This window comes from Nocardia sp. CDC519 (assembly GCF_059509835.1).
Window position 1 is genome coordinate 1,391,870 of record NZ_CM183377.1, and the last position, 113,552, is coordinate 1,505,421.

Sequence of the window (113,552 nt, forward strand, 5' to 3'; positions counted from 1 at the left end):
GGCAGGAAATCCTTGATGCCGCCGCGAAGGTGTTTGCCCGCAAGGGGTTCGCGGCCTCGCGCATAGACGATGTCGCGGCCGAGGCGGGGATCGCCAAGGGCACCATCTACCTGTATTTCGACAGCAGGGATGCACTGCTCAGCGGCGTCTTCGGTAGCTACATGGCCGAGACCGAGCAGGTACTGGCCCACCTCGGTGAGGGGCCCGCGCTGCAACGGCTCGCCCGACTCGTGCGTGGCGCGATGGAGATGCTGGACTCCCATCCCGATCACGTGCGGGTTCTGCTGGATGTGTGGGCCGCGAATCCGCCCATCGATCTGGTCGGCGTCTATCGCGACTATCGCGCCGCCATCTCAGGACTGCTGGCCGAGGCCGCCGAGCAGGGGGAACTACGGGAGGGGGTCGGCGCGCGGCACGCGGCGGTCATTGTCGCGGCGATCGAAGGATGTCTGGTGCAGGCCCTGGTCGACCCCGACTTATCGCTACGCGATCTGGTCGACCCGGTGCTCCAGATCTGCGTGGAAGGAATCCGGCGATGAATCTCATCGATCGGCTGATCGCGCCGGGCGCCACCCGGTCGGAGGTCGGTCTCGGCTTCGGTTCCGCGGTCTGCGGGGCGGCAACAGGATTCGCGCTGGCGGCAACGGCCGGGTGGTCCTGGCTCGCGGTCGCGGTGGTCACCGTCATCGCCTTCGACCTGTTCGGTGGCGCGGTGGTGAATGCGCTGACCTCGGCCAAACGCTGGTATCACCGCCCTGGCCGGACGTGGATCCATCACCTGGGCTTCGTCGCAGCGCATCTGCAACCGTTCATCCTGGCGGCGGTGGCACCCGGTTTCGGGTGGGCCGCAGCGGTCGTCATCTACACGGTGGCTATGGCCGGTGCCGTCATCGTGACCGGGACGCCGGAGGCGCTGCGCCGCCCGATCGCCTTCGCGGCCACCGCGTTCGGTGTGGTCGTGGTGACCAGCCTGATCGCCGTCCCGCAGGAACTGCTCTGGTTCGCGCCGGTATTGCTGATCAAGCTGCTGTTGGCGCATCTGCTTCCCCTGGACGCCGGGGGTGCTGACCTGCGCGAACCGTGGAGGAGCGGCGCGGCGGCATGAGGATCGTTATCCTGCGAAAGCAGTGGCAGGCACCGCGTTCTCGATCCACTGTTCGAGCCGGATCGCCCCGCACGCACCGGACGTAAGGAACACCCAGCACATGAGCACCACCACGCACGCATTCACCGACGACGCGCTGGGCGAGATGGACGCGGTGGCATTGGCCGCCGCGATCCGCGACGGGCAGGTGGGGCGGGCCGAAGTGATCGAGGCCGCGATCGAACGAGCGCAGCGAGTGAACCCGCAGCTCAACGCGATTCAGGCCGAATGCTTCGCGCGGGCGCGGGCCGCGCAGCCGGCCTCTGGGGTGTTCTCCGGGGTGCCCGCCTTCGTCAAGGACAACACCGATATCGCCGGGCTGCCCACCTGCCACGGTTCGGCCGCCTTCGATCCGCATCCGGCCGCACGTACCAGCGGGCCGGGCGCGCAGTTCCTGCATCCGGGGTTCGTCGCGCTCGGCAAGTCCACGCTGCCGGAGTTCGGGCTCACGGCGAGCACCGAATACGCCGACCGTCCGCCGACACGCAACCCGTGGAACACCGACTACTCGGCGGGCGCGTCCTCGGGCGGATCCGCGGCGCTGGTCGCGGCCGGTGTGGTGCCGATCGCGCACGCCAATGACGGCGGCGGCTCGACCCGCATCCCGGCCGCCGCCAACGGCCTGGTCGGCTTGAAACCCACCCGCAACCGGCTGCTGGACCAGCCCGGCGCCAGGCAGCTACCGGTGCACCTGGTGGCCGAGGGCGTGCTGACCCGCTCGGTCCGCGATACCGCGCATTATCTGGCGGCCGCCGAACGCTTCCACACCAACACCAAACTTCCACCCATCGGCCTGGTGGAGGGCCCGAGCGAGCGGCGGTTGCGCATCGGCGTGATCCGCCACGACGTGCGCGGTCGGGCCGTGCATGAAGAGACCGGCGCGATCCTCGACTCAGCGGCTGCCGTCTTCGCCGGTCTCGGCCATGAGCTGGTCGAAACCCGGCTCCAGGTCGACGAGCAGTTCATCGAGGATTTCAAGCTGTACTGGGCGGCGGTGGCGGCTTTGCTGTCGACCTCGTTCCGGATCGCGCAGCGCAAACATTTCGATCCGAGTTTGCGCGATCCGTTCACCAAGGGCCTGTCGGCGCTGGCCACGAGCCGGCCGCTGAGCGTCATGCGCGCGGTGCGAAGGCTCCGCACCGCACCCGCGATCTACGACGCCCACTTCACCGACGTCGACGTGCTGCTCACCCCGGTGCTCTCGCATCCGGCGCCGCTGCTCGGCGATCATTCCCCGAACCTGCCGTTCGACGAGCTGTTCGCCAAGCTCGTCGACTACGTCGGGTTCACCCCGCTCAACAATGTCGGCGGCGGGCCCGCGGTATCGCTGCCACACGGGCGCATGTCGGCGAACCTGCCCGGTTCGATCCAGCTGTCGGCCCGGCACGGCGCCGAACGTACGCTGCTCGATCTGGCCTACCAGTTCGAGGCCGCGAGCCCATTCCCGCGGATCACCGATGTGCAGAGCGCCGGCGAAAGGGTCGCCGGCTAGCCGCTCCGGGCGAGTCGGCGCCGACCGAAGCGCACGACAGGACCTCGCGGCATCAGGAGAAGCCGCGGGCCGGGTGTGGTTCTACGCCTCGGCTCGAGGTGGTACCCGGCTCGGTCCCGCGCGGAACCGACGCCTCGTCCTGGCCGAACTACTTCTGCGCCCACACCCCGAGCTCATTCCCGCTCGGATCGGTGAAGTGGAATCGCCGACCGCCCGGGAATTCGTACGGCCCGTTGACGACGGTCCCGCCCGCGGCCTCGACCGCCCGCACCGAGCCGTCCAGATCGTCGGAGTACAGCAGCACCAGCGGCCCGCCGTGACGTACCTGCTCGGCCAGCGCCAGCCCGCCGACCTCGGCGTTTTCCGCTCCGGCCGGGTTTCGGATGCCGGCGTATGCGGGTCCGTAGTCGTTGAACTGCCACCCGAACGCCTCGGTATAGAAGCGTTTGGCCGCGGGCAGATCGGTGACGGCGATTTCGATGTAGTCGATGGCGTGATGACGGTGGCTGCCTGCGTCGGAATCGGACATGGGCCGATGATGCCGCAGGGGTCCGACAACTTCCCGGTGACCGGGCCGCGATGGCCTGCCATTACGCTCGTGCGCGTGCTGCTTTCCGATCGTGACATCCGCGCGGAGATCGCCGGTGGGCGTCTCGGGCTCGAGCCGTTCCAGGAAAACCTGATCCAGCCGTCGAGCATCGACGTGCGCCTGGACGGGATGTTCCGGGTGTTCAACAACACCCGATACACCCATATCGACCCGGCTCAGCGGCAGGACGAGCTGACCAGTCTGGTCGAGCCCGCGCCCGGTGAGCCGTTCGTGCTGCATCCGGGTGAGTTCGTGCTCGGCTCCACGCTGGAGGTGTGCACCCTGCCCGACGATCTGGCGGGCCGCCTGGAGGGTAAGTCGAGTCTGGGCCGGCTCGGCCTGCTCACCCATTCCACCGCGGGGTTCATCGATCCCGGGTTCAGCGGCCACATCACGTTGGAGCTGTCGAATGTGGCGAACCTGCCGATCACGCTGTGGCCGGGCATGAAGATCGGTCAGCTGTGCCTGTTCCGGCTGACCAGCCCCGCCGAGAACCCCTACGGCAGCGCCGCCACCGGCTCCAAATACCAGGGTCAGCGGGGCCCGACGCCGTCGAAGGCGTACCTGAACTTCCCGCTGCCGAGCCTGGACCGGTAGCTCCCGGCGCGAACGGGCCGACGTCGGCACCGGCACCATCTTCCGGTATCGATCAGGACCGGCGCCCGCGCCGATCCTGTCCCCCCGCCCGGCCCGGCGCACAGCTTCCTCGTCTATGCGCCGGGACCGAGCGCGACCGACCGCTCTAGTCGGGCCGATCCGCACCCACCGCAAGCGCGGCTGTGACGATCGTCGACAGCGGCGGCAGTCGTCGGCCTCGCTCCGGAGGCTCGACCCAGTAGCAGCCTTCTCTGGTCCAGCGACCGAGGCCGGTGGGCAGCATGACGGCACTGCCGACAGCGGGTATGCCGATGTCGAGGCGGTTGAGCACCTCCATGAGCTGCGCGCCTGGCCTGCTGTCCGGGGTGGCCAGGAAGCTCCAACGGATCTGCCTGGCCAGCATGGGAACTCGCACGCCCTGCTGTGCCAGTGCCGCACGGACCTTCTCCGCGCGCCAGGTGGGTAGGTGAATCACGCAGGCCCTCGCGGTGATCGGTAGCATCACGAACCCGCCGCGTTCGGTGACCACCAGCCCGAATTCGTGCCGGTAGAAGGCCGCCCAATCGTCGATCGTCCTCAGTTTTTCCACGTTCATCGCGTAGCCCCCTGGCCCGCTGACGCCGGGCCGGTCGGAGTCGGATTCGCCACCGATTCCAGGCTCGCGGTAATGCCCGGCGCGCCACAAGCGCCGACCCGCCGGCGTTCCACTGCCCTTGCGCTGCCAGTTATTCGAGTCGAAAAGGCATGTGGCAGCGCTCACAATTTGCTCGTAACCTGTGGGGGACGTTTCGTTCGAAGGGAAGACAACGTGGTCCGGCAGTGGTCAGGGAAGGAGACCCGGGCGCTGCGCGACGCCATGCGGATGAGTATCCGGGAGTTTGCCGCCCATTTGGGGGTGCACCAGCGCCTGGTATCCAAATGGGAAGCGGGCGGCAGCCGGGTTCATCCGCGCCCGGTGAACCAGGCCGCGCTCGATACCTCCCTGGCCAGGTCCGACGATGTGGTGCGGGCACGGTTCGCGGAGCTGATCAGTCAGCCCGCCACACCGCGATTCGGCGCGCGAGCCGGCGACTCGGCGCACAGCAGTTATTCCAGCGACGCGGAACTCTTGGACCTCATAGACGCCGGCGCGGTGAGAGGCGATGCGTTAGCAGCGATTTCGGAGAGGGATCTGATAATGGCGGCTGCCCACGAGGCCAGTGAACACGCGAGCCGGGCCGAGAGCACCAATATCGGCGCGATGACATTGGAACAGCTCGACGCCGACGTCACCCGAATCGCCAACGACTACGTGCATATTCCGCCGGTCCCGATGGTGGTGGAGATGCTGCGGGTGCGGCGGCGGGTGTATCGCTTGCTGGAGGGGCAGCAGCGTCCCGCCGATACCAGTCATCTGTATCTGCTCGCGGGTAGCTTGTCCGGGTTGCTCGCCAACGCCAGTACCGATCTCGGCCATTACGATGCCGCCGCCGAACAGATCCGCGCCGCCAGGGCCTATGCCGAATTATGTGGGCACAACGGATTACGCGCGTGGACCCGGGGCATGCATGCGCTCATCGAGTACTGGTCGGAGCGTCCACGCCGAGCGGTCGAACTTGCCCAGAGCGGATTGGAATTCGCCGATTCGGCCACCGCGCGGGTGCGATTGAGCAATATCGAGGCCAGGATCTGGTCCAAGATCGGCAGTGCCGCCGATACCGAGCGCTGCCTGCGCGCGGCCACCGACGCCCGCGACGGCTCCGGTTCGGACACCCTGCACGATGGCATCGGCGGCGTCTTCGGTTTCCCGGACGCGAAGGCGCAGTACTACGCGGGCGCCACCTACATCCATCTCGGCATGGCCGAGCCCGCCCTCGCGGCGACCGAGCAGGCGATCGAGCTGTACTCCACCGGCCCGGCATGGCAGCGCTCCTACGGCGCCGAGGCCCTGGCCCGGGTGGATTCGGCGGCCGCGCACCTGATCAACGGCAGCCTCGACGGCGCGAGCGAGGCCCTGCATCCGGTGCTCGGCCTCGCCGAGGACAAACGCATCGCCCAACTGGAGGAACGGCTCACCGGCGTCCGCCGCCGCCTCGCCGCGCCCACCTTCGACGGCGCCACCGAAGCCGCCGCGCTGGACGAGCGCATCGAGGAGTTCTGCGGGAGCACCGCCGCCAACGGGCTCGCGGCAGGGTCGGCGGGCTGAGCTCCGCTATTTCGGTTCGGCGGGAGCCATTCCTGAGCACAACCACCGGCCGTCGACCCGCTCCATCGTCACGGTGAACGACTGGCGCTCGTTCCGTGGCGCCGGTTCGAAGGCTTTCGTCACGGTGTAGTCGGCATGGACGCTCACCTCGGCCCGCTTGCCGTTCCCGGTGAGATAGACGCACTCGTTGGCGGAGCTCGTCGACGACATCTGCATCGTGACCATCAGGTTGCTCAGGTCGGGGAAGGTGTTGTCGAAATCGCTCTTGAACGTTCCGGTCGAGCCGGCGTCGACCGACCGCCTGTACGACTCGAGATCGCGGTAGTCGTAGGTGGTCATGATGGCGGTGAAATCGCACGCCGCCTGCCGGGCCGCCTCGCGGGAATCCTGCGCTGACGGCCGCGCGGTCGTCGTCGGCCGGGCCTGCTCGACCGGGTCCGAGTCGCTGATCGTCACGCCGATCGCGACTCCGACGCCGCCGATCACCAGCGCGGCCACCAGCACGGCGACGCCGATCAACGCGATACGGCGACCGGGCCCACGGCCGGGTGGTGGTCCAGGTGGTAGCGGCGCGCCGAAGGCGGGGTTCGGCATCGGCGCCCCCGGCGGTGGCTGAGCCCCCGGCCCGAACCCACTCTGCCAGCCGTGATCCGGGCCCATCGGCCCACTCTGCCAGCCGCCCCCGCTGTTGCTGCTGTCCAACGCCCGGTCTCCTCCACCCACAGTTACGCCGGTCACCCTACGCGACGGCGAGGCGGGGACCCGGAGCGAGAATTGCCGAGGATGGCACCATGGAGCGGTGAGCACTGGTCATCATCCGCATCGCCCGCCGCGTGTTCTGGAGCAATCCACGAAGCTGCAGGACGTCGTCTACGAGATCCGTGGACCGGTACTCGCGCATGCGGCACGGCTGGAGGCCGAGGGGCATCGCATCCTCAAGCTCAACATCGGCAACCCGGCGCCGTTCGGGTTCGAGGCCCCCGATGTGATCATGCGCGACATCATCGCCGCCCTGCCCTATGCGCAGGGCTACTCCGAATCCAAGGGCATCCTGTCGGCCCGGCGCGCCATCGTCACCCGCTATGAGCTGGTGCCCGGTTTCCCCGAGCTCGACGTGGACAGCGTCTACCTGGGCAATGGTGTGTCCGAGCTGATCACCATCACCATGCAGGCGCTGCTGAACAACGGCGACGAGGTGCTCATCCCCGCCCCGGACTATCCGCTGTGGACCGCGATGACCAGCCTGGCGGGCGGCACGCCGGTGCATTACCTGTGCGACGAGTCCAACGGCTGGCAGCCCGATATCGCCGACATCGAATCGAAGATCACCGACAAGACCAAGGCGCTGCTGGTGATCAACCCGAACAATCCCACCGGCGCGGTGTACTCCACCGAGGTGTTGCAGCAGCTGGTCGACCTGGCACGCAAACATCAGCTGTTGCTGCTCGCCGATGAGATCTACGACAAGATCCTCTACGACGACGCCAAGCACATCTCGCTGGCGACGCTGGCACCGGACCTGCTCTGCCTGACGTTCAACGGCCTGTCCAAGGCCTACCGGGTGGCGGGCTACCGGTCGGGTTGGCTGGCGATCACCGGTCCGAAGGAGCACGCGGCCGGCTTCATCGAGGGCATCGACCTACTGGCCTCGTCCCGGTTGTGCCCGAATGTGCCCGCGCAGCACGCCATCCAGGTGGCGCTCGGCGGCCACCAGAGCATCGAGGATCTGATCCTGCCCGGCGGCAGGCTGCTGGAGCAGCGCGATGTGGCCTGGGAGCGGTTGAACATGATTCCCGGCGTCTCGTGCGTGAAGCCGAAGGGCGCGCTGTACGCGTTCCCGCGGCTGGACCCGAATGTCTACGAGATCCACGACGACGCCAAGCTCATCCTCGACCTGCTGTTGCAGGAGAAGATCCTGATGGTCCAGGGCACCGGGTTCAACTGGCCCAACCACGACCACCTGCGGATCGTCACCTTGCCGTGGGCCCGTGACCTGGCCGTCGCCATCGAACGCTTCGGCAACTTCCTGTCCAGCTACCGCCAGTAGCGCACCGCCGTCAACGGGACCAGCCCCTGCTTCCTGCGGTGAAAACAGACTTCATGTTCGTCTAATCGCGGTTTTTGGAGACTTACTAGCGCAAAACAAGTTGTTTTGTGTACAGTAGGCATCGGCGCTTTCGAGCGCCCGGTCGGGTTGTCTACCCCCCCTGGACAAGCCGACCTTGTGGGTCAGGCTGCCTACCCCCCTGGGCGCCACCCTGCGGCCGGCGGAGACATCCCCCTGCTCTCCGCCGGCTTGCCCGCCTCTCCGCGTTTTTTTGGCCAGACTTAGACGCGGGGTTCTTTGCGTTGGCGGCCGGCGGTATTGCATAAAGGCGAGTTAGCCCGTACCCGGTGAGTTACCCGGATCTTGCGAGATCAGTTGGTGCGGTGGGGAGAAAGACCAGCTGGGCCGATTGGGGTTGGGGCGGTTGGTCGGGTCCGTGCTTGGTGGGTATCTGGATCCTGTGGGGCGGTGAAAGGTCTCTTTGGTGGGGGAATCTGGGCTCGGTGGTTGTCTCGACCGCTTCCGGTGCTCTTGAAAACCACGTCCATTAAGCTCGGCGCGTGAGCGACCACCATCACCATCACGATCACTCCGGGCCGATTGCCATCGGGGCTACCGCTGCGCGGGTCGTTGTCGGGTTACTAGCGGTCATCGGGGTGGTCGTGGTGATCGCCACCATCGCGTTGTGGCCCAGTGAGCAGCAGGTGGATATTCCGCTGCCGATGCAGAACGCCGGGGGCGGGGCGGTGCAGACCGAGGCGGGGACCGTGGTGTTGCAGGACATGGGGGCCTGCGGCAGTCCGTCGCTCGGCAAGGTGTTCGCGGACAAACCGGATCCGCCCGCCACCAACGCCTACACCTGCCAGCGCAGCCTGATCGCCATCGAATCCGGGCCGCACGAGGGCAATCACACGCTGCTCGAGATCGCTCCGGGGCCGGGGCAGCCGGAATTGAAAGCGGGCGACCACATTCGCATCGTCCGGCAGACCGCGCCCGACGGAACCCCGCTCTACTCCTTCGACGACTACGCGCGCGGCCTGCCGCTGACGCTGATCGCCCTGGCCTTCGTGGTGGTGATCATCGTGGTCGCGCGCTGGCGTGGACTGCGCGCACTTCTCGGACTCGGATTCGCCTTCGGCGTGCTGGTGATGTTCATGCTGCCCGCCCTGCTGGACGGCAAGCCGGCCATCCCGGTCGCGCTGGTCGCGGGCTCGCTGATCCTGTACGCGGTGCTCTACCTCGCGCACGGCGTGAACCTGCGGACCAGTTCGGCCCTACTCGGCACACTGACCTCGATGGTGCTCGCGGCGGTGCTGTCCTGGATCGCCATCGGCGTCACCGACCTGACCGGGCTGTCGGAGGAGCAGAACACCAACGTCGCCACCTACCTCGAACACGTCAGCATCACCGGGCTGCTGCTGGCGGGCTTCATCATCGGTTCGCTCGGTGTGCTCAACGACGTCACAATCACCCAGGCCTCGGCCGCCTTCGAACTGGCGGCGCTGGACGAGGGTGCCTCGCGCCGCGAGATCTTCGCCGCCGCCATGCGGGTGGGTCGCGACCACATCGCCAGCACCGTCTACACCCTGGTGCTCGCCTACGCCGGTGGTGCGCTGCCGCTGCTGCTGTTGTTCAGCGTCGCGGGCCGGGAGATCCGTGACGTACTGGTCGGCGACGCCGTGGCCATCGAGATCGCGCGATCGGCCGTCGGCGGTATCGCGCTCGCGCTGTCGGTGCCGCTGACCACCGGTATCGCGGTGCTGCTCGCGCGGCCGTTCGGATCGGGGAAACCCGCACCGAAGGTGACCAACCGCCCGCGCCACGCGAAGGCCTGAGTTCGGTCGCGGTGGTGTTCGCGCGGGCTGTTCGGATCCGGTGTCCGCATCTCGGGTGACCGACCGTCCGCCGCGCGGACCTGCCCGCCCATTGGTCGGCCCATGTGCGGTGCTGCTCACGCCGACCGCGCGGACCGGAACACGGACCGGCAGGTGACCAACCGCTGCGGCACGCGAACGACGAGCCGCTCGGCGTCGGAAGCCGGCTCAGCCCGGCGGCGGCGGAGGGAACAGCGGCGGGATCGTCGGAACGATGATCGGCGGCAGCCCGGGAACCACCACGATGGTGTTGGGGCCGACGGTGGTGGGCGCGGGCTCGTCCGGCCGCTGACGCTGCGGCGGTGGCTCGGCGATGGCTTCCTCGGCCTCGGTGGTGGTGGGCACCGCGGTCTGCGGGAGCGGCGCGCTCGCCTTCGACGGTGTGGTCGGCAGTGGTGAGGTGTTGCCCTCGCTGGTGTGGGAATCGCGTTCCAGCACCTGCGGGCCGTAGCCGAGCCCGAGACCGATGGCGGCCACCACCGCCAGCGCGCTCACCGTCAACGCGGCACCGCTGATCTCGCGGCGCCCGCGCCTGCGTTCGGTGGGCGCCGACAGCCACGACGGGGCCAGCTCGTCGTCGGCGAAGGCCGGGTCCGGGGCAGGGCGCGCAGCCGTCGTCGCGACCGGACGCGGTGCGCGCACGGCTCGGGCCAGCAGTGCGGCGCCGCGGGCAGCGACCGTCTCCGGATCTTCCGGCACCACGACCGGCAGCCCTAGCGAATGCTCCAAAACCCGCGCTACCAGCGGAATCCGGGCGCCACCGCCGACCACCAGCACGCCGTTGACGGGCATACCGGAGCGCATCACCACCTCGCGCGCCATCCGCGCGGACGATTCCACCGCGAGCGTGATCAGCGCTTCGAAATTCTCCTGCGCCAGCAACACCAGGCCCTGCTCGCTGGGCAACGCCACCGCGGTATTGCTCGACAGCTGTTCCTTGGCCTGCCTGCACAACGCGTCCAGCTGCGCCAAACCGGACGGATCGTGCGGGTGCGCGATGCGGCCGGAGGCGATCTGTTGTTCGCGGATCAGTGAGTCGATGTAGTCGCCGCTGATATCGCTGGTGCGTTCGGTGTGCCGGACCTGCCTGGTCTCGACGTCGACGATGCTCACCGACAGCCCCGAGCTCCCGAGGTCGTAGACGACGAGCATGGACGCCCCGCGGATATCGCCGCTGCGCTCGGCGAATTCGACGATCGCGTTGAGTTCGGGAACCAGCTCGTAGTTGGTGACCTGCTGTTTGGCCATGGCCGCGCGGAGCGCCCTGGCCTGCTGGTCGGTGCGGTAGGCGATGGCCGCTGCGGCGATATCGGCGGACGCCTCCAGCGTCACCCCGACGGCCTGGGCGGCGAGTTCGGCCGGGTCCTGCTCGGCTACCGGGACGGTCTGGAGGTCGAAGGACCGCGCGGCCAGATGCTCGTGCTGGTACCCGGCGTGGGGGCGGGCCAGCCGAACGGCGCAGGCCCCCACCGCAACTCCCAGTACCGAACCCATCAGCTGCTCATCTTCCCGCTCCACGACATGTGAGCCCGCATCGTCTGCACGCGGCGGCTCGTCCCCGAACCCTACCGACCGAGATCTGTGGAGTTCGCGGCAGTGCTGGCCGTTTACCTGATGGCCCCCGCCTCGACTGGCAACTCTACGGTGTGCCGAGCCCCGCGTACACCCATCCGGCCTCCCGCCAGGTGGCCGGTAGGAGACAGTTGCGGCCGTCGATGATGGACCGTGCCCGCACCACCGGATCCAGGTCGTGCGGCCGCAGCGCGGTGAATTCGGACCATTCGGTCAGCACAAGCACCACGTCCGCGCGATCGCAGGCCTCGGCCACCGAGGTGGCGTAGTTCAAGGTCGGGAACACCCGGCGCGAATTCTCCAGCGCCTTCGGGTCGTACACGGTGACAACGGCGCCGTGTAGCTGCATCATTCCGGCGACGTTGAGCGCGGGCGAATCGCGCACATCGTCGGATTCGGGTTTGAAGGCCGCGCCGAGCACCGCGACATTCGCACCGAGCAGCGATCCACCGCAGGCCTTGGTTGCCATATCCACCATCTTGGTGCGGCGGCGCATATTGATGTTGTCGACCTCGCGCAGGAAGGTCAGCGCGTGGTCGGCGCCGAGTTCACCGGCGCGCGCCATGAAGGCCCGGATGTCCTTGGGCAGACATCCGCCGCCGAATCCGAGGCCCGCGTTGAGGAAACGACGGCCGATGCGGGCGTCGTAGCCGAGGGCGTCGGCCAGCACGGTGACGTCGGCGCCGGTGGCCTCGCACACCTCCGAGACCGCGTTGATAAACGAGATCTTGGTGGCCAGAAAGGCGTTCGCCGACACCTTCACCAGCTCAGCGGTGGCCAAATCGGTCAGCAGGAACGGGATGTCGGCGGCGATGAGGTCGGCGTAGATCTCGCGCAACAGTTGTTCCACCCATGCCGATTCGGCGCGGTCGCGGTCGACACCGAGCACCAGCCGGTCCGGGCGCAGCGTGTCCTGCACCGCGAAGCCCTCGCGCAGGAACTCCGGATTCCATGCCACTTCGACATCGGTCGAGGTCAAAGCCCTGGCGCGGGCGCCGAGTTCGGCGGCGGTGCCGACCGGGACCGTCGACTTGCCGACGATCACCGACGGTCGCTCGAGCATCGGCGCGAGCGCGTCGATCACCGCGTGCACGTATTTCAGGTCGGCGGCGTATTCGCCCTTCTTCTGTGGCGTGCCGACGCCGAGGAAGTGCACATCGGCATGCGCGGCCGCCTCCTCGTAGGAGGTGGTGAAGCGCAGCCGTCCAGCGTCCAGGTTGCGGCGCAGCACCGCCTCCAGACCCGGCTCGTAGAACGGCACCACACCGTCGGAGAGCTTTGCGACCTTGCCCGGATCGACATCCACCCCGATCACGTCGTGCCCGAGTTCGGCCATACACGCGGCGTGCGTGGCCCCCAGGTACCCGGTTCCGAAGACTGTGCATCGCATGATCGATTGGTAAGCCGCGCCGGTGGCTACTCCGCCACACCGAGGCAAGAGTCCGGGCAACAATAGATGTACAGGGAGTGGAAACTTCCCTGACCTGCGGGTTCGCCCGCCGCGGTGGTCTGGATGCGCGAAGCCGCCTTGCCAGGGCGATATCCCGTCAGTCCGCCAGGGAAGTCGGTGGTTCCGATGCGTGTGCCGTGTGCAGTACGCCGACCAGCTCCGAGGAACCGCTCAGCCTGGTCTCGCCGATCCGGTCCACCGCTATCGCGGGTGTCCACGAATTGAGCACCACCGCGCCGCCGAAGCCGGGCAGGTCGGTCGGGCGGATCGCCTGCGTCCGCTGCGGTATCCCGGCCGCGTGCAGCCGGCGGCGCACGATGCCCATCATGGTGCCGGTGAGCACCGCCGCCTCCGGCCAGACGACCGTTTCCCCATCCCAGAACGCCAGATTCCAGATCGAGGCTTCGGACAAGCGGCCCTGCCGGTCGACGAAGGCGGCGTCGTCGAACCCCGCCGCCCGAGCGCGGCGCAGGTAGTAGGTCTTGGCGCCCTCACCGACATGCTTGATCTCTGGCATGAACCGTTCGTGTTCGTAGATCGCGAGCGAGAGGGGGCCGCGCGGTCCGTTCGCGGGCGCCGCGGTCCGGATGAGCGTGTGCAGCGACGGTTCGGCGGAGGTGCCGGTGAATTCCCCGGTGGAGTCGAACACCGTGAGCACCAGCGACAGATCGGGCGGTGAGCCGGCGACCGCGGTCCGCAGATCGGCGAGGACCCGTTCGGGTGCGAGGTCGGCGCCGAACAGCGTCCGCGAGGCTCCGGCCAATCGGTCCAGGTGCAGGTCCAGCCCGCGCACGGCGCTGTCGCGTATCTGCATCGCGGTGAAATGCGCGAAGCCGGCGAAGGCGTGGGATACCAGTGTGTCCGGATCGGCGGGCTGCCCGTCGATCAATGCCAGTGCGGGAAATGTCCTCATGCGGCGACGGTAAGCCTTGATACCGGTGTCAAGGTCAAGCCCGAACGGGGAGAGCGCGCCCGCCCGCTCGGCGCGGCCATGCATCACCGCTGGTGGACGGCGTGGATAGGATCGGCCGATGCGACGGATCGGCGGGACTGTGCTCGTCGTCTGCGCGGTGCTCGCGATCGTCACGGCGGCACTGTGGCCGGTATATGTGCGGCCACAGACCGAGGGCCCCGCGCCTGCCGACGCGATTCTGATTCTCGGTGGCGCCCACGACGGACGTGAGGAATTGGGGTTGACCCTCGCCCGGGACGGTTATGCGCCGCGGGTGCTGGTATCCAATCCCTACGAACACAGCGCGTTGGTGAACCGGATCTGCCACGGCGGTTACAGCTTCGAGGTGGAATGCTTCGACCCCGACCCGCGCACGACTCGCGGCGAGGGCCGCTACCTGGCGCGCCGTGCGCGCGAGGAGGGCTGGACGCGCGTGATCGTGGTGACGTTCACGCCGCATATCTCCCGCGCGCGCTACATTCTCGGCAAATGCTGGTCCGGGGAACTACTTTTCGTGGATCCGGAGCCGCGGCTTTCGGTGGCGCGCTGGGCTTACGACTATCTCTATCAGTCCGCCGGTTACGTCAAGGCGGCGTTCGAGAACTGCTAGATGCGCAGTCGAACGCCGCGCTGCCCGGCGGCGGATTCCGGGCAGCGCGGGCTCTCACGGTCTGGTCAGACGCGCGTAGCGGTTCAGATGATAGGCGCTGGAACCGAATTCGTTCTCGATCGCGGTGAGCCGCTTGAAATAGTGCCCGATGGCCAGTTCCTCGGTCATGCCCATCGCGCCGTGCAATTGCACCGACTGCTGACCGATGAAACGTGCGGCCCGGGCAATGGTCACCTTCGCCGCCGAAATGGCGCGCGCCCGCTCCGACGGTGAGCCCGACAGCGCGAAGGCAGCCAAATAGGCGGCGGCCGTGGCCTGTTCGAGTTCCATGTACATATCCACCATGCGGTGCTGCAATACCTGGAACTGGCCGATCGGCTGGCCGAACTGCTGCCGCTGTTTGCTGTATTCCACCGTGTCGGCGACGACCTTGCGCATCAGCCCGACCGATTCGGCGGCCACCGCGGCGATCGCTTCCTCCAGGGTCGCCTCGATGATCGCGGTCGCTTCGCCCTCGGCGCCGAGCAAGGCCGTGGCAGGCAGGCGGAAGCCGGTGAAGGTGAGGTCGGCGGCCTGCCGGTCGTCGATCGTGCGATAGCTGTGCACCTCGAGTCCCGTGGACGGTGCCGACGCGTCGAATTCGGTCAGGAACAGCGAAACACCGTCACGATCGCGCCGGTCTCCGCCGGTGCGGGCGCTGACGATCAGATGCGTCGCCAGCGGGGCGCTGGTGACCACGATCTTGGAACCGTCGAGCACCCATTCGTCGCCGTCCCTGCGGGCGGTGAACGAGATATCGTGCGCGGATTCCCCTGCCGACGGCTCGAGCGCCGCGAACGCGGTGCGGGCACTACCGGCGACGATGTCCCGCAGCACCGCGTCGGCCCGTTCACCGCCCGCTCGCGACAGCAATCCGCCACCGACCACGACGGTGTCGACGAACGGCTCGACCACCAGGGCATGCCCCAATTCCTCGGCGATGACCATCAATTCGGTGGGACCGCCGCCCATACCGTCGACCCGCTCGGCCAGGGTGGCGCCGAGAATGCCGAGCTCTTCGGCGAATCCGCGCCAGATCTCGGGCTGCCAGCCGGCCACGGATTTGGCCGCGCTGCGACTTTTCTCCAGCTCGTACCGCGCGGTCAGGAACCCCGCGACGGAATCGCGCAGCAACTGCTGTTCATCGGTGAGTGAGAAGTCCATCAGAGCCCCAATGCTGCCTTGGCGAGAATGTTCCGCTGAATTTCGTTGCTGCCCGCGTAGATCGAACCCGCGCGGTCGTTGAAATAACGCAGCGGCGCGACGGCCTGCCACTGCGGTCCGCTGTGATAACCATCGGCCGGTGGCGTGAATTCGGCAATCGGGCCACCGGGTTTGGTGGCATGCGGCTGGTAGGCCCGTCCGCGCGGTCCGGCTGCCAGCAACGCCAGTTCGGTGAGCTGCTGGCTCAGTTCGGTGGCGAGGATCTTCAGCATAGACGAGGCCGGTCCGGGGTCGCGGCCCTGCGACAGCGCCGAGATCGTCCGGTATTCGAGGATTTCCAGCACATCGGCGCGGATGCGGGCATCGGCCAGTCGCGCGGCGAATCCGGCATCGTCGATCAGTGGTTTCCCGTCCGGACCGGGCTGCTCGGCCGCCGCCTCCGCCAGATCCTTGGCCATGACCTGTAGCGCGGGCGCGGCCGCGCCGCCGCGTTCGTGCACGAGCACGTACTTGGCCACTGACCAGCCCTCATCGACGCGGCCGAGCACATTGCTCTTCGGCACCCGCACATTGTCGAAGAAGACCTGATTCTGCACCTGCTCGCCCGAGGTCATCACCAGTGGCCTGACCTCGATGCCCGGCGAGGTCATATCGATCAGCAGGAAGGTGATGCCCTGCTGCTTCTTGCCGGTGCGCGAGGTGCGGACCAGGCAGAAGATCCAGTTCGCCTCGGTGGCGTGGGTGGTCCAGATCTTGCTGCCGTTGCAGATGAAGTCCTCGCCGTCCTCGACCGCGCTCATGGTCAGCGATGCGAGATCGGATCCGGCCTCGGGTTCGGAGTAGCCCTGGCAGAAGAACACCTCGCCGGTGAGGATGCCGTTGAGGAAGAACTGCTTCTGCTCGGGGGTGCCGAAGGCGATGATGCCCGGCGCCACCATCCGGATGCCCATCGGCGACAGCGGCGGCGCACCGGCCAGTGCCAGTTCCCGGTTGAAGATGTAGTGCTGGGTGAGGGTCCAGTCGCAGCCGCCGTACTCCACCGGCCAGGTGGGCGCGGCCCAGCCGCGCTCGTGCAGAATCTGCTGCCACCGCATGCTGGCCTCATGGTCGGGATAAACGCTCGTTGCCAACCGCCCCGCCGCCCGAAGCTCCGGCGTCAACTTCTCCCGCAGGAACTCCCGCACCTCGTCCCGAAAGGCCGAATCGGCCTCCGACCAGTCGAAATCCATCCATACTCCCGAGGGCTGTGCATAGTCGCCGCAGCGCCCGCGTTCCGGGCACCCATGAGAGAAGTTATCCGCAATTCTCGCATGGAGTCAAACTGAAGGCATATGCCATCAAGTTTTGCTCGGCGCGGCCACCCCAACCGTGGCCTAGATATCAGAAGTAGTTCTGACATACTGAGGGTATGGGTACATCTGCGACATGGTCGGAGTTCCTACGGGACCCGAACCGGGTGATCGAGGCGATGGAGAAGAACGGTGACGTGACACTCGTTCGCCGATCCGCGCCGCCCGTGCGACTCAGCGATGCCGCGGAGTCCGATGCCAACCAGCAGACTCTGAGCGCGCTGACCCAATTGCTGGCGATTGCTCTCGACGATGAGCTGCTCGGCAAGGTGGTCGATCGGCTGACCATCGCATTTCCGTGGATCGAATTGCTGCCCGAAGATCAGCGGCCGGCTTTTGTCGCCGACTTCCTCAACAATGCGCGCGGCGGTCTCGCCGTCGGTCGGCTGGCCCGGCTGACCACTGTCCTCGCCGCGTGGCGCGACACTGCGGAGGCATACGCTGATCCTCGGATTCACGTGGACGGCTCCGATCTTCACTACCTTGATGAGCCTGTGCCGGTGCCGAATCCCGGGGCCGACGAGTGAGCAAGGAGCGGGGCGTCCCGCGACCGCTGAAGCGAGCCGAGTACGAGATCATCTTTATCACCAGTGAGGCGCAAAAAGGCTGGACCGACTGCCTGGCCGCGGCTCGTAATGCCATGGTCGACGCATGGGATGTGCTAACCCGAGAGCCGGAACGAATCTCGGCGAGGTTGTACACGCTCAAAGGCGGATTCCGGTACGGCACACATCAGGGGCGGACCTACGAGCGATACCAATACAAGTTCAGCGACGGCGGCAGGCTCTGGTACTTCGTCGAACACGCGCCGAAGGGCAGCAAGACCGCAGGGCGTGTCCTCTTGGAGCGTTGCATGCCCGGCCATCCGAAGGAGACCGAGTAGGGTCCGGCAATCCCTCTGGCCCTGCGGATTTCGCGGGCCGCTGACATGATTCGACCCGGGCCGCCGTGCGGGACCCGGGTCGAATCATGGTTGTTCGGATGTGGTGGTTCAGCTCTTGCGGCCAGGAGCCTTCGCACCGGACTTGAATCCGAGACCACCCGGCTTGGCGGTGGGCAGCGGGGCATCCGATGCGCCGTTGCCGTTCGCCGGCGTCTCCGCCTCGGTGGATTCCGATGCGGCGGTGGCCGGAGCCGATTCCGCGGCAGCCGATGCGGATTCCGCCGGAGCCGAACCCGATTCGGACGAAGCCGGAGTCTGCTCGGTCGAAGCCGAGTCGGCCGGAGCCGGGCTCGCGGCCGGAGTCTTGGCGCCGGGCGCCTTCGGTCCCGGGCGCTTGAACCCGGACTTCATGGCAAGACCCTTCGCCGCCACGGTCGGCATGGATTCGGCAGGCGCCGAAGCGGATTCGGTCGCGGCCTGCGCCGGAGCCGAGTCAGCCGAGGCCGGGGCCGATTCCGTCGCAGCCTCTTCGGCCGGAGCCGATTCCACCGGAGCGGCCGCGGGAGCCTTGGCGCCGGGCGCCTTCGGTCCGGGGCGTTTGAACCCGGACTTCATGGCGAGACCCTTGGCGGCGACCGTCGGCTTGGTCTCGGTGGGAGCCGATGCCGTCTCGGTGCCCGCCTCCGGTCCCTCGGCAGCCGGAGCCGCGGCTTCGGCCGGAGCCGCGGCCTTCGCACCCGGAGCCTTGGCCGCGCCCTTCATCGCGAGCCCCTTGCCGCCGGGCGCCTTGGCCGCGCCCTTCATGCCCAGACCCTTGACCGGCGGAGCGGCCGGAGTCTCGGCAGCGGCCTCGGCCGGAGCCTCGGCCTTGGCGCCGGGCGCCTTCGCCGCGCCCTTCATGGCCAGGCCCTTGCCGCCGGGTGCCTTCGCGGCGCCCTTCATGCCCAGACCCTTGGCCGGGGCCGGAGCCGCGGCCTCCGTCTCGGCGGCCGGAGCGGCAGCCTTCGCACCGGGTGCCTTGGCCGCGCCCTTCATGCCGAGACCCTTACCGGGAGCCTTGGCCGGGCCCTTCATGGCCAGGCCACCACCGGTCGGAGCGGCCTTCGCCGCAGCCGGAGCGGCCTCGGCGACCGGCTCGGGCTCGGGCTCGGGCTCGGGTTCCGGCTCGGGTTCGGCCTTCGGTTCCTGGATGACGGTCAGGTTCTCGGTCAACTTGGTCGGCTCGACCCGCTCGATCGCGTCCAGCATCAGCTGGGCTACGTCGACGACCTCGACACCTTCACCCTTGCCGTCTTCCTGGCGCGCGGTCACACCGTCGGTGAGCATGACGCGGCAGAACGGGCAACCGGTGGCGATCTTGGCCGGGTTGGTGGTCAGCGCCTCGTCCACGCGGTCGATATTGATGCGCTTGCCGAGCTGCTCTTCCATCCACATGCGGGCACCACCGGCGCCACAGCACATGGACCGTTCGCCGTGGCGCGGCATCTCGACCAGATTCGAGCCCGAGGCCTCCATCAGCTCACGCGGAGCGTTGTAGACCTTGTTGTGCCGGCCCAGGTAGCAGGGGTCGTGGTAGGTGACGTTCTGCGACACCGACGCCACCGGCACCAGCTGCTTCTGCCGCACCAGCCGGTTGAGCAGCTGGGTGTGGTGCACCACCTCGTAGGTACCACCCACCTGCGGGTACTCGTTGTTGAGCGCGTTGAAGCAGTGCGCACAGGTGACGACGATCTTCTTCTTTTTCTGCTCGACACCCTCGAACACCGAGTCCAGCAGTTCGATGTTCTGCTGCGCCAGCTGCTGGAACAGGAACTCGTTACCCGCGCGGCGCGCCGAGTCACCGGTGCAGGTCTCTTCCTGACCCAGCACCATGAACTTCACGCCAGCGGTGGCCAGCAGCTCGGCCACGGCCTTGGTGGTCTTCTTGGCGCGGTCTTCGTAGGCACCGGCGCAACCGACCCAGAACAGGTATTCGTAGCCGTCGAAGCTGTCGGCGTCCTTACCGAAGACCGGGATGTCGAAGTCCAGCTCGTTGATCCAGTTGAGCCGATCCTTGGCGTTCTGGCCCCACGGGTTGCCCTTGTTCTCCAGGTTCTTGAACAGACCCGCGAGCTCGGACGGGAACTCCGACTCGATCAGCACCTGGTAGCGGCGCATATCGATGATGTGGTCGACGTGCTCGATATCGACCGGGCACTGCTCGACGCACGCACCACAGGTGGTGCAGGACCACAGCACCTCGGGATCGATGATGCCGCTGACGTCCTCGCCGCCGACCAGCGGACGCTCGGCCTCCGCGCGCGCGGCCTCGGAGATCTTGGCCAGCTTGGCCTCGTCCGGCTTGCCCTCGGCGTCGACCAGGCCCACCTCGTCGCCGCCCATGTCCTTGCGGCCACCGGCCAGCAGGTACGGCGCCTTCGCGTAACCGTGGTCGCGCAGCGACATGATCAGCAGCTTCGGCGAGAGCGGCTTACCGGTGTTCCAGGCCGGGCACTGCGACTGGCAGCGACCACATTCGGTGCAGGTGGTGAAGTCCAGCCAGCCCTTCCAGGAGAAGTCCTCGATCCGGCCGGCACCGAGGGTGTCGGTATCGGGGTCGACGTTCTCCATGTCCAGGGCCTTGCCGTTGGACATCATCGGCTTGGCGGTGCCGAGGGCCACGCCGCCGTCGTCTTCACGCTTGAAGTAGATGTTCGGGAACGCCGAGAAGCGGTGCCAGGCAACACCCCACGTGATGTTGCGGCCGACCACGAACAGCCAGACCATGCCGGACATCAGCTTGATGAAAGCGAAGATCGAGATCAGCGTGACGTTGGCGGGGATCACCTTGGCCAGCTGTCCCGTGACCGGGTCGGTCCAGCTGGAATGGCCGTGCAGCGACAGCACGCCCGCCTTGACCAGCACCATGCCGATGCCCTCGCTGAGCACGACCCACTCGACGAAGTAGGCAGGGCCGAACTTCGACCCGCTGAAACGGGAGAGTCGCGCGGGCAGGCGCGGGTGATTGAGCTGGCGGATGACCATCAGCGTCACGATGCCGACCACCGTGCCGACGCCGAGGATCTCATCGCCCAGGTGGAACCACCAGGTTTCCCCGATGAACGGCCAGGACCAGGTGGGCTTGAAGGTCTGCCCGTAGGCCATGAACCAGAACTGCGCACCCGCGAGGAAGCCGATCATGACCAGCCAGTGCGCCCAGCCGACGGTGCGGAATTTGTTCATGCGCGTGTGCGCGATGAACTCCACCAGCATCTGCTTGAAGCGCGGGAAGAACGGCCGCCACCGATCGGGAGCGGACTGACCGATCATGATCGTCCGCACCATTGTTCCGGCGCCGCCAAAGAACGACACCCAACAGAGAAGGCTGAGCGCCGCTCCAAGGGTGCCCAGCGTCACGGTCAGGGCATTCATGTCGCGACCTTTCTTTAGAGGCAACACGAGCTGTCGAGGCTGTGCGCCTCGGGATGGCTCGTATCCTAACTGCCAGTAAGTTACCCGCCGGTAACTTGTGGTGTCCAGCGTAGGATCTGCGATCGGGTGGTGCCCCATCTTCCTGGGGGTTGACCGCGGATTTTGCTGTGATCAAGCTCACACAAGACAGGTCCGCCTTTATGCGACTCGAGCTGTTCAACACCGTAAAGGGCATGCACAACCCCGCATGAGATAAGGACAGGCTTACCCGTTTGCGGTCGTTCCTATACGTAATGAATCTCGCATCTGGACTTTCGTTCGACTAGGCTCACGGCGTTCTGTTCTGTGTGCCTGTGTTCACAATGCTCGGAGGGGATTTCGGAGTTGCCGGCCGAAATGATTGAGCTCGCACGTGGGCGTCATCGGTGCACGGACAACCTGATGATGGATTGGAAACTGAATGAAACTCCGCAAGACCACCGCGATTGCCGCGATGGTGACCGGCGCGATGGCCATGGGGTTCGGCACGGCTCACGCTGAACCGGCGGCCGAGGCGGCGCAGCCCATCAGCTATTCCGTCAAGCTGGTCGACAAGACCGTCGTCACCACCTTGAAGAACGGCACCTTCGAGCTGGCCAAGTCCTCGAAGGACGTCAAGGAAGACGACGTCTACCTGATCAAGGACGACAAGGGCGCGACGGTGGTCTCGCTGCCGATCGCCTTCAACGTCGCCGACGTCGAGGTTCCGGTGAAGCCCGTGGTCAAGGAAGAGGGCAAGGTCCTCGAGCTGACTCCGGACAAGGCCGCTGTTCCTGCCGACAAGCTGGCCGACAAGAAGGTCAATGCGGTGAACCTCGGCCTCAAGCCGGTGGCCTCGCCCATCGAGAACCAGCGCGCTCAGAACGAGTTCGCCAGCCAGTTCGGCATCGCCACCGCGGTGGGCGGCTTTCTCGGCACCGCGATCGGTGTGGTCGCCGGCGGTCTGATCGGCACGGCAGTCGGTCTCGTCGAGTGCCTCACCATCGTCGGCTGCATCGCGGCGATCCCGACTATCGTCGCGTTCGCCGGTATCGGCGGCATCCTCGGGACGATCGCTGTCGGCGGTCCTGCCCTGGCGATCGCCGGTATGGACCTGATCAACACCCTGAACGCGCCTGCCGGCACCACCAAGTGGTCCGACGAGAACATGAAGGGCGGCAAGTAATTGCCTTAGAGGCAGTTCGCGCCGCGAGCGACCGGCCCGTCCCGAAAGGGGCGGGCCGGTTTGCGTTTTCGGCCCTGTCCGGTGGGCCGGCTGTCCCGAAATACGCGCCTTGTGGGGTGCCGCGCTCGATGTGCAACGCCCTCGGGCCGGTCAACGGATGTTCCGGCGCCCACATTGGGGGTCCGCCGCCACTCGGGCCCCGTTGAGCATCCGAAAATCCTGGGGGTAACCCAGGGTTCATCCCTCGTTGGTTCGCGCCCCTGCGGGCCGATCAGGCGGTAATGAGTCATAGGCCGACATGAGCGGCGTCAGTGGGTACGAGCGCGCGGCGCCAACGGGACTGAGTGCCCGTACAACGAAAGAGGCCGGCAGCACGTATGCTGCCGGCCTCTCGACGTCTCTGCCGAGCGTAGAACCTAGTTGGTGCGGATCCGCAGGCCCGGGTTGTCCGAGAGCACCACGCTGACGGGCTGCGCGAACAGCTGCGGGGTGTTGCCGGTGAGGGCGCCGATCAGGTTGGGGATCTCGCAGACCGGGAAGTCGGCCACCGAGGAGGCGCTCGAAATACCGAGGGCCAGACGGCCGGTCACGATCGGGCCGCCGCTGTCGCCGGGCAGGGCGCAGATATTGGCCGAGAAGCTCTGGGTGAGCTGGCGGTCGCCGACCTGCACGGTCTGATCGACGGCGTTGACCACACCGCAGCTGAAGCCGGTACGGGAACCGGACTTGCAGACCGGGGCGCCGACGACGGGCGTCGCGACACCGTCGACCAGGATCGGAGCGGCGCCGGGCACACGAACAGCGTTGTTGGCGAAGCGATCCCGGGCCTGATCGGCGATGCGGACGATGGAGTAGTCCTGGTTGCCGAGCACGGACTTGCTGAAGGTGCCGAGCTTGCCACCGAGCTTGTCGCCGGGCAGCAGCTCGTGCACGGCGGCGGCGTTACCGCCGCCGGCGCTGGCGATGTCGGGGTTGCAGTGGCCCGCGGTGACGTTGACGGTGGCACCGTCCCGGTCGACGCCGTTGAAGCCGAACGAGCAGCGCAGCGAGGTGCGCCCGGCGACCGAGGCGTAGCCGTCGCCACCGGCCAGCGAAGCGCCGGTGACCTCGGCGATCGGATCGGCCGACGGCAGCGCCTCACCGGCGACCGGCGGGGCCATCACGATGACGCGGGCCGGGTCGACGAAGCTCGGCATCGGCAGGCCGGGCTTGTCCACCCGCACCGCGATGCTGTTGTTGACGGTGTCGATGACGACGCCGCGCACCAGCGAGGCCACCGGCTCCGGCTGTTCGTCGAGCCAGCGTTCGAACGCGCTCTTCTCACCACGCAGCGCGGACTGGCTCTTGGCCACGTTGCGCACCTCGAATCCGGCGGATTCGGCGGCCGCGCGAGCCTCGTCGATGCCGGAGCCCGGCGCGAGGGCGACGACGGCCTTGCCCGCGTCGTCGAGCCACGCACCGCCGAACACCTGCGGGAACTGCCGCTGCGCGGTGGCCGCGAACGCGGCGACCTGCTGGGCGAGGTCGGCGCGGCGCAGGTATTCGTCGGCCGAGATCTTCAGATCGCGGGAGACCGCGGTGATGAGCTCGGCGGGCAGCCCGGGTTCGGTGTCGGGCTGGGCTGACGCGACCGCTGCGGTGGGGCCGAACAGCAGGATCGCGGCCGAGGCGGCGATCGCGGCTTTTCGCATCCCAGTCCGTTGCGGAGCTGTCCGGGGCGACCGGAAATGACCTATGCGTGGCAGGAGCATGACCAGACTATATGGGCTCCAGCCTCCGATGCCTACTTGTTCGGCCGACCGGTTTGCTCGAATCCGGACAGATCAGGCGGGGTACGGGGCCGGATACGGCGCCGAGTTGTAGGTCGCCACTGATCTTGTGCCGATGACCTTGTCGGGCGCCACGAAAACCGCCGACCGCCACGAGTACAGAGTCGCCGCGCCCGCGATACCGCACCGTCGGCGCTACCCGAGCCGGCAGCCCGGCGAAAACGCGGACCGGGCCGCCCGCACGCCGACATTCAGCGCTCGGACGGCCCGGGACCGTGTTCGTAAAGCCTTGCGGCTCAGCCCGCGTTCGGGCGGGTGCGCACGGTGATCCCGCTGCCGACCCCACCACCGGCGGAGGCGTTGATGTCGGCCAGGATCGGCCGGATCGGGATGCCGAGGGTCGCGGTGCCGCCGTACTGGGCCAGCGCGATATTGGCTTCGTCGCAGCTGGGCGCCTCGGCGGCGTTGGAGCCGCTGGTGATGCCGAGGGCAAGGGTGCCCGAGACGATCGCGCCGCCGCTGTCGCCGCCGAGGGTGCAGGCGGTGCTGGCGAAGCCGCGCACGGTCTTGGACTCACCGTCGGCGGTGAACAGCTGCGTCTCCACCCGATCGGCCACCACGAAGCCGCAGGTGAAGGTGGACGACTGGCCCGACTTGCAGACCGGGGCGCCGATCACCGGGTCGGCGATGCCGGTGACGGTGAGGGTGGTGCCGTTGGCGCCGCGCACCGACGGCTGGTCCATGCCTGCCCGCACCGCGCGGTCGTTCAGCTTGATGACCGAGTAATCCAGGCCGCTCTGACCACCGAGGTTGGCCCGCACGAAGGTGCCGAGCTCCGGGCTGGCCGGAATGTCACGCACGTTGGGCATGTAGACCCCGGCCTGCTGATCGCCCTTGCCCAGATTCGGATTACAGTGTCCGGCACTGATATTGAGCGCGTTACCAGCGGCGTCGACGCTGTTGAAGCCGAACGAGCAGACATCGACCCCGCGCAGCGCGGTGTCCTTCAGCGAGCCGGGGGCGCTGATGTAGGTGTCGCCGCCCATCGGTCGACGCTCGACCGGGCCGCCACCACCCGGCGAGAGGATGACCTTGACGTTGGCGATCAGCGTCGGCAGGTTCAGCATGTGGCCCACCGGAGTGTTGGCGACGCTGAGCACGAGCTGGCTGTTGAGGAAGTCGATGGCCACCGAGTTGATCGCGCTCGACAGCTCGTTCGGCAGCGTGCCGATCCACTGATTCAGCTGGGTCAGCGAGGTTTCCAGGTTGTCCGCCGAGACCGGGGCCAGGCGGGTCTGGTAGCCGTCGGCCGCCGCGATCTTGGCGGCGTCCGGCGAGGTGACGGCGACGACCGGCTTGCCGTCGGTGCCGATCCAGGCGCCGGCGAACGCGTCCGGGCGTTCGGCGCGGAATTCGCGGGCGTAGCTGCTCAGCTGCTGGGCCCGTGCCGAACGGTCGAGATACTCGGTCGGGGTCATCTTCAGGTCGCGCGAGATGGCCTGGACCAGCTCGGCCGGTAGCTCACCGGGTTTCAGCTGCGGGGCCTCGGCCACGGCGGGGCTGGTGCCGAACATGGGGGCGAGGAGAACGGTCGAGGCGATGGCAGCTTTGACCGCGGCGCGACGCGCCACCGACTTGCGCATGAAGTCCCTTCGTCGGCACAGATGTGCCAGGTAATCCGTGGCCACGGGCAGAATCCGTTGGCGCACAGCCTACGTGGAGCTATGAACCGGTGGTGCGCGGGATACCGCTGTGACCGGTCAGCGGATCACTTTATGCCACACATCACACCCGTCGCCACTTGGTCGGCGATTATCGGCGGGTGCCGGGGATTTCCAGCGCGGGCGGCAGCGGCAGCTGCGGCATCGGCTGGAACGGACGGGTGGTGGTCGTCGTCCGGCTCGGGCTGGTCGACGAACTGCCGGTACTGATGGGCGGCTCCGAGGTGGGCGGGGGCGGCGGTTCGCTCGGCGGCGGCTCGGGCGCGGGCTCCGGTTCGGTCGTCGGCGCCGCCGTCACCGGCGGCTCCTCGGTGACCGGCGGGGCCACGGTGGTCGGTGGCGGTGCGACCGGAAGCGGGCCGGGCGGCGGTACGGGCGGGGTGGGGCTCGCCGTCACCTGTTCGGATTTGGCATCGGGAATCGGCGGAATGGGGGTGCTGTCGTCCTCGCGGAAGAGCACCGCGACGCCGATGCCGCCGAGGATCAGACCCACGAGCGCCGCCACCGCGATCAGCACGGGCGTGCGGCTGTTGGCGGCCGGTTTCTCGGCTGTCGCGGCCGGTTCGGCGGGTGTGGCCTCGGGGGCGACCGCGGCCATCTCGGTCGCCATCTCGGTGGCGGGCGGCTCGGCGATCGGGATCGCGGCCGAATACGCCTGCGCCGTCGGCTCCGGAGCCGGGACCGCGGGAATCACGTCGGTGTCGAGAGTCGAGTTCTCGGCCGTCGCCGGATCCGGCGGGGTGTTGCCCGCGGGCGTGGCCAGCACCGCGGTCAGTGCCGTGGCGGCCGCACCGTAGGCGTACACCCGGGCCGGGGTGTCGGCGCCCGCGTCGGCGGGCAGTTCGCTCGCCGTGGGCAGTTCGGCCTCGCTGACCAGCACCACCGAACGCAGCCCCAGGTAGTCGAGAGCATCGCGCAGGGCGGTGACCTGCTGCTGCGGCCAGTCGCCCGGATGGGTGGCGTAGAACTCCGCGGCGCCGTTCAAATGGTCGGCGGTGAGATTGATCAGGCAGAACAGGGCAGTGGCCACCAGGTCTTCGGCCCGGTAGGCGGGTCCGTCGTCGACCGAGATCCCGGCCGGATCGCCGACGGCTTCGGCGAATCCGGTGATGGTGTGGGTGTGCCCGGCCGGCGCGGTGCCGCCGAGTTCGGCGTCGCCCTCGTCGGACATGTGCAGTACCGGCTCACGGACGATGTACTCCGGCTCGCCGTCGTTGGTCACGATCGCCGCGGTGCACTCCTCGGCGGCGATACGCAGGCCCACCCCAGTGGCCATCCTCATGTCCTCGCTTCGGCGTCCTGCTCGATCCGGATCGTTCCGCGCGACGGCCACACCAATAGCGGACCGTGTCCCATTGCGCTGAGCATCGACAATAACTCTGCTCGGGACCCGGCACCGATCCGGCGCCGTATCCGGGACACATGGTGCTCGACGGTTTTGGCGGAGATGTAGAGCCTCGACCCGATCTCGCGGTAGGTGAGGCCGAGCAGCAGCAGCTCGGCGACCTGCTGCTCGCGGTCGGTCAACGGGGTGGGCGGCGTGGGGTTCGGCTGCGGCGGCGGCTCGGTGGGGACGGTCGTGTGCATGTGGTGGCCGGCCAGCGCCCGGCGATCGACGATCGCGCCGGGATCGGCGCCACTCGCCACGGCCGCCGAGTAGAGGCGCACCGCATCGACGCCGCCGGCGCGATCGGCGGCCGAGACGAGGAAGTCGGCCAATCGCGGATCGCGTACCCCGGAGTCGGCGAACAGCATCGCGGTGTCCGGGCGCAGCAGGCCCGCGTCGAGCCGAGTGATGAGCAGGCGCCGCTGTACCGTCACGAATCGCTGGACGCCGAGCTGGGCGCGCAGCGGATCGACGGCCGCCGCGAGCAGCAGATCGGCGTCGGTCACCAGGGCGGTCGCCCTGGCCCGGTCGACGAGATCCTGGGCGGAGGCGAAATCGATATCGAACACCTCGGCCAGCTCACTCGCATCGAGTCCGGTGCCCGCGCTCGCGACGGCCAGGGTGTCGAGCAGCTCCGGTGCGAGACCCGCGAGCAGGTTCGTGGCCCAGCCGGCGACGGCGAGGTCCACCGCGCCGACCGCGGCCTCGCGGCGGGCCGCGCAGGCAGCGCGCAGGGCGGCGACGATGCCGGCCCGAATCCCGCCGGTACGGGCATGGATGTATTCGGCGAGCGGGCGCGGCACGAGCAGCCCGAGTTCCCGCGCGAACGACATCAGCTCCGGCAGGCCGAGCGTGCGCAGTTCGATCACCCGGCCGGGCCCGGCCAGTGTTTCGGTGAGGGCGCGCAGGTCGGGGTCGTGCGGGCGTGGCTGCGCCGCGACGACGACGGTGTGGCGGCGGGCGCCGATCACCGCGCTCAACATCTGCATGTCATCGGTGGTGAGCAGGTGGATGTCATCGATGAGCACGGCGCGCCGGGCCGCGGCCTCGTGCTCGGTGTCGGCGAGCAGACGTTTCGGCAAGGTCGCCAGATCGTCGAACACCTTGACGTTGTGCGAGGTCAGCAGGTCGCGGGCGGCGCCGAGCAGCGCGGATTTCCCGGTGCCTGCGCGGCCACGGACCAGGTAGACCGGTGGTGGGCCGTCGCGGCGGTTCAGTTCGCGCAACATCGCCTGCGCGAACGGCATGGACTCGAATCGGTGGCCGGGCCCTGGGTCGGCGGCCCCACGGCGCTCGGCCGACCTGAACCCGGCCGGCGGCTGTGTGCGGGTGACGGCGGTGTCATCGATCGCGCCGGACCGCGCGGCGGTAAGGGCGGCTACGTTCGCCGCCGGTGGATCGGTGTCCGGTGGTGAACCGTTGCGTCTCGGTCGATTCGTGTTGTTCGCGATCTCGGCTGTCATCTGAACCCCCGTTCGAGCCTAGGCGTAGTGCGCACGGCGTTCGAGTGTTTGCGTCCTCCCATCGACGATTTCGATCTCGGCATCGCCGCTGTTAACGGCCCGCCGGGCGTCAGACCAGCAGCGATCCGTATCCCATCGCGCGCAGCATGGCCAGCAGCTCCGAGCGCGAACCAGCGCCGAGGCGCCTGCGGATCCTGGCGACGTGATGTTCGACGGTCTTGGCCGAGATGTAGAGCCGGGCGCCGATCTCCCGATAGGTCAGGCCGAGCAGCACCAATTCGGCGACCTCGCTCTCCCGGTCGCTGAGCAGCCCGTCGTCGCCGGTGTCGGCGCTGGTGGCGGCACGTCGTGGCGGGGTGATCGGGGCGAGCGCCGACGGACGGGCATCGGCGCGCACGGTGCGCGCCAACTTGAGCAGCGAGGTGGCGGTGGCCGAATCGGGCGCGGCCAGCGCGGCGTCTCCGGCCAAGCGGGCGGCGTCCCAGCTCAGACCGATCGCACCGAGCGCGGCCACCGCGGCCTCCACCCGGTCGGCGCGCACCTCGCCGCGCAGCACCAGCACCCAGGTGCGGCCTGCGTCGGCGAGGGCGCCCGCGTGCCGGTCGCCCGACTCGGCGGCGGCCTTGAGCGCATGAGCGTGCGGCAGCAGTTCGTCCGGGCGCTCGCGAGCGATGGCGGCCTGCACGCCGTACCAGTGGAACAGGTTGGCCCAGGCCGGCGGATGGCCGAGCCGGTCGAGCAGTGTGTTGGCGCCCTCGACGAGCGCGGTCATCCGGTGTTCGTCGTCGCAGCGGATGCTCGCCAGCCACAGCTCGCCGATCGGGAGCAGCGTGAGCAGATCCGCCTCCACCTCGTCCAGCAGCGGTTGGGCCGCCTGCCAGGCCTGAGTCAGCGCGGCCTGATCACCGCTGCGCCGGGCCAGACCGACCGTTGCGGCGTGGCCGAGCAGCGCGTCGCGGACGTCGAGGCGATCCCAGTCGACGGCGGCGAGGGCGGTGGTGGCGCCGGTTTCGTCACCGCAGGCCAGGGCCGTCCAGGCCGAGAGCACCGGCAACTGGGCGCCGCTCGCGTTCGCCCGGCGCAGCGTCTGGGCGGCGCGGGCCGGATCCCCGGTGCTCAGGCAGAGCAGGGTCGCGGCCGCGGTGGGAGTGCACGGCGCGAAGCGGGTGGTGGTGGAGTGGGTGGCGCGCACCAGGGTGGCGATCGCGTTCGCGGTATCGCCCGGACGTCCGTGCAGGGAATGGCCGAGCGCCTCGGCGACGAGCCGGATGGGGGTGTTCGCTTCGGTCGGGGGCCAGCGGCTCGCGCCTGTCGCCATGGCCGCGGCCGTCTCGGCGTCACCGGAGAGGTAGAGGACCGCTGCGCCTTCGGCCCACTCGGCGCCCGCGCGCTCGGGACCGAGCCAGGCGTAGAGGCGCGCGGCGCGATCGGTCAGGCCGCGCCGAGTCAGGATGCAGGCGCAGAGGCGCACGGCGGCAGCGAGATTCGCGACGGGCGCGTCGTCGCGGGCGAGCAACGGTTCGGCCAGCCGCAGCGCGGTGTCGTAATCGCCGTCGTGGGCCGCGGCGTGGGCCCAGCGCACCGCAATGGCGTCGCGGTTCGCGCCGGCCTGCGCGGCCGCGGCGTAATAGCGGACGGCGTCGTTGCCGTTGTTCTCGGCTGCGGTGCAGAGGAATTCGGCCAGGCGCGCATCGCGTACGCCGGATTCGGCGAGCAAGACGGCGGTGTGATCGCGCAGTAGCCCGGCATCCAGGCGGGCCGTGAGCAGATCGCGCTGAATCGTCAGGAAGCGTCGTTCGCCGAGTAGCGCGCGCAGCGGCCGCACGGCAGGCGCGAGCAGCAGATCGGCGTCGGTGATGAGGGCGGTGGCCCTGGCGCGGTCGATCAGATCGCGGGCGGTGCCGGCATCGACGCCGAGGACCTCGGTGAGTTCGCCTGCGTCCAAACCGCTTCCGGTGGTGGCGACGGCCAGCGTGTCGAGCAGGGCCGGATCGATATCGGTGAGGACCGTCCTGGCCCAGCCGTCGACCGCGGCGTCGACGGCGTCGATGCCCGCATCGAGGCGGCCCTGACTGGCCGCCGCCAACGCCGCCACCACACCGCCGCGGATCCCGTCGGTCTGCTTGTGGATGTGCGCGGCCACGGCACGCGGCACCGACAGACCGAGTTCTCTGGCGAACGGGGCGATCTCGGCGACACCGAGTGGGCGCAGCTCGACGACTCGACCGCGCCGCAGGGCCGCGTCGAACAGGGCCCGCAGCCGCGGATCGTGATGGCGGGGGCGGCCCGCCGCGACGACGGTGCATGCGCCGGAATCGATGGCGGCGCGCAGCGATTCGAGCTCGGCGTGGTCGAGCACGTCGACGTTGTCGACCACCAGGGCCGCGCCGGCCGGGGCACCATCGTCACCCGGAGTGTCGAAGACCTTGACGCCCCGCTCGCGCAGTTTGGCGCGCACCGCCTCGAGCAGCGTCGACTTACCCGTGCCGGAACGTCCCCGGATCAGATGCACCACGGGCGCTTCGGAATCCAGTTCCCGGAACAGCTCCCGGGCGCAGGGCAGCGTATCGAAGGCCGCGGCCGGTACCGGTTCAGCCACCGGAACCGCCGAGTATCTCGCCCGGCGCGCGCAGCACGGTGCCCACGGTGCCGCCGACACCCTCGACGGTCTCACCGAGCGTGTCGGTCAGGCCGTCGGTGGGTAGCTTCGGCGTCTGCGCCGGCGGCTGCTGCGGTGCCGGTGCCGGTGGTTGCGGTGCCGGCCCGGGCGGAGGTGATTGCGGTCCAGGCGGCGGGGCTTGCGGCGCGGGCGCGGGGGCTTGGGGTGCGGGCTGTGGCGCTTGGCCCGGCCCGGGGGCAGCGGGCGATGGCGCCGAACCGGCCGGACCGGCGGGGGCACCCTCGCGTTGTGAGTTGACGACGGTGACCGCCCCCGGCGTCGAGGGGTTCGCTTGAGCGGCGCCATCTTTCGATGTCCCGGCATCGGCGACGGTGCCTGCGGTGCCGCCGGTGGCCGCCGATCCAGCTCCGGCGGTGGTCGGCCCACCGGCCGTCCCGGGCGTGCCTGCCGTCGACGACGAGGTGTGCTCAGGGGCGGCAGGGTGCTGGGTGCCCGTCCCGGCACCCGTGCTGACCGCGACGGTGCCGGTGGCGAGCAGCCCGATGGCGGCCGCGGCGGCCGCGACGATGGCGATCCGGCGCCGGCGAGTTCGGGCAGCTCCCGGCTTGCGGGTGTCGACCGGGAGGGGGAGCGGGGTCGGTGCCGACACGGGGCGTACCGACTCGGTGGCCGGCTCGTCTGACTCGTCGGGCAGGTGGCCGATCGCGGCGAACGATACGGTTTCGACTGCCGTGTCGGCGAGATCGGCCGCGAAGGCCGACGCGCCGAGAGCACTGGTGTGCGCCGGCTCGGCAGCCGAGACCACCGGAAGGCCGAACTCGGAGGAGATCAGTTCGGCGAGCAGCCCGATCGCACCACCACCGCCGGTCAGCAGAACCTGGTGGACGTCACCGATATCGATGCCGGCGCGATGCACCGCGTCACGGATCAGGTGCATGGAATCGCGCAGCGGAGCGCGGAGTAGATCTTCGAGTTCGTCGCGGACCAGCCGGACCGTGGCGCCGTCGGGGCCGGTCGTGACCACGGTCGCGGTATGTGTGGAAAGCTCTTCTTTCGCAATTCGGCAGCGTTCCCGGAGGGCCGACAATTCGCGTTCGACGGCGGGGTCGAAGGGGTCGGCATCAATTCCGGTGGGAGCGTTTGCCAGCACATAGCGCATGGTCAGCAGATCGAATTCGGCGCCGGCGATATCGGTCGAATGCGCCGGAGCGCCGAGCAACTCGATTCGATCACCCGTGCGCACCACCGAGACCGTCAGGCCGGTCGCGCCGAGATCGTAGACGAGTACGGCGCCGTCACCGGTGGTCCGGCCCGCGGCGCACGACCAGCGCACTGCCGCAACGGGTTCCGGTATCAACGCGACATCGGCCGCGCCCGCGTCGTCGAGTGCGGTGCGCAGCACGGACACGGTGTGCGCGGTCCAGTGCGCCGGATGGCAGGCGACCACCGTCGCGCCGGGGGCGGCCGACTCCTCGACGAGACGCGTGATTGCCGTCGCTACCAGGTCGGATGCGGTATGCGAGGTGCCGTCGTCGGCGAGCATGGGCACCGGGTCGCCGACTCGCGACACGAAACCGTCGATCCGCACACCGGGCGCGTGCCTGCCGCCGTCGATGGCCTCGGTGCCGAAGAGCGCGGGCGCGCCGGGAACTAGGCGGAGCACGGTCGGATGGGTCAGCACCGAGGCGCTGTCGATGCCGGGTTCGCCGTCCCGGCTTGCCAGTACGGCAACCGAATTCGCCGACCCGACGGTAATGCCGAGCGCCAGACGCTGTGTCATGCCGAAGATCCCCATTCGAACCGAGTGCCGCTGCCGATGCCGAGATTGTTTGATCAGGAAACGAATCGGGACGCTGCCCGACTCAACCCGCATGTCGGTTGCTGCGTGTCCGCTGTTACCGGCTCGGGGCGATACGGGGAATTTCCCCTAACCGATCGAATGCCCCTAATGGGTGCCGGGCCGCGAATGTGGGGCTTTGCCCCGTTCCGGAGTAACGACTCGCGTCCCTAGCGTGAAATGCATTCCAACGACCGCGGATCTTGGTCCGCTGAGCCCAGGAGAAGATTCTCGATGACACCCAACGCGATTCTCGAGTTCATCCTCGACCTGCTGCGCGACCCGGAAGCCGCGGCCGGCTACTGCCTCAACCCCTGCCAGGCCCTCGCCTCCGCCGGGCTGCCGGACGTCACGCCAGAAGACATCACCGCCGTAGCCCCGATGGTCGCCGAATCGGCCCTGGTCAGCGGCGGCTCCCAGCTGACGGCGATCATCGCCGCCGGCGCCCAGGCCGCCGCAGGCGCCGCCATCGGCGCCGTGGGCGCGGTAGGTGCCGGAGCGGCCGCAAACGCAGGCCTGAACCTCGGCGCCGACCTCGGCCTGAACCTCGGCGGCTCCGCCGACACCGACCTCGACATCGATCTGGGTGGTGGTGCGAATACCGGCATCGACATCGATCTGGGTGGTGGTGCGAATACCGGCATCGACATCGATCTGGGCGGTGGCGCGAACACCGGCATCGACCTCGGCGCGATAGTCGACGGCGCCATCGACACCGGCATCGACCTCGGCGGGGATCTGTCGGGCGGGATCGGCGGTGCGATCGATACCGGTCTGGACCTGGGTGGTGACCTCGCGGCCGGCATCGGCGGTGCGATCGATACGGGCCTGGAGCTCGGTGGTGGTCTGGCTGGCGGGATCGGTGGTGCGATCGATACCGACCTCGACGCGGTGCTGGACGGCGCGATCGACACCGGGCTCGACCTCGGAGCCGGCGTGGGCGGCGTAGCCGATGGTGCGATCGACGCAGGCCTCGAACTGGGTGGCGACCTGGCCGCAGGAATCGGCGGAGCTGTGGATACCGACCTCGGTGGGACCGTCGGCGGCGCCATCGACACCGGTCTGGATCTTGGTGGTGAGTTGGGCGCGGACCTCGGCGGCGCCATCGGCGGTGGGCTGGACCTGGGGGGTGACCTCGGTGCGGGTGTCGGCGGGGCTGTGGATACCGGTGCGGAACTGGGTGGTGACCTCGGCGCGGGCGTGGGTGGCGCGATTGATGGCGCGATCGATACCGGTCTGGATCTTGGTGGTGAGTTGGGCGCGGACCTCGGCGGCGCCATCGGCGGTGGGCTGGACCTGGGGGGTGACCTCGGTGCGGGCGTCGGCGGGGCTGTGGATACCGGACTGGAGCTCGGTGGTGACCTCGGCGCGGGCGTGGGTGGCGCGATCGATGGCGCGCTCGATATCGGTGCGGAACTCGGCGGCGACCTCGGGGCAGGCATAGGCGGGGCTGTGGATACCGACCTCGGTGGGACCGTCGGTGGCGCGATCGACACCGTTCTGGACCTTGGTGGCGAGCTGGGCGCGGAACTGGGTGGCGATCTCGGGGCCGGCATCGGCGGTGCTGTGGATACCGACCTCGGTGGGGCCGTCGGTGGCGCGATCGACACCGGTCTGGAACTCGGTGGCGAGCTGGGCGCCGACCTCGACGGTGCCATCGACACCGGGCTGGACCTCGGCGGTTCCGTCGGCAGTGGGCTCGAACTGGGCCTCGGCGGCTCGTCGGACGCAGGCCTGGAACTGGGTGGTGAGCTGGGTGCGGGTGTCGGCGGCGCGATCGATTCCGGTCTGGAGCTCGGCGGGGACCTCGGTGTCGGCGTGGGCGGGGCGCTCGAGGGCGCTGTCGATTCCGGTCTGGAGCTTGGCGGCGACCTCGGTGCAGGCATCGGCGGGGCTGTGGATACCGATCTCGACGGGACGGTCGGCGGTGCCATCGATTCCGGGCTGGAGCTCGGTGGTGAGCTGGGGGCGGGTGTCGGTGGTGCTGTGGATGGTGCTGCGGATCTGGGGGCGGAGTTGTCCACAGGGGCTGCGGGTGCGGTCGAGGCCGGAGCCGATCTGGCCGGCGCCGTTGGCGCGGGACTGGACGGAGCTGTGGATGCCGGTGTGGGGCTCGGCGCCGGAGTGGGCTCGCAGCTCGAGGGCGCGGTGTCCGGTGGCGCCGAAGGTGGGGCGCAGGCCGGCGCCGATCTGGGGGCGACGATGGCCGCTGGGCTGGGGACAGTGGTCGGTGCCGGGGCCGAGATCGGTGGCGGTGTGAGCACCGGACTCGAGGGCGTCATCGAGGGTGGGGGCGAAGCCGGCACCGGGCTCGAACTGGGTCTCGGCGGATTGTTCGGCGGGGAAACCGACCTGTCCGCGGGTGTGGATGGCGCTGTGGAAGCTGTGGGTGAATTCGACAGCGACTTCGGCTCGGGCGCGGGCCTGGAGTCCGGGTTGTCCACAGGTGTTGATACCGCCGCAGGCCTCGGTGCGGGTGTGAGCGCTGCGGCCGACGCGGTGACCGGTGTCGGCGGACAGCTGGGGACAGGCCTCGAAACGGGGTTGTCCACAGGCGTCGACGCAGCCGGTGACCTCGCTGCCGGTGTGAGCGGTGCGGCTGACGGCGTCGCGGGCGCCGGTGCCGAGCTCGGCGGTGGGCTGTCCGCGGGTGCGGATGCCGCGGGCGAATTCGGTGGACAGCTGGGGACAGGTCTGCAGACCGGTGTCTCCGGCGGCATCGATTCGGCGATCGGAGCCACCGGTCTGGAGACCGGCCTCGGTGGCGCCGCCGGGACGGTCGATACGGATGCCGTGGCAGGCCTCGGCGGCTCCGTCGACGCCGCCGCTGACACCACGGCCGACCTCGGGATGTCGGCGAGCTCCGGCATCGACTCCACCGCGAGCACCTGGTCCACCGTCGACGTCTCCAGCGCCTTCGGTTCCGGCCTGGACGGTGGCCTCAGCGGTTCGGGTGAGTCCGGCCTGTTCGCCGATACCGGCGCCGCGGCCACCTCGCCCACTGCGGACGACGACGCTCTGCTCTGACCACGACGGTCGCACCGAGAAGGAGAACAACCGAGATGGTTGTACCGGCCACCACAACACCGCCTGCGGCGTCGCTGCTCGCGGTGCTCGGTGAGACCATTGCCGCTGCCCGCGCCGCGGATCGCGGTGACCTGGTCGCCCGCCTGGAAACAGCGGCCGACCGGGTCCGCGATCCGCGGCGGCGGATCGTGATCGCGGGCCAGCGCGATCAGGGCAAGAGCCGGTTCGTCAACGCGCTGTTGAACAGCGATCTCTGCCCGGTCGGCGACGACGCCACCACCACCGTGCCGACGGTGCTCTCGCACGGCCCGGCACCCGCTGCCCACCTGGTGTTCACCGGCGCCGACCGGGCCCATGAGGAGCGCGTGCACGTCGACGACATCGCCGCCGCCACCCGCACCCCGGTGGTGGCCGATCGCCGAGCCACCCGCTTGGAGATCACCGCCCCGAATCAGCTGCTGGCCGACGGCATCGTCCTCGTCGACACCCCTGGCATCGGCCAGGGAAACAACTGCACGGCAACCATTCTGGGCATGGCACCGGCCTCCGATGCGGTGCTGGTGCTCTCGGATGCCTCCACCGAACTCACCGAACCCGAGCTGGCGTTCCTGCGGCAGGTCCGCCAGCTCTGCCCGGCGGTGGCCCTGGTGCTCACCAAGATCGACCTGTATCCGCATTGGCGTCAGGTGGCCGCCGCCGATCGCGCCCATCTGGATCGCGCCCAGCTGCCGGTGCCGATTATCGCGGTGTCGTCGCTGCTGCGTTCGCACGCGCTGCGGTTACAGGACAAGCAGCTCGGCGCCGAATCCGGGTTCGGCGTGCTCTTCCAGTTCCTACGCGAGCAGGTGGTGGCGCGCGATCAGCGGGCGACGCGGATCGCGGTGTCCCGCGATATCCATTCGGCGGCCGAACATCTGGCGCTCGCCCTCGGCAGCGAGCTGGTCGCGCTGCGCGATCCACGGCAGGGCGCGGCCGCGGTCGCGGAGCTGCAGGCGGCCAAGGCGGCCGCCGAGGAATTGCATCGCCGCACAGCGGCCTGGCAGCAGACTCTCGCCGACGGGATCACCGATCTCGCCGGCGACGTCGACCACGATCTGCGCGACCGGCTGCGCACCGTCGCCCGCACCGCCGAGGAATGGATAGACGATCACGATCCGGGCAGGCATTGGGCGCGCATCGAGGAATGGCTCACCGGGACAGTCGATTCGGCCCTCGGTGACAACCTGTTGTGGACGGGTGCGCGCGCGGAGAAGCTCAGTGAGCGGGTGGCCGAGCATTTCATCGAACTCGGCGCGGTCGACCTGCCCGATGTGCGTCCGGGTGAGCAAGACGATCAATCGCGCTCGGCGGCGGTCACTCTCGCGGATCTGGAACCCGATATCGGTATCGGCAGCAAGCTGCTGGTCGGTATGCGCGGTTCGTACGGCGGTGTGCTGATGGTCGGCCTGGCCAGCACGTTCGCCGGGCTGGCCCTGCTCAACCCGATCTCGCTGGGCGCGGGTGTGCTGGTCGGTGGCAAAGCGTTCCGCGACGACGCGCAGGCCCGACTCGCCAAGCGACGCAACGAGGCCAAGGTCGCGGTCCGCCGCTACGTCGATGATGTGGCGTTCCAGGCGGGCAAGGAATCCAAGGATCGCCTGCATCGCATCCACCGAGCGTTGCGTGACCATTACACCGGCGTCGCGCAACGCAGTCTGCGTTCCATCGACGATTCGCTGCGTGCCGCGCAGGAGGCCGCGACCATGGAGTCCGCCCGCCGCGCCGAACGCTGCGCGGAGCTGGAACGTCAGCTGCGCGCGGTGGCCGCGCTGCGCAATCACGCCGACGCCCTGCGTCCGCCGGCGATGAGGTCTACCGAGACGGGATCGGCGGCGGCGCCGGATATCAGCCCGGTACGGTGACCGCGTGAGAGCGGAGCTCGAGACCGAGCCGGGAATCGTGACGCAGGCACGCGGGCTGATCGGGGCGGCGCGCCGGGAACTGGCGGAGGTGCCGCGGGCGCGCGGGCTGCTCGCCGACTGTGCGCGCAGGCTCGACCAGCCGTTGCGGGTGGCGCTGGCCGGCTCGCTCAAAGCGGGCAAGTCGACGCTGCTGAATTCGCTGGTCGGCCAGCAGATCGCCCCCACCGACGCGACCGAGTGCACGCGGGTGGTGACCTGGTATCGCAACGGGCCGACGCCCGCGGTCACCGCCTTCTCCGCCGACGGTCGCGCGGCGAACGTGGTGGTGCGCCGCGGTGCCGGCGCGCACGGCCTGACCTTCGATCTCGACGGCCTGAACTGGGGCGCGCCCGGGCGGCGCGAGGTGGACCACCTGGAGGTGGAGTGGCCTGCCGCGACCCTGGCCGCCACCACGATCATCGACACCCCCGGCACGTCGTCGCTGTCACGTGAGGTGTCGGCCCGCACCGCCCGCCTGCTGACGCCGGAGGATACGAGCATTCCCGGCGCCGACGCCGTCGTCTACCTGTTGCGCAGGCTCGACGAGGCCGACATCCGGTTCCTGGAACGGGTCGGGACCGCCGGTGGCGGCGCGGGCCCGCTCGGTGTGATCGGGGTGGTCTCGCGCGCCGACGAGATCGGCGCAGGCCGCATCGACGCCCTGCATTCGGCGCGCGAGGTGGCCGCCGGGTTCGCCGCCGAACTGGAACGGACCGGATTGTGCCAGGCGGTGATCCCGGTGGCCGGGCTGCTGGCGTTCGCGGCGGCGACGCTGCGCCAGCAGGAGTTCGCCGCGTTCGAGGCGCTGGCAGGTGTGCCCATGGAGGAACTGTCGGCCGCGCTGCTGTCCGCCGACCGCTTCGCCCGTCCCGATCTGCCGCTGCCGGTCGCGCCGCAGTTGCGCGCCCAGCTCGCCGATCGTTTCGGGCTGTTCGGCATCAGGCTCGCGATCACGCTGGTGCGGCTCGGCGCTCGCGATTCGACGACGCTTGCCGCCGAACTCACCGAGCGCAGCGGGGTGAACGAATTGCGCTCGGTACTCGACGTGCAGTTCGGTCAGCGCGCCGATCAGCTCAAGGCCCATTCGGCGCTCAGCGCGCTGGACCGGGTGCTCACCGCCTATCCCGGCACCGCCGCCGATTCGCTGCTGCCGCAGGTGCGCACATTGCTCGCCGACAATCACGGTTTCACCGAATTGCGTCTGCTCGGCCGGTTGCGCACCGAGGAGCCCGGCCTGCCCGCATCCGAGCTGGCCGAACTGATCAGGCTCATCGGCGGTTCCGGCGTAGCCGCGCATCTGCGGCTCGGCCTACCCGCCGAGACCGATGCCGGGACCAAGCGTGCCGAAGCTGTGGCCGCCGCGCGTAAATGGCGTGCGCGCGCCCAGCACCCGCTGGCCGACCAGTTCACCGCCACCGCCTGCCGCACCGCGGCGCGCAGTGCCGAAGGCATTCTCGCCCAGCTCACGCCACGGATGTGAGCTGATCCGTGCGTCGCGCTCGCGCGGGCTGCACACTGGAAAGGGATGGGACAGCGAGATGTGGTGCACGCGTTGCTGGACCGGGCGGGTACCGGGTACGCCGCCGCGGCGGGCATCCATTTGGCCGACACACCGGCCCCGCTGTTCCAGCTACTGATGCTGTCGGAGCTGCTCAGCACGCGAATCTCGGCCGATCTCGCGGTGGACGCGGCCAAGGAGCTCATCGATAGCGGTTACCGCACGCCGCAGCGCGTCGCCGATGCCGACTGGCAGGAACTGGTGGACGCGCTCGGCCGGGCGCACTACCGCCGATACGACGAGTCGACCGCCTCCCGCTTGGGTGCGATGGCCTCGACCATCCTGGACCGCTACGACGGCGACCTGCGCAAACTCGCCGATGAGGCCGACCACGACCCGACCCGCGCCGCCGAACTCCTCCAGCAGTTCAAGGGCATCGGCCCGGTGGGCGCCGATATCTTCTTGCGTGAAGTGCAGGACGTGTGGACCTGGGCGCGCCCGCATTTCGACGAGCGCGCACTACACGGCGCCGAACGCGTCGACCTGCCCACCGACCCCGACCGCCTGGCCGAGCTGGCCCCGCGCGGTCATGTCGCCGACCTGGCCGCCGCCCTGGTCCGCGTCACCCTCGACGACGACATCGCCGAAGACGTGCGCACCGGTAAGCGGTGAGCGGGCGGGCCGTTGCGTCCACCACCTTGGTTATGGTGATCGTCGTCGCGTCGGCGAGGGTCACGCGGCCGGGCTGATCGTCACCTCCACATGCATGCCCGCTGCGCCGACCATGTTGACCAGGGCGTCGAGGCTGAACAGCTGAACCTTGCCGCGCATGCTGTTCCAGTTGCGCGCCGCCGTCACCGACAGTGCGGGCTCGGTCATCCCGGCCCTCGCTGCCGATCCGGCCACCGAACCCGTCGCCACCGCGGCCCGCGAAGCGATGTCCTCGGCCGTCGAACTGTCGAGCTACCTCTGCGCTGCCCTGCTCGCCGCGGCGCTGCTGGCCACCCTGTTCATGCGCCCGTCCGGGGTCGGGCGGCCGGACTGAGCCGCGCCTCCGCGCGCATGCCGCCTCGGTTCGACGAACCGGTCGGCTGTCGGTGTGCGGAGGAGGATGGGCGAGGCGGTGACGGGTTGCGAGAAAAAATCCTCGCCCCCGGGGAATAGACCCTGACCACCGCTGGTTGAGCTGATCGAGCAACATTGAGTGTGTTCGACTCAAGTTTGACTTGACGCCCGGTGTGGGCGACGGGCAGGATTGAGCCGACCACGCTCAGTATTGCTGGGACCGTGCTCCGTGCAGTGTCAGGGGCCTGGTCCATGGCGCGGTAAGCGCCGATATGGGCTGATAGCCCCGACACCACACAGGCATCGAAAAATAGGAGGAAACAATGGCTCGTGCGGTCGGAATCGACCTCGGGACCACGAACTCGGTCGTCGCCGTTCTCGAAGGTGGTGAGCCGGTCGTCGTCGCCAACTCGGAGGGTTCGCGCACCACGCCGTCGGTCGTCGCGTTCGCCAAGAACGGCGAAGTGCTGGTGGGCCAGCCGGCGAAGAACCAGGCAGTGACCAACGTCGACCGCACCATCCGTTCCGTCAAGCGCCACATCGGCACCGACTGGACCGTTGGCATCGACGACAAGAAGTACACCCCGCAGGAAATCAGCGCCCGCGTGCTGATGAAACTGAAGCGTGACGCGGAGGCCTACCTCGGTGAGGAGATCACCGACGCGGTCATCACCGTCCCGGCCTACTTCGAGGACGCCCAGCGTCAGGCCACCAAGGAAGCCGGCCAGATCGCGGGCATGAACGTGCTCCGCATCGTCAACGAGCCCACCGCGGCCGCGCTGGCCTACGGCCTGGACAAGGGCGACAAGGAACAGACCATCCTGGTCTTCGACCTCGGTGGCGGCACCTTCGACGTCTCGCTGCTGGAAATCGGCGAGGGCGTCGTCGAGGTCCGCGCCACCTCCGGTGACAACCACCTCGGTGGTGACGACTGGGACGAGCGCATCGTCAAGTGGCTGGTCGACAAGTTCAAGGGCACCTCGGGCATCGACCTGACCAAGGACAAGATGGCCATGCAGCGGCTGCGTGAGGCCGCCGAGAAGGCCAAGATCGAACTCTCGTCCTCGCAGTCGACCTCGATCAACCTGCCCTACATCACCGTCGACGCGGACAAGAACCCGCTGTTCCTCGACGAGCAGCTCACCCGTGCCGAGTTCCAGAAGATCACCTCGGACCTGCTCGACCGCACCCGCGCGCCGTTCCAGTCCGTGATCAAGGATGCGGGCATCAAGGTCTCCGATATCGACCACGTCGTGCTCGTCGGTGGTTCCACCCGTATGCCCGCGGTCTCCGAGCTGGTCAAGGAACTGACCGGCGGCAAGGAGCCCAACAAGGGCGTGAACCCGGACGAGGTCGTCGCCGTCGGCGCCGCCCTGCAGGCCGGTGTGCTCAAGGGTGAGGTCAAGGACGTCCTGCTGCTCGATGTCACCCCGCTGTCGCTGGGTATCGAGACCAAGGGTGGCGTGATGACCAAGCTCATCGAGCGCAACACCACCATCCCGACCAAGCGTTCGGAAACCTTCACCACGGCCGACGACAACCAGCCGTCGGTGCAGATCCAGGTGTTCCAGGGTGAGCGCGAGATCGCCTCGCACAACAAGCTGCTCGGCTCCTTCGAGCTGACCGGCATCCCGCCGGCCCCGCGCGGCGTGCCGCAGATCGAGGTCACCTTCGACATCGATGCCAACGGCATCGTGCACGTCACCGCGAAGGACAAGGGCACCGGCAAGGAGAACACGATCAAGATCCAGGACGGCTCCGGCCTGTCCAAGGAAGAGATCGACCGGATGGTCAAGGACGCCGAGGCGCACGCCGCCGAGGACAAGGCCCGCCGCGAGGAGGCCGAGACCCGCAACCAGGCCGAGTCGCTGGTGCACCAGACCGAGAAGTTCATCAAGGACAACGAGGACAAGGTGCCCGCCGACGTCAAGGAGAAGGTCGAGGCGGCCATCGCCGAGGCGAACGAGGCGCTGAAGGGCACCGACATCGCCGCGGTCAAGTCGGCCGTGGAGAAGCTGGCCACCGAGTCGCAGGCGCTGGGCCAGGCGATCTACGAGTCGTCCGCCGCCGACGCCGCCGCGTCCGGTAACGGTGCCTCCGCGACGGCCGACGACGATCAGGTCGTCGATGCCGAGGTCGTTGACGAGCCGGTCGACACGGAGAAGAAGTGACGAACGCGAACGCTGGGAACTCCGAGGAGCCGATCAGCTTCGTCGACAAGCGCAAGATCGATCCCGAGACCGGTGAGGTCAGGGAGGCTGCCGGGGCGGGCAATGGTTCCGCCCCGGCCGAGCCGGACGCCGCCGAGGTCGACGCCGCCGAGGTACCCGTGTCCGACGCCGCGGTCGAGCTCGCCGAGCGCACCGCCGACCTGCAGCGTCTGACCGCGGAGTACGCCAACTACCGGCGCCGGGTCGAGCGCGACCGCAAGGCCGCGATCGACGCGGCCAAGGCCGGCGTTGTCACCGAATTGCTCGGCGTGCTCGACGATCTCGATCGCGCTAGGGCGCACGGCGATCTGGAATCGGGGCCGCTGAAGTCGGTTGCCGACAAGCTGAGCGACGCACTGCGCAAACAGGGTCTCGAGGAGTTCGGTTCGGAGGGTGAGCCTTTCGATCCGACTCTGCACGAGGCGGTGCAGCACGAGGGTTCCGGACACGATCCGGTGATCGGCCTCGTGATGCGCAAGGGTTATCGGTTCGGTGACCGGGTGCTTCGGCACGCGCTGGTGGGGGTAACCGACGGCGTGGGCGATCTGCCCACCACCGCCCCCGCCGACCAGGGCGAAGCCCCCGCACCCGACCAGGCCGAGGCATCGGATGCTGATGCCGGCACCGACGAAGGATAAGAGCGCGGCCGAGCCGCACCGTACAAGAGGAACGAAAGGAGGAGATGCCCGGTGAGCCAACGGGAGTGGATCGAAAAGGACTTCTACAAGGAGCTGGGCGTCTCCTCCGGCGCCTCGCAGGACGAGATCAAAAAGGCCTACCGCAAGCTCGCGCGTGACCTGCATCCGGATGCCAACCCCGGCGACACCAAGGCCGAGGAGAGGTTCAAGACCGTCAGTGAGGCGCATGCCGTGCTGTCGGATCCGGTCAAGCGCAAGGAGTACGACGAGACGCGCAGGCTGTTCGCCGGCGGTGGTTATCCGCGCGGTGGATTCACTCCCGGCGGCGCCGGTGGCGGATTCTCGCAGGAATTCAACCTCGGCGACATCTTCGGCGCCGGTGCCACCGGTGCCGACGGTGGCCTCGGCGATCTGTTCGGCGGTCTGTTCAACCGGGGCGGCACGCGATCGGCGAGCCGGCCCCGGCGCGGTTCCGATGTGGAGACCGAGACGACCCTCGGGTTCCGTGAGGCCGCGCAGGGCGCCACCGTCCCGCTGCGGATGACCAGTCCGTCGCCGTGCACCACCTGTCACGGCAGCGGCGCCAAGCCGGGCACCAGCCCGCGGGTCTGCCCGCACTGCAACGGCACCGGCGTGATCAGCCGCAACCAGGGCGCGTTCGGGTTCAGTGAACCGTGCGACGACTGCCGCGGTACCGGCTCGATCATCGACAACCCGTGCGTGGACTGCCATGGCAGTGGTATCCAGAACCGGACCCGCACCATCACCGTCCGCATCCCTCCTGGTGTGGCGGACGGGCAGCGGATCCGGCTGGCCGGGCAGGGCGAGGCCGGGTTGCGCGGTGCGCCCTCGGGCGATCTGTACGTGACCGTGCACGTCAGCCAGGACCGGGTCTTCGGCCGCAGCGGCGACGACCTGACCCTGGTACTGCCGGTCAGCTACAGCGAACTGGTCCTCGGCACCACGGTGTCGGTGCCGACGCTGGAGGGCCGGGTCGGGGTCAAGGTGCCTCCGGGCACCGCCGACGGCCGCATCCTGCGGGTGCGCGGCCGCGGTGTGCCCAAGCGCGGCGGCGGAGCCGGTGACCTGCTGGTCACCGTCAAGGTTGCGGTGCCGCAGAAACTGGATGACAACGCCACCGAGGCGCTGCGGGCGCTGCAGGAGGCGGAGAAGGCCAGCGGTTTCGATCCGCGAGCAGGATGGGCAGGTGCGTGATGTCCGGAGATCCGAAGCAGGCGTCGGGTGGGCCGTCGCGAGCCGAGTACTTCATGATCTCGGTGGCGGCCCAATTGGCCGGTATGCATGCGCAGACGCTGCGCACGTATGACCGGCTGGGGCTGGTGACGCCACAACGCACTTCGGGCGGCGGGCGACGCTATTCGGCAAGGGATGTGGAGCTGTTGCGCGAAGTGCAGCGGCTGTCCCAGGACGAGGGCGTCAACCTGGCGGGCATCAAACGCATCATCGAACTCACCAATCAGGTCGAACAGTTGCAACAGCGCGTCGCCGAGCTGAGTGCGGAACTGGAGCGCGCGCGGGCGAACTACCGCGCGGATCTGACCCCGCCGCAGCGCAGCACCGCGCTGGTGGTGTGGCAGCCGCGGCATCGCCGGTAGCCGTTCGCCGGATGAGTTCTCGGGCCCCGGCCCGGCTCCGCTCGTGGGCCGGGTCGGGGCCCGAGGTCCGTCCGGGAACGTTTCGGATTTGCCGACAGATCGCTGTCGGATGCGAACTTCATTGTGAAGCTTGCATATTGAGTGGTCGAGTGACGGATTTCACCCGTTTTATCCAGTCCTTCAGTCGGTTTCGTCGCGAATTCGTACGCCATACCCTTGTTTTGTCGGAATTGCACGTGGGATGTTTCGTCCGTCCATTCCACTGCCGGCAAACCTCGCCTACACTCCAAAGCCACGGCTGCTGACGAGTGTCCCGCAGCACCTCACTCGCCGGCACGGATAGTGCTCGAATGCGAAATGGGGTTGTGGCGCATATGGATTCGCGGACCGTCGCGTTGATCAGGACGACGTTCAAAGCGGTTGCCGCGGAAGAGGGTGGGGCGGAGCGGTTGTCCAAGTCGTTTTATGCGATCTTGTTCACCGAATATCCGGGTGTCCGCGATTATTTTCCCGCGGCGATGGACGCGCAGCGTGACCGCCTTGTCAAGGCCATCGGATACGCGCTCGACCGGCTGGAGGAGCCGGAAAAGTTGCTGCCCTTCCTCGCCCAGCTCGGCCGCGATCACCGCAAGTACGGGGTCCAGCGGGCCCATTACACGGCGGTATCGGAATCGTTGAAGACGGCCATGCGCCGATTCGCCGGTTCGGAGATGTGGACCGACGAGGTCGAACGCGCCTGGACGGAGGGCTTGGCGCTGATCTCGGACACCATGATCGGCGCCGCCGAACAGGAGAGCACACCGCCGGTGTGGACCGGAACGGTCGTCGAACGCCGCGAGGTGCTCCGCAATCTGGCGGTGATCCGGCTGCAATTGGACCAGCCGATGCAATACGCGGCGGGCCAATATCTGAGCGTGCAGATCCCGTCGCGGCCGCGGATGTGGCGCTATATGTCGCCAGCGGTCCCGGCGAATGCCAACGGCGAGATCGAATTCCATATTCGCTCGGTCCTCGGTGGCTGGGTCAGCCCGGCGATGGTCGGCAACACCGCGGTCGGTGATCAGTGGCTGCTCGGCTCCCCGCTGGGCGGATTGGGAATTCCGCGCAACGTCAAACGCAAAATGCTGATGATCGGCTGCGGCACCGGTATCGCACCGCTTCGCGCCCAGCTCATGGCAATGTCACAGCGACGCATCAATCCGAAGGTGCACCTGTTCGTCGGCGGCCACCATCCGTGCGATCTCTACGACCTGGAGACGCTGAGCCGGCTCGCGGTCGCCAACAAATGGCTCACCGTCACGCCGGTGACCGAACGCGCCGAGAATCCGTGGTGGTACTACGATTCCGGCGAATCGGAAAGAACCTGGCCCGGCCTCGAACCACGGGTGACCGGGCAGATCGGAAAGATCGTCGCCGGCTACGGCGCATGGGCCGACCGTGATGTGCAGATCGTCGGCTCACCTTCGATGGTGCAGACCACCAAGTTCCGGTTGATGGCCACCGGGACCCGAGCCATGAACATTCGTCACGATCCGCTCTTCTGAGCCATGAGCGGCCGGATCAGCCGCCCTCCCACTGAATTCGTTCCGCCGGTGTCCCGGTGTCGAGCAGCCGCTGCACGGTCGCGCGCGTCATCCCGGGCGAGCCGCACACCAGCACCTGGTGCCGGTCGAACGCGCCGTGCGAGCCGACCACCTCCGCGAGCGTCCCGTACAGCATCTCATCGGGTGCGAAGCCGATATCCACCCGGGAACGCTCGTACCATTCGTCCGGCAGATCGGGATCGTCCGGGGTCTCCACCACCGGAACCACTGTCAGCCACGGCAATTCCTCGGCCAGCAGCGTCAGCATGTCGGCCGCGTACAGGTCGCGCGGCGACGCACCGCCGACGAACAGGTAGGTCGGCGGCTGCACCTCGCGACGAGCCAGTTCCAGGATCTGCGCGCGCATCGGCGCCAAACCCGTGCCGCCCGCGATCATCACGACCTCGTCGCCCTCCGGATCGACGAAGAAGGTGCCTGCGGGTGCGCCGATCGTCCACTCGTCGCCGGCCGCGGTATCGGCCACGATCCCGCCGCTGCACCAGCCGCCGGGCACCGTGCGCACATGGAACTCGAGCTTGCCGTCCAGCGAGGGCGGCAGGGCGGGGGACAGGCGCCGCCGCAGACCGGGGAACTGCGGTACCCGCACCTCCACCGACTGCCCGGCGGTGAACGGCACGAACTCGCCGATCAGCCGGATCACCGCGAGATCATGACGCAGCCGATGATGTCCGACCACGGTCGACTTCCACACGGGCGCTTCCGGAATCGCGCCGTTGCGTGGCGCATGCGGATCGATGTCCATACCTACTCTCAGACGGGATCGGAACTGATGATCGACTCCGGTGTGCCCACTGCCAGCAGCGCGCGCCGGGTATCGGCGATCATCTTCGCCGAGCCGGCGATCTGGATCTGGCGATCCGACCACGACCCGAAGCTGGCGACCACCGCACCGAGATTACCGACCAGGCGCCGGTGCATGCCGTAGGGCGCGTCGGCAGCGGGATGCGGATACCACCACGGGTTGGTCTTCTGCTCGCACACCGGAACGATCGTCAGCCACGGGTTGCTCTGCGAGAGCTGCCACATGTTCTCCACGTCGTACAGATCGCACGGGTACACCCCGCCGATGAAGAAGTGCACCCGCGGGTTGATGCCGCGCTGCCCCATCTCGATGAGCTGGGCGCGCAATGGCGCGATGCCGGTGCCCGAACCGATCATCAAGACATCCCGGCCGCTTTCCTGATCCACATGGAGCCCGCCCAGCGGGCCGCCGATCAGCCAGCGGTCGCCGACGGTGGTCTCGTTGACGATGGCCGGGCTCACCCAGCCACCGCGGACCTTGCGGACGTGGAATTCGATCTCGCCGTAGGGATTGGCCGGAATCGCCGGCGACAGATACCGCCACATCTTCGGCCGCTGCGGCACCGCGACCGGCACGTACTGGCCCGCCTGATAGGGGATCGGGCTGTCGGATTGCAGCCGCACGATGGCGAGATCGTCGAGCACATGCCGGTGCCCGACGACGGTGGCCTCCCAGTAGGGCGGGGAATCGTCGGAGTTGGCGCCGATGGCCATGGCGGCCGAGATCAGCAGGGCGACATCGCGCCAGCCGTCGGCCAGTTCATCACTCCAGTCGGCACCGTTGTAGGTGCGGGCGGCGGCGAACAGGGCGCGGCCGGCGAGGTCGTAATGGGAGGCTTCGACGCCGTACTTGCGGTGATCGCGGGCCAGCTGTTCGAGGAACTTCTGTGCCCGGTCCCAGTCCTCGAGATGATCGAGCATGTACTGGATGGCGGTGACCAGGCGTTTCGGCTGCATATCCATGGCGGGCGGGAACAGATCCCGCAGCCCGGGATTCTCGGCGAACAGGTGACCATAAAACGCACTGATCAACCGCTCGGGTCCGTGCGGTGAATCGACCACCGAACGGAAGTTGGCGCGGACCAGCGCAGCCGAACGCGCATCCACGGCGTGGGCTTCCTTTCCCTCGAAGAGCTGCCCGGGGACCTACCCGTAACCGGCGGTCCTCCGTCGAGGCAAGTATCCCTGAAAACGCCGTGGTCATGTGGGTATGGGCAGGTTACCGGCATTTGTCACATGTTGGATGCGCAACACCGGTTCACCGGTCACGGTCGCGGCGTAGCGTTCGGGTCGAGTCCGGCGTGCCGCGGTCGCTAGAATCGGCAAAGTTGAGCGGAACAGACTCAACCTTTCCAACGTTGAACCGAAGGACACCGTGCCGACGGCGAAGGCAGCCGCTGTACGCACTCGGCACCGGGGAAATTATCGACCAGTAGGAAGGTGCTTTGTGGACTCGTTCAATCCCACCACCAAGACCCAGGCGGCGCTGACCGCTGCCTTGCAAGCGGCCTCGGCCGCGGGTAACCCGGAGATTCGTCCGGCGCACTTGCTGGTGGCGTTGCTGGATCAGACCGACGGCATCGCCGCCCCCTTGCTGAAGGCCGTCGGGACCGATCCGGCGGTCGTACGACGCGAGGCGCAAGAGATCATCGACCGGTTGCCGAGCGCGACCGGTGCCACCACCACCCCCCAGCTCGGCCGCGAAGCGCTGGCCGCGATCACCGCGGCTCAACGACTGGCCACCGAGATGGGCGATGAGTACGTGTCCACCGAGCACGTCATGGTCGGCCTGGCCGAGGGCGATTCCGATATCACCATGCTGCTCACCAAGTACGGCGCCACCGCCGACGCCCTGCGCGAGGCCTTCACCGCCGTCCGCGGCAGCGCCCGGGTCACCAACCCGGACCCCGAGGGCAGCTACCAGGCGCTGGAGAAGTACTCCACCGACCTCACCGAGGCCGCCCGCTCCGGCAAGCTCGACCCGGTGATCGGCCGCGATACCGAGATCCGCCGAGTGGTGCAGGTGCTGTCGCGGCGCACCAAGAACAACCCGGTGCTCATCGGTGAGCCCGGCGTCGGCAAGACCGCCATCGTCGAAGGGCTGGCCCAGCGCATCGTCGCCGGTGACGTACCGGAATCGCTGCGTGGCAAGTCGGTGATCTCGCTCGACCTCGGCGCCATGGTCGCCGGTGCGAAGTACCGCGGTGAATTCGAGGAACGGCTCAAGGCCGTGCTCGAAGACATCAAGAACAGCGCCGGGCAGATCATCACCTTCATCGACGAGCTGCACACCATCGTCGGCGCGGGCGCCACCGGTGAATCGGCGATGGACGCGGGCAACATGATCAAGCCGATGCTGGCCCGCGGTGAACTACGCCTGGTCGGCGCCACCACGCTGGAGGAGTACCGCCAGCACATCGAGAAGGACGCCGCGCTCGAGCGCCGGTTCCAGCAGGTGCTGGTCGGCGAGCCGTCGGTAGAGGACACCGTCGGCATCCTGCGCGGTATCAAGGAGCGCTACGAGGTGCACCACGGTGTGCGCATCACCGACTCCGCGCTGGTCGCCGCGGCCACCCTGTCCGACCGCTACATCACCTCCCGGTTCCTGCCGGACAAGGCGATCGACCTGGTCGACGAATCGGCCTCGCGGCTGCGCATGGAGATCGACTCGCGTCCGGTGGAGATCGACGAGGTCGAACGCGCGGTGCGCAGGCTCGAGATCGAAGAGGTCGCGCTCGCGAAGGAAACCGACGAGGCCTCCAAGCAGCGGCTGGAGAAGCTGCGTTCGGAACTGGCCGACGACCGGGAAAAGCTCAACCAGCTCACCACCCGCTGGCAGAACGAGAAGAACGCCATCGACCAGGTCCGCGCGCTCAAGGAGGAGCTGGAATCGCTGCGCGGAGCCTCCGAGCGGGCCGAACGCGACGGCGATCTCGGCAAGGCCGCCGAGCTGCGCTACGGCAAGATCCCCACGCTGGAAAAGCAGCTCGCCGAGGCCGAGAAGGCCTCTGCCTCGGCCGGTGACGGCGAAGTCATGCTGAAGGAAGAAGTCGGGCCCGACGACATCGCCGAAGTCGTCTCGTCCTGGACCGGGGTTCCGGTGGGCCGCATGCTCGAAGGGGAGACCCAGAAGCTGCTGCGCATGGAGTCCGAACTGGGCCGTCGCGTGGTCGGTCAGGAAGAGGCCGTGCAGGCGGTGTCGGACGCCGTGCGCCGGGCGCGGGCAGGCGTCGCCGACCCGAACCGGCCGACCGGCTCGTTCATGTTCGTCGGTCCCACCGGCGTCGGTAAGACCGAGCTGGCCAAGGCGCTGGCCGATTTCCTCTTCGACGACGAACGCGCCATGGTCCGCATCGACATGAGCGAGTACAGCGAGAAGCATTCGGTGGCCCGGCTGGTCGGCGCACCGCCCGGATACGTCGGCTACGACCAGGGCGGCCAGCTCACCGAGGCGGTGCGGCGCAGGCCCTACACCGTGGTGCTGTTCGACGAGATCGAGAAGGCGCATCCGGATGTGTTCGACATCCTGCTCGCCGTCCTCGACGAGGGCCGGTTGACCGACGGCCAGGGCCGCACGGTCGACTTCCGCAACACCATCCTCATCCTCACCTCCAACCTCGGTGCGGGTGGCGACAAGGACTTCGTGATGAACGCCGTGCGCTCGGCCTTCAAACCGGAGTTCCTGAACCGGCTCGACGACGTCGTGATGTTCCATGCGCTCAACGAGGAACAGCTCGAGTCCATCGTCGACATCCAGCTCGACCAGCTGCAGAAGCGCCTGGCCCAGCGCAGGCTGACGCTGGACGTCAGCGGCTCGGCCCGGTTCTGGCTGGCGGTGCGCGGCTACGACCCGGTCTACGGTGCGCGGCCGCTGCGCAGGCTGATCCAGCAGGCCATCGGCGACACCCTCGCCAAGGAGTTGCTGGCCGGCGAGATCACCGATGGCGACACCGTCAAGGTCGGCGTCAGCCCCGACGGGGACGGACTCGTCGTCGGCAGGTGATCGGGTGCGGCGGGCGTCGCGGTGTTCCGACAGGAATGCTCGTGGCGCCCGTCCCTCGTACGCTGGGTGCATGACCAACCCGAACGATCCGTGGGGGCAGCGGCCGGACGATTCGCCGACCGAACACCTGGGTTCGCCGGGTGGTTCCGGCACCGAGCCGCTGCACACCACCGAGTACACCGAGGCCTACGGGCCGACGGCGTATCCGGGCGGTGACCAGTACGAGCCGTGGAAGCCGCCGTCCAACCCGACGCGCGAACTACCCACCTACGACAGCCAGTGGGGCGGGTACGAAGCTCAGCAGTGGCAGCCGCCGACCCAGCCCACCCCCGATCCGGCGGCGATGGGCGGTCTCGGCGCGATGCCGCCCTCGGGTGAACCGCCGCGCCCGCCCAAGCGCAACACCGGGCTGTGGATCGGGCTCGGGCTGGCCGTGGTCCTGTTGATCGCGGTTGCCGGTGCGGTCGCCGGGTTGCTGTTCGGCGGTGGCGATTCCACCCCGTCGGCCAGTGACTCCGCGACGTCCTCGCTGCCCACCGCCGGCCGCACCCCGAACGCGACGCCGGGCCCGAGCACGCCGCCGCTGGTCATCCCCAGCCTGCCCGGGATCGAGGGCATCGACGGCATCGGCGCGACCATGGGCACCATCACCGCCAACAACGCGGGCACGCTCACCGTCAGCTCGATCGGCGGCGCGACCGTCACGGTGACCACCGACGCGAACACCCAGGTGATCTCGCTGTCGGGTGGATCGCCCGCGGATCTGCCCACTGGCGAACTCGTGGTCGTCCAGGGTGACAAGGCCCCTGACGGGTCGATTCACGCGAAGATCATCATCAGCACCGCACTTCCCGGCGGCGGACGATGACAAGTTTCGTGATCGGCCACAAACGCTGCGGCGCGCGCGGGTGGTGCCGGGCAAACCCCCGGTCGGCTCGATAGGCTAGACGACGATGACGGCTATGTGGTTCGGGTTGGCGGCGATCGCACTCGTGGGTGCGGTCGTACTGCTGTATTTCGATCGGCTCCAGCGGCAGCGGACCGGTCACGCGCGCCAGGTCTGGGCCAAGGCCCAGGGCTATACGTATGTGTCGGTGGAACCGGCGCTGCCCTCGACGTGGCGGCGCGGTGCGCTGGCCAAGCTGGGTTATCTGTCTGCGGTCGACGTGGTCTCCGGTATCCGCAAGGGCGAGAAGTTCGTGCTGTTCGACCTGGAGGATTCGGCGACGCTGGTGGCCGTGCGCAGGCAGATCGGCTCCGATATCGATGTCGATATGCGGTTGAAGACCGCCTCCCCGCCCAAGGACCACGATCTGGAACTGCTCGGCGCCATCGGTGATCGCGTGGTCTTCGCGACCAACCCGGAAATCGCCAGGCATGCCGTCGACCAGCGCATGGTCGCCTTCATCGAGACGCTGCCGGAGACGGTGCAGATGCTGTGGAGCGAGGGCAACTGGACCCTCGGCATGCTCTCGGTCGGCACCACGGCCAAGGAATGGGAGACCGCCATCGACGCGGTGCTGCGGCTGTCCGGTCTGCTGCACGTGTTGCCGCCGGTCGCGGAGCCGCGCGGACTCGACCCCGAAGGCGGGCGGTCGCAGGGCCGCGCCCGCGCCAGGGCGGCCGAGGTCGACGAGCCCGTCGAGCGTCCGGCTCGCGTCGCCCCGGCCCGGTTCCGCGATCCCGAGCCCGATCCCGACGATGCCGATTACGACGAATTCGACACCGGCTACGACGATTCCGACTATGACGACGCCGACTTCGACGATTCCGATTACGACGAACCCGAGCCCGCCGAATCCGAGCCCGATGCAGGCGTGATCGGGGCCAGGCCCCCATCCAGGTCCGACGATGCCCGTCCCGCTTCGGCCGATACCGGCCGGGATCGCGATCCCGCGAGCCGTCCCGACGGGCCCGCCCCCGAACCGCCGTCCGCCCGCCGCCCCAGCCTGGCCGTCGTCCCCGACGCCCGCCCGGCCGCGCGGGAGGAGCGGGTCGCCGAACGCATCGAATCCGTCGACCGCAGCAGCCGCCCCGGCGACTTCCGCGCCCCCGCCTCCGACGACGACGCGCCGCAGCTACCCGGCGGCCCGTTCCACCCCGGATTCCGCCCATATCAGGGTCCGGTGCCGAAGTAACCCGCTCTGCTCAGCGCCGACAGCGCACGCCGTACCCTTGACGCGCAGGTGCTGGCGGGCGGACTTCGCCGAAACCGCTGTGACGCGACTCGTTGAACACACGCGGAAGGACTCAGATGATCGATCAGGCAACAACCGACCGGGACAGTTTGGCGGCGCTGGTGCGCGAACTCGCCGTCGTGCACGGCAAGGTGACGCTGTCCTCGGGTAAAGAGGCCGACTACTACGTCGACCTGCGTCGCGCGACGCTGCACCACCAGGCCGGCCCGCTGATCGGCAAACTGTTGCGCGAGCTGGTTGCCGACTGGGATTTCGACGCCGTCGGCGGGCTCACCATGGGCGCCGACCCGGTGGCGCTGGCCGTGATGCATGCCCCCGGCCGTCCGATCGACGCGTTCGTGGTCCGCAAGGCCGCCAAGACCCACGGCATGCAGCGGCAGATCGAAGGCCCCGACATCGTCGGCAAGCGGGTGCTGGTCGTCGAGGACACCACCACCACCGGTAACTCGCCCCTCACCGCCGTGCGCGCGCTGCGTGAGGCCGGCGCGACCGTCGTCGGCGTGGCGACCGTGGTGGACCGGGAGACCGGCGCCGATCAGGTCATTGCCGCCGAGGGGCTGGAGTACCGCTCGATTCTCGGGCTGAAGGATCTGGCTCTGGGCTGAGTAGTTGCCCTCCGCTAGCCTGGTGCTGATTTATTCGGTAGTTGAAGGGTCGTGTGAGTCGCCGTGGTGAGCATTGCAGTCAAGAAGGGCCGCGACAATGTCGCGATGCTCGGTATCGGTGCTTACCGGCCGCAGCGCGTGGTCAGCAATGACGAGGTGTGCGAGGTCCTCGACTCCACCGATCAGTGGATCTACGAGCGCACCGGCATCCGCAACCGTCGCTGGATCAGCGGCGACGAAACGCTGCGTTCGATCGCCGCGGCCGCCGGTGATCGCGCGCTGAACAACACCGGCATCGACCGCTCCAAGATCGGCGCGCTGATCCTGTGCACCTCCAGCTGGCTCAAGCTCACCCCGCACGGCGCGCCCACCATTGCCGCCGACCTCGGCATCAACGGCATCCCCGCCTTCGACCTCACCTCCGGCTGCGGCGGTTTCGGCTACGGCCTCGGTGTCGCCGCCGACCTGATCCGCGCCGGTTCGGCCGAATACGTGCTGGTCATCGGTGCCGAGACGATGACCGTCGGCCTCGACCCGACCGATCGCGGCACTGCGATGATCTTCGGTGACGGCGCGGGCGCGGTCGTCGTCGGGCCGAGCGAGGAGAACGGTATCTCCCCGACGGTGTGGGGCAGTGACGGCGAGAACGCCGAGGCCATCGCCCAGGACGTCGACTTCCTGGAATTCATGAACAAGGCTCAGGCTTTGCAGGGCACCGATCCCGCGGTCGAGCCGATCGGGCGGATGTCGCTGCGCATGGAGGGCCCGAAGGTCTTCCGCTGGGCCGCGGTGACGTTGCCGCGTGCGCTGTCGGCCGCGCTGGAGGAATCCGGGGTGTCCAAGGAGGACATCGAGGTGTTCGTCCCGCACCAGGCCAATGCCCGCATCAACGAGCTGATGAAGAAGAACCTCGGCCTGGCCGAGGACATCCCGATGGCCAACGACATCGAGAACACCGGCAACACCTCGGCCGCGTCGATTCCGCTGGCCATGGAGGAAATGCTGGTCACCGGCAAGGCCAAGGGCGGTCAGCTGGCGCTGCTGCTCGGCTTCGGTGCCGGGCTCAGCTATGCCGGGCAGGTCGTCACGCTGCCGCCGAAGCCCGCCGAGCCGAGCTTCTGACGGTATGCGCCCGTTCCGCGCCGGGTATCTGGCCGCCACCGCCGTCACGGTGTTCGGCGCGCTCACCGGTCGTGACAAGCTCCAGTGGGTGGCCAAGCCGCTGATGATGCCGCTGCTGGCGGCCGACGTCGCGCGCAGTTCCGCTGAACTCGATCCCACCGACCGGACCGTGCTGCTGAGTTCGCTCGGCGCCGCCACCGTCGGCGACGTGCTGCTCATCGACCCGGACGACGACCGCAGGCTGATCGCGGGTGCGTCGTCGTTCGCGGTCATGCAGGCCGGATACGCGTCGCTGTGGTGGCGATATGGTGCGCGGCCGGTTCCGGCCGTCGCGGTGCCGAGGGTGCTGGCGTGGATCGGTGCCGCTGCGTTGTTGCGTGCCAAGGCGCCCGCGATCGCGGCCCCGCTCACCGCCTACGGAGCGACGCTCGGCACCGCCGCGGTGCTCGCCTCCGATCCGGGGCTGGCGCCGGGTGCGGAAAACGTTGCCGGGCTGAATATCCCGAACGCGGATCCGCGCAGCCGCCTCGGTCTCGGCGCGTTGCTGTTCACCGTGTCCGACGGGTTGATCGTGCTGCGCCGTGTGTTCGCGCGAGGTGAGCGTGCGCGGCGAGTGACCGAGGGCGTCATCCTCGCGACGTATGGTGCGGCGCAGTACCTGCTCGCGGATCCGAAGGCGCACGAGCGGCGGAACTGAACTCGCGCAACCGATTCGGTCGGCGGCATTGTTTCCGGCCGGCCTCGCTCACAGGCAGAACAGCACCCGATCCCGGTTCTCCGGATCCACCCGGATCGAGATCACCTCCCCGATCGCCAGCCGTTCCTTGTCGGCCGGTGTCACGTCGTACACAACTGTGCCCCGGTAACTTTCGGCTCCCGGCACGGTGAACTCCAGATCCAACTCGGTCAGCTCATTGTGATGATCGGTCCACGCCAACGGCCGCACATGCTCCACCCGAGCCCACCCCTCGATACCGTGCCGCGCCAGCCGGCGATCAGCCTTCGACGGCCGCTCCACCCACAACAGCCCGATCCCGATGCCCGACCCGAAGATCCCGACCAGCGCCATGATCTGGAACGGGACGGTCCCGTCCGGCGTATGCTGCACCACCCACCCCAGCCACACCGCGAGCAGGATCAGGTACCCGGCCGTCACCCCGAGCACCACTCGCAGCACGCGTACGTGGTCCATCACCATCACCCCACGCATCCAGGATAGGCCCGTGAGCTGCGCCGTAACCGGAAGCCGCTGGTTTGCCGGCGACACCTCCTGAAGCGGCCGGCCGCGGCATCGGCCGAACCTCGCCGACCGGATGCGACGTCCGTTTGCCGCCAGCGTCGGCGGTCATCCGGCGACATGCTCGGATGCATGTCCGACCCGACCACGCTCGACGTCCTCACCGGCATGTACGCCGCCGAAGCCCGCTATCTCGCGGCAGGCGGCCCGGGCCGAGCCTCCTTCGCCACCCTTGCGCCGTACTTCTCCCCGGACGTCGTCCTCTACCAGGCCGACGCCCTCCCGTACGGCGGAATCTGGCGCGGCCACGCCGGTCTCGAACGCTTCTTCACCGCCATGAGCGCCGTCTGGGAGGTTTTCGACCTCCTCGACCAGCAGTTCCTCGCCACCGGCAGCACCGCCGTGGTCCACACCAGAATCCACGGCCGAGCCCGCGCCACCGGCCGCGAACTCGACTTCCCGATCCTGCAAACCTTGCGCATGGAGAATTCGCGCATCGCCGAGATCTGTCCGTTCTACTGGGACACCCAGGCGATCGCCGACGCGACGACACCCGCCCCGGTTCCCGCTGCACGGAATTTATAGGTCGATTTTCCGTAATTTGCCTGCTGTTGCCCACGGGTCATTGCTACCGTGGGCTCACGGTCGTCTCCTGTCGGGGGGAGCCCTCCGTCCCGGGTCGCTCCGGAACCAAGAAATGGCTTGTGGCCAGGGGGTTCTTCTCCTGCCCGACATCAGGAAGTCCACATGAAACTCTCGATTCATCGTCCGGCACATGCTCTGGGTGCAGCTGCCGCAGGGGTGCTCGCTGCCTCCGCCTTGCTCGTTGCGGCACCCGCAGCATCCGCCGATCCGCTCACCGACCTGCTCTGCAACTCCGGCTCGGCCCAGTTCTGCCCGCCCGCCCGGCCTGCGCCCGGAGCACCCGCGCCTGGTGTCTACTACAAGAACTGCGACGCTGCCCGCGACGCCGGCGTGGCACCCCTGCACCGTGACGACCCCGGCTACGCACCGCACCTCGATCGCGACAACGACGGAATCGCCTGCGAATAGCCGTCGTCGGGAGGCAGGTCGGGCATAACTTGACAGAAGATGGCAGGGTTCGGTGCCAGGATCGGACACCATGACGACCCGCTACTACACCGCCACCAGCCTCGACGGCTACATCGCCGACCAGAACAACTCCCTGGATTGGCTGCTGGCCATCGCCGACGCCGACACTGCGACCAGCGACATCGACGAGTTCCTGCGCGGCGTCGGCGCCATGTGCATGGGCGCGACAACCTACGAATGGATGGCAGCCAACAACCCACCCGAATACTGGCCGGATAACTACGGTGACCGCCCGTGCTGGGTATTCACCCACCGCGATCTGCCCCCGATCCCCGGAGCGAACCTCCGATTCGTTTCGGGCGACGTCCGCCCTGTCCACGCCCAGATGACCACAGCCGCAGCCGACCGCGATATCTGGATAGTGGGTGGCGGCGAACTCGCCGGCCAGTTCGCCGACGCCGGCCTACTCGACGAGGTGATCGTCGGCATCACCCCGGTCACCCTCGGGTCCGGCGCCCCACTCCTGCCGCGCCGAATCCTCTCGGACCGAATGCGGTTGGTCGAGGTCGAGCAGATGGGGCAGTTCGCCAAGCTCGCCTACCGGTTGAGCTGAGTTCGCCGATTGTGGCTACGTACTGCGGGCACTCGACGGAGCGTGCCGTAGCTACCTCCGCAACCGCAGCACCGCCATCACCCTGCGGTGATGCGTGTCCGAGGGCGGCAGATCGAGCTTGGTGAAGATATTGCCGATGTGCTTCTCGACCGCCCGTTCGGTGACGGTCAGGGAGCGCGCGATGGCGGCGTTGGTGAGGCCCTGGGCCATCAGCTCGAGCACTTCGCGCTCGCGCGGGGTGAGCCGGTCGAGGGCCTGTTGCTGGCGGGAGGCGCCCATCAGTTGGCTCACCACCTCGGGGTCGAGTGCGGTGCCGCCGGTGGCGACGCGGTCGAGGGCTTCCATGAATTCGCGGACGTCGGCGACCCGGTCTTTGAGCAGGTAGCCGACGCCGTTCGCGCCGGCGGCGAGCAATTCGGTGGCGTAGCGGGTCTCCACCCATTGGGAGAACACGAGCACGCCGGTGAGCGGGAATTTGCGGCGTAGTTCGATGGCGGCGAGCAAACCCTCGTCGGTGTAGGTCGGTGGCATCCGGACGTCGACCACGGCGACGTCGGGTGCGTGTTCGGCCACCACCTCGGACAGGTTCGTCGCGTCGCCGACCATCGCCACCACCTGATGCCCGCGTTCGGCGAGCAGCCCGGCCAGTCCGTCGCGGAGGATGGCGCTGTCCTCGGCGATCACCACGCGCAGCGAATCCGGTTGGGCGGCCCCGGTACTCATCGCGGGCCCGCTGTCGGCAGGGTGATGGTGACGACGGTCGGCCCGCCGACGGGACTGTCGACGGTGAGGCCGCCGTCCACGCTCGCGGCCCGCGCCGCCAGCCCGGCCAGCCCACTGCCTGCCACCGGCTCGCCCGGAATCGGTTGCAGCACACCGCCGCTGCCGTTGTCCCGGACCGAAACCACCAGCGCATCATCACCCGAGGGCAGCACCGACACCCACGCATGGGACGCACCGGCGTGTTTCACCACATTGGTCAGCAGTTCGGCGACGGAGAAGTAGGCGATGGCCTCGATCGCCGGGTGCGGCCGCACCGGCAGATGCACCCGCAGCTCCACCGGCACCGAGCAGCGCGCCGCCAGCGTCTCCAGCGCCGGTTCGAGGCCCAATTCCAAAGCGGGCGGATGGATTCCGCGCACCAGTTCGCGCAGCTCGGCCAGCGCTTCCTTGGTGCCAGCGTGCGCGTCGGCGATCAGGTCGCTGGCGTCGGCGCCGTGGCTGAGCCGCTCCTCGGCTCGGCCGAGCGCCATCGCGATGGTGACCAGCCGTGCCTGGGTGCCGTCGTGCAGATCGCGTTCGAGCCTGCGCAGTGTGGCCGCGGAATCCTCGACCGCCACCCGCCTGCTTTCTTGCAGATCGGCCAGCCGTCGGTCCCGCGCGGTCGGCGCGAGCAGCCAGATCGCCAGCTGCCGATGCACCAGGCAGACCACCCGGAACAGCCACGGCAGCGCGAAGCAGCCGAGCACGCCGAGCGCCGCGAACCCGAGCACCCGAGGCCAGGTGTCGATGTAGAAGTCGCCGAACTGGGCCAGCGAATGCCGCTCCACGCCGTTCTCGTCGATATTGGTCGGGGTGAACAGGTACCACGGCAGCGGTGAGATCGCGGTGAACCCGATCATCGCGGTCGCGATCAGCAGGAAATACCCGCCGACCATCCCGACGATCGACTGCACCACCACGAATGCCAGCGCCCGCCAGCTCGGCATATCGGTGAACGCCGCCTTCAAGAATCCGAACAGCCCAGAGGCCGGGGCGAACGGCGGCGGCGGGTCCAGCGGTGTGCCGAGCAGGTCACGCACCAGCGCACGGTAGACGTGGCCCCAGAGCCTGCCGCCGAGAATCACCAGCGCGAGCACCGGGATCCCGATGATGGTCAGTGCCACGAAGACGCCGAGGCCGCCGGCCAGGTACACATAGCCCGTTCCGAGCATGCCGAGCAGCAACGCCAGGATCAGATAGGCGAGTTCTTTCCAGGTCCGTGCGGTGAACGGCGCACGCAGCACCGCGCGCAGCACACGCATCCCGGTCGGTTCCTCGGTGGCCGGTTTGTCGAGCACCAGCGTCTGAGTGACGGAAGAATCGGTCATGAGCTCCATGGTTGTCGAGGCGGATGGCCCGATCGAGGGCGCTGACCACCGGGTCGATGGTGTAGCTCGCACTACCATCCTCGCCCATCACCCGGTGCGCCTGCGCCCATTCGTCGCCGCCACCACCACTTCGGTGCTCGCTGCCAGGCGACGGGAAGCCGCGGCACCGATAACATCACCGGCATGACTTACCCGCCGCCGGACCTCGGCAAAGACCCGTATGGCTCGCAGCCGCATGCTTCTCAGCCCTACCCGTCACAGCCTTACTCGTCACAGCCCTACCCGTCACAGCCCTATGGCGCGCCGCAGCCCTACGGCTACGCACAGCCCTACGGTTACGGGCCGCAGCAGGATCATCCGCAGGCCACGACCATTCTCGTGCTCGGCATCCTCAGCCTGGTGATGTGCGGCATCCTGGGCCCGTTCGCGTGGTCGATGGGTAAGAAGGCGCTGGCCGAGATCGATGCTTCCGGGGGAATGATCGGGGGTCGGGGGAACGTCAAGGCGGGCTACATCTGCGGGATGATCTCGTCGATCCTGCTGATCATCTCGATCGTCTTCTTCATTCTGTACATCATCATCGTCGTCATCGCGATCGGCGTCTCGGCCTAGTTCGCCCTGCCGGGCTCGGGGGCTCCCACCTCGGGAATTAGCATCGACGGCGTGACCGATCTCGTGCCGGACGTGCCGGAACAGCTCCCCGGCCCCACCGAATGGGGCGAGCATCCGCATGGCGTCGGCCCGTGGGCGGAGGAGTTCGGCGGGCAGCCACCGCAGGATCCACGACTGGACCCGGTGCTGCTCGCCGAAGGCGATCGCCGCAATGTGGTGGACGCCTACCGGTATTGGACGCGCGAGGCGATCGTCGCCGACATCGATGCGCGCAGGCATCCCTTCCACGTCGCGATCGAGAACTTCGGGCACGACGCGAACATCGGCACCGTCGTCCGCACCGCCAACGCGTTCGCCGCCGCGGCGGTGCACATCGTCGGCAGGCGGCGCTGGAATCGGCGCGGCGCCATGGTCACCGACCGCTATCAGCACATCGAGCATCACACCGATATCGCGGCGCTGCTGGAATTCGCACGGCGCGAGGATCTCACCGTCGTCGCGGTCGATAATGTGCCCGGATCGGTTCCGCTGGAAACGGTTCGGCTGCCGCGACGGTGCCTGCTGCTGTTCGGGCAGGAGGGACCCGGGGTCACCGATCATGCCCGCGACGCCGCGACGCTGACGGTGTCGATCGCGCAGTTCGGATCCACCCGCAGCATCAATGCCGGCGTGGCCGCGGGCATCGCCATGCACGCGTGGATCCGGCAACATGCCGATCTGACCACAGCCTGGTAACAATTGGGCGGCGAAACCCGGTGCCGACCTGGCACCATTGAGCTATGACCACGCGGAGGGACGCACGGCGTCAGGGGGAATTCAGCGAGCCGACGCCCGCGTTGTGGTCCGAACGCGCCGATATGGCCGAATCGGCGATCATCTCCCGGCATCTACGCCCGCTGTGGGGATTGCCCGGTACCACCCTCGGCGTGGTCGGCTGGCCCGCCACCAAACGTGAGCGGCTGTTCCTGTCCTGGCATTACTGGTGGCAAGCGCATCTGATCGACTGCGCCGTCGATGCCGCCACCCGCGTGCCGACCCCCGCGCGCCGCAAGCGCATCAGCGCGCTCGCCCGCTCGCACCGGCTGCGCAACATCACCGGGTGGACCAACCGCTACTACGACGACATGGCGTGGCTGGCCATCGCTTTGGAACGCGCGCAGCGCACCCAGGACGCCGACGCGGCGGGCGCGCTGCTCGCATTGGAAAAGGAACTCTACGAATCCTGGGATCCCGACACCGGCGGCGGCATCCCGTGGCGGGTGGGCGCCGACTACTTCAACGCGCCCGCCAACGGCCCGGCCGCCATCGCCTTGCTGCGGCTCGGCCGCCACGAACGCGCCGCCGAGATGGCCGACTGGCTCGACGCCACCCTGCGCGACCCCGAAACCGGCCTGATCCTCGACGGCATCCACCTGCCCTCCGGCGAGATCGAGCGCCCGGTGTTCACCTACTGCCAGGGCGTCGTGCTCGGTGTGGAGACCGAACTCGCCGTGCACACCGGCGAGGCGAAACATCTCGCGCGAGTCCATCGCCTGCTCACCGCTGTCGAGGATCGGATGACCACGCGCGGCGTCGTCCAGGGCGGTGGCGGCGGTGACGGCGGCCTGTTCAACGGCATCCTGATCCGCTATCTCGCCCTGGTGGCCCTGATGCTGCCCGGCGACGACGCCGAACAGGAAGCCGACCGCCGGTGCGCGGCATCGATCGTGCTGTCCTCGGCGAAGGCCGCGTGGGCGAACCGGCTCGAAGTCGAAGGCGAACCGCTGTTCGGCCACGACTGGAGCAAACCGGCACAGTTGCCCGGCGGCAGTTCCGGCGCGGGCTACTTCACCTCGGGTGGTTCGGTGACGTCGTCGAAGGTGCCCGAACGCGATCTGTCGGTGCAGTTGTCGGGCTGGATGCTGATGGAAGCAGCGCACATGGTGAGCGCGGCGGGGTTGTGAACCCCACGAACTGGTGGCCGACAGCTCGACCACGACGACCCTCGACCTCGCGGGAAATCGGGTCGAGATCGGCCTCGACGCCCTGACCAGCACTCGAGCGTAGTGCTGTTCCGGTCCGTCGGGTACCTACGAGCGGACCGGGCACGCGCGGCCGCTCAGTGCTCCGGCATTCCCGCCGCATCCAGGTCGAAGTCCTCGACCGGCTGCGCCATCTCCTGGCGGTACTGGCGGATGCCGAGGATCGTGCCGATGATCAGGCCGACGACGAGCACGATCACCACGGCGGGCATCAGCCAGGGGACGCGCTGGATGAAGCCGCCGGCGTAGTAGCCGATGAGCAGCAGGACCGGGGCCCAGAGCACGGCGCCGATGGTGCTGGCGATGGTGTATTTGCGGTGATCCATGCCCGCCGCGCCGGCCACCATCGGGCAGAGGGTGCGCACCCAGGGGATCCAGCGGGCGACGAGCACCGCGACGAAGCCGTGCCGGTGCAGCATCTCGGAGACCCGGGCGAGGTTGCGGGTGTTGATGTAGCGGCCGTTCTTGCGGGCCACCAGATGGTGGCCCGTGCGGCTGCCGACGACGTAACCGACCTGATTGCCCGCGATGGCCGCGACCATGGTGCCCAGCGACAGGCCCCAGACCTGCGCCTCACCGGAGGCATGCGAGGCCATCACCACGCCCGCGGTGATCAGCATCGAATCGCCGGGCAGGAAAAGGCCGATGATGAAGGCGCACTCCAGGAAGACGAACGTCAGCACGATCGTCCAGACGAGTGCGGGGCCCGCCGAGATCAGCGGTTCGAAGCTGCCCAATGCGAGGGTGGAGGACGCCGGCGTCACTGCGATCAGCGCGTGGTCTCGTTCGTCGACGCCGTCAGCTCGACATCACGGGCGGGATCCACCTGCTCGGCCGAACCGCGGCCGAGCAGCTTCTTCGCGACGGCCATGATGCCGGGCAGGATCGACACGAACACGATGAGCAGGAAGATCGCCTCGACGTGGTCGCGGATGAACGCGACATTGCCGAGGAAGTAGCCGAGGACGGTCACGCCGCCGCCCCACAGGATCGCGCCGACGATGTCGAAGGCGACGAACTTGCGGTAGTTCATCGTGGACACGCCGGCCAGCACCGGCATGAAGGTACGCACGATCGGCACGAACCTGGCCAGGATGATGGTCTTCGGGCCGTGTTTTTCGAAGAACGCGTGCGTCTCGGTGACGTAGTGCTTCTTGAAGAAGCGGCTGTCTTCCTTCTGGAACAGCGCGGGCCCGATGGCCCGGCCTATCCAATAGCCGGACTGGTCACCGGCGAAGGCGATGAAGGTGACGGCGGGCACCAGCACCCAGATCGACACCGGCGGATCCGGTTGCGCGGCCAGCAGGCCACCGGTGAACAGCAGCGAGTCGCCTGGCAGCAGCGGGAACAGCAGACCGGTCTCGATGAAGACGATGACCAGGATGGCCGGGAGGACGGCGTGCCGCAGCCAGGACTCGGTGAGCAGATACATCGGATCGAGCAACTGAGTCAAGGCAAGGTTGCTTGTCACCGCGTCGGAGGCTGCGAGCGCAATCACCCGGCCCACAGTACCGGGTCATCCCCCGCCTGCCCCGGTCAAGGCGCGGAGGAGGCAGCGAAGCGTAACCACGGAGCGACTCCGGGGCAGGCGCGATCCGGCTCGAGCCTGCCCCGGTCAAGGCGCGGAGGAGGCAGCGAAGCGTAACCACGGAGCGACTCCGGGGCAGGCGCGATCCGGCTCGAGCCTGCCCCGGTCAAGGCGCCGAGGAGGCAGCGAAATGGCGCAATGATCCCCTGATATCGGCGGAAAGCCTGCTGGCTTAGGGTGGGGCTGACAAAATCGTCTTTTTGCCGCACAAAACGGAGGTCTTCACAGTGCCCATCGCGACTCCGGAGGTCTACGCCGAGATGCTCGGTCGGGCCAAAGCGAACTCCTTTGCCTTCCCCGCGATCAACTGCACGTCGTCGGAGACGATCAACGCGGCGATCAAGGGCTTCGCCGACGCCGGTAGCGACGGCATCATCCAGTTCTCCACCGGTGGCTCGGAGTTCGGTTCCGGCCAGGGTGTGAAGGACATGGTGACCGGTGCTGTCGCGCTGGCCGAGTTCGCGCACGTGGTGGCGGCCAAGTACGACGTCACCATCGCGCTGCACACCGACCACTGCCCCAAGGACAAGCTGGACGGATTCGTCCGGCCGCTGATCGCGATCTCGCAGGAGCGGGTGAACGCCGGGCGCAACCCGCTGTTCCAGTCGCACATGTGGGACGGTTCGGCCATCCCGATCGATGAGAACCTCGAGATCGCCAAGGACCTGTTGAAGGCCACCAAGGCCGCCAACATCATCCTCGAGGTGGAGATCGGCGTCGTCGGCGGTGAAGAAGACGGTGTCGAGGCCGCCATCGACGAGAAGCTCTACACCTCCCCTGCCGACTTCGAGAAGACCATCGAGGCGCTGGGAGCCGGCGAGAACGGCAAGTACCTGCTCGCGGCCACCTTCGGCAATGTGCACGGTGTGTACAAGCCGGGCAACGTGGTGCTGCGTCCCGAGGTGCTGGCCGAGGGTCAGCGGGTGGCCGCGGCCAAGCTCGGCCTCGGCGCCGACGCACAGCCGTTCGACTTCGTCTTCCACGGCGGTTCGGGCTCGCTGAAGTCCGAGATCGACGATTCGCTGCGCTACGGCGTGGTGAAGATGAACGTCGACACCGACACCCAGTACGCCTTCACCCGGCCGGTCGCGGGCCACATGTTCAGCAACTACGACGGTGTGCTCAAGATCGACGGCGAGGTCGGCAACAAGAAGACCTACGACCCGCGTAGCTACCTGAAGAAGGCCGAAGCGTCCATGGCGGCGCGTGTGGTCGAGGCGTGCAATGATCTGAAGTCCGCGGGACGGTCGATCAGCGCCTGACCCACAACCCTGGCGGGGGCGACAGCACATGAGTCTCGAGGTGCGCCTGCTCGGGCCCGTGCGGCTGCTCGTCGGCGGTGAGCCGGTGGCGGTCGGCGGGCCCAAGCCGCGGGCGTTGCTTGCGGCGTTGGCGGTGAATCGGCGTCGCGCGGTGTCGTCGATGGCGCTGGCCGACATGGTGTGGAACGAGGATCCGCCCGACTCCTACGCCGCGAGCCTGCAGGTATTCGTCTCGAATATCCGTAAGGCACTGCGTAATTCGGGTATCGACCCGGCCGCCGTGTTGCGCACCGAGTCCTCCGGTTATCGGCTGGAGATCGCCGAGGAGGCCTGCGATCTCGGCCGGTTCGAGGCCGCCCGCGATGCCGCCGCCAGGGCCGCCGAGGTGGGCGACCATGCCACGGCCGCCCACCTGTTCGGAACCGCGCTGCGCGAATGGGACGGCCGGGCACTGGCCGATCTGGCGGGCCTGCAATTCGCCGACGGTTTCGCCACCGCGATGGACGAGGAGCGGTTGCTCGCCGCCTCCGCCCGCATCGACGCCGAAATCGCCTGCGGGCGGGCGTCTTCGGTGGTCGGGGAGTTGGTGGCGATGACCACCGAACATCCACTGCGCGAACCGCTGTGGGGGCAGTTGATCACCGCGCTGTATCTGTCCGGTCGCCAGGCCGACGCCCTCGATGCCTGTCGCCGGGTGCGCACCGTGCTCGCCGACGAACTCGGCATCGATCCGGGCCCGGCGTTGATCGAGCTCGAGCAGCGGGTGCTGCGCCAGGAACCGTTGAACACCGTGGAGTTCAAGCGGGCCGAGCGGATGGCCGCGGCGATGACCGATACCGTCACCGAGGTGCCGAGCGCGGTGCGCAGCGGCCAGATCCTGATGCCGGACGGTCGCGCGGTCGTCGTCGCCCAGGCGGGGTTGCGCATCGGCCGGATGACCGATAACGACCTGGTGATCGACGATCCGAAGGCCAGCCGCTATCACGCGCAGATCATGCCGAGCCGGGCCGGGCTGCTGATCAAGGATCTGCATTCGGCCAATGGCGTCTTCGTCAACGAACTCCCGATCGACACCGGCGCACTGCTGGCCGACGGTGACGCGATCCGTATCGGGGGGACGGTGCTGGTCTTCCAGGCCGCGCGCTAGCGCCGTTACGGCTCGCCGGGTTCGCAGGCGACACCGTTGCGATCGGGGTCGAGCCGCAGTGAGTATCCGCGCTGGCCCTGCCGGATCGGTGCCTCACCGTCGCGGCGGGCTTCACCGCAGGTCAGGTAGAACGGCGATGCCTTCGGTGTGGTCGATCCGGTAGGTCGCTGATGTGGTTCGTCGAGTTGATTCGGTGAGGTCTGCCAGTCGGTGGTGCTGTGGCCGTCGGTGCGGTCCGGCGCGGCGATGGCCAAGGGCGCGAGCGCGATAGTCACGCCGGCCAGGCAAGCGGCCGCGGCACCGGGGAGCGCCCGGCGGGGGATGAGCGGAATCTTCATGAGGTAGATCCTGAGAACGCTGGCGGGCTGCGATGGGGGCGATTCCCCGCCGATTATCCGCGTGATCGCGCGCGAAAACCACCCGCTGGCCGAGCCCTCGTGGCTTCGGCTCGCCGGTCGGCGCAGATGCGCGCCGCGGGCTCGGAACCGGCCGTTCGCCTGCGGATCCTGCTGGTCGAACACATCGCACTGGTGCGCGTCGGCCTCGTTCGGCGACAGCAGATGATCTTCGGCCGGTAGGGTCACACGCTGGTGCGAACTTCAGCCATGGAACGAGGGGTCGACGATGGCGAGGCGGGTGATGGCCGCGCTCGGCGCGGTGGTCTTCGGCGCGGGTGTGCTGGTGTGCGCGGAGCCGGTGCCGGCGGGCGCGGGACCGCAGGACGGGGTGCCGGGCAGCGGGCCGTGCCGCAGTGATCCGGCGCCGACGCATGAACCGCTGATCCCGGAAACGCTCGAGGTGCCGATCCCCTATCCGGTGATCACGGTGCTGCCACCGCAGCCGCCGGAGCCGAAGCCGACCAGGGTGCAGATGGAGCTGCCCGCCGATCCGTGCATGAATCCCTGCCCGGACCTCACCGATGAGCCCGCACCGCCGCCGAGCCTGGCCGAGCAGCTCGGCATCCCGGAAATCTTGTTGAGCCCCAAGCCGTTCCACTTCGCGATTCCTGGTCCAGGCCCGGATCCCGGGCCGGTTCCGCCGCCCCCGCCGCCGGTGCGGCCACCGGTCGAAGCCGCGCCGCAATCCCCGGCCCCGGCCGCCCCGAAGGTGGGCGCCGTGCGCGAGGTGGCCAAGCAGACCGGGGCGAATTCGGTCAACCGCACCGATAAGCGCTGGCAGGTGCAGGGCACCGACCTGGGCATCATGTGGGAATCGGCGCCCGGCGAGATCGCCACCGCCTTCGGCGACACTGTCGGTCGCGGCTTCCATCCGCCGGGCGGCATGGGCGGCGATTGGCGCAGCAACGTGCTGGCCTTCAGCACCGATCGCAGGCTGGACGACGGCATGACCTACGACCGGATGGTCACCGACAGCCGCTGCCACGCCGCCGAGGTGCTCTCCAGCCGCAAACTCGACAACGTGGAGGTCACCACCATCCCCACCTCGGGTTTCGCGCTGGGTGAGCGGCAGTACATGAGCTACATGTCGATTCGGACCTGGAACAGCCTGCCCGGCACCTTCTTCACCAACTACGGCGGCATCGCCTACTCCGACGATCACGGCCAGACCTGGACCAAGGATCCGCACGCGCGCTGGGACAACATCTTCGGGCTCGCGAATTTCCAAGTGAGCGCGATGGTTCCGCACGGTGAGCACGTCTACGTGTTCGGCACGCCGAATACCCGGCTCGGTGCCGTCGGGCTGGCACGAGTGCCCAAGGATCAGATTCTCAACACCACCGCGTATCAGTACTGGCGCGACGGATCCTGGACGCCGGTGGGCGGTGCGGGCTCGGCCACCCCGATCGTCAACGGGCCGGCCGGTGAGCTGTCGGTGCGATACGACGCCGAGCGCGATGTCTGGCAGATGAGTTACCTCGATACCGCCAAGGCCGCCATCGTTGTGCGCGAAGCGAATTCGCCGCAGGGCGGGTGGTCGGATGGCACGCCGACGGTGACGGTGCGCGACTACCCGGAGCTGTACGGCGGATTCATCCACCCGTGGTCATCGGGGGACGACCTGTACTTCAACATCACCACGTGGAGCGATTACAACGTCTACCTGATGCACGCGAAGCTGGAGTGAGGCCGGGCCTCAGCCGAGCCTGACCTCGGCGATCGCGCGACCGAAAAGCTTGCGGCCCTGCGATGTCCCGGATAGCACGACGGTCGCGGTGCGCCGCTGCGGATCCAGCTTCTTGATCTTGCCGGAGAACTCGACGGCGCTGCGAGCGTCGGCCTGCACCGGCACATATCCCGCGAAGCGCACGCTCAGCGATTCGATCGCGGTCGGATCGCCCAGCCAGGAGGTCAGTTTGCCGCCGGCCAGGCCCATGGTGAGCAGGCCGTGCGCCACCGTCGTCGGCAGGCCCGCCAGTTTGGCGGCGTGTTCGCTGAAATGGATGGGGTTCGAGTCGCCGGACACGCCCGCGTAATTCGCCAGATCGCCGCGGGTCAGCCAGGAGGTACCGAGCTCGATCTGCGCACCCTCCGACAGCCGATCGAACTCGGGAACGGCATGCACCGGGGCCGGGGGCGGCGTCGTCGCGGTGTCGAGGGCATCGGCGTCCAATTCGATGAGCGCGTCCAGCTCGCCGATCGCGGTGGGCTCGGCATCGGCGCGGCCGTGCATCATGATGTTCGCGACCGCTTCGGTGATATCGGGGGCCACCTCCACCCCGCGCCTTGCCACGATCGTGGACGAACCCACCTGCGCGATCTCGTCGTCCTGGTTCTTCAACACGAAGTTCACGTGGATGAAGTCGTTGTCGTTGAACCGGCGGATCGATTCGATCTCGACCTCGCTGGTGATCCGGTCACCGGCGACCATCGGCCGATGCACCCGGAACACCTGGTCGGTCTGCAGGATCTGGGACAGGTCGTATTCGGTGAGCACCGAATCCAGCAGCGCCCTGGTCGCGGTCATGCCGATCACCGAGGCGAACGTGGGCGGGGCGATGATGCCCTCATAGCCCAGCTTGCGCGCATCGACCTCGTGCTGGTGCGCGCGGTGATCGTTCTGCACCGCGCGCGCGAACTCGCGGATCTTTTCCCGGCCGACCTCGTAGTGATCCCGGATCCGGAATCGCCGCCCCGCGAGCGTTGCCGTCCGCACCACCTCGTCCGGCCGCGCCATCGATTGTTCCCTGCCCATGATCCGGGCAATGCTACTGGCGATTCGGACCAGCGACCAGCTAGGAGGGGGTAACTGTGACCTTCGATACCGGATACGGCGACATCGCCGCCGGATCGTTACGGCGCGCTGTCCGGCGGGTCACAGACCTTCCATCCGTCCTCGGTGTGCTGGAGATCGAACGTCCGTGCCGAGCGCGCCGGATCCGCCTTGGTGTAGACGGTGGCCTGCGCGATGGCGGTGTTCTCGGTGATCCGGATGGCCTGGATGTTCTCGACCACCGGGATGCTGCCCTGCTCCACCGACTGCTGGTGCACCCCGGCGAACTGATCGTCGGGAATGCCCCGGTAGAACTCGTGCAGCGTGCCGCAGGTGGTGGAGCGCAGCGTCTCCAGATCACCGTCCTGCAACGCCCGGGTGTAGCTGCCGATGGTGTTGCGGATCTGTGCCTCGGGCGAATTGTCGTCGCCGCCCACCACGGCGACCAGCAGCACCGCGATGAGCCCGACCACCAGCACCACGGCTCCGGCCACGGCCAGCAGCCACCGGCTGGGGCGGCGACCGGCCTCGGCCGCCGGTTCAGGGGCGGCCGGCTCCACTCGTTGCGGCGCCGCCACCGCACGTGGCTGCGGCGGACGCGGGCCACCCGCCAGCGATTGCGCGGGCGTCGTCGGCTGCATATCCGCAGGGGAGGGCGCACTTCCCGGACGCTGTCTGCTGCCAGACGCCTGCTGCGCTGCGCCCGCCGCCGCTGCGCCCGCGGCCTGCGGCGTATCGCCCTGGTGCGGCGCGCCCTGTTGCGGGCCTCCGGTGCCACCTTGCGGTTGTGGTGTCTTCGGCCCCCTTGCACCGGGGCCGCCTTGCTGCGGCGTGCCCTGCGCGGAACCGCCTTGCTTCGGCCCACCGGGGGAGCTCTGCGGCCCGCGCTGTTGCGGTGCCTTCTGCAATGGCCCGGCCGACGGACCTTGCTGCGGACCGCCCTGCTCGGCACCACCTTGCCGTGGACGGCCCTGCGGCCCACGACTCTGCGGCCCGCCTCGTTCGGGCGCAGGCTGCTGCGGAGTCTCTCGCTCGGTCTCGCCCTTGTTGGTCGTTCCCGGCTGCGGCCGCTTGCCCTGCGGCGGCACGCCACCGTGCTCGGGTCCCGACGGCCCATGCGCCCCCGCCTGCTTCGGGCCCGCGGCCGGGCGCGGTGTGCTCGGCGGCTTACTCAGCGGCTGCCGCGCACCGCCACTCGCCACGCGATCGGTACCGCCCGCCCGCTGCACGGGAATGGCGACGGTCTGGGCGTCGGCCGGGTTCGGTACGGCTCGCATCTGGACGGTCGCGGCGTCCTCGGACGAGGTAGCGGCCGCCGGTGCCGTAGGTGATCCGGATTCGGTGGCGTCGCCTGCGGAGTCGTCATCGGCGCGGGGACCGCCGGAATCGGCTGTCGCGTCGGCACCGGCAGCATCGGCGCCGTGGCCTGCACCCGATGGGCCTGCCGGTGGCTTGCCCGCATCGGTGGCACGCCCACCAGGAGCGTTCGCCGCACCGGTGGCACCTGCGGCAGCAGCGCGAGGCCCACTCTTGGCGGAGGCGCCCGCCGCTGCCGTCGCGCTCGCCCCACTTCCGGCCGTGCCGCCACTTGCGGGATCGACCCGCCGCATGGCGACCGTTTTCGCATCGGCGCCGTCGTCCGGTGACACGTCGGCCGCATCGTCCTTCCGCGCTGTGCCGGATGTGGCGATCGCCTCGGTCTCGGCGTCGGCTTCGCTGTCGGTTGTAGTGGGTGGTTGTGGCGAGGGGGGATTCACGCCGGAGTCGGCGGGTGATGTGCCCGCCCCGGCCCCGGTGGCCGCACCCGCACTGCGCTGCCGCTCGCCGGATTTCGGGTCGGCCCGGCCATCCTCGCGCACTGCTGCCACCGGAGCGTTTTCGGATCCAGAAGATCCGGTCGCGGGGGAGCCGGCTGCGCCGGACCCGGTGGCGGACGCGCCGGAGGCGGGCGTGCCGGCGGATTCTCGGGCGCCGCGCTCGACGATCCGGTCACGGGAGATCTCGGCCGTCTCTGCGCCGGGGTCATCGGATGTGTCTGCCGGACCGGACGTTTCGGCGGCCGCAGGAGCCGACTTGCCCGAGTCCGAGCGTGTACCCGAGCCCGAGCCCGAGCCCGACCCCGGGCGCGAGGTCGAGCCCGAGTCTGAGTCTGAGGTCGTGTCCGAGTCCGGGCGCGAGGTCGAGCCCGAGTCTGAGGTCGTGTCCGAGTCCGGGCCGGAGCCCGGCGGCGTCGAGGCCGAGCCTGAGGTCGCGCCCGAATTCGCGCCTGAGTCCGAGGCCGAGTCCGAGCGTGTGCCCGAGTCCGAGCCCGAGGTCGGTTCGGGTTCGGAACCGGCGCCCGAGTCGGCCGCGCGGCTGTTCCCCGCAGTACCGGTGTCGACCTGCGCGAACGCCTTGGTGGGGGCGTCCGCGTCGGCGTCGGTGGTGTCGGTGGCGCGCGCAGTGTCCGTGGCGTCCGAAGCGGTCGGCGAGGTGGGTTCGGTCCCGTCGGCGGCAGAGGTGGGCGGTGCGGCCGGTTCGTCCGTTGTGCGGGCGTCGGCGGGTTTGCGCACCGGGTTCTTGTCGTCGTTCGGGTCGGACACCACTACCCCTCGCTCAGCGGAACATTGTGAACTTCGACGGCCAGCCTAATGGCCCGCGTCCCACCCAGGCCGCCATTGGCCCGCCGCGTTCGGCCCGCACATGCCCTCCGGGCACCGGCGGTGCACAATGAAGCCCATGACCTCGTTCGGTGATCTGCTCGGACCGCAACCGGTACTGCTGCCGGAAATCTCCGATGCCGAGGACGCGCTCCTCGCCAAGGCCGATCCGGTGCAGGTCGCGGCCGATCATCCGGCCGCCTCGATCGCGTGGGCGCATCTGGCCGAGGCCGCGCTCGCCCGCGCGGAGGCCGCCGGGCAGGGCGTCGACCACGATGTCGTCGCGGCCTACGCCTTCGCCCGCACCGGCTACCACCGTGGCCTCGATCTGTTGCGCCGCAACGGCTGGAAGGGTTTCGGCCCGGTGCCGTGGAGCCACGAGCCGAACCAGGGCTTCCTGCGCAGTGTCGGCGCGCTGGCCAGGGCCGCGCGGGCCATCGGCGAATCCGACGAATACGCCCGCTGCCTCGACCTGCTCGAGGATTGCGATCCGCGCGCCGCCGCGGAACTGGGCCTGGACTGATCGCCGGCACCACGACCGGACAGCTCCCGAGTTGATCGACCCGACCTCTCGCGTCGCCCTCGCCCGGGCCGGCGGCATGGACCGGCTGCGCAGTTCATGGACACGTCTTCGGCTATCCGCGCTGCCGATCCTGCAGTGCGCGCTCGGCGCCGCGCTTGCCTGGTTCGTCGCGCACTATCTCATCGGGCATACGCAACCGTTCTTCGCGCCGACGGCGGCGGTGGTGTCGATCGGCATCTCCTTCGGCGCCAGGCTGCGCCGTTCGGTAGAACTCGTCGTCGGCGTCGCGGTCGGCATCGGCATCGGTGATCTGTTCATTTCCCAGGCCGGGACAGGTGTCTGGCAGATCGCGCTGGTCGTCGGTGTGGCCATGAGCCTTGCGGTGTTTCTCGACGGCGGCACCATCATCGCGATGCAGGCGGCCGGTTCGGCCGTGCTCGTCGCCACGCTGATGCCGCCGACCGCGGGTGGCGGGTTCTCCCGGATGATCGATGCGCTCGTCGGCGGCCTGGTCGGGGTGGTCGTCGTGGCCGCGATCCCCTTGCATCCGGTGCGCCGGGCCAGGGAGCAGGCCGCGGAAATCCTCGGCGTGATGGGCAAGTCGCTCATCGACGGCGCGGCAGGCCTGCTCGAACAGGACGCCGACAAGGTGCACAACGCGCTGACCGCGGTGCGCGCCACCCAGGCGCAGCTGGACTCGCTGCGCAAAACCCTGGAAGGCGGCCGGGAGATCAGCCGTATCTCCCCGCTGTACTGGAATTCCCGTAAACGGCTCGAACGCATCCGTGCCACAGCCGACCCACTCGACAACGCCGTCCGCAACACTCGCGTGCTGCTGCGCCGCGGCCTCACCCTGGTGCGCGACGACGAAATCCTCGATCCGCGCCTGATCGACGAGGTGGAAAGCCTCGGTCACGCGGTCGACGTGGTGCGCAGGATGATGCTCGCCGACCCAGGTGAGCAACCCGATCAGGCCGAGGCCGCGCGGGTGTTGCGCTCGGTGGCCAAGGGCGCGCGCCCGGAGCTCGTTGCCGGGGCCGGCCTTTCGGCGCATGTGGTGTTCGCGCAGGTGCGTTCGACGGTGGTCGATCTCATGCAGGTCTGCGGTATGCAGCGCATCTCCGCGATCGCGCTGCTGCCGCCGACGGTGCCGAATCCGTATGTACGGCCGGAGGACTGAGGCCGGAACGTTTCCCGAGGGCCCCGCAACACCCCGGTCCGGCCGCTGACCTGCGTCGAACCGGTGCCGGCGAACCGACTACTCGACCCGCCGTTGGTGTGCCCGCGGCGCCTGCGTGCGGCGCGGGACGGTACCGCCGCCGCGCGAGCGATCTTCGCGTAGTCCGCTACTCGGGCGAGGCCGTCCGCCGCTCCCTACGGTGAGAACCGACCGAGCCGACGAGGGGTGGCGCGGTCGCCTACTTCGCCGCACACCGCGACGCGCAACCGGCCATTGTTGGTGTGGTGACCGGTGCGCTGGGGCCGCGGTGCGCCGGCGAAGACCAGGGCCGTCCGGTCCATCGACCGGGCGGCCCTGCGTCGTCTCAGGTCCAGAACCGGGTGAGATAACCGCCCCAGCGCGACCACAGCGACGGCACCCCGGACAGCTCGTAGAGCGCGTACACCGCGTCGAAGAACACCTGGTTGATCGCCGGAGTGAACAGCAGCGCGAACAGGATCAGCATCCCGAACGGCTTGAACTGGTCGAGTGCGCGGCGGGTCTGATAACTCAGCGACGGCTCCAGGAGCCCGTACCCGTCCAGCCCGGGAATCGGTATCAGATTCAGCAGCGCCGCCGTCACCTGGAGAAACGCCAGGAAGCTCAGCCCGAACCAGAACGCGGCATGTTCCTCGGCGCTGCCGAACAACCGGACCACGATCAGCAGCAGCGCCGCGCACGCCACGTTCACCGCGGGTCCGGCACCGCTGATGATGCGCTGGATCCGGGTGGAGAAATTGTGCGCGTGCACATAGACCGCGCCGCCCGGCAGCCCGATACCGCCGAGTGCGATGAACACGATCGGCAACACGATCGACAGCAGCGGATGGCTGTACTTCAACGGATTCAGGGTCAGATAGCCGCGCAGCTCCACCTCGCGGTCACCGGCTCGCCACGCCACATACGCGTGCGCGAATTCGTGCAGGCACAGGCTGACGATCCAGCCGAACACCACCAGCAGGAACACGCCCGCCTTGGCCCGCACCGAGTCCAGATCGGCGTCCCAGGCCAGCGCCCCGCCCAGCACCGTGATCGCGACGACCAGCAGAAAGATTGGGCTCGGCCGCACCGCACCGGAGCGGCGGGCCTGGGCGGGAAAACTCATCGGACCAGCAGCCAGGATTCGTGATGGCGGTAGAAGGTCGATCGCGGCACGGTGCGTTCGCCGGCGATGCCGTCCCGGGTGACACGGGCCCCCGGAGTGCCGAGCTGTGCGGCGCGGCCGCTGACCCATCGTCGTTTCCGCACGCCGCGCTGGACAGTGGCGCGCACGCCGGGCAATTCCAGCGTCGGCGAGACGAGCATGGCGGCGACCTTGCCGGAGAACAACAGCGTGTCGTCGACGTACGCTTCGCCCTCGAGCTTTTCACCCCCGACACCCACCAGCGTCGCGCGCCCGACCAGTACCGTTCCGGTGTCGTCACGGATCAGCGGCACCTCGGCGGCGCGGCCCTCCAGCGCGCGTTTGGCGGCCGCGTTGCCGGTGCCTGTCTCATAGGCGCGGGAGCCATAGGTCTTGTCGACCGGGACGTAGCCGACCTCCACATTCAACCGCTCGGTGCGCATCAGATGGGTGAGCACCGCGGCCAGCGCGGCGTCGTCACCGAGCACGATCAACCGGGGCAGGCTGTCGGCGGCGAGCACCGGAAGCAGTTCATCGATCTCGCCGGTATCGGGAATCGCATCGGTCTGGGTGGTCGGCTGGGAGGCGAGGGCAATCGGTACCGGTGCGCCGTCGCAACGGAGAACGTGGGTACTCAAACTGCCGTACACCCTCCTCGAATCCGGCCGACTCCCGTCGGTCGTCCTACCCGTTCACCCGGACGACTGTCAGTCCGCTAGCAGCAACCATAGCTGTGTTTGATGTGCGCCGCCTGCGGCCGTGTTCGTTTTGCGTCGGCCGTTGTTTGTGGTTGCGGCCTGTCCGGGGAGAGAGCGCGACCTGGGTCGGAAGAGGCGCGCGGTGCGTGGCCCGACTGGGCCGCCACGGGGGGTCGACTAGACTGTGCTTCCGGCCACCGCCTCGATACGGGCAGGTAGCTGCAACACACACGGTGTTGCGCGTCGAACCGTAGGAGACACGACCATGCCGGCAATCGTCCTCATCGGCGCCCAGTGGGGCGACGAGGGCAAGGGCAAAGCTACCGATCTACTCGGTGGGCGCGTGCAATGGGTGGTTCGGTACCAGGGCGGCAACAACGCCGGCCACACCGTGGTGCTGCCCAACGGTGACAACTTCGCACTGCATCTGATCCCGTCCGGCATCCTCACCCCCGGCGTCACCAACGTCATCGGCAACGGTGTCGTGATCGACCCCGGCGTGCTGCTCGACGAGCTCGCCGGCCTCGAGCAGCGTGACGTCGACACCTCCGGCCTGCTGGTCTCGGCCGACGCGCACCTGATCATGCCGTACCACGTGGCCATCGATAAGGTCACCGAACGCTTCCTCGGCAACAACAAGATCGGCACCACCGGCCGTGGTATCGGCCCCTGCTACCAGGACAAGGTCGCCCGCGTCGGCGTCCGGGTCGCCGACGTGCTCGACGAGAAGATCCTCACCCAGAAGGTGGAGGCCGCCCTCGAGTTCAAGAACCAGGTGCTGGTCAAGATCTACAACCGCCGCGCGCTGGAACCGCAGCAGGTGGTCGACGAGGTGCTCGAGCAGGCCGAGCGCTTCAAGCACCGCATCAGCGACACCCGGCTGAAGCTCAATCAGGCGCTCGAGCGTGGCGAGACGGTGCTGCTGGAAGGCTCGCAGGGCACCCTGCTCGACGTCGACCACGGCACCTACCCGTACGTCACCTCGTCCAACCCGACCTCCGGCGGCGCGGCCGTCGGCGCGGGCATCGGGCCGAACAAGATCAGCACTGTGCTCGGCATCCTCAAGTGCTACACCACCCGCGTCGGATCGGGCCCGTTCCCGACCGAGCTGTTCGACGAGTCCGGCGCCTACCTGGCCAAGACCGGCGGCGAGGTCGGCGTGACCACCGGCCGGGCTCGCCGCTGCGGCTGGTTCGACGCCGTGATCGCCCGCTACGCCACCCGCGTCAACGGCATCACCGACTACTTCCTCACCAAGCTCGACGTGCTGTCCAGCCTGGAGACGGTGCCGATCTGCGTGGCCTACGACGTCGACGGTGAACGAGTCGAGCAGATGCCGACCACCCAGACCGAGTTCCACCACGCCAAGCCCATTTACGAGGAAATGCCGGGCTGGTGGGAAGACATCTCGCACGCCAGGACCTTCGAAGACCTGCCCGCCAACGCCCAGGCCTACGTGCGGCGGCTCGAGGAACTGTCCGGGGCGCGCATGTCCTGCATCGGCGTCGGCCCCGGCCGCGATCAGACGATCGTCCGCCACGACGTACTGGCGCCTTAGCCCGCACCCGAACAGCGGCAGACGCCGTGCTCGGCGCCCGCACCGGCTGGGACCAGAAGTCATCGGTCGGAAACCGTCCGCATCCGATACAACGCCCGGTCAGCCTGCGTTTTCGAGCGAAGCGAGACCGAGCCCCAAAGTTCGCGGCCCGTCTCGCGTCTCAGCGATCGCTGCGCACGCCGAAGGCAAGCAACGGTCACTGAGCCGCGAGACATCCAGGGGCCGCGAACCGCGGCGCCGCAGGCGGCGCAAAAAGATACAGTATGTGAATGGCTCGGAACTGGCCGATGATCGAACGCGCGACCGAATTCGAGGCGATTCGCTCCGCGCTCACCGGTGACGGCCCGGTCGGCGCGGTGCTCACCGGAGACGCGGGCGTCGGCAAGACCACCCTGGCCAGACAGGCCACGGCGGCGGTGGGCGGCAATGTGCGCTGGGTGGCGGGCACCGAGTCGGCGCGCAGCATCCCGCTCGGCGTGTTCGCCCATATGGTCGGGGTGTACACCGCGCACGATCCGGTGACGTTCATGTCGGCCGCACGCGAGGCGCTGCTCGCCGACGGGCCGATCATCATCGGCGTCGACGACGCCCATCTGCTCGATCAACTGTCGGCGACGTTGTTGTTGCAGTTGGCGATCGACCGCGCCGCCCGCATCGTCGCGACCGTGCGCAGCGGAGTCCAGGTGCCCGATGCGGTCACCTCACTGTGGAAGGACGGCCATCTGCTGCGCATCGACCTGAACCCGTTCAGCCAGCGGCAGAGCGTGGATCTGGTGGAGTCGATGCTCGGCGGTCAGCTCGAGGGCTTCACCGCGAATCTGATGTGGGAATCCTCCGGCGGCAATGCGCTGTTCCTGCGGCACCTGGTCGAAGGTGCGCTGGAAGCCGGTTCGTTGCGTCAGGTCAACGGGGTCTGGCAGTTGCGCGGACGCGCCGCGGTCACCTCGGAACTGGCGGCGCTGCTGGAGGATCGGGTCGAACAACTGCCCGAGCCGGTGCTGCGGGTGCTGGAGCTGCTCACCTTCTGCGAGCCCATCGACCTCGAGGTGATGGCCGAATTGGCCGGTGAGGAGGCGGTGGAGGCGGCCGAGAACCGCGGTGTCATCCGGGTGGTGGAGAACTCGCACGAACTGGTCGTGCGCTACAACCATCCGCTGTTCGGTGAGGTCATCCGGCGCAGGCTGGGAATCGCTTCGGCGCGGCGCCTGCGCGGACGGTTGTATTCGGCGTTGAGCGAGCGGCCGATCAACTCCGCCGCCGACCGGATCCGGCTGGCCGAACTGGCCCTGGACAGCGATAAATCCGCCGATCTGGAACTGTTCGAAGCCGCGGCCGCCGATGCGATCGGTCTGGCGAATCTGCCCCTGGGCGAACGGTTCGCGCGGGCGGCGGTGGAACGTCGCGGCGGCGTGGAGTCGGCGGATCTGCTGGCGCGGGCGCTGCTGTGGCAGGGCCATCGCATCGAGGCCGAACGCACTCTGGCCAGCTTCGATCCGGACCAGCTCAACGAGGTGCAGCTGGCGCGCTGGGGCAGCACCCGGGTGTCGAATCTGTTGTGGGCCATGGGTGATGCCGACCGTGCCGATGAGGTGCTCGCGTTGGTGCGTTCCAAGGTGAGTCATCCGAAGATCGCGGCGATTCTCACCGGTTTGGCCTCGGCGTGCGCGGTGAACGAGAACCGCATCGACGACGCGTTCGACGACGCCGAGTCGGTGATGAACACCGAGGATGCCCCGCCCTGGGCGGTGTGGTGGGCCTCCTTCGGCGGCGGCCTGGCGCTGGCGCTGATGGGCCGCGGTGAGGCCGCAAGGCAGTACGCCCAGCGCGGGCACGAGGTCGAATCGCATATCGACGGGCTCAACCGCTTCATGTCCACCCATGCCGAGGTGCTCGCGCTCACCTTCACCGGTGACATGGAAGGCGCGCGTCGCTGCGCCACCGCCTATTTCGGCTACTCGGCGCCGGGGCAGTATCTGGCCTGGGGGATGTCGAAGATCTTGCAGGGCACCGTCGATGTGGCGCAGGGCCGGTTCCCGGACGGTATCGAACATCTCGAGCAGGCGTTGGCCGCCTTGACCACCGAAGGCGCTGCGGCATGGATGTTTCCGGCGCGATTGCGGCTGGCCGAGGCGTATTCGGCGCTCGGCCGGGCCGGTGACGCCGCCGAGGCCATCGCGGGGGCGACCGAGCGCGGCGGCAGGCACAGCGCCGTCTACGAACCGCAGCTCGAGATCGCCAAGGCGTGGCTGGCCGGCGCCGAGGGCACGATCACGCCCGCCATCCGCATCGCCGTGAACGCCGCTGACGCCGCCGCCCGCGCCCATCAGCACGCCATCGAGGCCATGGCATTGCACACCGCGGCCCGCTTCGGTGAGCACTCGGTGGCGGGCAGGCTCGCCGATCTCGCCGCCAAGGTCGACGGCGGGCTGGTGCAGGTGCAGGCCCGTCACGCCGTCGCCCTGGCCGCTCACGATGGGCCGGGACTCGATGCCGCCGCAGCGGAATTCGAGCGTATCGGTGCGATGTTGTCGGCCGCCGATGCGGCCGCGCAAGCCGCCTCGGCTCATGAACGTGCGGGTGACCGCCGCCGTCTGCTGGAATCGGCGGCCGCCGCGAACCGGCTCGCCGCGGCGTGCGGTGGCGCGAGCACGCCCGCGCTTCGGCAAGCGGCGCAACCACTTCCGCTCACCGCCCGGGAACGCGAGATCGCGAACCTGGTGGCCGCGGGTCTGACGAACCGCCAGATCGCGGACCGGCTCACGGTTTCGGTGCGAACGGTGGAGGGCCACCTGTATCGGGCGTGCATCAAAATGGATGTGACGGACCGGGAGTCGCTGGCCGCCTTGCTGCGCGGGGAGACCTCGGGCTGACGTCTCGACGGATGTCGGACCTGCGTTTCCTTCCGGGAAGGTGGATCGAGAGTCAGCGAGCGAGGGCGGTGACTTCGACTTCGATCTGCCAGTCGGGCTGAGCGAGGGAAGACACTTCGAGCAAGGTGTCGGCGGGGTAGGGCTCACTGAGGAATTCGCCGCGGAGCTGAATGATCTTGTCGAGGTTGGCGGCCATATCGGTGACGAAGATGCCGACCTTCACCACGTCTGCGAGGTCGGCCCCCGCCTCGGCCAGGACTCGCTTGATATTGGCGAAGGCCTGCCGCCCTTGGGTCAGGAAGTCGTCCGAGACGGTGCGCCCCTGCTCGTCGATGCCCGCCTGCCCGGAGACGAACAGCAGGCCGTTGGCCGCGATTGCCTGCGAGATCTTGTACGGCGCGTACCAATCGGGTGTGGTCGCGATCTTCTCGATGCGCTGTGCGGTCATGGCCACTTCCTTCCATAGGTTGCATGTACATGCAATAAATGTAAGTGCATGCAGATGTTGTCACTGCATGTACTCTGATGTCAACCGGGAAGGCGGTAATCGTGGACGAAGCGATCTGGGATCAGCTGGTGGCGCTGCACGGCAGGGTGAACCAGCGGCTGGCCAAGGAGATGCAGCGACGCCACGGCATCGGGCTGTCGGAGTACCAGTCCCTGTGCCGGCTGGCGCAGGCCGAGAATGGCGAGCTGCGTATGCAAGAGTTGGCTGAGCTGATCGGCCTCAACCAGAGCTCGGTCAGCCGTCTGGTCGCCCGCTTGGAATCGGGGGGTCTCACCCGTCGCGATCTATGCCCCAAGGACCGCCGCGGCGTGTACACGGTGATCACCGAAGAGGGCCGGGCGATGCAGCAGAGGGCCGAGCCGACCTACCGGGACGCACTGGCCGAGGCGCTGGACGAGGCATCCGCTGATGCCCGGCTGAGCGAATTCGTCGCCAAGCTCCGCGCGTGATCGCGGATCGGGCCGACATCGGATGCCGGGCCTCCTGGCGGCAGACGTCCCGCAAGGTGCGCCCCGGCAAAGAACCCCACGATGAGCTCGGCGGCGGGGCTCCATCAACGCTCAAAAGAGGGTCGGTTCGCCGATCCCTGGCGTCCGTTCGATCTGGAGCAACCGCTGTTTGGTGCCGATGCCGCCCGGTGCGGAGAATCCGTGCAGGCCGTGATCGGCGGCGAGGACCCGGTGGCAGGGGATGATCAGCGGAATCGGATTGCGGCCGAGGGCTTGGCCGACGGCCTGGGCCGCGCCCGCCGCACCGACCCGTTCGGCCACCTCGCCGTAGCTGAGGGTGTGTCCGGGGTCGATATCGCGAGTGATGTCGTACACCGACCGATGGAATTGCGGGATGGTGCTGGTGTCCAGGGGGATCCAGCGCAGGTCGTCCAGCTCGCCGTCGAGGTGGGCTCGAATGCCTGCGATGGCGTCGGCGATCGCTGCGCCCGGTTCGGATTCGGTCACCGCACCGAATTCCGGGCTCTCCCGCATGATCCGCGCGCGAGTGGCCTCCCGGCTCGCCTCGGGTAGCTGAAATCGCACGACCGCGCCGCCGCGCCACGCGATCGCACAGGTACCGATCGCCGTATCGAACAGTGCCGCCGTCACCGGCGCGCCGACTGCTGCGTTCATAGCCGACAGTCTGCCCGGTACCACCGACAAGTGCGGTCAGAGCAGTCCAGTGGGAAAAACTGGACTGCTCCGTTCGTCGAGTCGATCACGTCGACGGCTCAGCGCGACCCCGCCGACGCCCCGGGGCGTCATCGTCGCTCGGGTCCTCGTCCTCGCGGCGGGCATACACCGCGGCGATGTCCCGGAACAAGCGCTGTTCATCGTAGTGCGAGACCGGCAGGTTGCTGAGCGGATCCCGCGGTCGCAGCCGATCCACCTGCCAACCCTCCTCGGTGTGGCGAGGCGCGTAGTAGTAGCCGAGCAGGCTGAAGGTCACGATGACGGCGAGGGTGACGAACAGGGTCATTCGCCCAGCGTGCGCCAACTGGCCTTGCCGATAAAGAGCCACTACCGCCATACTGGCCTGTATGGCGACACGTGTGATCGGTGCGGCGGGCCTGGCTCGCGACCTCGGCAGCTGGCGCGACCCGGAACCCGACGGGGCCGCGCGCAAACCCGCGCGCCCCGCCTACCTCGCATTGGCCGAAGGGATCCGGCTGCTCATCCACGACGGACGCGCGCCACTCGGCATCGCCCTGCCCAGCGAACGCGACCTCGCCGCCACCCTCGGCGTCAGCCGTACCACTATCACCTCCACCTACTCGCTGCTGCGCGAACACGGATACCTGATCACCCGGCAGGGCTCGCGCAGCACGGTCGCGCTGCCGCCCAGCATCCAGCACGACGGCAGCCGCCCGGCCAAGGGCATCCTCGCCATGATGGCCGGTTCCGACCAGCCGACCGTCGACCTCACCTACGCCGCCATGACCGCGCCCCCGGAGATGGAGCAGGCGTACACCACTGCGCTGCAAGGCATTCCGTCCTACCTCGGTACGCACGGTATGGATCCGGTCGGCGTGCTGGCGCTGCGGGAGGCCGTGGCGCGCCGCTATACCGAGCGTGGCCTGCCCACCGACCCGGATCAAATCCTGGTCACCCTCGGCGCCCAGCACGGCCTGCGGCTGCTGCTCAACGTGCTCGCTCCGCCGGCCGCGCGGGTGCTGATCGATCACCCCACCTACCCCAATGCCATCGAAGCCATCCGCGATGTCGGCGCCCGCCCGGTGCCGGTGCCGCTGCGCCCGGATTCGGGCTGGGATCTCGACGGAATCCGCAGCGCCGCCCGGCAGACCGCAGCCTCGCTGGCCTATCTCGTGCCGGATTTCAACAATCCGACCGGGCTGCTCATGCCGGCCGAGGACCGCGCCGAGCTCGCCGCTATCGCCAGGGAGACCAGGATGTCGATCATCGTCGACGAATCCATGGCCGATCTCGCGCTCACCGACGACGTGCCACCCCCGCCGACCGCGGCGTTCGCTCGCGGCACCGAGATCATCACCATCGGTTCGGCCTCGAAGTCGTTCTGGGGCGGTCTGCGCGTCGGCTGGATTCGCGCGGGCCAGTCCCTGATCACCCGCCTGCTCGGCATCCGCGCCACCGTCGACCTGGGCACCCCGGTGATGGATCAGCTGGCCACCACCTATCTGCTCGAACACGCCGACACCATCCTGGCCCGGCGCCGCACCCAACTGCGCGACCAGCGGGCCGCGCTGCTGGATGCCCTGGCCGAGCACCTGCCGGAGTGGCATGTCGCCCCCGGTGCGGGCGGAATGTCGCTGTGGGCACAGCTGCCCGCCCCGGTCTCCACCGCCTTGGCGGCCACCGCCCCGAACCACGGCGTCCTGCTCGCCGCCGGCCCGCGCTTCGGCGTGCAGGGCGCCTTCGAACGGTTCCTGCGCCTGCCCTTCACCCACCCCGAGGCCGACCTCCGCCGCGCCGCCGAATCCATCGCCCGCGCCTATGAAACCTTGAGTCCGCGTGCGGCAGAACCACTCCAGCCGCTGACCTGCTACTGAGGGTGCGCGCCGCCGACGGGCGATACCCGGCACCGGGACGGGGCCGCATACCGACGCGGGAGCCGGGGCCGATGTCGGAGGCCGGTATCGGTCCGGCCCTGACACGCCGAACGGCCGGGATTCCCAGAATCCCGGCCGTTCAGTGGTTTTCGGGTCAGTCCGCCCACACCGATTCGATCGGCGTCGCCGTGGTCGGCGGCGGGGTGGGGGTGGGGTTCGGGGTGCGCGAGAAGCGCGGGGCGGGGGCGTGCTGGGTGATGTTCTCCAGGTCGAGCAGGGCTTCCCGGGCCACGATGTGCTCGTTCTCGGTGGCTTCGGAGAAGGTCAGCACCGGGGTGACGCAGGCGTCGGTGCCGATGAAGATCTCGGTCCACTCGTCGCGGGTCTTGGTGCGGAAGCGTTCGGCGAACAGCTTCTTCAGGGTGTCCTGGCCGGCCGGGTCGATCTGATAGGGCAGGCCCTCGGGATCGATACCGAGCCCGGCGAGCAGCTGCGCGTAGAACTGCGGCTCGATCGCGCCGACGGCCATGTACTTGCCGTCCGCGGTCTCGTAGGTGTCGTAGAAGGACATGCCGGTGTCGAGCAGGTTCACCCCGCGCTCCTCCGACCAGGCGCCGGAACCGCGCATACCCCAGATCATGTGCGAAAGGGCAAGGGCGCCATCGACCATCGCGGCGTCGATGACCTGCCCCTTGCCGGAGGTCTGCCGTTCCACCAGCGCGGCGAGGATGCCGAACACCAGGAACATCGAGCCGCCGCCGAAATCGCCGACCATGTTCAGCGGTGGCACCGGACGCTCGCCCTTGCGGCCGATGGCGTGCAGCACGCCGGTGAGGCTGATGTAGTTGATGTCGTGGCCCGCGCGGTCGGCCATCGGGCCGAACTGGCCCCAGCCGGTCATCCGGCCGTACACCAGGCGCGGATTGCGGGCCAGCACCGCGTCGGGGCCGAGGCCCATGCGTTCGGTGACGCCGGGACGGAAACCCTCGATCAGCACGTCGGCCTTGTCGAGCAGTCCGAGCACCTTCTCGACATCGGCCGGATCCTTGAGATTGGCCTCCACGATGGTGCGGCCGCGCAGCTGCGGGCGGTCGAATCCGCCGGGCAATTGACCCGCCCGCTGCACGCGCACCACGTCGGCGCCGAGATCGGCCAGCAGCAGTGCGGCGTGCGGACCTGGGCCGATGCCGGCCAGTTCGATAACCCGGATGCCCGCGAGCGGGCCCTGCGTGGTGGATGGAGTGCTCACGCCCTACCTCGGTTCGTCGTCGAATCCTGCGCACCGGGGGCCGGTGCTCGTCACCGGGAGCCGCCCGGAGACGTATTGACAGTACGACAATAACTCGGCCCGCTGTGACCCGTACCTCCATGCTGCACGACCTGGCCCGATAGGACAGAATCCGGACATAAGGTTCGCCCGGCGACCGGGCGGTACGCGGCTGCGTGCTTCGGTCGGACGGCGCGAGCGCATCAGGACGGGCCGGTGCTGTCGAGGCCGCCGCGCCGACAACGGAGGGACTGGTCAGTGAGCGTGTGGGGCGAGATCGTCGTCGGCCTGGTGATCGTGGTCGGCCTGCTCGGCATCGTCATCCCCATCCTGCCCGGCGTCATCCTGATCTTCGCCGCCATCGCCGTCTGGGCCTTCCTCACCGGTGGCGCGACCGCCTGGGCCGTCTTCGCCATAACCACTGTGCTGCTGGTGATCTCGGGCGTCACCAAATACACCTGGCCCGGCCGGAAACTGAAGGAAGCAGGCGTACCCAACCGCTCCCTCTACCTCGGCGCCATCCTCGGCATCATCGGTTTCTTCGTCATTCCGGTCGTCGGCCTGTTCGTGGGATTCATTGCCGGCGTGTACATCTCCGAACTCCAGCGGGTCCGCGGTCAACGCCTGGCCTGGCAGTCCACGTGGCATGCGGTGAAGGGCGTTGGCCTGTCGATTCTGGTGGAACTGCTCGGAGCATTGCTGGCAGCGGGGGTCTGGCTGGCGGCCGCGATCGTCGTCTAGGCCGGAGACGGCGACGGCTGCCGTGCCCGCCGCCGCTGTTGGCGGCGCGCAAGGGATTCGAAAGGGTTCGGCAAGGTGCGGGCGGTTGTCTTGGCGGCATCAGGTGTGCTGCCGGAGGGCGGTGCGATGGCTCGGGAGGAACCTCCGTGTTCGATTGGTATGTCTGGATGCTCGTGTTCAGCGGCACGCTCATGCTGGTGATGGCTGCTGTGAAGGCCGGGCAGAGTGAGGCCTCGCGGTGGCTCAATGGGGCGTTCGGGGCGGGATTCCTCGCCTACGCCGGGTATCTGGCGTTCGTGTTCGAGGGTGGCAGCTATCTGATCTTCTTCCAGGCGTTCATCCTTCCGGTGCTGATGGTGGTGAACTTCGTTCGGACGACGGACTGGAAAGCGCTCACCACCAGGCCGACGCCGACGCAGCAAGCGTGGCGGGCCTACCAGAAGGAGCAGGAGCGGCTCGCGAGGCGGTGAGCGGCCCCGGGTGGCTTGCGGGCGACGACCCGGCGTTCACGGCTCAGATTTTTCGAATAATCAGATGTAATTAACTCGTGATAACGGTTCGTTATTGCTTCGTTATACGGCAGAGGTGTGTTCCGCTGTACTCGTCATGCCGATGACTGAAAGATCGACGCTCGGATCGACTGGACCGAACAGATCACCGTGACGTTTTTCGAATCAATTCGAAGGCCGTGGTGAACAACGCTCGTCCGCCATCGGCCTCGATGTGAGCATCGGAGGACCGCATCATGGCATCATCTGACGACGACGTTCGATATTCTCGCCGGTTGCGCCGGGTATTGCTGCTGGCACTCGGGTCGGCCGCGGCGGTGGCGCTGCTACCGGCCACCGGCTCGGCGACGGCGCAACCGCTGGTAGTTCCAGGAATCGGCACATTCGAAACTCCGTTGGACACCGTGCCGGACAGCTTCACGGCTCCGAAAATCGACAACATTCCGGCACATGAAATTCCCCAGGTGAAAATAGGTGAAATTCCGGCCATCGTGCCCGCGAGGGCCGAGCTCATGCCGGTGCGGGTCGAGCCGATCGACCTCACCATCCCACCGCTACCGTTCGCCCTACCGCAGCTCCCGGGCGTGCAGCCACCAGCACCCGCGTCCGTCCCCGAGCAGACCCGTGGCGAGGCCGCGATCGCCGCCGCCCGCAGCAAGCTCGGCGCGACCTACGTCCCCGGCGCGACCGGGCCCCATTCCTTCGACTGCTCCGGATTGGTGCAGTGGTCCTACCGCCATGCGGGCGTCGACCTACCGCGTACCAGCCATCAGCAGCTGGCCGCCGGAACTCCCGTCTCGCGCAACGATCTACGCCCCGGCGACCTGGTGTCGTTCTATGGTGGCGGGCACTCGGCGCTGTACTCCGGCGGCGGCAAGGTCATTCACGCCGCGACGTCCGGCGAAGGCGTCGTCGAATCCGATATGGCGGCAATGCCATTCGCCGGCGCCCGCCGATACTGACCGATCTCACTCCACGATCGGCAGCGGAACCGTATCCGTCGCTCCTGATTTCGGCAGCTCCGCGCGCGGAATAGGCATGGTAGGCGCGGGCGGGGCGTGCAAGGGAAGTGTCGGATCGGGGTCGGCGATCGGCCGCTGGACCGGCGGCAGCCGGTAGAAGGCGCGGGCGTTGTCTTCGAGCACTTTGTGCATATCGGTGCCGACCACGTCGCAGATCAGGTCGACATCCGAGTCTTCGAACGGCCTGCCCGCACGGGTGCCCGGAAGGTCGGTGCCGAACATCAGGGCTTCCGGGTTCACCGCGTGAATGCGGCGCAGCGCGGCGGCGACCTCCATGTCGACGCGGCCGAACCCGGTGGCCTTCACCCTGGCGCCGCGGTCGACCAGATCCAGCAGGAACGGCAGTCCTTCCTCGGACATGCCCATGTGGTCGACCGACAGGGCGGGCAGCTTCAACACCACCGGTTGCAGCGAGGCCAGCATCTGACCGTCGATATAGACCTCGACATGCCAGCCCGCGAGCTCGTAGGCGCGCACCGCCTGCAATGTCATGGCGGCGATGTCGGCGGCGGCACGCTTGAGGTTGAACCGCAGCGCCCGCACCCCGACCTTGTCCAGCTCGACGATCTCCTCGTCACCCGCGTCCAGCGGCAGCCGGGTGACGCCGACCCAGCCCTCGCCGAGTTCGGCCAGCGCCGCCCGCAGATAGCTCTGATCGCTGCCCTGGAAGGACGCGCTGACCACGGCCCCACCGGTGATGTCGAAGCGCGACATACGCTTTCGATAGTCATCGATGGTGTAGGGCTCCGGCAGGTAGCCCTCATTCTCGATCAGCGGAAACCGCGGATCGATGATGTGGACATGGGCATCGAACACGTGTACAGCATGCCTCAGCGTCGGATTTCGCGCCTCCCCGATCCCGGGGAGCGGTCAGACTTTGTGCGGCTCGCTGGCGCGCAGCATGTCCTCGCGTTCCACGACCTTGACGCGCTCGCGGCCTTCGGGTTCGCCGAGGGCCCGCTCGTGGGCGTCGAGGCGGTACCAGCCGTCCCAGGTGGTGAACGGGATGCCCTTGCCCTCGAGGAACTCGATCACCGCTTCGGGCTCGGGGCGTTCGGCGGGGGTGAAGTCCTTGCTGTCGTCGAGCAGGCAGGCCACGGTCTCGTTGGCGTCGCCCTTGGTGTGGCCGATGAGGCCGACCGGGCCGCGCTTGATCCAGCCGGTGACGTAGGTGGCGGGCATGTAGCGCGCCTTGCCGTCGGCGTCTTCGTCGGCCAGCACGCGGCCGGCCTCGTTGGGCACCACGCCGGCCTGATCGTCGAAGGGCAGGTTGGTGATGTTCTGCGACAGGTAGCCGACGGCGCGGTAGACCGCCTGCACATCCCAGGTCTTGTACTCGCCGGTGCCCTTGACGTTGCCGGTGCCGTCGAGCTGGGTGCGCTCGGTCTTGAGGCCGACGACCTTGCCGTTCTCGTCGCCGAGCACCTCGGCGGGCGACTCGAAGAAGTGCAGGTAGAGCCGGTGCGGGCGGTTGCCCTGATCGCGGATGGCCCACTGCTCGAGGGTGTTGGCGACCATGTCGACCTGCTTGGAGTGGCGGCGCGCGGCCTCGGAGCCCTCGTCGTAGTCGATGTCCTCGGGATCGACGATGACCTCGATGGTCGGCGAATGATCCAGTTCGCGCAGCTCCAGCGGGGTGAACTTGGCCTGCGCCGGGCCGCGACGCCCGAAGACGTGCACCTCGACGGCCTTGTTCTCCTTGAGGCCCTTGTAGACGTTCGGCGGGATCTCCGTGGGCAGCAGTTCGTCGCCGGTCTTGGCCAGCACGCGCGCGATGTCCAGCGCGACGTTGCCGACACCGAGGACGGCGACCTTCTCCGCATCCAGCGGCCAGGTGCGCGGCACATCCGGGTGGCCGTCGTACCAGGAGACGAAGTCGGCGGCGCCGTAGGAGCCGTCCAGGTCGATACCGGGGATCGGCAGGGCGCGGTCGGCGTTGGCGCCGGTGGAGAAGATCACCGCGTCGTAGTAGACCCGCAGGTCGTCGAGGGTGATGTCGGAGCCGTAATCGATATTGCCGAGCAGGCGAACCTGCGGCTTGTCGAGCACCTTGTGCAGGGCGGTGATGATGCCCTTGATGCGCGGGTGGTCGGGGGCGACGCCGTAGCGGATCAGGCCGAACGGCGCCGGCATGCGCTCATAGAGGTCGATGGACACATCCGCATCCGACTTCATCAACGCGTCGGCGGCGTAGATACCGGCCGGTCCGGCACCCACGATCGCGATGCGGAGCGGGCGTGCAGCTGCGGTCTGTTCGGTCATCGTTTACGCGCACCTTATTGGTCGAGACAGTTAATGGGCGTCGGTGTTTAGCTTAGGCTAACTTGACGCACGGCTGGATTTCACCTGCACGGCACCGGCCGCGATCCCGCCGATTCTATCGGGGGCCTCGCGAGTGGCCTCGGGGGACCAAGGGATCATCAGCTCATGAGCGATCAGCAGCCAGATCCGGGCGCGGCCCGGCGCGAACCGGGCGACGAGCCCGAATCCGGCGATTCGACCCGGTCGATGGCGCCGTTCATCATCGCCGCGGTGATCGCGGCGCTCGTGCTCGCCGTCATCGTCATCGCCGAGCTGGTCTCGCCGGTTGAGAAAAATGTCACAGAGGCCGACCGGGTAGCCGCCGCGGTGCGTGACTTCGGTGAGGTGAGTTCGCGCTACGGCCTGCTTCCGCCGGAGGAGGCGGTGTGCCCGGACTTCGATCCGAAGCGCTCGCCGATGGCGGGCAGGCTGGACGAAGGCGAGACCGGAAAAGCCGTAGAAATCACGAAACTCGAGGATCTGAAGGTCGAGGGCGACCGCGCGACCGCCACCGTCACCAGCAAGGTCGATGGCGCCGAGGCAGCCGGGAACTGGACCCTGAAACGGGTCGACAACACCTGGCTGGTCTGCCACTGAACCCCAGCGCAAGGCCCTGATCGGGGGTTTGACAGGGCAACCCCCGGCCAGGCAATCTCATTTCAGGTCATGAGTGCCAGCGTCAAGCCCCGGCTTGCTGGCCGGCAACCCTCCTCCGCGGTGGGGTGCTCCGGGTGACGACCTGGCGCGCATCGAAGCCAGATGCGGCAAGTGCGGATTCTCGAGGAAGGTGCCACACATGACTTATGCCGGCGACATCACTCCGAAACAGGCGTGGGAGATATTGCGCGACGATCCCCGGGCGGTTCTGGTGGACGTGCGGACCGAGGCCGAATGGAAATTCGTCGGCATCCCCGACACCAGCGCCATCGACCGGCAGACCGTGCTGATCGAATGGGTCGACGGCACCGGCGCGCGTAATCCCGAGTTCGCCCAGCAGCTGCGCACCATCCTCGACGGGCGTGACCCGGATGCCCCGGTGGTGTTCCTGTGTCGCTCCGGCCAGCGTTCGGCGCATGCCGCCAGCCTGGCGACCAGCGCGGGCATCGAGCCGTCGTACAACGTCAGCGAGGGGTTCGAGGGCCCGCTCGACGAGTTCGGTCACCGCGGTAGCGCCGGCTGGCGTGCCGACGGCCTGCCCTGGCGGCAGTCGTGATCACCGGCGGTGCGTTCGACCGGCCGCTGCCGGAGGGCGTCGGTCCGGCCACCCTCGGCGTGCGCGGCGGCCTGCGGCGCTCTGGGTTCGAGGAGACCTCCGAAGCGCTCTACCTGACCTCGGGCTTCGTCTACGAGAGTGCGGAGGCGGCCGAGGCGGCGTTCACCGGTGACGTCGAGCATTTCGTCTACTCCCGCTACGGCAATCCGACGGTCGCCACCTTCGAGGAGCGGATGCGGCTGATCGACGGCGCCGAAGCGTGCTTCGCCACCGCCAGCGGCATGGCAGCGGTCTTCACCGCGCTGGGCGCGCTGCTCGGTGCGGGTGACCGGCTGGTGGCCGCGCGCAGTCTGTTCGGTTCGTGTTTCGTGGTGTGCAACGAGATTCTGCCGCGCTGGGGCGTGGAGACGGTGTTCGTCGACGGCGAGGATCTCGACCAGTGGGAGCAGGCGCTGTCGGTGCCGACCACCGCGGTGTTCTTCGAGACCCCTGCCAACCCGATGCAGACCCTGGTCGACGTGCGCCGGGTGAGCGAGCTGGCCCATGCGGCGGGCGCGAAAGTGGTGCTGGACAACGTCTTCGCTACGCCCCTGCTGCAACGCGGCTTCGAGCTCGGTGCCGATGTGGTGGTGTATTCGGGCACCAAGCACATCGACGGGCAGGGCCGGGTGCTCGGCGGTGCGATCCTCGGTTCCGCGGATTACATCGGCGGGCCGGTCAAGAATCTGATGCGCCACACCGGCCCCGCGCTCAGCCCGTTCAACGCCTGGACGCTGCTCAAGGGCCTGGAGACGATGCCGCTGCGGGTGAAGCATTCGACCGAATCCGCCCTGCGGATCGCGCGGTTCCTGGAGGGCAACGACGCTGTCAGCTGGGTGAAATACCCGTTCCTGGAATCGCATCCGCAATACGACCTGGCCGCGAGTCAGATGAGCGGCGGCGGCACCGTTGTCACCTTCGAGTTGAAGGCGCCCGAGCACGAGGCGAAGAAGCGCGCCTTCGAGGTGCTGAACCGGCTGCGCATCGTCGACCTGTCCAACAACCTGGGTGATGCGAAGACCCTGATCACCCATCCGGCCACCACAACCCATCGCGCGATGGGGCCGGAGGGACGCGCCACCATCGGGCTCAGCGACGGTGTCGTGCGCATCTCGGTGGGGCTAGAGGATGTGGAGGATCTGCTCGGCGATCTGGAGCACGCGCTGAGCTGAGTTCGCTCGCCGCGGCGTCCGTACGCTGCGGAAAGGGCCGGTGCCCGGTGGTGCCGGCCCTTTTTCACATCCGAGGTATTGACAGCATCCTGTCAAACATGACAGCATACTGTCATGACCACGAAGACAGTGCACGTAGCCGTTTACGATCTGCTCGCCGACTGGGAAGTGGGTGCGGCGATCGCGCAGATCAACCACAACGTGGGTTTGCAGCGCGAACCCGGTAGCTTTCAGGTCCGCACTGTCGCGCCGATGGGCGAGACCGTGACCACCATGGGCGGGATGCGCATCGTGCCGGATCTGGCGCTGGCCGAACTCGACGCCGCCGACAGTGCGCTGCTGATCCTGCCGGGATCGGAACTGTGGGACCGCGGCGGACTCAGTGGTTTCGCCTACGCGGCGCGGAAGTTCCTCGAAGCGGGCGTTCCGGTCGCCGCCATCTGCGGTGCCACCTTCGGCCTCGCCAAAGAGGGCCTGCTCGATGAGCGCCGGCACACCAGCGGCGCCGCCGAATACCTCGCCGCGAGCGGATATGCCGGGGCGGCCAACTATGTCGACGCGCCCGCGGTCACCGATGGTGACCTGATCACCGCGGGCCCCTCCGCGCCATGGGAATTCGCCCGGGAGATCTTCGCCAGGCTCGACCTGTTCGAGCCGCAGGTGCTCGATGCCTGGTACCGGCTGTTCGCCAAGAGCGATGCGTCCGCGTACCCCGTGCTGGCCGAGTGGGAGGCCAAGGCGGCGGCCTCGTGAGTGTCGATTCCGGCCGGTCTGTCGCCGCCCATGCCGAGCAGGATCTGTTCAGTACCGCGGCGATCACCACATTCCGCTTGAACGGCCAATTCCTCGCCATCGCCGAGGAATTGGCCGCCCCGGCCGGGATGACGGCGGCCTGGTGGCAGGTGCTCGGCGCCGTGCTGCGCGGGCCGCAGTCGGTCGCCGGCATCGCCCGCGCCATGGGCATCACCCGCCAGAGCGTGCAGCGCATCGCGGACCTGCTGGTCGACAAGGGGCTGGCCGAGTACCGCCCCAATCCGGCGCACCGGCGCGCCAAGCTGGTGGCGGTCACCGAATCCGGCCGCGCGGCGATCGCCCTGATCCGTCCGCACCATGCGGTGATGGCCCAGCGGTTGGCCGACGAACTCGGCCCCGATTTCGCGCCGACCGTTGCCGCGTTGGTGCGCCTCAGTGCGGCGCTCGACGTCATCGGCACACCGCGCGAATAGGCGGGCAGTCGGTCGCGGACCCGGCGTGTCCGGGGACCTGCTCGGGCTCCATCGACGACGGCCGCGGCGAGACGGCCTGCGGGGTAACCCCTGCACCTGTCGTGGGTCGCAGGATGAAACGGCTGCTCGCCGGGGCTGAAACGTGTTCTAATTTCGCTATGGCGGTCGACGGCAGATGCGATCCAGCGTTTCGCGCGGTACGCGAGGTGTTCGAGGCCAACCTGGCCGACGGCCGGGATACGGGGGCGGCCGTGGCCGTCTTCGTCGGCGGTGAGCCGGTCGTCGATCTCTGGGGCGGGGTGGCGGACGTGAAGACGGGGCGGGCCTGGGATCGGGATACGCCATGCGTGTCGTTCTCGTGCACGAAGGCCGTCACCGCGGCGGCGGCATTGATGGTCGCCGAGCGGGAAGGCATCGACCCCACCGCGCCGGTCGCCCGCTGGTGGCCGGAGTACGCGAGGCTCGGCAAGGAGAACACCACCACCGAAGACCTGCTGACCCACCGCGCCGGACTACCCGCGTTCACGCAGCCGCTGACTCCCGCCGATGCCGCCGACGCCGCGGCGATGGCCGCGCGCCTGGCCGCGCAGGAGCCGATATGGACACCGGGGACACGGCACGGCTATCACGCGCTGACCTTCGGCTGGCTGGTCGGCGAATTGGTGCGACGGCGCACCGGCGACACGGTCGGCGAGTTCGTGCGGGCGCATATCGGTAGCGAGTTGTGGATAGGTGCCCCGGCCGAGGTAGCTGCTCGCGCGGCCCGCGTCGGCTTCCCGCCGGAATCCCAGACGCAGTGGACAGCACAAGAACTCGCGATCGGCGACGATACGGTGCAGAACCTGGCCGCCGCCTACCGCGACCCCGGTTCGCTGCTCATGCGGGCCTCCACGAACCCGGCCGGCTCCTACAACGATCCCGCTGTGCTGGGTGGCGGCTGGCCCGGCGCCGGGATGGTCACCACCCCGCGCGCGCTGGCCACCTTCTATCGCGATCTGCTGCGTGGCCGACTGCTCGCCCCGGACACAGTGCGCGAGGCCATCCGTGAACGGGTGCGCGGGGCCGATGAGGTGTTGCTGCTGGACAGCGCTTTCGGGCTCGGTTTCATGCGGCCATCGCCCAGCTTCCGGCTGCCGCCCGCGGCCCGCGCGAGCGCCTTCGGCCATCCGGGCGCGGGAGGTTCGATCGGCCTGGGCGACCCGGACCACGATGTCGCGTTCGCCTTCATCCCGAATCTGCGCCGCGACGGGCTCGCGGGCGATCGCCGCGCCTACGACCTCGTCGAGGCGGTGTACGCGGCGTTGTAGGCCGCCGAGGTCAGCGCGGCGCGGTGAAATCGATCTGGCGGTGGGCGTTGGCGAGTGCGGTGACGACGCAGGTGCCGATCGGGCCGGTGCGGTCGTAGAGGGTGGCCGAGCCGACCGAAATACCCGCCGAGGCAATGGTGTTGTCGGCGCGCAGCCCGAGTTCGTGACCGATCGGCAGCCGCGCGAGGGTGAGCGTCATATCGGCGTTGATGTAGCCCTGGCCGTCCGAACCCCAATGGCACACATGGTTGGTGGAGTCGCCGAGGAACGCCGCGCGCTGGAATGGCGTGATCTCCTCGCCGGCGACCAGCGGCGGCAGGCTGTGCCAGGAGATCTTGCGGTCGGCGTTCTGGTTCGCGGCGATGTCATGGGTCCACTCCCGGTCGCCGCTCTTGAACAGGCCGCGCTCGCCCTCGGGGGAGAGGCGCCGCTCCGGCACCGGCAGCTCGAGCTCCGGGCTCCACACCTGGCCCGGCGGCTCCGAACCGGTGGTCAGGAACACCGCGGTCGCGCGGGCCCGTACCTCGTCGTTCTGCACGATTTCGGCATCGGCCACGAGGATCCGCTTACCCTCGCGCACCACTTCGCTGCGCACCGCGAGCGGCTCGTTCAGCACCGGCCGGAACAGATCGGCCGTCAGCCGGGCCGGGACGAACCCCGCCGGGCAATGCCGTTCGAGCTGCCTGGCCAGCGCCGCGCAGACGCCGGTGCCGCCGATCTGATTCGACGACCAGCGGCTGACCGCGAACCGTTCCGGGACGAGCAGGTCCCCGTCGGTGGTGAAGAAACTGACCATCCCGTCGGCACCCTTCGCGCGATCGTTCGTTCTGCGAAAGGTAACACGTGCCGATTTCCGCGGGCCCGCCGCTCAGTCGGCGAACGGCGTCTCGGTGCGGCCGATGAGATCGGCGACCGAATCCACCACGAGGGTGGGGCGGTACGGGTACTGCTCGACCGAAGCGCGGGTGGAGATGCCGGAGGTCACCAGGACGGTGCGCATGCCCGCCTCCATCCCGGAGATGACGTCGGTGTCCATCCGGTCGCCGATCATGACGCTGGTCCGCGAATGCGCGCCGATGCGGCGCAGCGCCGAGCGCATCATCAGCGGGTTGGGTTTGCCGACGTAGTACGGGTCCCGGCCGGTCGCGCGGGTGATCAGGGCGGCGACCGATCCGGTCGCGGGCAGCACGCCGTCGCGGGAGGGGCCGGTGGCGTCGGGGTTGGTGGCGATGAACCGGGCGCCGCGCTCGACCAGCCGGATCGCGGTGGTGATCGCCTCGAACGAGTAGGTGCGGGTCTCGCCGAGCACCACATAGTCCGGGTCGCTGTCGGTGAGCACGTAGCCGATCTCGTGCAATGCCGTGGTGAGCCCGGATTCGCCGACCACATAGGCGGTGCCCTCGGGGCGTTGATCGTTGAGGAAGGTGGCGGTGGCCAGCGCGGAGGTCCAGATCGCCGACTCCGGAATGTCGAGCCCGCTGTGGCGCAGCCTGGCCTGGAGATCGCGCGGCGTGCGGATGGAGTTGTTGGTGAGGACCAGGAACGGGATCTCTTTGTCGCGCAGTTCGGCGAGGAACTCGTCGGCGCCGGGGATCAGATGATCCTCGTGCACGAGCACACCGTCCATATCGGTCAGGTAGGAAAGGATCCGATCGTCTGCGGAGGTCACCCGGCCAATTGTCCGCTATCGGCCGCGCCGCGGCCCGCATTGCGTGACACATCACCCCTATGCGCGCCCGGCCAGTGCGTCCGAGCGGCGATTCTCCCGGCGGGGGTTCAGCAGCCGGGCAGCGCTGGTTATGGTCGAGGGCGGGTCGCGCTCAGTGCGGCGCGGCAGCGATATCGGGCGCGGCACCGGGAACAATCCCCGGCGGCCCTCGGCTGTATCGGGCGATCGCGGAAGCGGTGCAATGGTGTGCGGTGACCCCGCACGAAGCGACAGGAGTGGCGCAGGTGGCGGATCTCAAACTCGGGTACAAGGCGTCGGCCGAACAGTTCGGGCCGAGGGAGCTGGTGGAGCTGGCGGTGCTGGCCGAGGAACACGGCCTCGACAGCGCGACGGTCAGCGACCACTTCCAGCCGTGGCGGCACAAGGGCGGGCACGCGCCGTTCTCGCTGGCCTGGATGGCCGCGGCCGGTGAACGCACCGAGCGCATCCTGCTCGGCACCTCCGTGCTCACCCCGACCTACCGCTACAACCCGGCGGTGATCGCGCAGGCCTTCGCCACCATGGGGTGTCTGTATCCGAACCGGGTGATGCTCGGCGTCGGCACCGGTGAGGCGCTCAACGAGATCGCCACCGGCTACACCGGCGAATGGCCGGAATTCAAGGAGCGTTTCGCACGGCTGCGCGAGTCGGTGGAGCTCATGCGCGCGCTGTGGACCGGCGAGCGCACCGATTTCGACGGGCAGTACTACCGCACCGTCGGCGCCTCGATCTATGACGTGCCCAAGGGCGGTATCCCCGTCTACATCGCCGCCGGTGGCCCGCTGGTCGCCAGGTACGCCGGCCGCGCCGGTGACGGTTTCATCTGCACCTCCGGCAAGGGCATGGACCTCTACACCGAGAAGCTGATGCCCGCCGTCGCCGAGGGCGCGGCCAAGGCCGGCCGCGAGGTCGCCGATATCGACCGGATGATCGAGATCAAGATCTCCTACGACACCGATCCGGAACTGGCGCTGGAGAACACCCGGTTCTGGGCGCCGCTGTCGCTGACCGCCGAGCAGAAGCACTCGATCACCGACCCGATCGAGATGGAGGCCGCCGCCGACGCCCTGCCGATCGAGCAGATCGCCAAGCGCTGGATCGTCGCCAGCGATCCCGACGACGCCGTCGCCCAGATCAAGCCGTACCTGGACGCGGGCCTCAACCACCTGGTCTTCCATGCCCCCGGGCACGACCAGCGCCGGTTCCTGGATCTGTTCCAGCGCGATCTGGCGCCGCGGTTGCGGGCGCTGGGTTAGTCGGCTGCCGCGGCCCGGCTCGTACGGTGGGCCGGGCCATGATCTCCCGTTACCGCCGCGAGAGGTCGTCGGCGCCGGTGTCGACCGAGCACGCCGATGGCACGCGGATCCGGATGCCGGCGTAGGCGATCGGCTGGTCGTCGCCCGTGCCGGTCGACCATGCGCTCGACGGGCATCGCCCGGACAGGCGCGAATCAGGCGCGGGTGAGCGCGAAGATGCGCAGATCGCGGGTGGTGCGTTCGCGGTACGCGGCGTATGCCGGGGTGACCTCCACGAATCGCTCGTAGACGGCGTCTTTGGCATCGTCCGGCACCGGCGTCGCGGTGACCGGGATCGTTTCACCCGCGATGACGACCGTCGCCGCCGGATTCGCCAGCAGGTTCGCCGTCCACGCGGGGTGGTGGGCCTGGCCGAAGTTGCTGCCGACCACGTAGAGCGTGTCGCCGTCGTGCACGTACAGCAGCGGCTGGGTGCGCGGCTGCCCGGATTTGCGTCCGGTGCTGGTGAGCAGGATGACCGGCGCGCCGATCGGCCCGAGCAGGGTGCGCTTGCCGTTGGTACGGCGCAGCACCGCGCGGTCGGCGGGGGTCAGCGTGCGGATCAACCACGATCCGGGCTTGCTCGCGGCGATCGGATGCGCCAACCGCGAGAGCAGACTGTCGCGGGAACCCCATTGCGTATTCGGAAACGGCTCGGCCATTCCGGGGACTATATCGGCGGGGCGAACGTCACCCGGTCCGATTGCCGCCGGTTCACTAAGCTCTGCGATATGGCCGACCTAGCTCCGTCCACCGTGTACATCGCGTCACCCGAAGGCGACACCGGCAAGAGCACGGTGGCGCTCGGCGTCTTGCAGATGCTGTGCGCGACCACCGCGCGGGTCGGGGTGTTCCGGCCGATCACCCGCTCCACCGACGAGCCCGACTACATCCTGGAGTTGCTGCTCGAGCACAGCACGGCCGATATCGAGTACGCGCAGGCCATCGGCGTCACCTATGAGCAGGTGCACGCCGATCCGGACGCCGCGATCAGCGAGATCGTGATGCGCTTCCACGAGGTCGCCAGGTCCTGTGACGCGGTGGTGGTGGTCGGCAGCGATTACACCGACGTGGCCAGCCCGAGCGAGCTGCGCTACAACGCCAGGATCGCGGTGAATCTCGGTGCCCCGGTGCTGCTGGTGGTACGTGGTTCCGAGCGCACTCCCGACGAGGTGAAGCAGCTGGCCGAGCTGTGTTCGTCGGAGCTGTCGGCCGAGCACGCGCAACTGGTCGCGATCATCGCCAATCGCTGCGCTCCCGATCAGCTGGAACAGGTGTGCGCGGCGCTGTCCGGTTTCGAGGTGCCGTCGTGGACGCTGCCGGAAGTGCCGCTGCTGATCGCGCCGACCATGGCCGAACTGTGCGCCGCGATCGACGGCGAGATGTACAGCGGCGACCCGGAGCTGCTGCATCGCGAGGCCATGAAGATCATGGTCGGCGGGATGACGGCCGAGCACATTCTGGAACGGCTGGAAGACGGGGAAGTCGTCATCGCACCGGGCGACCGGTCCGACGTGCTGCTCAGCGTGGTGAACGCGCATGAGGCCGAAGGCTTTCCGTCGCTGTCGGGCATCATCATGAACGGCGGCCTGCTGCCGCATCCGGCCATCGCCCGCCTGATGACGGGTCTGAAGCCGAAGCTGCCGATCCTCACCACGAACCTCGGCACCTACGACACCGCTGGCGCCGCGCACCGCACCCGCGGCCGCATGTCGGCCGACAATCCGCGCAAGGTCGATACCGCGCTGGCGCTGATGGAACAGCACGTCGACGCCGGCGAATTCCTGCGCAGGCTGGAGGTGCCACGCTCGACGGTGGTCACTCCGCAGATGTTCGAATACCAGCTCATCGAGCGGGCGCGGGCCGACCGTAAACGCATCGTGCTGCCCGAAGGCGACGACGACCGGATCCTGCGCGCGGCCGGCCGGGTGCTCCAGCGCAAGATCGCCGACCTGATCATTCTCGGCGACGAGACCGCGATCCGGGCCCGCGCCGCCGAACTCGGCGTCGACATCGCCGACGCCGAGGTGCTCGATCCGCGCACTTCCGAACACCTCGAAGAGTTCGCCCGGGAATACACCGAACTGCGCAAACACAAGGGCATGACGCTGGAGCGGGCCCGCGAAACCGTCACCGACATCTCCTATTTCGGCACCATGATGGTGCACAAGGGCATTGCCGACGGCATGGTGTCCGGTGCCGCGCACACCACCGCGCACACCATCCGGCCGTCGTTCGAGATCATCAAGACGGTGCCCGGCGTGTCCACGGTGTCGAGCGTGTTCCTGATGTGCCTCGCCGACCGGGTGCTCGCCTACGGCGACTGTGCCGTGGTGCCCGACCCGACCTCGGAGCAGCTGGCCGATATCGCGATCTCCTCGGCCGCGACCGCCGAGCGTTTCGGGATCGATCCGCGGGTGGCGATGCTGTCGTACTCCACCGGTGAATCCGGTAGCGGCGCCGATGTGGACAAGGTGCGGGTAGCCACCAAACTGGTCCGTGAGCGCGCGCCGCAGCTCCTGGTGGAGGGCCCGATCCAGTACGACGCCGCGATCGAGCCGACGGTGGCCGACGCCAAACTGCCCGATTCCGAAGTCGCCGGGCGGGCAACGGTGTTCATCTTCCCCGACCTCAACACCGGTAACAACACCTACAAGGCGGTGCAGCGCAGCGCGGGTGCGATCGCGATCGGTCCGGTGCTGCAAGGTCTGCGCAAGCCGGTCAACGATCTGTCTCGCGGCGCGCTGGTCACCGATATCGTCAATACCGTCGCCATTACCGCGATCCAGGCGCAGGGCGAATGAGCCCGGCTGTCCGGCCGGTCACAGGGCGGAACAAGCGGGTCGGGGGTCGGGTTACCGGTGGTGTGGCGGTGCGGTGCTCGCGCCGGCGGAGGAGGCGTGATGGGTAACGAACGGGTGCTGGTCATCAACTCCGGCTCGTCATCGATCAAATATCAGCTGCTGGAACCCGAATCCGGGGTCGTCGCCGCGTCCGGCCTGGTGGAGCGCATCGGTGAGGACGACGGCCGGGTCGAACACACCGTGGACGGGCAGACGGTCGAGCGGCGCGGACCGATCGCCGATCACACCGCGGGGCTGCGGCTGGCGTTCCGGATGTTCGCCGACTCCGGGCACGACCTGTCCGGCGAGGGGGTGGCCGCGGTCGGGCACCGGGTGGTGCACGGCGGCGAGGTGTTCTACCGGCCGACCCTGCTCGACGATCGCGCCATCGCCACCATCTCCGAACTGTCCGCGCTCGCACCGCTGCACAATCCGGCCAATGTCATGGGTATCGAAGCCGTGCGAGAACTGCTGCCCGATACCCCGCAGGTGGCGGTGTTCGATACCGCGTTCTTCCATGATCTGCCCGACGCCGCGAAAACCTACGCGATCGACGCGAAAGTCGCGCAGGCGCACGGTATTCGCCGTTACGGGTTTCACGGAACCTCGCACGAGTACGTATCGCGGCGGGCGGCCGAAGTGCTCGGGCGGGCGCCGGAAGAGGTCTCGCAGATCGTCTTCCACCTCGGCAACGGCGCCTCGGCGTCGGCGATCCGGGGCGGCAGGGCGGTCGATACCACCATGGGCCTGACCCCACTCGAAGGTCTGGTCATGGGCACGCGTTCCGGCGACCTCGACCCCGGCATCATCGCGCATCTGATGCGCACCGCGAACATGGATATCGACCGGGTCGACCAACTGCTCAACCGCAATTCGGGACTCAAGGGACTGTCCGGCGTCAACGATTTCCGTGAACTGCGCAGGCTCATCGATGGCGGTGATCAGGCCGCGCGGCTGGCCTACGACGTCTACATCCACCGGCTGCGCCGCTATCTCGGTGCTTACCTGATCGAGCTCGGCGGGGTGGACGCGATCACCTTCACCGCGGGGGTCGGGGAAAACAGCTCCGATGTCCGCGCGGACGCCCTGGCCGGGCTCGAGCGATTCGGCATCGCGGTCGATCCGGAGCGCAACACGGCGAAAGACCGTTCGGCGCGGATCATTTCGCCTCCGGACGCGGAGGTGGCCGTGCTCGTCGTGCCGACGAACGAGGAACTCGCCATCGCGCGGGCGGCGCAGACGGTCGTGGCAGAGCACGGATAGGCGTCGGTGTCCTCCGGTCCCCGTTACGGATCGGAGCGTCCGGCGCGCTCAGAACCAGGTCTGTGCCCGGATGGCGTTGGCGAGATCGACCAGTGCGTAGCGATGGGTGCGATTGGGGGAGATGCGGGCAAGGGTGCGCAGGCCGGATTCGGTGCCGTCGCGCAGATCGCGTTCGGTGAACGGCTCGCCCAGCAGCGTCGCGTCCGGGCGTTTGGGGGTGTGGCCGGCCTGTAACCAGGCCAGGGCGGTGCCGAGCACCAGCAAGCGCAATTGCACCGCGCGATGCTCGTTCGACGGCAAGGCCTGCACTCGAGCGGCCGCGAATTGCAGGGTGGTCTCATCGAGTTCGGCGGGCGCAGCCGCGGTGAGCAGGAGCAGGACCGCCGTCATCCGCGCGGTGGTGAAGTAACGGGAGGTGGCTGGGACCTCGTCGAGGGCATGGACGGCGTCGTCGACCCGGCCGGCCGCGATCAGCTGCCTGGACAGACCGAACGCCGCGCTCACCACCCCGTGATCGGTGCGCCAGACGGTCGCGTAGAACTTCTCCGCGTACGCGCGCCACTGCTCGGGATCGGGCGAATCCCAGTGTTGCAATACCAGTTCCGCGGTAGCGGCGAGCGCCAGCTTGGGTGCGATCTCACCGGGCAGCACGCTCAGCACCGCGTCGAAGCGGGCGAAGGCCTTCTCGAAATCGAGTTCGACCAGCTCGGCCAGGCCGGTGTACCAATCCACCCGCCAATCTCGTTCGGCGGCCGGGATACCAGCGAGGACATGGGTGAGGGCCGCCGGTTCCCCGCGATCCAGATGTACCCGTGCCTCGGCCAGCCGCAGCTCCGTCTCGAGATTCGGCGGTGCGTTGTCCGGGTCGGCGGCGGCGCGTTCGCGTGCGTCGTCCAGGGCCTCGAGCGCATGCTCGGGGTCGGGGTGCACGGCGGCCGACAGCAGTGGTGCGGACGGATCGGCCGGGTCGACGACCGGCACCGGAAGGGCGAGGGCCACCTCACGCGCGGACAACTTGCTGCTGCGCGGAACGCCATCGGCATAGGCGTCGGTCTGTCCCAGCAGTTCCTCGGTGCCGAACCCGGCCCGCTGTGGACTGAACACTGTGGACAGCTGTGGATGTTCGACGCCGGTCTCCATCGCGAGGATCTCGCGCAGCACGCCGGCCAACTGCGCGGACATGGCGCGGGCGGAGGGGAAGCGGCGCGCCGGATCCGGGTCGGTGGCGCACAGCAGCAGCCGGTAGAAGAACTCGTGCCGGGCCAGCACGGGATGCTCGGATGGATCGGGGATGCCGTCGAGGTAGCGGCCGTGTTCCATCGGCATATCGACCGTCAGTACCGCGAGCGTGCGGCCGACGGTGTAGATGTCGGTGGCGACGGTCGGCCCGGTCTTGGCGATCTCGGGCGCCTGGAAACCCCTGGTGCCGTAGAGATTTCCGTAGGCCTCGATGGTGGCGACGGCGCCGAGGTCGATGATCTTGACCTGGTCCTCGGTCACCATGACGTTGTCGGGTTTGAGGTCGTTGTAGGTGAGGCCGATCGAATGCAGATGGTCCAGCGCGGGCAGCACCTCGAGCACATAGGCGATGGCCTCGGCGATCGGCATCCGCTCGGATCGTGGATAACTGTCGAGAATGTCGCGCAGCGATCGCCCGCCCACGTACTCCATGACGATGTAGCCCACCGTGGTGCCGTCCGAACCGGTGTGCTCCACGAAATTGTGGATCTTGACGATGCTCGGATGCGCGACCTCGGCCAGGAACTGCCGCTCCGCCATCGCGACGGCCTGTGCCTCGGCGTCCTTGGTGTGCAGTAGCCCCTTGAGCACCACCCACCGATCACTGACATTGCGGTCGATCGCCAGATAGATCCAGCCGAGCCCACCGTGCGCCAGGCAGCCCTGGATCTCGTACTGACCCGACACCATGTCGCCGGGATGCAGGGAGGGGCGGAAATCGAACGGCGCGCCGCAATTGTCACAGGTGCCGACGGTGGTGCCGGGATGCGTCGGCGTGGTGCGGCCGACCGGGGAACCGCACCGCCAGCAGAACCGTTTCCCCTCCGCCACCACCGGATTCGCGAGCACCGCCGAGCGCGGGTCGGCAGGCTCCACCGTCGGAATCTCCACCAGCCCGGCACCCAGTTTGCGCACCGCAGGACGCGAGAGCGCCGTGCGCACACTGCGACCAGAGGTGCGCATGGTTGCGGCCGAATCACTCGCTGATGTGGGGACTCGGCCAGGAGTTGCTCGAGTGCCGGGGAACGCCTGGGTGCCGGGGCCGAGCTGCGTGCCGGGAAAATCCTGTGGCCCTGGGAATGCCTGGGTGCCGGGGGACGGTGGGGTGCCGGTGTCGGTGTGGGTGTCGCGGGGATCTGGGGCGCCGGGAGTGAGTTGGGTGCCGGGAAAATCCTGTGGCCCTGGGAATGCCTGGGTGCCGGGTGCCGGTGGGGTGCCGGTGTCGGTGTGGATGTTGCGGGGATCTGGGGCGCCGGGAGTGAGTTGGGCGCCGGGGGAGGCGGGTGGCCCTGGGAACGCTTGGGTGCCGGGGGACGGTGGTGCGTCCGCTTCGGTGTGGGGGCCGGACACCGCCGGTGTGCTGGGGAATGCCGGGGGTCGATCCTCGGCGGCGCCGGGCTCGGCTGGGGTGGCCCGGGTGCTCGGGGGTTGGTGCGCAGCCGATTCGGCTGCTCCGGGCAGGTCTGCGGCGGCTGCGGCGACCGGAGCATGCTCGGGCGTGACCATCGTTGTCGGAGCGGGAACCGCGATCGGGGCCGGTGTCTCCGGCGGCGGGACGGTATCGGAGGGCCTCGGGGTCGCACCGGTGTCGGCTTTGGCGTGCCTGCCTCGGGTTCCGGCCGGACGTTCGGAGGGCCGGGTGGGTTCGGCGTCCGCCGGATCGGCCCCGGCGGGCACGGCCGCACCGGGATCCGCGGCAGCACTCGGCCCCGCGGCATCGCCGGATGCCGCGGGTTCGTGTGGGCCTGCGCCGGTGTCGTGCATGGTCAGTCCTGATAGACCGGTTCGGGCGGGCGGGGGGTTTCGCCGAGGACCGAGAGCCAACGGTCGTAGATGCGGGTCCAGGTGCCGTCCGCGCGGATACGGGCGAGGGTCTTGTTGACGAACCGCACCAGATCGTCGTTGCCCTTGGAGATGCCGATGCCGTACGGCTCATCGCTGATACTCGGCCCGACGATATGGGTGTAGGGATCCTGTGCGGCCAGGCCGGCCAGGATCGAGTCATCGGTGCTGACGGCGTCGACCTGGCGCTGTTGCAGCACCACCAGGCAGTCGGCCCAGGTGGGCACGGTCAGGATGGTGGCCTTGGGCTCGTAGCGCCGGATGTGATCCACCGAGGTGGTGCCTGCCACCACACAGACCCGCCTACCGGCCAGGTCGGCGAGGCTTTCGATGCCGGAGCCCTTCACGGCGAGCACCCGCTGATGCGCGAGCAAATAGACCGTGGAGAACGAAACCCGTTGCCGCCGATCACAGGTCACGGTCATGGTCTTGACCACCAGATCGACCGAATGCTCTTGCAGCGCCTTCTCCCGATCGGCCGAGGACAAGCTGCGGTATTCGATCAGATCCGGGCTGCCGAGCAGATCACGGGCGACCTCCCTGGCGATATCGGCGTCGAAGCCGACGATGGCGCCGCTGATCGGATCGCGGAAGCTGAACAGATTGGAACCCGCGTCCAAGCCGACCACCAGCCGTCCACGGGCGCGGATGGCGTCGAGAGTCGGCCCGTCGGCGGCATTGTCGGGCCGCAGGCTCGCAGTCGGATCGCCGCAATCGGGTTCGGGTTCGGGTGAGACGTTCGCGTCGGTCGCGATGGTGGCCGCCTGCGCGGGCAGCGGCGGCTCGGTGAAATCGATACCGTCGATGCCGGTGCGGGTGACCGGCTCGGCCGTACAGCCGCCGATCAGTGCGACCGCGGCGAAGACGAGCGCGGTACGAACGGTTTTCATCGATACTCCCGCAGTCGGGGCCAGACACCGAGGGCGACGCAGGCCGCGCCGAGGATGCCGAGGATCAGCGCGCCCGGGGCGAGGAAATCCAGCACCCGCGCGCTCTGTGAGATGTCGTCGCGCAGGTTGTCCCTGGTATCGGCGATTCCGGCGGCCAGTGCCTGATCGAGGGCGTCCACCTGGGCGGCGGAATCGCCGGCGCCGGGGCCGGTCGCCACCGCCGCGGCGGCGACGAAATCGCCACGGTCGAGGGCCTCGTTCATCCGTTGGTGCGCGGCATGCCAACGGTCGAGTGCCGCACGAGCGTCCGCGGCGCCGGGGGCGTCGTCGGCGAGTAGTTCGGTGAGCCTGGTGCGGTTGGCGTCGTAGGTGAGGTCGTAATCGCCGGTGGCGTCGCGGCGCACCAACTTCAGGGTTTCCGCCGACCTGGCCTGCTGGGCCAGGATGCGGCTCTCGGTCAGGCGGTCGGCCGCTCGGGCAGCGTCATCGCGGCCGCGGATCATCGCGGTGGCCGAGATGGATCCCGCCACCACCGTCCAGATCAGCAACAGCAGCACCGCGCCCGCGGCGAGCAGCAGCCCCGGATTGAACGTGCGGTGCCAGCGCCGCGCGAAATCGACTTGGGCCCAGACCAATCCGGCCAGGGCGAGGACCAGCAGCGCGATCGCGATCCACGGCGGCCGGACATGACGACGTTGGGCGTCGTCGACCGCGTCGGAGCGGTGCTGCTGGAGTTCACCCGCCATCGGCAGCAGCGTGGTCTGCATCTGGTTCGACGCTTCGCTCAGGTAGGCCGCACCCACCGGGTAACCGCTGCGGTTGTTGGCCCGTGCCGTCTCGATCAACCCGGTGTACACCGGGAGCCCGGTCGCGATGCCGGTGCGCAACCGCTGGTCGGGGCCTTCGCCGGACAGTGCGGCGAGTTCGGCCGCCGATTCGCCGACCGCCTGGCTGTAGCGGTCGCGCACGTGCTGTGGTTCCAGTCCACCGGAGATGAACGCGGTCGCCGCGGCGGCGTCGGCCACCGAGAGCGAGGTGTAGATCCGGTGTGCGGAATGCGCATCGGGTTCGGTTTCGACCAGGAGTACGTCGAGCCCGTTCTGGCGTTCGTTGACCGTCGCCGCCGTCGTCGCACCGGCGGCCAGGCACACCACGGCCAATAGTAGGCCCACCCCGATCAACCGGCCCGGCGTGGACCGGGCGAAGGACCGTAGATTGGCCGGGTCGAGCTGCTCACGCATCGCCCGCACATGCGGACGCACCGGGAGCCGTCGCCCACTCCCGTTCGGCGGCTCGGAATCGGTCGCCGGCTCCAGTACCGCCGCCGCCCGATCCGCTGCCAACCGCGTCATGTCCACCTCCCCGCTCAGGGGCGCCTGTTTGCGCTGTTTCGGAGCCTATTCTGTCCGGCCCCGTCCCGTGCGCCGACAACTCATCCGGCCTCGGTGACCGGTCGTCGGCGTCGTCAACCGGCCAAGGTTAGTGCCATGAGGCCGATGTGTGTGGCGTGTCGCCGATCCCGGCCGGGTTCGCCGGGTGTCGCGCGGAGGCCGCCCACACGAGGCGGCGCGTGCGGCACTATAGGGAGTGCCAGGTGACGAGGATGGTGCGAAATGCGTGGTGACGGCGACGGCTGGTCGCGCGGACCGGATGGGGTCCGCCACTGGGGAAAGTTCGGGGCTGCCGGCCTACTGCTGCGGGCGCCGCTGGAGGGCGGCGGCTCGGCGGTCCTGTTGCAGCATCGTGCCCCGTGGAGCCACCAGGGCGGCACATGGGCGCTGCCCGGCGGGGCACGCGACAGCCATGAGACACCCATGCACGCCGCGGTCCGCGAGGCATGGGAGGAAGCCGGAATCGCCTCGACCGACGTGCGGGTGCGCGCCGAACGGGTGACGGCTTGCGCGCCGAGTGGCTGGACCTATACGACCGTCGTCGCCGACGCGGCGCACACCTTGGCGACCAGTGCGAACCGGGAGAGCGTCGAGCTGGCCTGGGTACCGGAAGACGAAGTGGACGCGCGCCCCCTGCACCCGGGTTTCGCGCTGGCCTGGCCCGAACTGCGCGCCGTGCCCGCGCGCGTCGATCTGGCGGGCATCGCCCAGGCTCCGGCCCTGGCCGCGGCCCTCCCACGCACCGTCGACCTCGCCGAGCAGGGCTTCATCTGGCTGCACGCGGTGGCCGACGGGCCGGGCGATTTCGCGACGATCGTCGAGGGGCTCGCGGAGCTGACCGCGAAGGACATCGCAGCGCACCAGGTCGAGACGTCGACCACGCTGGCGTTGACCACGGGCCAGATCCTGTCCTGATCGGCGATCGGCCTGCCACGTGCCGGGCGCGGGCCCCACGCGCTGCCGCTGTCGCGATCAAACGTTCGCGAGCAACGCCGCTTTCAACTCCCGCGCCGCGGCTTCCGGGTCACGAGCCTCGGTGATCGCCCGCACCACCACGACCCGGTCGGCCCCGGCGGCCAGTACTTCCGCCAGGTTCTGCGTATCGATACCGCCGATGGCGAACCAGGGACGGGTCGGATGCGCTTCGGCGGTCGAGCGGACCAGGTCGATCCCGGCGGCCTGCCGGTTCGGTTTGGTGGGCGTGGCCCAGACCGGCCCGGTGCAGAAGTAATCGATGTGCTCGTCGATGGCGGCAAGCCCGGCCTGGGCGCGATTGTGCGTGGAGCGGCCGATCACCACGTCGGGGCCGAGGATGCGCCGGGCGTACCACGGCGGCAGATCGCCCTGACCGAGATGCAGCACGTCCGCGCCGGCGGCCAGCGCCAGATCGGCCCGGTCGTTCACCGCGACGAGCGCACCGTGCCTGCGGGCGGCGGCCTTCAATTCGGCGAGGGCGCCGAGTTCGGCCTTGGCCTCGAGCGGGCCGAACTTCTGCTCGCCCGGTGACCCCTTGTCGCGTAGCTGGATGATGTCGACCCCGCCCGCGAGCGCGGCCTCGGCGAACTTGGCCAGATCGCCCTTTTCCCTGCGGGCGTCGGTGCACAGATACAACCGCGCGGTAGCCAGGCGCTCCCGTGGCGGCAGCGGTCGGTTCGGGTGGGAGGGTTGCACGCCTTCGACCGTAGCCGCGCTACCGTGGGTATGCGAACACGAGGAGGAACCGATGCCCACTCTGGCCGTCGTCGGTGGCGGCGCCATCGGGCTCGCCGCGGCATGGCGGGCCGGTGAGGCCGGGTGGACGGTCACCCTGTTCGATCCGGCCGTCGCCTCCGGCGCCTCCTGGGTTGCCGGCGGAATGCTGGCGCCGCTGTCGGAGGGCTGGCCCGGTGAGGACGCCGTCCTCGCTTTCGGTGCCGCAGCCCTCGCGCACTGGCCCGCCTTCGCGGCGCGGCTCGAAGCCACCACCGGCACCCACGTGTACGTCGCCGAACAGACCCTGACGGTGGCGCTGGACGCCGCCGATGCCGCTGACCTGCACACCATCGCCGATTGGGTCGGCGGCCACGGCCACGATCTGCGCATCCTCGACCGCGCGGGGGTACGCGAACTCGAGCCGGGACTGGCCCGCACCGTCCGGGCAGGCATGCTCGCCACCGCCGAACCCGCCATCGACAACCGGCTGTTGCTCGGTGCGCTACGGGTGGCCGTCGACGCCGTCGGGGTCGAGGTGCGGGCCGAAGCCGTCGACGACATCGATGCCCTGCCGCACGATCAGATCGTGCTGGCCGCAGGCGCCGCCTCGGCTCGGCTGTGCCCGATGCTGCCCGTTCGTCCGGTCAAGGGCGAGATCCTGCGGCTGCGGCATCGGCCGGGCGCACAGCCCGTTCCGAACCGGGTGATCCGGGCCCGGGTGCACGGCAGGCCGGTGTATCTGGTGCCGCGCGAAGACGGAATCGTGGTCGGCGCAACGCAATACGAGGCGGGCTTCGATCGGGCCGTCACCGTCGGCGGCGTCCGCGACCTGATCGCCGACGCGGAGGCCATCCTGCCCGGTATCGGCGAATACGAACTGGCCGAGGCGAATGCGGGTTCGCGCCCGGGCACACCGGACAATCTGCCGCTGATCGGCAGGCTCACCGACCGGATCATCGCCGCCACCGGCCACGGCCGCAACGGCATGCTCACCACCGCCATCACCGCCGACGCGGTGCTCGCCGAGCTGGCGGGCGCCCCGCTGCCCGAGGTGGCTTCCGCTGATCCGCAACGCTTCTCGGCGCCGTCCGCGCCGGCTGTCCCATCCGCAGGAGGAGTTCGATGACCGCGATATCTGTGCCCATCGGTGTCACCGTGAACGGCCGGGACCACGAGTTCGCCGAACCGCTCACCGTGCGTGAACTGCTCACTCGGCTCGATCTGCCCTGTCAGGGTGTGGCGCTGGCCGTCGACGGTGCGGTGTTCCCGAAATCGCGCTGGGACGAGCCGGTCGGCCGCGGCTGGCAGATCGACGTGCTGACGGCGGTTCAAGGTGGCTGACCTGGCCGCCGATACCCCGCTCGAGATCGCGGGCAGGCAGTTCGGCTCCCGGCTCATCATGGGCACCGGCGGCGCCGAGAGCCTGGCCGTGCTGGAGGAGGCCCTGGTGGCTTCCGGTACCGAGCTGACCACCGTCGCCATGCGCCGGGTCGACGCGGCGGGCGGCACCGGCGTGCTCGATCTGTTGAAGCGCCTCGATATCGCCCCGCTGCCGAACACCGCGGGCTGCCGCACGGCCGCCGAGGCGGTGCTCACCGCGCAGTTGGCCCGCGAGGCGCTCGACACCAACTGGGTCAAGCTCGAGGTCGTCGCCGATGAGCGCACCCTGCTGCCCGATCCGATCGAACTGCTCGACGCCGCGGAAAAGCTGGTCGACGCCGGTTTCGTGGTGCTGCCCTACACCAATGACGATCCGATCCTGGCTCGCAGGCTCGAAGAGGCGGGCTGTGCGGCGGTGATGCCGCTCGGCGCTCCCATCGGCACCGGCCTCGGCATCGGCAATCCGCACAATATCGAGATGATCGTGGCCGAGGCGGGTGTCCCGGTGATCCTGGACGCCGGGATCGGTACCGCGAGCGATGCCGCGCTGGCCATGGAACTCGGCTGCTCGGCCGTGCTGCTGGCCACGGCCGTCACCCGCGCCAGGCAACCGGCTCTCATGGCCGCCGCCATGGCCGACGCTGTGCGCGCGGGACGGCTGGCCCGCGAGGCGGGTCGCATCCCGAAGCGGTTCTGGGCGCAGGCGTCCTCGCCCGCGCTCGGCTGATCGTTTCGCCCGGCTGACGCGACGGCAGACCGATTCGCCGCCATGCACAGCCCCGCCGTTCGTCTGTCATCGCCGGAGAGTCGGCGGTGACCGGTCGCCGGCGGTGTGCCGCCCTCGGCGACGGTCAGCGGTCCCTCGGGGTCGACCCGGGGTACCACCGAGGGACGGATCATCCTCGAGGATGACCGACGACAAGCCTTTATACCGACGCGCGCCGGCGCGATCTGCGCAATGCTGTAGGCATGATCGAACTGAAGGGCCTGACCAAGCACTACGGGCAGACCGTCGCGGTTCAGGATCTGACCTTCACCGTTCGTCCCGGACAGGTGACGGGCTTCCTCGGACCGAACGGCGCGGGCAAGTCGACCACGATGCGCATGATCCTCGGGTTGGACCGGCCGACCGCCGGAACCGCCCTGATCAACGGCAGGCCGTACCACGACCTCGACCATCCGCTGCGCGAAGTGGGCGCCCTGCTCGACGCCAAATGGGTGCATCCCAACCGCTCCGCACGCGCTCACCTGCAGTGGATGGCCGCCTCCAACGGCATCCCGAAATCGCGGGTCGAGGAGGTGCTGCGGCTGGTCGGCCTGTCCGAGGTCGCCGGTAAGAACGCGGGCGGATTCTCCCTCGGCATGTCCCAGCGACTCGGCCTGGCCGGCGCCCTGCTCGGCGATCCGCCGGTGCTGCTGTTCGACGAGCCGGTCAATGGCCTCGACCCGGAGGGCATCCTGTGGATCCGCCGGTTCATGCAGCGCTTGGCCGCGGAGGGCCGCACCGTGCTGGTGTCGAGCCATCTGCTCTCGGAGATGGCCCAGACCGCCGAACACCTGGTGGTGATCGGGCGCGGCAAGCTCATCTCGGATTCGACCACCCAGGAATTCATCGACCGCGCCTCCGAGTCGTCGGTGCGGGTGCGCAGCCCGCAGCTGGATCAGCTGCGCAGCATTCTCACCTCCAACGGCATGACCGTGCGCGAGGACGGCACCGGCCAGGACGGCCCCGCCCTCATGATCGCCGGTGTCACCAGTGACGCGGTCGGCAAGCTGGCGGGCGCGAACGACATCACGCTGTTCGAACTCGCGCCGCAGCGGGCCTCGCTGGAGGAGGCGTTCATGCGGATGACCGGCGGCGCCGTGCAGTACCACGGTGGCGGCGTCGGGACCGACGATCAGGTGATGGGAGGTGCGCTGTGATCGGCGTGCTGGAAGCGGAACGGATCAAACTGACCTCGACCAGGTCGCCGTGGTGGTGCTCGGCGATCGTCGTCGTGCTCGGCCTCGGCCTCGCGGCATTGTTCGCGCTGGTCGTGCGCACGGCGGGGACCGAATCGGGTGAGGTGCCCTCGCTCGACATCGGCACCGTCACCGCGGGCGTGTCCGGTTTCGGCGTCATGGTGCTGATGATCATGGCGGCGCTCACGGTGACCAGCGAATACCGCTTCGGCGTTATCCGCACCACGTTCCAGGCGGTGCCGAACCGCAACCTGGTGATCCTCACCAAGACCGCGCTCGTCGGGTTCTACGGCGCCGTGCTCACCACGGTGCTCGCGTTCGGCGCGTTCCTGGTCGGCAAGCTGGTCGGCGGGTCCGAAGCCTCCGCCACGCTGGTGCTGGAAGGCCACTGGCGCACGATCTACGGCCTGCCCATCTACACCTTCCTGTGTGTGGCGCTGGCCATCGCGGTCGGTGTGCTGGTGCGGCAGTCGGCGGCGGCCATCTCGCTGATCGTGCTGTGGTCGCTGCTCATCGAGCCGCTGCTCGGCGCCTTCGGCAGCTTCGGCCGCAACGTCACCCCGTTCCTGCCCTTCGCCAACGCCAACCGTTTCCTCGCGGTGGAAGAGCCCGT

102 protein-coding genes, 1 pseudogene and 1 riboswitch (2 of these 104 running past the window's edge) are annotated in these 113,552 nt (G+C 68.7%); of the genes and pseudogenes, 61 read left to right on the top strand and 42 right to left on the bottom strand.

Going from position 1 to position 113,552, the window contains the following annotated elements; translation table 11 throughout:
• The 3 genes from AC5W7N_RS06230 to AC5W7N_RS06240 form a co-directional block, all read left to right on the top strand.
• On the top strand, positions 1 to 539 hold the 3' portion of the coding sequence (locus AC5W7N_RS06230; RefSeq protein WP_163816090.1) for a TetR/AcrR family transcriptional regulator. It extends 31 nt beyond the left edge of the window; only the last 539 of its 570 coding nucleotides appear in the window; its start codon lies beyond the left edge, outside the window; its stop codon occupies positions 537 to 539.
• Positions 536 to 1,105: a hypothetical protein gene (locus AC5W7N_RS06235; protein WP_195020236.1), complete on the top strand. Its 570-nt coding sequence runs from the start codon at positions 536 to 538 to the stop codon at positions 1,103 to 1,105. The genes AC5W7N_RS06230 and AC5W7N_RS06235 overlap by 4 nt, the downstream gene beginning before the upstream one ends.
• Before the next feature lie 100 nt (positions 1,106 to 1,205).
• A complete protein-coding gene (locus AC5W7N_RS06240; protein WP_163816086.1) occupies positions 1,206 to 2,636 on the top strand; it encodes an amidase in 1,431 nt (476 codons plus the stop codon).
• A 148-nt stretch (positions 2,637 to 2,784) separates the two neighbouring features.
• On the opposite strand, the gene AC5W7N_RS06245 is transcribed toward AC5W7N_RS06240, so the two are convergent.
• Complete coding sequence (locus tag AC5W7N_RS06245; protein WP_195020235.1) at positions 2,785 to 3,165, bottom strand: VOC family protein; 381 nt, start codon at positions 3,163 to 3,165, stop codon at positions 2,785 to 2,787.
• A gap of 75 nt (positions 3,166 to 3,240) precedes the next feature.
• Between AC5W7N_RS06245 and dcd the strand changes: the two genes are divergently transcribed.
• On the top strand, positions 3,241 to 3,822 hold the full coding sequence (dcd, locus tag AC5W7N_RS06250; RefSeq protein ID WP_036541157.1) for a dCTP deaminase: 582 nt from the start codon (positions 3,241 to 3,243) through the stop codon (positions 3,820 to 3,822).
• Between the two features lie 145 nt (positions 3,823 to 3,967).
• On the opposite strand, the gene AC5W7N_RS06255 is transcribed toward dcd, so the two are convergent.
• Positions 3,968 to 4,417 (bottom strand): hypothetical protein, encoded by a 450-nt coding sequence (locus AC5W7N_RS06255; protein WP_163816082.1) that lies wholly within the window; start codon positions 4,415 to 4,417, stop codon positions 3,968 to 3,970.
• 213 nt (positions 4,418 to 4,630) lie between these two features.
• On the opposite strand from AC5W7N_RS06255, the gene AC5W7N_RS06260 reads away from it, so the two are divergent.
• A complete protein-coding gene (locus AC5W7N_RS06260; RefSeq protein ID WP_195020234.1) occupies positions 4,631 to 6,007 on the top strand; it encodes a helix-turn-helix domain-containing protein in 1,377 nt (458 codons plus the stop codon).
• A 6-nt stretch (positions 6,008 to 6,013) separates the two neighbouring features.
• On the opposite strand, the gene AC5W7N_RS06265 is transcribed toward AC5W7N_RS06260, so the two are convergent.
• A complete protein-coding gene (locus AC5W7N_RS06265; RefSeq protein WP_195020233.1) occupies positions 6,014 to 6,511 on the bottom strand; it encodes a hypothetical protein in 498 nt (165 codons plus the stop codon).
• 295 nt (positions 6,512 to 6,806) lie between these two features.
• Between AC5W7N_RS06265 and AC5W7N_RS06270 the strand changes: the two genes are divergently transcribed.
• The gene (locus AC5W7N_RS06270) at positions 6,807 to 8,054 is read left to right on the top strand and encodes a pyridoxal phosphate-dependent aminotransferase (protein WP_163816077.1); all 1,248 of its coding nucleotides are present in this window, start codon (positions 6,807 to 6,809) and stop codon (positions 8,052 to 8,054) included.
• Between the two features lie 560 nt (positions 8,055 to 8,614).
• Positions 8,615 to 9,889: a YibE/F family protein gene (locus AC5W7N_RS06275; protein ID WP_163816074.1), complete on the top strand. Its 1,275-nt coding sequence runs from the start codon at positions 8,615 to 8,617 to the stop codon at positions 9,887 to 9,889.
• A gap of 207 nt (positions 9,890 to 10,096) precedes the next feature.
• Here AC5W7N_RS06275 and AC5W7N_RS06280 read toward each other — a convergent pair whose 3' ends face one another.
• From AC5W7N_RS06280 to AC5W7N_RS06290, 3 genes are all read right to left on the bottom strand, one after another.
• Entirely contained in the window at positions 10,097 to 11,422 is a 1,326-nt protein-coding gene (locus AC5W7N_RS06280) for a DUF7159 family protein (protein WP_228815185.1), read from the bottom strand.
• A gap of 145 nt (positions 11,423 to 11,567) precedes the next feature.
• Positions 11,568 to 12,890, bottom strand: a complete 1,323-nt coding sequence (locus tag AC5W7N_RS06285) for a UDP-glucose dehydrogenase family protein (RefSeq protein ID WP_163816072.1) — start codon at positions 12,888 to 12,890, stop codon at positions 11,568 to 11,570.
• Between the two features lie 157 nt (positions 12,891 to 13,047).
• Positions 13,048 to 13,863 carry an aminotransferase class IV family protein gene (locus AC5W7N_RS06290; protein WP_195020232.1) on the bottom strand — a complete coding sequence of 272 codons (816 nt, stop codon included), beginning with the start codon at positions 13,861 to 13,863 and terminating at the stop codon, positions 13,048 to 13,050.
• A gap of 118 nt (positions 13,864 to 13,981) precedes the next feature.
• On the opposite strand from AC5W7N_RS06290, the gene AC5W7N_RS06295 reads away from it, so the two are divergent.
• The gene (locus AC5W7N_RS06295; protein WP_195020231.1) at positions 13,982 to 14,512 is read left to right on the top strand and encodes a YdcF family protein; all 531 of its coding nucleotides are present in this window, start codon (positions 13,982 to 13,984) and stop codon (positions 14,510 to 14,512) included.
• Between the two features lie 54 nt (positions 14,513 to 14,566).
• On the opposite strand, the gene AC5W7N_RS06300 is transcribed toward AC5W7N_RS06295, so the two are convergent.
• Both AC5W7N_RS06300 and AC5W7N_RS06305 read right to left on the bottom strand, forming a co-directional pair.
• Positions 14,567 to 15,715: an acyl-CoA dehydrogenase family protein gene (locus tag AC5W7N_RS06300; RefSeq protein WP_195020230.1), complete on the bottom strand. Its 1,149-nt coding sequence runs from the start codon at positions 15,713 to 15,715 to the stop codon at positions 14,567 to 14,569.
• Positions 15,715 to 16,944, bottom strand: a complete 1,230-nt coding sequence (locus tag AC5W7N_RS06305) for an acyl-CoA dehydrogenase family protein (protein WP_195020229.1) — start codon at positions 16,942 to 16,944, stop codon at positions 15,715 to 15,717. Before AC5W7N_RS06305 ends, AC5W7N_RS06300 begins: the two co-directional genes overlap by 1 nt.
• Before the next feature lie 227 nt (positions 16,945 to 17,171).
• On the opposite strand from AC5W7N_RS06305, the gene AC5W7N_RS06310 reads away from it, so the two are divergent.
• Positions 17,172 to 17,591 (top strand): hypothetical protein, encoded by a 420-nt coding sequence (locus AC5W7N_RS06310; RefSeq protein ID WP_194990529.1) that lies wholly within the window; start codon positions 17,172 to 17,174, stop codon positions 17,589 to 17,591.
• Positions 17,588 to 17,947, top strand: coding sequence for a hypothetical protein (locus tag AC5W7N_RS06315; RefSeq protein ID WP_195020227.1), 360 nt, complete (start codon positions 17,588 to 17,590; stop codon positions 17,945 to 17,947). The genes AC5W7N_RS06310 and AC5W7N_RS06315 overlap by 4 nt, the downstream gene beginning before the upstream one ends.
• A gap of 108 nt (positions 17,948 to 18,055) precedes the next feature.
• Here AC5W7N_RS06315 and AC5W7N_RS06320 read toward each other — a convergent pair whose 3' ends face one another.
• On the bottom strand, positions 18,056 to 21,358 hold the full coding sequence (locus AC5W7N_RS06320) for a (Fe-S)-binding protein (RefSeq protein WP_195020226.1): 3,303 nt from the start codon (positions 21,356 to 21,358) through the stop codon (positions 18,056 to 18,058).
• Positions 21,359 to 21,818: 460 nt separating this feature from the next.
• On the opposite strand from AC5W7N_RS06320, the gene AC5W7N_RS06325 reads away from it, so the two are divergent.
• Positions 21,819 to 22,562: a DUF8020 domain-containing protein gene (locus AC5W7N_RS06325; protein ID WP_194990532.1), complete on the top strand. Its 744-nt coding sequence runs from the start codon at positions 21,819 to 21,821 to the stop codon at positions 22,560 to 22,562.
• A gap of 416 nt (positions 22,563 to 22,978) precedes the next feature.
• On the opposite strand, the gene AC5W7N_RS06330 is transcribed toward AC5W7N_RS06325, so the two are convergent.
• The 6 genes and pseudogenes from AC5W7N_RS06330 to AC5W7N_RS06355 all read right to left on the bottom strand — a co-directional run bounded on the left by AC5W7N_RS06330 (position 22,979) and on the right by AC5W7N_RS06355 (position 33,302).
• Positions 22,979 to 24,253, bottom strand: a complete 1,275-nt coding sequence (locus tag AC5W7N_RS06330; RefSeq protein ID WP_163816056.1) for a S1 family peptidase — start codon at positions 24,251 to 24,253, stop codon at positions 22,979 to 22,981.
• 374 nt (positions 24,254 to 24,627) lie between these two features.
• On the bottom strand, positions 24,628 to 25,974 hold the full coding sequence (locus AC5W7N_RS06335) for a S1 family peptidase (protein WP_163816133.1): 1,347 nt from the start codon (positions 25,972 to 25,974) through the stop codon (positions 24,628 to 24,630).
• A 169-nt stretch (positions 25,975 to 26,143) separates the two neighbouring features.
• Complete coding sequence (locus tag AC5W7N_RS06340; protein WP_495923402.1) at positions 26,144 to 27,328, bottom strand: hypothetical protein; 1,185 nt, start codon at positions 27,326 to 27,328, stop codon at positions 26,144 to 26,146.
• Positions 27,329 to 27,330: 2 nt separating this feature from the next.
• Positions 27,331 to 27,588 (bottom strand): annotated as a pseudogene (locus tag AC5W7N_RS06345) (helix-turn-helix domain-containing protein); the annotation flags it as partial.
• A 1,423-nt stretch (positions 27,589 to 29,011) separates the two neighbouring features.
• A complete protein-coding gene (locus AC5W7N_RS06350; protein ID WP_495923403.1) occupies positions 29,012 to 31,501 on the bottom strand; it encodes a LuxR C-terminal-related transcriptional regulator in 2,490 nt (829 codons plus the stop codon).
• Positions 31,494 to 33,302: an Hsp70 family protein gene (locus AC5W7N_RS06355; RefSeq protein WP_195020222.1), complete on the bottom strand. Its 1,809-nt coding sequence runs from the start codon at positions 33,300 to 33,302 to the stop codon at positions 31,494 to 31,496. The genes AC5W7N_RS06350 and AC5W7N_RS06355 overlap by 8 nt, the downstream gene beginning before the upstream one ends.
• Positions 33,303 to 33,593: 291 nt before the next feature.
• Between AC5W7N_RS06355 and AC5W7N_RS06360 the strand changes: the two genes are divergently transcribed.
• Genes AC5W7N_RS06360 through AC5W7N_RS06375 form a run of 4 tightly spaced genes read left to right on the top strand, consistent with a single transcriptional unit; the run spans position 33,594 to position 40,496 of the window.
• Entirely contained in the window at positions 33,594 to 36,386 is a 2,793-nt protein-coding gene (locus tag AC5W7N_RS06360) for an IniB N-terminal domain-containing protein (protein ID WP_495923404.1), read from the top strand.
• A 35-nt stretch (positions 36,387 to 36,421) separates the two neighbouring features.
• Positions 36,422 to 38,287: a dynamin family protein gene (locus tag AC5W7N_RS06365; RefSeq protein WP_194992652.1), complete on the top strand. Its 1,866-nt coding sequence runs from the start codon at positions 36,422 to 36,424 to the stop codon at positions 38,285 to 38,287.
• 4 nt (positions 38,288 to 38,291) lie between these two features.
• The gene (locus AC5W7N_RS06370; RefSeq protein WP_495923405.1) at positions 38,292 to 39,806 is read left to right on the top strand and encodes a dynamin family protein; all 1,515 of its coding nucleotides are present in this window, start codon (positions 38,292 to 38,294) and stop codon (positions 39,804 to 39,806) included.
• A 45-nt stretch (positions 39,807 to 39,851) separates the two neighbouring features.
• A complete protein-coding gene (locus AC5W7N_RS06375) occupies positions 39,852 to 40,496 on the top strand; it encodes an HhH-GDP family DNA glycosylase (protein WP_194992700.1) in 645 nt (214 codons plus the stop codon).
• 60 nt (positions 40,497 to 40,556) lie between these two features.
• On the opposite strand, the gene AC5W7N_RS06380 is transcribed toward AC5W7N_RS06375, so the two are convergent.
• Entirely contained in the window at positions 40,557 to 40,655 is a 99-nt protein-coding gene (locus tag AC5W7N_RS06380; RefSeq protein WP_339384736.1) for an XRE family transcriptional regulator, read from the bottom strand.
• Between AC5W7N_RS06380 and AC5W7N_RS06385 the strand changes: the two genes are divergently transcribed.
• The 6 genes from AC5W7N_RS06385 (at position 40,654) to AC5W7N_RS06410 (ending at position 46,897) form a co-directional block, all read left to right on the top strand.
• On the top strand, positions 40,654 to 40,869 hold the full coding sequence (locus AC5W7N_RS06385) for a hypothetical protein (RefSeq protein ID WP_495923406.1): 216 nt from the start codon (positions 40,654 to 40,656) through the stop codon (positions 40,867 to 40,869). The genes AC5W7N_RS06380 and AC5W7N_RS06385 overlap by 2 nt on opposite strands.
• 343 nt (positions 40,870 to 41,212) lie before the next feature.
• Positions 41,213 to 43,060, top strand: coding sequence for a molecular chaperone DnaK (dnaK, locus tag AC5W7N_RS06390; RefSeq protein ID WP_163817582.1), 1,848 nt, complete (start codon positions 41,213 to 41,215; stop codon positions 43,058 to 43,060).
• The gene (gene grpE / locus AC5W7N_RS06395) at positions 43,057 to 43,737 is read left to right on the top strand and encodes a nucleotide exchange factor GrpE (RefSeq protein ID WP_163817584.1); all 681 of its coding nucleotides are present in this window, start codon (positions 43,057 to 43,059) and stop codon (positions 43,735 to 43,737) included. The genes dnaK and grpE overlap by 4 nt, the downstream gene beginning before the upstream one ends.
• Positions 43,738 to 43,788: 51 nt before the next feature.
• Positions 43,789 to 44,952, top strand: a complete 1,164-nt coding sequence (gene dnaJ / locus AC5W7N_RS06400) for a molecular chaperone DnaJ (protein ID WP_163817587.1) — start codon at positions 43,789 to 43,791, stop codon at positions 44,950 to 44,952.
• The gene (locus AC5W7N_RS06405) at positions 44,952 to 45,353 is read left to right on the top strand and encodes a heat shock protein transcriptional repressor HspR (RefSeq protein WP_163817589.1); all 402 of its coding nucleotides are present in this window, start codon (positions 44,952 to 44,954) and stop codon (positions 45,351 to 45,353) included. Before dnaJ ends, AC5W7N_RS06405 begins: the two co-directional genes overlap by 1 nt.
• Before the next feature lie 374 nt (positions 45,354 to 45,727).
• Positions 45,728 to 46,897 (top strand): globin domain-containing protein, encoded by a 1,170-nt coding sequence (locus tag AC5W7N_RS06410; protein WP_163817600.1) that lies wholly within the window; start codon positions 45,728 to 45,730, stop codon positions 46,895 to 46,897.
• A 16-nt stretch (positions 46,898 to 46,913) separates the two neighbouring features.
• Here the strand turns inward: AC5W7N_RS06410 and AC5W7N_RS06415 are convergent, their stop codons facing one another.
• Positions 46,914 to 47,699, bottom strand: a complete 786-nt coding sequence (locus AC5W7N_RS06415) for an FAD-binding oxidoreductase (protein ID WP_163817592.1) — start codon at positions 47,697 to 47,699, stop codon at positions 46,914 to 46,916.
• A gap of 8 nt (positions 47,700 to 47,707) precedes the next feature.
• The gene (locus AC5W7N_RS06420; protein WP_163817594.1) at positions 47,708 to 48,865 is read right to left on the bottom strand and encodes an FAD-binding oxidoreductase; all 1,158 of its coding nucleotides are present in this window, start codon (positions 48,863 to 48,865) and stop codon (positions 47,708 to 47,710) included.
• 340 nt (positions 48,866 to 49,205) lie between these two features.
• Here AC5W7N_RS06420 and clpB point away from each other — a divergent pair, with 340 nt between their 5' ends.
• The 6 genes from clpB (at position 49,206) to AC5W7N_RS06450 (ending at position 56,383) form a co-directional block, all read left to right on the top strand.
• Entirely contained in the window at positions 49,206 to 51,761 is a 2,556-nt protein-coding gene (gene clpB, locus AC5W7N_RS06425) for an ATP-dependent chaperone ClpB (protein ID WP_195020214.1), read from the top strand.
• 70 nt (positions 51,762 to 51,831) lie between these two features.
• On the top strand, positions 51,832 to 52,629 hold the full coding sequence (locus AC5W7N_RS06430) for a DUF5666 domain-containing protein (RefSeq protein WP_163817598.1): 798 nt from the start codon (positions 51,832 to 51,834) through the stop codon (positions 52,627 to 52,629).
• Between the two features lie 85 nt (positions 52,630 to 52,714).
• On the top strand, positions 52,715 to 53,899 hold the full coding sequence (locus AC5W7N_RS06435) for a TtfA family protein (RefSeq protein WP_228815182.1): 1,185 nt from the start codon (positions 52,715 to 52,717) through the stop codon (positions 53,897 to 53,899).
• A gap of 116 nt (positions 53,900 to 54,015) precedes the next feature.
• On the top strand, positions 54,016 to 54,564 hold the full coding sequence (gene pyrE, locus AC5W7N_RS06440) for an orotate phosphoribosyltransferase (protein ID WP_036541023.1): 549 nt from the start codon (positions 54,016 to 54,018) through the stop codon (positions 54,562 to 54,564).
• 63 nt (positions 54,565 to 54,627) lie between these two features.
• On the top strand, positions 54,628 to 55,686 hold the full coding sequence (locus AC5W7N_RS06445; RefSeq protein ID WP_163817124.1) for a beta-ketoacyl-ACP synthase 3: 1,059 nt from the start codon (positions 54,628 to 54,630) through the stop codon (positions 55,684 to 55,686).
• A 4-nt stretch (positions 55,687 to 55,690) separates the two neighbouring features.
• Positions 55,691 to 56,383, top strand: coding sequence for a lysoplasmalogenase (locus AC5W7N_RS06450; RefSeq protein ID WP_195020213.1), 693 nt, complete (start codon positions 55,691 to 55,693; stop codon positions 56,381 to 56,383).
• Between the two features lie 48 nt (positions 56,384 to 56,431).
• On the opposite strand, the gene AC5W7N_RS06455 is transcribed toward AC5W7N_RS06450, so the two are convergent.
• Positions 56,432 to 56,878 (bottom strand): hypothetical protein, encoded by a 447-nt coding sequence (locus AC5W7N_RS06455; RefSeq protein ID WP_495923407.1) that lies wholly within the window; start codon positions 56,876 to 56,878, stop codon positions 56,432 to 56,434.
• Between the two features lie 177 nt (positions 56,879 to 57,055).
• Between AC5W7N_RS06455 and AC5W7N_RS06460 the strand changes: the two genes are divergently transcribed.
• From AC5W7N_RS06460 to AC5W7N_RS06470, 3 genes are all read left to right on the top strand, one after another.
• Positions 57,056 to 57,508, top strand: coding sequence for a nuclear transport factor 2 family protein (locus AC5W7N_RS06460; protein WP_195020212.1), 453 nt, complete (start codon positions 57,056 to 57,058; stop codon positions 57,506 to 57,508).
• A 162-nt stretch (positions 57,509 to 57,670) separates the two neighbouring features.
• Positions 57,671 to 57,976, top strand: a complete 306-nt coding sequence (locus AC5W7N_RS06465; RefSeq protein ID WP_195020211.1) for an excalibur calcium-binding domain-containing protein — start codon at positions 57,671 to 57,673, stop codon at positions 57,974 to 57,976.
• Between the two features lie 70 nt (positions 57,977 to 58,046).
• Entirely contained in the window at positions 58,047 to 58,589 is a 543-nt protein-coding gene (locus tag AC5W7N_RS06470) for a dihydrofolate reductase family protein (protein ID WP_163817134.1), read from the top strand.
• 51 nt (positions 58,590 to 58,640) lie between these two features.
• Here AC5W7N_RS06470 and AC5W7N_RS06475 read toward each other — a convergent pair whose 3' ends face one another.
• Positions 58,641 to 59,312 (bottom strand): LuxR C-terminal-related transcriptional regulator, encoded by a 672-nt coding sequence (locus tag AC5W7N_RS06475; protein ID WP_163817136.1) that lies wholly within the window; start codon positions 59,310 to 59,312, stop codon positions 58,641 to 58,643.
• Complete coding sequence (locus tag AC5W7N_RS06480) at positions 59,309 to 60,679, bottom strand: sensor histidine kinase (protein ID WP_228815181.1); 1,371 nt, start codon at positions 60,677 to 60,679, stop codon at positions 59,309 to 59,311. The genes AC5W7N_RS06475 and AC5W7N_RS06480 overlap by 4 nt, the downstream gene beginning before the upstream one ends.
• A gap of 183 nt (positions 60,680 to 60,862) precedes the next feature.
• Here AC5W7N_RS06480 and AC5W7N_RS06485 point away from each other — a divergent pair, with 183 nt between their 5' ends.
• The 3 genes from AC5W7N_RS06485 to AC5W7N_RS06495 all read left to right on the top strand — a co-directional run bounded on the left by AC5W7N_RS06485 (position 60,863) and on the right by AC5W7N_RS06495 (position 63,234).
• On the top strand, positions 60,863 to 61,291 hold the full coding sequence (locus AC5W7N_RS06485; protein WP_306043358.1) for a DUF4190 domain-containing protein: 429 nt from the start codon (positions 60,863 to 60,865) through the stop codon (positions 61,289 to 61,291).
• Positions 61,292 to 61,342: 51 nt separating this feature from the next.
• Positions 61,343 to 62,026, top strand: a complete 684-nt coding sequence (locus AC5W7N_RS06490; RefSeq protein WP_163817140.1) for a TrmH family RNA methyltransferase — start codon at positions 61,343 to 61,345, stop codon at positions 62,024 to 62,026.
• Between the two features lie 122 nt (positions 62,027 to 62,148).
• Positions 62,149 to 63,234 (top strand): glycoside hydrolase family 76 protein, encoded by a 1,086-nt coding sequence (locus tag AC5W7N_RS06495; protein WP_194992047.1) that lies wholly within the window; start codon positions 62,149 to 62,151, stop codon positions 63,232 to 63,234.
• Between the two features lie 155 nt (positions 63,235 to 63,389).
• Here the strand turns inward: AC5W7N_RS06495 and AC5W7N_RS06500 are convergent, their stop codons facing one another.
• On the bottom strand, positions 63,390 to 64,076 hold the full coding sequence (locus AC5W7N_RS06500) for a DedA family protein (RefSeq protein WP_163817142.1): 687 nt from the start codon (positions 64,074 to 64,076) through the stop codon (positions 63,390 to 63,392).
• Positions 64,077 to 64,081: 5 nt separating this feature from the next.
• Complete coding sequence (locus AC5W7N_RS06505) at positions 64,082 to 64,744, bottom strand: DedA family protein (protein WP_228806908.1); 663 nt, start codon at positions 64,742 to 64,744, stop codon at positions 64,082 to 64,084.
• Between the two features lie 383 nt (positions 64,745 to 65,127).
• On the opposite strand from AC5W7N_RS06505, the gene fbaA reads away from it, so the two are divergent.
• Entirely contained in the window at positions 65,128 to 66,162 is a 1,035-nt protein-coding gene (gene fbaA, locus AC5W7N_RS06510; protein ID WP_163817144.1) for a class II fructose-bisphosphate aldolase, read from the top strand.
• Positions 66,163 to 66,190: 28 nt separating this feature from the next.
• The gene (locus AC5W7N_RS06515; RefSeq protein ID WP_163817146.1) at positions 66,191 to 67,309 is read left to right on the top strand and encodes a BTAD domain-containing putative transcriptional regulator; all 1,119 of its coding nucleotides are present in this window, start codon (positions 66,191 to 66,193) and stop codon (positions 67,307 to 67,309) included.
• Between the two features lie 5 nt (positions 67,310 to 67,314).
• Here the strand turns inward: AC5W7N_RS06515 and AC5W7N_RS06520 are convergent, their stop codons facing one another.
• Positions 67,315 to 67,647: an excalibur calcium-binding domain-containing protein gene (locus tag AC5W7N_RS06520; protein WP_195006846.1), complete on the bottom strand. Its 333-nt coding sequence runs from the start codon at positions 67,645 to 67,647 to the stop codon at positions 67,315 to 67,317.
• 286 nt (positions 67,648 to 67,933) lie between these two features.
• Between AC5W7N_RS06520 and AC5W7N_RS06525 the strand changes: the two genes are divergently transcribed.
• Positions 67,934 to 69,394, top strand: a complete 1,461-nt coding sequence (locus AC5W7N_RS06525) for a glycoside hydrolase family 183 protein (RefSeq protein ID WP_194991869.1) — start codon at positions 67,934 to 67,936, stop codon at positions 69,392 to 69,394.
• Positions 69,395 to 69,403: 9 nt separating this feature from the next.
• Here the strand turns inward: AC5W7N_RS06525 and AC5W7N_RS06530 are convergent, their stop codons facing one another.
• Both AC5W7N_RS06530 and AC5W7N_RS06535 read right to left on the bottom strand, forming a co-directional pair.
• Positions 69,404 to 70,462: a fused (3R)-hydroxyacyl-ACP dehydratase subunits HadA/HadB gene (locus AC5W7N_RS06530; protein WP_228815180.1), complete on the bottom strand. Its 1,059-nt coding sequence runs from the start codon at positions 70,460 to 70,462 to the stop codon at positions 69,404 to 69,406.
• 98 nt (positions 70,463 to 70,560) lie between these two features.
• Positions 70,561 to 72,348, bottom strand: a complete 1,788-nt coding sequence (locus tag AC5W7N_RS06535) for an Rv0361 family membrane protein (protein WP_195020208.1) — start codon at positions 72,346 to 72,348, stop codon at positions 70,561 to 70,563.
• A 205-nt stretch (positions 72,349 to 72,553) separates the two neighbouring features.
• Between AC5W7N_RS06535 and AC5W7N_RS06540 the strand changes: the two genes are divergently transcribed.
• From AC5W7N_RS06540 to AC5W7N_RS06550, 3 genes are all read left to right on the top strand, one after another.
• Positions 72,554 to 73,111, top strand: coding sequence for a hypothetical protein (locus AC5W7N_RS06540; RefSeq protein ID WP_195020207.1), 558 nt, complete (start codon positions 72,554 to 72,556; stop codon positions 73,109 to 73,111).
• Positions 73,112 to 73,198: 87 nt separating this feature from the next.
• Entirely contained in the window at positions 73,199 to 73,642 is a 444-nt protein-coding gene (locus AC5W7N_RS06545; protein ID WP_163817156.1) for a DUF3151 domain-containing protein, read from the top strand.
• Positions 73,643 to 73,718: 76 nt separating this feature from the next.
• Entirely contained in the window at positions 73,719 to 74,822 is a 1,104-nt protein-coding gene (locus AC5W7N_RS06550) for an FUSC family protein (protein WP_163817185.1), read from the top strand.
• Positions 74,823 to 75,186: 364 nt separating this feature from the next.
• Here the strand turns inward: AC5W7N_RS06550 and AC5W7N_RS06555 are convergent, their stop codons facing one another.
• Positions 75,187 to 75,966, bottom strand: coding sequence for a site-2 protease family protein (locus tag AC5W7N_RS06555; protein WP_495923408.1), 780 nt, complete (start codon positions 75,964 to 75,966; stop codon positions 75,187 to 75,189).
• Positions 75,963 to 76,622, bottom strand: a complete 660-nt coding sequence (locus tag AC5W7N_RS06560; RefSeq protein WP_495923409.1) for a hypothetical protein — start codon at positions 76,620 to 76,622, stop codon at positions 75,963 to 75,965. The genes AC5W7N_RS06555 and AC5W7N_RS06560 overlap by 4 nt, the downstream gene beginning before the upstream one ends.
• A gap of 325 nt (positions 76,623 to 76,947) precedes the next feature.
• Between AC5W7N_RS06560 and AC5W7N_RS06565 the strand changes: the two genes are divergently transcribed.
• Positions 76,948 to 78,240 carry an adenylosuccinate synthase gene (locus tag AC5W7N_RS06565; RefSeq protein WP_163817162.1) on the top strand — a complete coding sequence of 431 codons (1,293 nt, stop codon included), beginning with the start codon at positions 76,948 to 76,950 and terminating at the stop codon, positions 78,238 to 78,240.
• A 269-nt stretch (positions 78,241 to 78,509) separates the two neighbouring features.
• Positions 78,510 to 81,110: a helix-turn-helix transcriptional regulator gene (locus AC5W7N_RS06570; protein ID WP_163817164.1), complete on the top strand. Its 2,601-nt coding sequence runs from the start codon at positions 78,510 to 78,512 to the stop codon at positions 81,108 to 81,110.
• A gap of 52 nt (positions 81,111 to 81,162) precedes the next feature.
• On the opposite strand, the gene AC5W7N_RS06575 is transcribed toward AC5W7N_RS06570, so the two are convergent.
• Complete coding sequence (locus tag AC5W7N_RS06575) at positions 81,163 to 81,558, bottom strand: RidA family protein (protein ID WP_163817166.1); 396 nt, start codon at positions 81,556 to 81,558, stop codon at positions 81,163 to 81,165.
• 101 nt (positions 81,559 to 81,659) lie between these two features.
• On the opposite strand from AC5W7N_RS06575, the gene AC5W7N_RS06580 reads away from it, so the two are divergent.
• Complete coding sequence (locus AC5W7N_RS06580) at positions 81,660 to 82,067, top strand: MarR family winged helix-turn-helix transcriptional regulator (RefSeq protein WP_163817168.1); 408 nt, start codon at positions 81,660 to 81,662, stop codon at positions 82,065 to 82,067.
• A gap of 111 nt (positions 82,068 to 82,178) precedes the next feature.
• On the opposite strand, the gene AC5W7N_RS06585 is transcribed toward AC5W7N_RS06580, so the two are convergent.
• Entirely contained in the window at positions 82,179 to 82,742 is a 564-nt protein-coding gene (locus tag AC5W7N_RS06585; protein WP_195020205.1) for a methylated-DNA--[protein]-cysteine S-methyltransferase, read from the bottom strand.
• A gap of 85 nt (positions 82,743 to 82,827) precedes the next feature.
• The gene (locus AC5W7N_RS06590) at positions 82,828 to 83,088 is read right to left on the bottom strand and encodes a hypothetical protein (RefSeq protein WP_194989479.1); all 261 of its coding nucleotides are present in this window, start codon (positions 83,086 to 83,088) and stop codon (positions 82,828 to 82,830) included.
• Between the two features lie 61 nt (positions 83,089 to 83,149).
• Between AC5W7N_RS06590 and yczR the strand changes: the two genes are divergently transcribed.
• Positions 83,150 to 84,637 (top strand): MocR-like transcription factor YczR, encoded by a 1,488-nt coding sequence (gene yczR / locus AC5W7N_RS06595; RefSeq protein ID WP_490724390.1) that lies wholly within the window; start codon positions 83,150 to 83,152, stop codon positions 84,635 to 84,637.
• A gap of 154 nt (positions 84,638 to 84,791) precedes the next feature.
• Here yczR and AC5W7N_RS06600 read toward each other — a convergent pair whose 3' ends face one another.
• Positions 84,792 to 85,886 carry a CaiB/BaiF CoA transferase family protein gene (locus AC5W7N_RS06600; RefSeq protein ID WP_195020204.1) on the bottom strand — a complete coding sequence of 365 codons (1,095 nt, stop codon included), beginning with the start codon at positions 85,884 to 85,886 and terminating at the stop codon, positions 84,792 to 84,794.
• A gap of 276 nt (positions 85,887 to 86,162) precedes the next feature.
• Here AC5W7N_RS06600 and AC5W7N_RS06605 point away from each other — a divergent pair, with 276 nt between their 5' ends.
• Complete coding sequence (locus tag AC5W7N_RS06605; protein ID WP_490724391.1) at positions 86,163 to 86,645, top strand: DUF456 domain-containing protein; 483 nt, start codon at positions 86,163 to 86,165, stop codon at positions 86,643 to 86,645.
• Between the two features lie 146 nt (positions 86,646 to 86,791).
• Positions 86,792 to 87,115, top strand: a complete 324-nt coding sequence (locus AC5W7N_RS06610) for a hypothetical protein (protein WP_490724392.1) — start codon at positions 86,792 to 86,794, stop codon at positions 87,113 to 87,115.
• Positions 87,116 to 87,299: 184 nt separating this feature from the next.
• On the opposite strand, the gene AC5W7N_RS06615 is transcribed toward AC5W7N_RS06610, so the two are convergent.
• On the bottom strand, positions 87,300 to 87,596 hold the full coding sequence (locus AC5W7N_RS06615; protein ID WP_495923410.1) for a hypothetical protein: 297 nt from the start codon (positions 87,594 to 87,596) through the stop codon (positions 87,300 to 87,302).
• Between the two features lie 22 nt (positions 87,597 to 87,618).
• Here AC5W7N_RS06615 and AC5W7N_RS06620 point away from each other — a divergent pair, with 22 nt between their 5' ends.
• Positions 87,619 to 88,116 carry a C40 family peptidase gene (locus AC5W7N_RS06620; protein WP_490724393.1) on the top strand — a complete coding sequence of 166 codons (498 nt, stop codon included), beginning with the start codon at positions 87,619 to 87,621 and terminating at the stop codon, positions 88,114 to 88,116.
• A gap of 6 nt (positions 88,117 to 88,122) precedes the next feature.
• Here the strand turns inward: AC5W7N_RS06620 and AC5W7N_RS06625 are convergent, their stop codons facing one another.
• Together AC5W7N_RS06625 and AC5W7N_RS06630 are read right to left on the bottom strand one after the other, a co-directional pair.
• Positions 88,123 to 88,992, bottom strand: coding sequence for an amidohydrolase family protein (locus AC5W7N_RS06625; protein ID WP_490724394.1), 870 nt, complete (start codon positions 88,990 to 88,992; stop codon positions 88,123 to 88,125).
• 54 nt (positions 88,993 to 89,046) lie between these two features.
• Positions 89,047 to 90,438: an FAD-dependent oxidoreductase gene (locus AC5W7N_RS06630; RefSeq protein WP_163817503.1), complete on the bottom strand. Its 1,392-nt coding sequence runs from the start codon at positions 90,436 to 90,438 to the stop codon at positions 89,047 to 89,049.
• A gap of 165 nt (positions 90,439 to 90,603) precedes the next feature.
• Here AC5W7N_RS06630 and AC5W7N_RS06635 point away from each other — a divergent pair, with 165 nt between their 5' ends.
• The 6 genes from AC5W7N_RS06635 to AC5W7N_RS06660 all read left to right on the top strand — a co-directional run bounded on the left by AC5W7N_RS06635 (position 90,604) and on the right by AC5W7N_RS06660 (position 95,434).
• Positions 90,604 to 91,074 carry an Rv0361 family membrane protein gene (locus tag AC5W7N_RS06635; RefSeq protein WP_163817505.1) on the top strand — a complete coding sequence of 157 codons (471 nt, stop codon included), beginning with the start codon at positions 90,604 to 90,606 and terminating at the stop codon, positions 91,072 to 91,074.
• A gap of 65 nt (positions 91,075 to 91,139) precedes the next feature.
• Positions 91,140 to 91,254: riboswitch (SAM riboswitch) on the top strand.
• 19 nt (positions 91,255 to 91,273) lie between these two features.
• On the top strand, positions 91,274 to 91,690 hold the full coding sequence (locus tag AC5W7N_RS06640; protein WP_163817507.1) for a rhodanese-like domain-containing protein: 417 nt from the start codon (positions 91,274 to 91,276) through the stop codon (positions 91,688 to 91,690).
• A complete protein-coding gene (locus AC5W7N_RS06645) occupies positions 91,687 to 92,901 on the top strand; it encodes an O-succinylhomoserine sulfhydrylase (protein ID WP_195006845.1) in 1,215 nt (404 codons plus the stop codon). The genes AC5W7N_RS06640 and AC5W7N_RS06645 overlap by 4 nt, the downstream gene beginning before the upstream one ends.
• Positions 92,902 to 93,015: 114 nt before the next feature.
• The gene (locus tag AC5W7N_RS06650) at positions 93,016 to 93,654 is read left to right on the top strand and encodes a DJ-1/PfpI family protein (protein WP_195020198.1); all 639 of its coding nucleotides are present in this window, start codon (positions 93,016 to 93,018) and stop codon (positions 93,652 to 93,654) included.
• Positions 93,651 to 94,127 (top strand): MarR family winged helix-turn-helix transcriptional regulator, encoded by a 477-nt coding sequence (locus AC5W7N_RS06655; RefSeq protein ID WP_163817513.1) that lies wholly within the window; start codon positions 93,651 to 93,653, stop codon positions 94,125 to 94,127. The genes AC5W7N_RS06650 and AC5W7N_RS06655 overlap by 4 nt, the downstream gene beginning before the upstream one ends.
• A gap of 158 nt (positions 94,128 to 94,285) precedes the next feature.
• Positions 94,286 to 95,434: a serine hydrolase domain-containing protein gene (locus tag AC5W7N_RS06660; RefSeq protein WP_195020197.1), complete on the top strand. Its 1,149-nt coding sequence runs from the start codon at positions 94,286 to 94,288 to the stop codon at positions 95,432 to 95,434.
• Positions 95,435 to 95,444: 10 nt separating this feature from the next.
• Here AC5W7N_RS06660 and AC5W7N_RS06665 read toward each other — a convergent pair whose 3' ends face one another.
• Positions 95,445 to 96,230: a thioesterase family protein gene (locus AC5W7N_RS06665; protein WP_163817518.1), complete on the bottom strand. Its 786-nt coding sequence runs from the start codon at positions 96,228 to 96,230 to the stop codon at positions 95,445 to 95,447.
• 72 nt (positions 96,231 to 96,302) lie between these two features.
• Positions 96,303 to 97,061, bottom strand: coding sequence for an HAD-IIA family hydrolase (locus AC5W7N_RS06670; RefSeq protein WP_178128420.1), 759 nt, complete (start codon positions 97,059 to 97,061; stop codon positions 96,303 to 96,305).
• Positions 97,062 to 97,387: 326 nt separating this feature from the next.
• On the opposite strand from AC5W7N_RS06670, the gene fgd reads away from it, so the two are divergent.
• A complete protein-coding gene (fgd, locus tag AC5W7N_RS06675; RefSeq protein WP_163817528.1) occupies positions 97,388 to 98,398 on the top strand; it encodes a glucose-6-phosphate dehydrogenase (coenzyme-F420) in 1,011 nt (336 codons plus the stop codon).
• A gap of 194 nt (positions 98,399 to 98,592) precedes the next feature.
• On the opposite strand, the gene AC5W7N_RS06680 is transcribed toward fgd, so the two are convergent.
• Complete coding sequence (locus tag AC5W7N_RS06680) at positions 98,593 to 99,099, bottom strand: nitroreductase/quinone reductase family protein (RefSeq protein WP_495923411.1); 507 nt, start codon at positions 99,097 to 99,099, stop codon at positions 98,593 to 98,595.
• Positions 99,100 to 99,168: 69 nt separating this feature from the next.
• Here AC5W7N_RS06680 and pta point away from each other — a divergent pair, with 69 nt between their 5' ends.
• A complete protein-coding gene (gene pta / locus AC5W7N_RS06685; RefSeq protein ID WP_163817524.1) occupies positions 99,169 to 101,241 on the top strand; it encodes a phosphate acetyltransferase in 2,073 nt (690 codons plus the stop codon).
• A gap of 99 nt (positions 101,242 to 101,340) precedes the next feature.
• Complete coding sequence (locus AC5W7N_RS06690) at positions 101,341 to 102,543, top strand: acetate kinase (RefSeq protein ID WP_495923412.1); 1,203 nt, start codon at positions 101,341 to 101,343, stop codon at positions 102,541 to 102,543.
• A gap of 48 nt (positions 102,544 to 102,591) precedes the next feature.
• On the opposite strand, the gene AC5W7N_RS06695 is transcribed toward AC5W7N_RS06690, so the two are convergent.
• The 3 genes from AC5W7N_RS06695 to AC5W7N_RS06705 all read right to left on the bottom strand — a co-directional run bounded on the left by AC5W7N_RS06695 (position 102,592) and on the right by AC5W7N_RS06705 (position 107,866).
• Positions 102,592 to 105,243, bottom strand: a complete 2,652-nt coding sequence (locus tag AC5W7N_RS06695; RefSeq protein ID WP_495924046.1) for a serine/threonine-protein kinase — start codon at positions 105,241 to 105,243, stop codon at positions 102,592 to 102,594.
• Between the two features lie 305 nt (positions 105,244 to 105,548).
• The gene (locus AC5W7N_RS06700; protein WP_194990387.1) at positions 105,549 to 106,514 is read right to left on the bottom strand and encodes a glutamate ABC transporter substrate-binding protein; all 966 of its coding nucleotides are present in this window, start codon (positions 106,512 to 106,514) and stop codon (positions 105,549 to 105,551) included.
• Positions 106,511 to 107,866 carry a GlnX family signal transduction membrane protein gene (locus tag AC5W7N_RS06705; protein WP_163817350.1) on the bottom strand — a complete coding sequence of 452 codons (1,356 nt, stop codon included), beginning with the start codon at positions 107,864 to 107,866 and terminating at the stop codon, positions 106,511 to 106,513. Before AC5W7N_RS06705 ends, AC5W7N_RS06700 begins: the two co-directional genes overlap by 4 nt.
• Positions 107,867 to 108,127: 261 nt before the next feature.
• Here AC5W7N_RS06705 and AC5W7N_RS06710 point away from each other — a divergent pair, with 261 nt between their 5' ends.
• Positions 108,128 to 108,820 carry an NUDIX hydrolase gene (locus AC5W7N_RS06710; RefSeq protein WP_195006843.1) on the top strand — a complete coding sequence of 231 codons (693 nt, stop codon included), beginning with the start codon at positions 108,128 to 108,130 and terminating at the stop codon, positions 108,818 to 108,820.
• A 57-nt stretch (positions 108,821 to 108,877) separates the two neighbouring features.
• On the opposite strand, the gene thiE is transcribed toward AC5W7N_RS06710, so the two are convergent.
• On the bottom strand, positions 108,878 to 109,576 hold the full coding sequence (gene thiE / locus AC5W7N_RS06715; RefSeq protein WP_163817355.1) for a thiamine phosphate synthase: 699 nt from the start codon (positions 109,574 to 109,576) through the stop codon (positions 108,878 to 108,880).
• A gap of 52 nt (positions 109,577 to 109,628) precedes the next feature.
• Between thiE and thiO the strand changes: the two genes are divergently transcribed.
• From thiO to AC5W7N_RS06740, 5 genes are all read left to right on the top strand, one after another.
• On the top strand, positions 109,629 to 110,723 hold the full coding sequence (gene thiO, locus AC5W7N_RS06720; RefSeq protein WP_194992122.1) for a glycine oxidase ThiO: 1,095 nt from the start codon (positions 109,629 to 109,631) through the stop codon (positions 110,721 to 110,723).
• The gene (thiS, locus tag AC5W7N_RS06725) at positions 110,720 to 110,938 is read left to right on the top strand and encodes a sulfur carrier protein ThiS (RefSeq protein ID WP_163817359.1); all 219 of its coding nucleotides are present in this window, start codon (positions 110,720 to 110,722) and stop codon (positions 110,936 to 110,938) included. Before thiO ends, thiS begins: the two co-directional genes overlap by 4 nt.
• Before the next feature lie 58 nt (positions 110,939 to 110,996).
• Positions 110,997 to 111,704, top strand: coding sequence for a thiazole synthase (locus AC5W7N_RS06730; RefSeq protein ID WP_051016858.1), 708 nt, complete (start codon positions 110,997 to 110,999; stop codon positions 111,702 to 111,704).
• Positions 111,705 to 111,946: 242 nt separating this feature from the next.
• A complete protein-coding gene (locus AC5W7N_RS06735; RefSeq protein WP_163817363.1) occupies positions 111,947 to 112,900 on the top strand; it encodes an ABC transporter ATP-binding protein in 954 nt (317 codons plus the stop codon).
• Positions 112,900 to 113,552: the 5' portion of an ABC transporter permease gene (locus AC5W7N_RS06740; protein ID WP_195020872.1), read on the top strand. It continues 106 nt past the right edge of the window; 653 of the gene's 759 nt are visible here — the first part of the coding sequence; the start codon lies at positions 112,900 to 112,902; its stop codon lies beyond the right edge, outside the window. Before AC5W7N_RS06735 ends, AC5W7N_RS06740 begins: the two co-directional genes overlap by 1 nt.

Coding starts and splice junctions, on each gene's coding strand:
- AC5W7N_RS06235 (WP_195020236.1), top strand. CDS start 536: ATGAATCTCATCGATCGGCTGATCGCGCCGGGCGCCACCCGGTCGGAG.
- AC5W7N_RS06240 (WP_163816086.1), top strand. CDS start 1,206: ATGAGCACCACCACGCACGCATTCACCGACGACGCGCTGGGCGAGATG.
- AC5W7N_RS06245 (WP_195020235.1), bottom strand. CDS start 3,165: ATGTCCGATTCCGACGCAGGCAGCCACCGTCATCACGCCATCGACTAC.
- AC5W7N_RS06255 (WP_163816082.1), bottom strand. CDS start 4,417: ATGAACGTGGAAAAACTGAGGACGATCGACGATTGGGCGGCCTTCTAC.
- AC5W7N_RS06280 (WP_228815185.1), bottom strand. CDS start 11,422: ATGGGTTCGGTACTGGGAGTTGCGGTGGGGGCCTGCGCCGTTCGGCTG.
- AC5W7N_RS06285 (WP_163816072.1), bottom strand. CDS start 12,890: ATGCGATGCACAGTCTTCGGAACCGGGTACCTGGGGGCCACGCACGCC.
- AC5W7N_RS06290 (WP_195020232.1), bottom strand. CDS start 13,863: ATGAGGACATTTCCCGCACTGGCATTGATCGACGGGCAGCCCGCCGAT.
- AC5W7N_RS06295 (WP_195020231.1), top strand. CDS start 13,982: ATGCGACGGATCGGCGGGACTGTGCTCGTCGTCTGCGCGGTGCTCGCG.
- AC5W7N_RS06300 (WP_195020230.1), bottom strand. CDS start 15,715: ATGGACTTCTCACTCACCGATGAACAGCAGTTGCTGCGCGATTCCGTC.
- AC5W7N_RS06305 (WP_195020229.1), bottom strand. CDS start 16,944: ATGGATTTCGACTGGTCGGAGGCCGATTCGGCCTTTCGGGACGAGGTG.
- AC5W7N_RS06320 (WP_195020226.1), bottom strand. CDS start 21,358: ATGAATGCCCTGACCGTGACGCTGGGCACCCTTGGAGCGGCGCTCAGC.
- AC5W7N_RS06325 (WP_194990532.1), top strand. CDS start 21,819: ATGAAACTCCGCAAGACCACCGCGATTGCCGCGATGGTGACCGGCGCG.
- AC5W7N_RS06330 (WP_163816056.1), bottom strand. CDS start 24,253: ATGCGAAAAGCCGCGATCGCCGCCTCGGCCGCGATCCTGCTGTTCGGC.
- AC5W7N_RS06335 (WP_163816133.1), bottom strand. CDS start 25,974: ATGCGCAAGTCGGTGGCGCGTCGCGCCGCGGTCAAAGCTGCCATCGCC.
- AC5W7N_RS06340 (WP_495923402.1), bottom strand. CDS start 27,328: ATGGCCACTGGGGTGGGCCTGCGTATCGCCGCCGAGGAGTGCACCGCG.
- AC5W7N_RS06355 (WP_195020222.1), bottom strand. CDS start 33,302: ATGACACAGCGTCTGGCGCTCGGCATTACCGTCGGGTCGGCGAATTCG.
- AC5W7N_RS06360 (WP_495923404.1), top strand. CDS start 33,594: ATGACACCCAACGCGATTCTCGAGTTCATCCTCGACCTGCTGCGCGAC.
- AC5W7N_RS06365 (WP_194992652.1), top strand. CDS start 36,422: ATGGTTGTACCGGCCACCACAACACCGCCTGCGGCGTCGCTGCTCGCG.
- AC5W7N_RS06375 (WP_194992700.1), top strand. CDS start 39,852: ATGGGACAGCGAGATGTGGTGCACGCGTTGCTGGACCGGGCGGGTACC.
- AC5W7N_RS06385 (WP_495923406.1), top strand. CDS start 40,654: ATGCTGTTCCAGTTGCGCGCCGCCGTCACCGACAGTGCGGGCTCGGTC.
- AC5W7N_RS06380 (WP_339384736.1), bottom strand. CDS start 40,655: ATGCGCGGCAAGGTTCAGCTGTTCAGCCTCGACGCCCTGGTCAACATG.
- dnaK (WP_163817582.1), top strand. CDS start 41,213: ATGGCTCGTGCGGTCGGAATCGACCTCGGGACCACGAACTCGGTCGTC.
- AC5W7N_RS06405 (WP_163817589.1), top strand. CDS start 44,952: ATGTCCGGAGATCCGAAGCAGGCGTCGGGTGGGCCGTCGCGAGCCGAG.
- AC5W7N_RS06410 (WP_163817600.1), top strand. CDS start 45,728: ATGGATTCGCGGACCGTCGCGTTGATCAGGACGACGTTCAAAGCGGTT.
- AC5W7N_RS06415 (WP_163817592.1), bottom strand. CDS start 47,699: ATGGACATCGATCCGCATGCGCCACGCAACGGCGCGATTCCGGAAGCG.
- AC5W7N_RS06430 (WP_163817598.1), top strand. CDS start 51,832: ATGACCAACCCGAACGATCCGTGGGGGCAGCGGCCGGACGATTCGCCG.
- AC5W7N_RS06435 (WP_228815182.1), top strand. CDS start 52,715: ATGACGGCTATGTGGTTCGGGTTGGCGGCGATCGCACTCGTGGGTGCG.
- pyrE (WP_036541023.1), top strand. CDS start 54,016: ATGATCGATCAGGCAACAACCGACCGGGACAGTTTGGCGGCGCTGGTG.
- AC5W7N_RS06450 (WP_195020213.1), top strand. CDS start 55,691: ATGCGCCCGTTCCGCGCCGGGTATCTGGCCGCCACCGCCGTCACGGTG.
- AC5W7N_RS06455 (WP_495923407.1), bottom strand. CDS start 56,878: ATGGACCACGTACGCGTGCTGCGAGTGGTGCTCGGGGTGACGGCCGGG.
- AC5W7N_RS06460 (WP_195020212.1), top strand. CDS start 57,056: ATGTCCGACCCGACCACGCTCGACGTCCTCACCGGCATGTACGCCGCC.
- AC5W7N_RS06465 (WP_195020211.1), top strand. CDS start 57,671: ATGAAACTCTCGATTCATCGTCCGGCACATGCTCTGGGTGCAGCTGCC.
- AC5W7N_RS06470 (WP_163817134.1), top strand. CDS start 58,047: ATGACGACCCGCTACTACACCGCCACCAGCCTCGACGGCTACATCGCC.
- AC5W7N_RS06475 (WP_163817136.1), bottom strand. CDS start 59,312: ATGAGTACCGGGGCCGCCCAACCGGATTCGCTGCGCGTGGTGATCGCC.
- AC5W7N_RS06480 (WP_228815181.1), bottom strand. CDS start 60,679: ATGACCGATTCTTCCGTCACTCAGACGCTGGTGCTCGACAAACCGGCC.
- AC5W7N_RS06485 (WP_306043358.1), top strand. CDS start 60,863: ATGACTTACCCGCCGCCGGACCTCGGCAAAGACCCGTATGGCTCGCAG.
- AC5W7N_RS06495 (WP_194992047.1), top strand. CDS start 62,149: ATGGCCGAATCGGCGATCATCTCCCGGCATCTACGCCCGCTGTGGGGA.
- AC5W7N_RS06505 (WP_228806908.1), bottom strand. CDS start 64,744: ATGTATCTGCTCACCGAGTCCTGGCTGCGGCACGCCGTCCTCCCGGCC.
- AC5W7N_RS06515 (WP_163817146.1), top strand. CDS start 66,191: ATGAGTCTCGAGGTGCGCCTGCTCGGGCCCGTGCGGCTGCTCGTCGGC.
- AC5W7N_RS06520 (WP_195006846.1), bottom strand. CDS start 67,647: ATGAAGATTCCGCTCATCCCCCGCCGGGCGCTCCCCGGTGCCGCGGCC.
- AC5W7N_RS06525 (WP_194991869.1), top strand. CDS start 67,934: ATGGCGAGGCGGGTGATGGCCGCGCTCGGCGCGGTGGTCTTCGGCGCG.
- AC5W7N_RS06530 (WP_228815180.1), bottom strand. CDS start 70,462: ATGGGCAGGGAACAATCGATGGCGCGGCCGGACGAGGTGGTGCGGACG.
- AC5W7N_RS06545 (WP_163817156.1), top strand. CDS start 73,199: ATGACCTCGTTCGGTGATCTGCTCGGACCGCAACCGGTACTGCTGCCG.
- AC5W7N_RS06550 (WP_163817185.1), top strand. CDS start 73,719: ATGGACCGGCTGCGCAGTTCATGGACACGTCTTCGGCTATCCGCGCTG.
- AC5W7N_RS06555 (WP_495923408.1), bottom strand. CDS start 75,966: ATGAGTTTTCCCGCCCAGGCCCGCCGCTCCGGTGCGGTGCGGCCGAGC.
- AC5W7N_RS06565 (WP_163817162.1), top strand. CDS start 76,948: ATGCCGGCAATCGTCCTCATCGGCGCCCAGTGGGGCGACGAGGGCAAG.
- AC5W7N_RS06570 (WP_163817164.1), top strand. CDS start 78,510: ATGGCTCGGAACTGGCCGATGATCGAACGCGCGACCGAATTCGAGGCG.
- AC5W7N_RS06575 (WP_163817166.1), bottom strand. CDS start 81,558: ATGACCGCACAGCGCATCGAGAAGATCGCGACCACACCCGATTGGTAC.
- AC5W7N_RS06585 (WP_195020205.1), bottom strand. CDS start 82,742: ATGAACGCAGCAGTCGGCGCGCCGGTGACGGCGGCACTGTTCGATACG.
- AC5W7N_RS06590 (WP_194989479.1), bottom strand. CDS start 83,088: ATGACCCTGTTCGTCACCCTCGCCGTCATCGTGACCTTCAGCCTGCTC.
- yczR (WP_490724390.1), top strand. CDS start 83,150: ATGGCGACACGTGTGATCGGTGCGGCGGGCCTGGCTCGCGACCTCGGC.
- AC5W7N_RS06615 (WP_495923410.1), bottom strand. CDS start 87,596: ATGTTGTCGATTTTCGGAGCCGTGAAGCTGTCCGGCACGGTGTCCAAC.
- AC5W7N_RS06630 (WP_163817503.1), bottom strand. CDS start 90,438: ATGACCGAACAGACCGCAGCTGCACGCCCGCTCCGCATCGCGATCGTG.
- AC5W7N_RS06635 (WP_163817505.1), top strand. CDS start 90,604: ATGAGCGATCAGCAGCCAGATCCGGGCGCGGCCCGGCGCGAACCGGGC.
- AC5W7N_RS06640 (WP_163817507.1), top strand. CDS start 91,274: ATGACTTATGCCGGCGACATCACTCCGAAACAGGCGTGGGAGATATTG.
- AC5W7N_RS06650 (WP_195020198.1), top strand. CDS start 93,016: ATGACCACGAAGACAGTGCACGTAGCCGTTTACGATCTGCTCGCCGAC.
- AC5W7N_RS06660 (WP_195020197.1), top strand. CDS start 94,286: ATGGCGGTCGACGGCAGATGCGATCCAGCGTTTCGCGCGGTACGCGAG.
- AC5W7N_RS06665 (WP_163817518.1), bottom strand. CDS start 96,230: ATGGTCAGTTTCTTCACCACCGACGGGGACCTGCTCGTCCCGGAACGG.
- AC5W7N_RS06670 (WP_178128420.1), bottom strand. CDS start 97,061: ATGGACGGTGTGCTCGTGCACGAGGATCATCTGATCCCCGGCGCCGAC.
- AC5W7N_RS06680 (WP_495923411.1), bottom strand. CDS start 99,099: ATGGCCGAGCCGTTTCCGAATACGCAATGGGGTTCCCGCGACAGTCTG.
- pta (WP_163817524.1), top strand. CDS start 99,169: ATGGCCGACCTAGCTCCGTCCACCGTGTACATCGCGTCACCCGAAGGC.
- AC5W7N_RS06690 (WP_495923412.1), top strand. CDS start 101,341: ATGGGTAACGAACGGGTGCTGGTCATCAACTCCGGCTCGTCATCGATC.
- AC5W7N_RS06700 (WP_194990387.1), bottom strand. CDS start 106,514: ATGAAAACCGTTCGTACCGCGCTCGTCTTCGCCGCGGTCGCACTGATC.
- AC5W7N_RS06705 (WP_163817350.1), bottom strand. CDS start 107,866: ATGACGCGGTTGGCAGCGGATCGGGCGGCGGCGGTACTGGAGCCGGCG.
- AC5W7N_RS06710 (WP_195006843.1), top strand. CDS start 108,128: ATGCGTGGTGACGGCGACGGCTGGTCGCGCGGACCGGATGGGGTCCGC.
- thiO (WP_194992122.1), top strand. CDS start 109,629: ATGCCCACTCTGGCCGTCGTCGGTGGCGGCGCCATCGGGCTCGCCGCG.
- thiS (WP_163817359.1), top strand. CDS start 110,720: ATGACCGCGATATCTGTGCCCATCGGTGTCACCGTGAACGGCCGGGAC.
- AC5W7N_RS06730 (WP_051016858.1), top strand. CDS start 110,997: ATGGGCACCGGCGGCGCCGAGAGCCTGGCCGTGCTGGAGGAGGCCCTG.
- AC5W7N_RS06735 (WP_163817363.1), top strand. CDS start 111,947: ATGATCGAACTGAAGGGCCTGACCAAGCACTACGGGCAGACCGTCGCG.